The sequence below is a fragment of the Providencia sp. PROV269 genome, from assembly GCF_028477785.1.
In the GTDB taxonomy this organism is placed as follows: domain Bacteria; phylum Pseudomonadota; class Gammaproteobacteria; order Enterobacterales; family Enterobacteriaceae; genus Providencia; species Providencia rettgeri.
The window spans coordinates 57,672-173,014 of record NZ_JAMPLV010000016.1 but is presented as its reverse complement, the minus strand read 5'-3'; the positions used below and the strand labels follow the sequence as shown (position 1 = coordinate 173,014).

The window sequence follows — 115,343 nt, the reverse complement described above, 5'->3', positions numbered from 1 at the left end:
AGGTAAACAAGTTGGCACCCCAGCGACGCTTTCCAAACCTATTTTGCATGATATTTTACGTGATGAGCTCAACTATGACGGCTTGATAGTGACAGATGCCATGGATATGGGGGCTATTGCAGACAATTTCGATATTAATTGGGCGGTAGAAACCTCGTTACTTGCTGGCTCAGATATTATTCTTATGCCAATCAAAATGTGGGACTCCCAAGCGGTTTCTCGTTTAGATAACATGTACCGCTATTTAGAAACACAAGCAGAAAAAAATCCAGAACTGAAGAAACGTATTGATGAATCCGCAAAACGTGTGGTGCTGAAAAAGCTTCAGCAAGAAATTACGGCACAACCTGTAGACTTAGTGAAAGCGGAACAAGCCGTCGCATCAAAAGGTCATAAAGATATTGAAAATATGGTTTCTGAACAGGCTATCACATTAATTAAGAATGAGAATGTACTGCCTTATCAATTAAAACCACTCAATCGAATTTTCACTATTTCTGATGAAAAGCCACGTAATTCTTTAATTCAAAAACAGTTAAATGATATCGCACAAGAAACGGGAGTTGCGATTATTACGGGCGAAAGTGTCGTTAAATTAAATGAAAACACACTAACTCAAGATGAAGCAAAAAAACTGGTGCAAAACCAAGATTTGGTGTTACTGACGACCTATAATTTAAAGGATACGCCAACGAATGCTCAGCGTATCATTGATGCTGCAAACCAGCTTAAAACCCCGATTGTTGTCATCTCTTCACGTAACCCCTATGACATTGCATACCTAAACAATGTAAGCGCAAATATTGCCATCTATGGTATCACTGGATTTGATATCACCAATAATAACCGCAATTCGTTAGAAACCAATATTCGTAGCGGGTTACGGACATTATTTGCCAACACTCATGGCCAGCCGCTAAACCCACCTCAAGGGGTGCTACCCGTTAATATCAAAAACCCACAAGGTAACAAAGTCCTGTTCCCTTATGGTCATGGCGAAACCTATTCAACAATCAATTAATTACACAGCCTATTAATTATTACCACTGATTCCGCCTTTATACCTCCACGGTATAAAGGCCAGATACTAACGCCTTGAATAAAGGTATGAAAAAATAAAATACACATAAAAATTAAAGGGTTAAAATGAAAACTTCACTGAATGGTTTACTTTTTGTTACGCTCACAGGATTGGCAACATCCGTTTTCGCAGCCGATCAAGTCAATAATGATTACTGGCGCGTTTCTTCCAACGTCTATATGGAACTCGAAAAATTTGAAGGGCATCATAATACCAGCGGTCGTAAGGTCTACGACAAAACCACGATGGTTGGGCAGCTATTTTTAGTGAATCCTGAATCAAAATGGAGCTTTTTTCTGGAACATAAGGAATCATTAAGAAGCTACAACCATAATTTTTCAACATCCAAAGACTCTTTTATTCGTAATCGTACACAAATTGGTGCTACTCGGAAAATGTATGCCAGCGAGATTGGCCAGTTCAATTTAAATGTCACCTACCGCAAAGAATCCAATGACTCCGCACCAGGTACACAAGCGCGCCCATCGAATACGATGTTTTGGTTAATGCCTAGCGGGACATACAATTTCAATGATAAGTGGGCGTTTAACTTTTGGGATGCAGTTTATCACTACGACAATTTCCACGCCCCCAACAGTTATGAGTGGGAATCCGAGCACGGGCTTGTTTACAAGGTCAATGATTCCGCAACCGCCAAAGTCTATCTATACACCGATTGGACATGGGATAAAGACTTTAATAAGACATGGGAACAAAACCAAATTCGCGGTTATTTTCCTATCACGTTAAACCAGGATTGGAGCGTAATGCCTTATTTTCGCTATTATTTAAATGAACATAACTACGATAGCAACAAACGTACAACTCAGAAAGTTAAAGACGGCTACCGTGTCGGGACACAGGTTTTTTATAACTTAACACCAAAACTAACGCTATGGGGCGGCTTCGCGGTTGAACCTAGTACTTGGGAAAACCCAAAAAATGCAGGTATCACCTCTGGTGGCAATAACCGTCAAACATTTTATCTTGGCCAGTTAGGTGTCAAATACCAGTGGCAATAAATTAACCTCATTCCTAGTCTGCCCCTCACAGGCTAGGAATAATACCCCATTTTAATCCTGTTTTTATTATCCCCGCCCTTAACTATCATTACTCAAAATATTTATTACACCTAAGATAATACTCTAAATAGTTCAAATTGTAGGTAGGCGGCAAACAAACGAGACCCTAGGAGCATACACCAGTATGTGACTAGGGCGAGTGCGTGCAGCCAACACCCCTACAAATTGAAATATGACGAGTATTTAGGCGGCAAACAAACGAGGCCCTAGGAGCATACACCAGTATGTGACTAGGGCGAGTGCGTGCAGCCAACACCCCTACAAATTGAACTATGACGAGTATTAGCGTTGAATGATTTCGTCGAACACCCCTCCATTCGCAAAATGGGTTGCTTGCGCGGCTTGCCAGCCGCCAAAGCTGCCATCAACCGTCAGCAGTTTTAGTTCAGGAAACTGTTGTTGATATTTTTTGGCCACTTCGCTATTTCGTGGGCGATAGTAGTTTTTAGCTGCAATTTCCTGCCCTTGCGCAGAATAGAGGTGCTCTAGATAAGCTTCTGCAACCGCCCTGCGGTCACGTTTATCGACGGTTTTATCGACAACAGCGACGGTTGGCTCAGCGAGAATCGAAATACTTGGCGTCACAATTTCAAACTGTCCGCTTTCCCCTAACTCATTTATGGCTAATAACGCTTCATTTTCCCAAGCAATTAATACATCGCCGATACCACGTTCAACAAAACTATTGGTTGCGCCACGAGCCCCTGAATCGAGGACTTCCACATTTTGATACAGCTGTTTAACAAACTGCTTCGCTTTTTCAGAGTCTTGCTGGTTTTTATCTAATGCATATCCCCATGCTGCTAGATAATTCCAACGAGCTCCACCAGAGGTTTTCGGGTTGGGAGTCACCACAGAGACATCTTTGCGGACTAAATCATCCCAATCTTTGATGTTTTTCGGGTTATCTTTACGAACTAGAAAGACGATAGTCGATGTATAAGGAGCTGAGTTATCGGGAAGTTTTTCTATCCAGTTTTTATCTATACGACCACTTTGTGCAATAGCATCAACATCATAGGCTAAAGCTAACGTCACAACATCAGCTTCTAACCCATTCACCACTGATATAGCTTGCTTACCTGAGCCACCATGAGACTGGCGAACAGTGACGGTATCCCCCGTTTTCTTTTGCCAATAATCACTAAATTCCTGATTATATTGCTGATAAAACTCACGAGTCGGATCATAAGACACATTCAACAATTGAATGTTTTTCGCCCATGTCCCTGTCGCTAACAACAATAGCAATGCTGTCGTGAATTGTGATTTTTTTACCTGCCATGAACGTATCATTTGCCTTCCCTCATTAAATTTGCGATAAGGAGAGGCTGACAGATAGCATCAATTACGGGAAATAATTAAAAAGAAAAACTTATAAGAATGAGGAATATATGAACAGAGTATTATCTGGAATACAGGATCAAACCTGCATAGCGGGAAATCACTATGCAGGAGAGATTTGCAATTATAGAGGGATTAGTACAGCTTCTTCGCCGTATCAAACCAATCCTTCTTAAAGACGCGCTTCATATTCATAACCGCATCAATAATGTCATGATGGACTAATTTTTCATTTTGAATACCCACACAGCGCCCGCCGTAGCCTTCCAACAGAAGTTGAATAGAATAAGCCCCCATGCGTGATGCTAAAATACGGTCATAAGCAACCGGAGAACCACCACGTTGGATATGGCCTAGAACCGTTGCACGGGTTTCGTGGTGTGTTTCCTGCTCAATATATTTCGCTAATTCACCCACATCACAAACGTGTTCGGTAATAGCAACAATCGCATGGCGTTTGCCTTTTTCAATACCACGTTTGATTTCTGATAATAGTTCTTCGCGGTCAAAAGCCATTTCCTGCTCAGGTAACACTAAGAACTCACAGCCCCCAGCAATCGCAGCAGATAGCGTTAAATCACCACAGTAACGTCCCATCACTTCAACAATAGAAATACGTTTATGGGACGTCGAGGTATCACGAAGGCGGTCAATAGCCTCAACAACCGTTTCAAGTGCAGTGAAATAACCGATGGTATAGTCTGTGCCAGCAACGTCATTATCAATCGTTCCCGGTAATCCAATACATGGGAAACCAGCTTCCGTCAGTGCTTTAGCCCCCAAATAAGAACCGTCACCACCAATAACAACTAATGCGTCAATATGATTTTTCTTCAGATTATCGAATGCGACAGCACGCACTTTTTCATCACGGAATTGTGGAAAACGAGCTGAGCCTAAGAAGGTACCACCACGGTTAATCATATCTGACACGCTATACCGGTCTAATTGCTTCATGCGGTTTTCATATAGGCCAAGGTACCCGTCAAAAATACCCATGACTTCTAAACCTTCACCTAATGCCGCGCGAACCACACCGCGGATCGCTGCATTCATGCCTGGCGCGTCGCCACCACTCGTTAAAACCCCAATTCTTTTAATCTGCTTGACCATGATGACCTCTGATTAATGAACATAAAATTGCAAATCGATAAAACCGTTACGCTGCTAATCTTTTTAACGCTAATTACGCTGGCTTACTAGTGCTGAATTGATTCACCTAGCAGCATAATACGGCAAAGAGTGAATTATGCATCTGCTTTCCATCAAGCTTTTATGTTTTATTGTGATCCAGTTTACATAATTCTAGCCGATCACCCCAATAGGTAAATCTTTCAATGCAAAAAAAGCCCTAGAGTACCAACTAAAGCGAATTACCCTAGTTGAATCTTAGTTTGAAATAAAAATTAAGTATTGATGATAACACTTAAATTCCTTCGATGCTGTACCTATAAAACAAAAGAAAAGCACCATTTGGTGCTCTTTTAATTAACGAACAAAAACGAAAATAAAATTGGCCTATGTATAGTAATAACGCGTTAAATGGAAAAAAATAGGCGCGGCAAAACACAATGAGTCAATGCGATCCAGCATGCCCCCATGTCCTTCAATAATCGCCCCAAAATCTTTAATACCACTATCACGCTTAATGGCTGACATACATAACCCTCCCACAAACCCCATAATGGTAATCGCTAATGACATCAGTCCCGCAACCCACCAGCTAAATGGAGTTACCCAGTAAAGGCAAATACCAATAAGCACTGAAGATAATACGCCGCCAATAAAGCCTTCAATGGTCTTGTTTGGGCTCAACTTAGGCACAATAGGCCGTTTACCCATTAACTTACCAAAAACATACTGCAACACGTCTGAAATTTGCGTCACAATAATCAAGAAAAGTAATAATTTTACGTTTTCGCCTTCATAACCTTGAATATTCAGCATCAACAACGCGGGTACATGGCTCAAACAGAAAACCGCCACCAACATTCCCCACTGAATTTTTGCTGTTCGCTCAAGAAAATGAAAGGTATCTCCCGCTAAAGCAATGCGGGTCGGCAAGAAAAGGAAGACAAAAACAGGTACAAAAATTGAAAATAACCCATACCATTCAATGCCAACCAAGACATATTGCAATGGAATAAAAACAAAAAAGCACCAAAATAATGCTTCATGGTCACTGCGCCGTGTTGGCGTTAAGGTAATAAACTCTCTGAGTGCAAAGAACGATATCAGCGCAAATAAGATCACCACACCTATATTGCCAAGCACAACAGCCAGTACACAAATAATACACATGACCCACCATGCACGAATACGCGCATTCAAATTATCAATAGTTGGGTTGCTTTTTTCACCTGAATAACGGTATGCAAGAATACCACCAATAACACTAGCAAATACCAGTATCCCAAAAACACCTGACAACAATAATACTAATTCCCTGTCCCCAATATTCATGGCATTAGCTCCTCAAGCGCTACTTTTGCTCGCTGCAAAAAGGCGATTTTATTTTCATTTTCCATAAGAGGCTCCAGAGGCTTACCAACGATAGCTGAACAAATCACCGGCACAACAAGCTTTGACCCCTTCGGTAACACACGATTTAAATTTTCCAAATAAACGGGAACAACTTCAACATCAGGGTATTTTTTCGCGAGATGGTAAAGCCCACTTTTAAATTGGCTTAAAGTTTCCCCATCACCACGTGTGCCTTCAGGAAAAAATATTAATGAATGCTTTGACTCTAATACTGACTCTAAAGGAGCTAATGTATTATTTTGAGCTGGCTTATCACCTTTTCTATCGACCAATACCGCCCGAAAAACCTTATTAACTAAATAACGTCGAAACGGTGTTTTGACCCAATAATCTTTAGCGGCAACCGGGTGAACAAAATGACGCATTAACGGTGGTAACCCAGACCAAATAACCAAACCATCAAGATGGCTTGAATGATTGGCATAATAAATACGTGTGGTCATTGAAGGTTGGCACCCTACCCAACGAGTGCGAACACCCGTTAATAAACGGCAGGTTCCCGATAACAGCATGCCCATTCCCTTAGCTAAAAGAGAAATTCTCTGCACTTTTTCCATCTTTTTTCCTTGCTAACGTTTTATCAAACGAAAATTTGCAAAATTACGAAAAGACCTGAATATCGTTTAATTAACAAGATAGAGAGTCGGTTACAGGAGCACAACGGGATAAGTTCTGATTTGCAATATAAGAAAAGTAATATTGAGATAAATAGCAGGAAATACGTGATTGGTGTAGCAATATATCATCATATTACTACACCAAAATAACACTCAACTAACGTCAATAATTAAATATTATTTTTTGTCAGCGGCAATACGGTCACGGATGTTTTGTGCACGTTCGCTTGATGGTGGGTGAGAGTCAAACATGCTTGTCTCGCCGCTACCCATTTTCGCTAATTTTTCAAAACCAGTGACTAAACCGTCAGTTTTAACACCACGTTTTTTTAGTAAGTCATAAGAGAAGTTATCTGCTTCGCTTTCTTGGTGTTGAGAAAACTGTGAGTTAATCAGTTTTTCACCCAGAGCTGCAACTTGTGATGCACTCAGTTGTTCTACAACGCCACCCGCTGATGCTGCGGCAGTACGCGCAGCAACTGCCGCATAAGCAACTTGCATTGCTTTACGTGTATGACCTAATGCAACGTGGCCCATTTCATGACCCAGAACGCCTTCAACTTCGTTATCGTTCATCACATCCATCAGGCCGCTATATACACGCACACAACCATTTGCCATTGCCCATGCGTTGACATCGCTAGTCAGATAAACTTTATAGTTTACTGGAGTACCATCAACTTCGTTACCCAGTGCTTTTGCAATTTTGTCTAAGCGTTTCGCATACTTGCTAGACGCTGGAGCAATTTTGTTTTGCGCATCCATTTCTTTACAAGATTGGTCACTTAATTGTTTAACATCAGAGTCAGTCAGTGTCGCAGCTTGGAATAATTGCATGCCTGAGTTAGTCAACATCCCTTGGTCTAAATTTTTACAACCCGTTAAAATGACAGCAGAAACAGCAACTGCCACAAGCGCTTTCATCTTCATAGAACATTTTTCCTTTAGTATATATAGGTATTATTTTTTAATGACGCTAAAGACTATAAATTCTGCGAAAAATAACAATAGGAATAAAGCCATAATTATCCAATATATGAATTTGATAACGTTTTTATTAAAATTGCAAAATAGACAGAATATTATTCCAATAATAGGTACACATACAGATTGCATGCAAATGGCCATTAGGGCAATGGCCAAAAAATCACTCTAACTACTTAATAAATAACTCAATAATACAAAAATCATTTTCTGTATTCTTTTCAACAATAAATTGCAGAGCTTCTCGATTTTCTTTAATTAATAGAGTGTCAAATGGCTTTAAATAAAAGGAATCTGAATTAATTTTCATACTCAAACGAGGTGTAATATTAAAAATTAAGATCTCACTAGCCCCACTCACCCAAGAATTAATGGACGCAGTATTCACCCATTGTAAACGAGCCTGATATTTTTCAGGGTTATAGATGACATTAAAATCACGAATTGCACCTTGAACGAGTTCCGCATAAACCTCGCTTTCCCCATTAAAAGCAAAAAATTCTTTTTGCTGTAAGGTCACCGCCGGTTTCTTATCTACATGCAAAATAAGTCCTTCTCCTTCCAATACACCAATAATACGTTGCCGATTTTGGAAAAAGGAAAACGAGCCCGCCGTTTTAACATCTGCTATTGACACTCGCCAATCAAAATCATCTAAACCTTCACCATGGCTGCGCGCCAATTCAAGTGTCGACCCCTGGCCATTTTTCCAAGGCATATTGCGATAATCTTGCGTCGTTAATATCTGAGTCATAAGGTGAACCCTACTTTGGTGGATACATTATTTTTATAGTGAGAATGAGAAATGAAAATAGCAGACTTTCAACAAAAAAACGCCTTTTTAAAAATCAATTTCAAATTGTAGCCCATGCGTGCCACAATTCAAACATTCACCATAAGAAGAGGATAACGGTAATGGCCAGTACTCAACATAAAACAGATATTGTCAGAGCCAGAATTGAGCCTAAAGTCAGGGAAAATGCTGAAGCAGTGTTATCTGAATTAGGGATTAGCATGTCTGATGCTATTCGTATTTTCGTCAAGCAAATATCATTGCGACAAGCTTTTCCTATTGAGTTAAAAACACCAAACTCAATTACATTAGAAGCTATTAATGCACCAACTACAGACGAAACATTTGACTCTGCTGAAGATTTATTTAGCCAAGTGAGCAAGTCCGATGCTGAAAATTCGCGTTAAATCCCAATTCAAAAAAGACTTAAAAAAGTCGTTATCTGACAAAAAAAGAAATACTCAGCTATTAAAAGAGCTAATCGATAACCACCTATGCATTACTGGCTCTGTTCCAGCAGAATATTTGCCTCATCCCTTAAAAGGAAACTGGAGACCTTGCTATGAATATCACATACAACCCGATTTTTTATTAATTTGGGATATAAACTACCAAACCAATGAAATCATATTAGTTCGCTGTGGTTCTCATTCTGAATTATTTGGCTAACTCATCACATTTCCCAACCTAAAACAATTAAATCGACGTAGGCGACCGTCCACTTACCGTCCACCTCGGCGAACTTTGATGAACTTTCATAGCCTTTTAAATATTGATAAGTTACTGTTTTTAAAGAATTGAAGATATAATTTATAAAAAAAAAGCCCCTAAAAGGGGCTATAAAAGACAGGGATGGTGTCTATGGCAAGGAAAAACTTCACTTATTGCTACTTCACTACTTACTATGGAACTCAGGATATAAAATTAACTAACTTGCATTACTACAGGTACTAACAACTAAACTTACTGAAACTGCATCGCTTGAAATTCTGCCATTTTATGCTGATTCATTTCTTGTTGGTGAATGTGTTCAAGCTCTGTTTTCTGTTCTGGCGTTAACAACTGGTACAATTCATGGTGAATTCGAGCCATTTCGACACGTTGTTCCAGTTCTTTTTGCATTCGTTTTTCAAGTTCTTCACGAACCGCTTTGTCATCAAAGTTATCCGCTATAATTAATTTGTGCAGTGCTTCACGTTCTTTAACTAAAGCAGAGTTATCAACATGATAATGGCGCTGTGTTGCCATTAAATCACGTAATTGCTGACGCTGTTTTTCATTTAACGTGATACCATTAAACATAAAGGTACTGGCACGTTCTTCACTGCTAAATAACTCATGATGTTGAAAGGGCACAACCGCATTGCCTGTTGGCTTAGTTGTTGGCTCGGACTGCATCTGTAACATCAAAGGTGTTGAACTTTCATTTGCAGCACTTTGTGGCTCTTCTGCAAAAGCAACCGCTGGTCCGAACACAAACGCAGAAGCTAAAACTAACATTGCGGTTTTATGTACTGTATTATGTACTTTGCTATGTGTTGTTCTCAGCATTTGACACCTTGTCTCCGAACTGTGCTCGTGATTCAATGTGAACAAATATACACCTGTGGCTGCAAACTAGCGTCAGAGCATGTAAAAGAACGTAAAGTCATGGAATCGTACAGATTGTTATCGTATTTTGGCAGTTGGAGGACTTAAAAAATGCATAAAATCCTATTAGTTGATGACGACCGTGAACTCACGTCGCTGTTAAAAGAACTGCTGGAAATGGAAGGTTTCAATGTTGTCATCGCCTATGATGGTGAACAGGCATTACAGCAAATTGACTCATCCATTGACCTGTTACTACTTGATGTCATGATGCCGAAAAAAAATGGTATTGAGACATTAAAAGAACTGCGCCAAATCCATCAGACCCCCGTTATCATGTTAACGGCTCGCGGTAGTGAGTTAGATAAGGTTCTGGGCCTAGAACTCGGTGCAGACGACTATCTACCTAAACCGTTCAATGACCGTGAACTGGTAGCACGTATTCGTGCTTTATTACGCCGTTCTAACTGGAGCGAGCAAACTCAAGGCGACAATAGCAATACCCCTGTTTTACAAGTTGATAAACTGCAACTTAACCCAGGTCGCCAAGAAGCCAGCTTTGATGAGGAAATTTTGGACTTAACAGGGACAGAATTTACGTTGTTATATCTACTCGCACAGCACCTAGGCCAAGTGGTTTCTCGTGAACACCTTAGCCAAGAAGTACTTGGGAAGCGCTTAACACCGTTTGACCGTGCTATTGATATGCATATTTCAAACTTACGCCGCAAACTTCCAGAACGCACTGATGGCCAGCCGTGGTTTAAAACTCTACGTGGCCGCGGATACTTAATGGTTTCTGCCACATGATCAACAGCTTAACCGCAAGGATCTTTGCGATCTTCTGGTTTACCCTCGCACTAGTATTAATGCTAGTGCTGATGGTGCCCAAGCTCGACTCTCGGCAAATCACCGTCCTGATGGAAAGTGAACAACGCCAAGGGGAGATGCTTGAGCAGCATATTGAAGCCGAACTCGCACAAGCTCCGATGAATGACCTACTTTGGTGGCGGCGTATTTCTAACGCCATCAAAAAATGGGCACCTCCCGGCCAACGGTTGATTATCGTCACCAGTGAAGGCCGTGTGATTGGTGCAATGCCAAGTGAAATGCAGGTAATACGTAACTTTATTGGGCAGTCCGATAACGCGGATCACCCGAAAAAGAAAAAATATGGACGAGCCGAAATCCTCGGCCCTTTCTCCATTCGTGATGGGGAAGACCACTACCAACTGTATTTAGTTCGCCCAGCAAGCAGCCCACAATCTGACTTTATTAATTTATTGTTTGATAGGCCTTTCTTATTACTGATTGCCACCATGCTGATCAGCGCTCCACTATTATTATGGTTATCTTGGAGTCTCGCCCGCCCTGCTCGTAAATTAAAAATGGCCGCGGACGATGTAGCGAAAGGAAATTTACGTCCACACCCAGAACTAGAAGCTGGTCCGCAAGAGTTCTTGTCTGCGGGAAATAGCTTTAACCAGATGATCAGTGCCCTTGATGGTATGGTTAGCGCGCAGCAACGCTTAATCTCTGATATTTCTCATGAATTACGCACTCCACTGACTCGTTTGCAACTGGCAACCGCCTTATTGCGCCGTCGCCATGGGGAAAGTAAAGAGCTCGAACGCATTGAAACCGAGACCCATCGCCTAGATAGCATGATTAACGATTTACTGGTGTTATCCCGTAGCCAGCATAAAAACGAAATTTTGCGTGAAAATATCAAAGCCGATGAACTTTGGGGCGATATCTTAGATGATGCTAGCTTTGAAGCTGAGCAAATGAACAAAACGCTCGAAGTCACTTCTCACCCAGGGCCTTGGCCGTTATATTGCAACCCTTCTGCCGTCGGTAGTGCATTTGAAAATATTGTGCGTAACGCATTACGTTATTCGCATACACACATTGCCGTTGATTTCAAAGAAGAAAACAACGGTATTCTCATCACAGTCGATGATGATGGCCCCGGTGTTAGCCCTGCTGACCGCGAGCACATTTTCCGCCCATTCTACCGCACTGATGAAGCTCGAGACCGAGAAACAGGCGGTACTGGTTTAGGTCTTGCAATTGTTGAAACCGCCATAACACAACATAAAGGTTGGGTGAAAGCGGATGACAGCCCATTAGGTGGTTTAAGGTTACAAATCTGGCTACCTGAACACGGCCGATAAATTAGCTTTATTCATTACCAATAACCCCCTTTCTTTTTATTAAAGAAGGGGGTTATTTTTTTAATCAACATCTACCATTATTAATAGAGAATAGTCCTATATTGCCTCTAAAAACAACAATTCCTAAATACCCGACCAATATAAAACTCTATTTTTATACTATTTAACCCATAAAAAAAGAATAATAGAGAAGAATACTTAAAATTAACCATGTGGTAATCCAACAAAAAGTATATCGTTTTATATCTTAATATGTTACTAACTTCTACACCGACTATATTAATCTGATATTCTGTTTTACTTAGTTAAAGTGTGATAATTGATATTAATAGAAAGCACAGAAGCCCAACTCAATGCAAATTAAGATACTTATAATGTGGGCTGATAATAATCATATTTTAACTTTATTTAATTTACAGGTTTTCCCTTATTAACCTGTTCAATATTAGGCGAACTCAACTTCAAATGGATTTATCAATGAAAAAATTCAAGCTCACTAAGCTAGCCATACTTGCTGTGTTCGGCGCCATAAGTGCACAAAGCGTTGCGGGGGGATTAGTTCTACCCGATAACAACTTACGCAGCGACCTTGCTTGGCTTTCTGAACGTAACGTCATCCAAATTAGCTTATCAACTTGGCCACTATCCCAAGAAGAAATCACACGTTCTTTAAATAATGCAAATATTACTAATAGCGAACAAGAAGCCATTATTCAGCGCATTAAAAAGAACCTTGACCGTAAGAAAAACAGTGTTCAACTAGAAACTCACCTTGCATCTAGCCACAACTCTATGCCACAGGGCTTTGCCCAGAGTGAATATAGTGATATTCGCTATACCGTTTCAGGTAACTACAGCACTGACGATGTAGACTTAAACCTCACCGCAAATGGCGAACGTGCTTTACGCGTTGAAAATGGTTCTGATTACAACCTCAATGGCTCATATGGTGGTGTCAAAATTTGGAACCAATGGGTATCCTTTGGTGAAATCCCACAATGGTGGGGACCGGGCCACGATGGTAGCTTAATTCGTACCGATGCGGCTCGCCCTGTTACTGGCTTCTTAATTCAACGTGCTGACCAAAGCCCATTTGAAACTCCATGGCTTTCTTGGATTGGTTCATGGCAATACCAGCTCACCGCAGGGCAAATCAAACAATATTCTTCCCAACCCAACACTAAACTGATTGCTTTACGTATGACCATGAACCCAACTGACTTCTTCGAACTCGGTGGTTCTCGCGTGGTCATGTGGGGAGGCGATGGCCGCCCTAATAACTGGAATTCTTTCTGGAATGCTATGGGCGGTAGGGATAATACTGGCGACTATAACGATGACCCGGGTAACCAACTGGCAGGTTTAGACTTCAAACTGAAACTTTACCCGTTAATCGACCTACCTGTCAGCCTATATGGCCAAATGGTCGGTGAAGATGAAGCCAACCTTTTCCCATCGAAAAACGCCTTTATGGGTGGTATCGAAGGTTATCACACACTATGGGGCCAACCATTAAATTGGTACATTGAAGGCGCGAACACCCATACTGAGTGGGACAAAGACGGCGTAATGTATCGCCACTTTATCTACAAAAATGGTTATTACCAACAAGGTGCATCACTAGGCCACGCGATGGGCGGCGACGGGCGCATGCTCACCACCAAAGTGGAATACACTCTCGATGATGACAACCGCGTCAGTTCTCGCTTGATGTACGCGAAAGTGAATAAATCTAACTTTGATGGCAACAAGTTGTTCCCTAAATCAGAAACCATCAAAGGCGTTGATTTCGGTTGGTGGCATAACTTTGACAATGACGTCAGCACTGATGCGAAAGTTTGGGTATCTAAAACTGATTACGAAACACGCAATGATTTAGGCGCTGCCGTTACGGTAAACGTGCCGTTTAAGTGGTAGCCTGCAGATATTAAGCATATTTTATCAAAAACGGGTTATGTTTTTAGCATAATCCGTTTTTTTATCCCTCGAACATTATTATTCTAGCCAAAAATACGCCATTCATATAATCCCTTATGACAACCAAGTTAATTAATATAATCAATTAAGCATTTTATTAATCTATTCCTACACGGAATTCGGATAAATATAGAAATATTAGGATCTGGCTTTTATTGAACCCACACTAAAAGCAATGATATACAAGGAATAACTTAACTTAAATATTTAATCGCGTACAAAGCGTAAGAATAGGATTATAACCTAATAATTTAAAATAACTTATTCTATTGGTGATTGTGTTAGGACTATTCTCTAACGCTATCGCAGTGATAGTCAGTAACTAGCTTTAATGGTATTATTAATCGCTTTTTACTTGACCAAATAAATGCTGAGGCATACCCTTTGGCGGTAAAAAAACAATAAGCTTTGCTTATCAATTGAGCAAATTAGCAAAAAATGCAATGTTTTCAATTGATAAGTATGCGTTTACAAATTCAATGGTGCTCTGGGGCCCGACAACCCAGTGCGGTAGCTATGGTTAATGCAAATAAACATTTAATACATGTACTGACTTAAGGATAAAATGGTAACTCTTATTATCTAGCTCATTATTCATAACTAGTTTTTATAACATAAAACAATCGCTAAAAGACCATAAGGTTAGTATTAATTCTTATTTATATAAACAAGCATTATCGCCAACTAATTCCAGAAAATGAAAAGCTATAAAATGAAAGGGTTAATTAATAATTTTTTCTATTCAATCGGAATACATATTATAAAAATAATAATGCCTCTATTATTATTTCCCGTAATAGCAAGATATTTAAGTACCGATGGAATGGGTGAATTTTCTTATTACCAAGCAATTACTATAATCATAGCATCAGTCATTGAATATGGCTACGCATATTCAGCAATAAACAGAATAGTTAAAGCCAACCAGAACGATAAACTATATGTAATTCAAGAAGTGGAAAGTTCTAGACTTTTATTATCTAGTGTAATAATTACTATATCTCTAGCTATATCGATTTATAAACATGATTATTTATTAGTAATAGCTACTATGACTGGAGTTTTATCAGGAATACTACCTGTATATTTATTTCAGTCACTTAATAATTTCAAAAAACTTGCTACTATCGAATTATTTTCGTTACTCTTTTATTATACACTTACTTTTTCCGTATTATACTTTTACCCTTCTATTTCCGGAATAATTATATCATTACTCATATCTCGTGCTTTATCTTATTTTTGGTCAAGGAAACAATTTAAAGAGCAGAACTATACCTTAAAGTTTTGTTCATTAAAAAAAACCATTATTTCTTTGAAATCTAATTTTTTATATTTCTTCCACCGTGCTTCTGTCGTTTTGTATAGTACATTCAGTATCATAGTAATTAAATATTTTTATGACAACTCAATATTGGGACTATATTCTTCTGCAGAAAAAATTGTTATCGCGTTATGTGCAGTTACTGGCCCTATACAAGGCGTACTACTTCCATATTTATCAAGAAATAAAAGAGAAAATATAGTAATTCTTTTTTATTTAATTTTAGTAGTTGGCGCAATTTCATTTTCAATAATAACTGTGATATTCTCTAAAACAATTTTTGAAAAATACTATGGTATCGAATTTTCTGATGGAAGCGTATATTACAACCTATTAATATGGTTATTCCCATTAAGGCTAATATCTAGTCTTATATCAACAGATTTATTTTTATCACAAGGACTTCAAAAAGTATTTTCTTCTATTTACTTAGTTAGCATCCTCGGAATATTGCCTATCATATTGTTGTCAACATATTTGTTAGGTATCCAAGCAATGATAATTACACTATTGTTTTTTGAAATAATTTTAATAATCTTGCTATTATTAAAACATAGATCAATTAATAAAAAAAGGCATTAACATAATGTTAATCAATAAAAAAAATACTCTTTACTTCCTTCCTTTAATATTAGTTACTAATACCCCATCAATTGAAGTAAATATTGGAGTTTCCGCAGTTCATATATACCAAATATTCACTATTTTCTTTGGTTTATTATTTTTATCCAATATAAAACGATTTTCAAAGCTAGAGCCCTTAGTTTTAATTGGAGTTTTAATTATAATATTATTCTCCATATTAATTATATTCCAAGGAAGAGATGAAGAGTTAATAAAGTATGCTAATAGCAATATAAATTCTGAGTGGCAAATTCTGTATGAAAAAAAGACATTTAATGACTTTTATCGAGATAGTACCATATCAATATTTCAGTTAATAAATTTCTCTATTTTATTTATTTGTTTTCATTTTTATTATAATGCCAAATTAGGAATAGAAGAATACAGGCGAGGATTTAAATTTTTCATAATTATTACATTAGTGATACAGTTTATTATAATAATTTTCCAAGTTATAATTTTAAATATTGATCGGCCTAGTGGAACTTTCGGTAATGCGCAGTCATTAGGATTCATGATGAATATAGCGATTGCTTGGTCATTAACTACTAATAACCTTAAAAACTTAACTAAAGTGAGCTTTATTTTATGTGGTATTGCTATTATAATACTGTCTGGGACAAGATCATCTTTAGCTATTTGTTTTTTAATAATAATTTCATATTTTTTATTTAGAAAAAATACTCGTTCTAAAAAAGTAATACTTTACGCATTACTTATAATAACATTTACGTTTACTATATTAATTTCTGCCATACCTGAAATTAGACAATTATTCCTATTAAGTTTATCACAAATAACTAGTCCTTTAACGATGAGTTTAAGAGGAATGATGTGGGAATCCTTTTACTACGTTTTCCCTGAATATTCCATTCTAGGAACCAAAGGAATTACAGTATATTTTACTGATAATTTTTTTTGGTTCTTCCTACTTCCTTATGGTTTTTTAGGTTTGTTTTTTTTATCATTCTTTTTCAAGCTACTGATAAAAAACTCCATAAATAATGATTTTTTGTTTTTATTATCCATCAGCATAATTGTACAATCAATTTCTTATTATGGATTTTTTATTGGTAATTTAGGATGGGTAGTAATGGGGATTATTGCATTTGAAATAAATTCAAAAAATAAGGTTAATGTATAATGAATAACACACTAAACACTGCGTTAGTATTATTTGTCTACAATAGAGAATTTCATACAAAAAAAACACTAGCGGCTCTAGCAAATAATAAAAACATTCACAATACAACTCTATATATTTTTTGTGATGCTGCAAAAAAAAATGAAGATAACGAATCTGTAAATCGTGTCAGAGATTCGGTGATAGATTTTAAGTGGCCTGGTTATTCAAAAAAAATTATTTTTAGAGATAAAAATATGGGATTAGGACCTTCTGTCATTGATGGTATTTCATTAGTAATGGAAGAGCATAATGCTGTCATTGTTATTGAAGATGATATCATTACCAATGAGTCATTCTTTGATTATATGCTAACAATGTTAGAGCTTTATAAAAAAACTCCTTCTGTATATTCTATATCAGGGTATGTAATTCCCCCTCTTTCAACCCGTAAAGTTGAGGACATATACTTTATACCAAGAATATCATCTTGGGGTTGGGGCACTTGGAAAGATAGATGGATGACTGTCGATTGGAGCATATCTGACTATACATCATTTATAAATAATAAGCATGAAACTCATGAGTTCAAAAAAGCTGGGAATGATATGCTTGATATGCTTATTAATCAAGTAGAAGGAGAGTCTGAATCTTGGGCAATAAGATTTGATTATAATAGATATAAAAACAATGGATTAACTATATATCCAGGATCATCTCTTGTCTCAAACATTGGTTCTGATGGAAGTGGCTCACATCGAGATAATACAACAAAATTTGATGTTCCAATTAATGGTAATTTTTTTTCTGGTGAAACATTTAGTTACAGAGTTCCTACCATTAGTAATGATGCAACCTTAACATATCAAAAATTTTACTCTTCAAACTTTATTAGTAAAATCATTATAGTGTTAAGACGGCTCGGATTATATGATGTATGCATACCACTCCTAAAAAGAATACGGGACCTTATCAAATGAAAAGAATAGCAATCATAGTACCTGATATTAATTTCACAGGAGGGGCAGAACATGTAGCAATAGAATTGGCTAAACTGCTGGAGAAAAAAAACACTGTTATGATAGTAAGCCTTTTTAGTACAAAAACAATTCAATCAATACAAAAAAAAACAAACAAAGTAGCCATTACACATATGGGGTTTAAAAAAAACTCAAATATCCCAAGTAGATTGATTGAATTTTTGAGAAACATTCCAAAATTAAAATTACTTTATTCCCAGTTTGACTTTATTATTGGCAATAACACATTCAGATACTTCTTACTTCCTTATTTTAATGGTAATAGTAAATTAATTGAAATACAACATTTAAGGTTTGAAGAAGAGTATAGCTCGAAAAACAAACTTCAACTTAAAATTCGAAATTACTTATATAAAAGACTACATAAGCTTGTTGTTCTTACAGAAAGAGATAGGAAAATATTTTGTGATTATGGTTTGAATAATGTAGTTACAATCCCTAACTTTATTCCTGAAACAAAACCATTAATTAGAGAAAAAATAAATAGAAATGATATCTTAATAGTTGGCCGACTAACAAAACAAAAAAATCATATTAGTTTACTAAGGTCTTGGCATTTACTAAAAAAAATGGAAGGTAACCAAAAATTAAGATTACATATCGCAGGTGATGGGCCTGAATTACAAAAGCTTAAGTGTATCTGTAAAACATATAATATTGAAGATTCTGTTATCTTTCATGGAAATATTGATGATTTGAGTCAGCTATACTCAAGCTCAGCATTACTCATATCCACATCATTGTACGAAGGATTTCCTTTAACTTTCTTAGAAGCACTAAATTATTCACTACCTATCTTAACCTATGATTTTAATTCAGGTGCAAACGAATTAGTAATTAATAATTATAATGGAATTATATCACCATTAGGTGATGAGGAGACTTTAGCTAAGAATATTGCTAAGCTAGCTAACGATGAAAATTTACTAGATTGTATGAGCATGAATGCAGAAAAGCATAAGCTTTTCTATACAGCTAAAAATATAGAACCTCTATGGGTTAAGTATATATTGGATGAAGAATAAGAAATGAAGAATGATAAAGTATTACTAGTATCCATAAATTCAATCGGTGAATATACCGGTGGAGGAATATACCTGAGAACTATTTTCAATGGATACATGAAAAATAATAATGATGTATGCTTAATCTGTAAAGAAGATAGTAAAGTTTTAGATGAAAATAATAATCATAAACAGATAATGTTTAATAAAAGCATCGTTTCAGATTTACTTTCAAGATTTTTTCTTTGCCCTTCTTTTTTGTTTTTTTATATATTTAAAATTATTAGAATATCTAAAGACTATGATTGCATAGCTTTTCATAGCTCTCGATTAGGCTTAATATCAAAAGTATTGAAAACAATTTACCCCAAAAAGAAAATAATATTTCATTTTGACAATGTTGAATCACATTTAATTTCTCAAGCACCAATTAGCCTTAACCCAAAGGGAGTTATTACATTTATAGATAGATTTCTAGTTCCTATTTCGGAAAAACTAGCAATTAAATCATCAAACTGCATTACATTTATTACAGAAGAAGATAAGTCTTTCTTTCAAAATCAAATAAAAAGTAAAGAAGTCAATATCCTTCCTGTTTGTGTCCCATCCCCTAATGAAAATAATCAAAGTGATATTTTTAATTTAAGAAAAAACAATAGAATAAAACTGTTATTTACTGGGACTTTTTCTTTTTTCCCTAATGTGGAAGCACTGGCGTTCCTATTACAATTAGCGAAGAATTCTAGCAAATATGATTTTATTATTGCTGGTAAAAATCTAAATAAAGTTATTATACATGAAAATCTACCTAATAATGTATATACTTACTCTAATGTCACTGTAGATGAGTTATCCTCACTCTATATGTACAGTAATATATTTATATCTCCGATACAATCTGGTAGTGGAATGAAAACAAAATTAGCGGAAGCTATGTCATATGGCCTTCCTATTATTGCTCATCAAAATTCGGTATCTGGTTATTTAGATGCAATAAAATTAAATATAATTCAGACATTTAATGACAATGAGTTAGGTGAAGAAAGCTTAAATAAATACATAGAAAATGCTCTTAAGTTAACGCATTCCGATATTGTAAATGTATATTCCGATTTTTACTCAATAGAATGTGGAACTAAAGTAATAGCTAGTTTATAATCATGAAAAAACGTATATTAATCGTCACACCAAGGTTTCCTTATCCTGTCATAGGTGGAGATAAACTTAGAATATATCAACTAAGTAAGGAGCTATCTAAATATTATTCTGTAACGCTTGTTAGCCTATGTGAATCCCAATTAGAATACCAAATGGACTTACCGAATGATGGTGTTTTTGACCAAGTTCACAAAGTATATTTGCCAAAATGGAAATCTATATTAAATACCTTTCTATCCTTACCTAGCAAGACACCTTTACAAGTAGCTTATTACAAATCTAAGAGTTTTAACCATTTAATTCATCAACTGGCTAAAAACCATGATGTGATAATACCACACCTAATTAGAGTCGCTGGTTATGTGACGGATATTAATAAACCTAAAATAATTGAAATGACTGACGCCATCTCAATGAACTACACTAGAATATCAAATACAAAAAATAATGCAGGGTTGAAGGGGTTAATTTATAGGATAGAAAAAAATAGATTATTAAATTATGAACGCAATATAGCAAAATACTTTCAATATAGTGTATTGGTTTCCAAATATGACAAAAATTTTTTATTTAAAGATAATTCTGAGTTATACTCTCGAACATTAGTATGTTCAAATGGTGTTGACCTAACTAATTTGCCATATAATTTTATACCAGGTGGCTATAAACTAATTTTTATTGGAAATATGCACTCTGCTCAAAATTTTGATGCTGCCTTTTGGTTTGCTAAAAATGTTATGCCTTTATTATTAAGCTACGGGCCATATGAGTTTCATATAATAGGAAAAATACCTGAAGACAGTGCAAGAAAATTACGCCAACTGAACGGTATTATAGTTACAGGAGCTGTAGATAGCGTTGCTAGATATGCAGAGGGTGCTGTAGCCGGAATTTGCTCAGTAAGATTAGCCGCTGGAGTCCAAAATAAAATTCTTGAATATATGGCTTTAGGGATTCCAACAATTACATCATCTATCGGATTAGAAGGCTTAGAAGCTAAAAAAGATATCGATATCTTAGTCTCCGATACTAGTGATAATTATATTAATCAAATCATTAAACTAAACTCAGACCCCCTTTTTGCAAAAAATCTTGCTGAAAATGCATATAAATATGTTCAAGAAAACCACTCTTGGTCTAGCAAGCTAACTCCTTTGATTTCGACTATCAATAATATTTTACGGTAAAAAGATGTCAATTATAATTCCAGTTATTATGGCAGGAGGCTCAGGGACTCGATTATGGCCGATGTCTAGAGCTCATATGCCAAAACAATTTCTGTCACTTACTAGTCAATTTTCTATGTTACAAGAAACTTTAAATAGATTAGAAAATATAGAGCATGCACCTCCGATAATAATATGCAATGAAGAACACCGTTTTCTTGTTGCTGAACAACTGCGCGACTTAAATTTAAACCATTCTGGCATCATACTTGAGCCTATTGGGCGCAACACTGCTCCTGCTATTTCATTAGCGGCAATTTATGCCTTAAAAATTTATAAAAATGAAGATCCTATATTATTAGTTCTTGCTGCAGACCACTTAATTGAAAATGTAAATGCATTCCACCAGACTATTCACGATGCAGAACAATTAGCGGTTCAAGACTTATTAGTTACCTTTGGTATAGTTGCAACAAAACCTGAAACAGGTTATGGCTATATTAAATGCGGTAATCAAATCGAGTCATCTAATAATTCTTATAGAATAGATTCTTTTGTTGAAAAGCCTGACTTAGTAACTGCACAGGGATATTTAGATAGTGGGGAATACTTATGGAATAGTGGTATGTTTATGTTTAAAGCAAGCCGTTATATTAAAGAACTATCTTTATTCCAACCTGATATTGTTTCAACCACAACTACCGCATTAAATAATGCAGTAATTGACTTAGATTTCATTCGGTTAAGTAAAAATAATTTTGAACGATGTCCTAATGTTTCTATTGACTATGCAGTTATGGAGCATACTCAAGATGCTGCGGTTATCCCTCTGGATGCAGGTTGGAATGATATCGACGCTTGGTCCTCCTTATGGGAAATTGGTAAGAAGGATAACGCTCAGAATGTTCTAAAAGGTGATGTTCTTGTTGAAAATTCACAAAACTGCTATGTCAAAGCACCTAATAGGCTTGTTTCTATCATTGGTGTTAATGACCTTATTATTGTTGATACAAAGGATGCGTTATTAGTTTCTCATCGAGACCATGTCCAAGATGTAAAAAAAATCGTTGATAAACTAAAAAATAATAACCGTAAAGAATACCAACAGCATCGTGAAATATATCGACCGTGGGGAAAATATGACCATATTGCTGAAGGCACTCGGTACCATGTAAAAAAAATAACCGTAAAACCAGGAGAGAAAACTGCCACACAACTTCACTATCACAGAGCGGAACATTGGATTGTAGTTTCAGGCACAGCCAAAGTTTATAACGGTTCTAATGAACAAATAATAAGTGAAAATGAATCTATTTTTATTCCTTTAGGTACTCCTCATTATTTTGAAAATCCAGGAAAGATTCCTCTTGAAATAATTGAAGTTAGAACCGGTTGCTATTTAAAAGAAGACGACATAATTCGAATCTAAGATATTAAGAAGATTTAGCGAGACATTTAATGTGTAAAAATACATCAAATATAATCAAGACTTCTGGTATTCAATTTGGCACTAGTGGAGCCCGTGCTTTAGTCACTCAATTTACTAATGAATCTTGCGCTGCATTTACCCATGCATTTATTAATAGTATCAAAGGTAAATTCGATTTTAGCCAAATGGCCATTGCAATAGATAATCGCCCAAGTAGTGAATTTATTGCGATTGCTTGTATCGAAGCAATAAAACAGCAAGGAATAAAACCTCTATATTATGGTGTGATTCCAACACCTGCCCTTGCATATACTGCAATGAAAAATAATATTCCTTGCATTATGGTAACAGGAAGCCATATCCCATTTGATAGAAATGGGCTAAAGTTTTATCGTCCTGATGGTGAAATCACTAAAATTGATGAGGTCGAGATTTTAAATAATAACTCACAATTTGAAATACCAGATGTTATCTCACAGACCTTATCAATAGATACGCTAGCTACAGATGAATATCTCAATCGATATTTATCTATTTTTAATGGAGATTTATTAGCTGGTAAGCGTATTGGTATTTATGAGCATTCTAGTGCAGGCCGCGATATATACCCTATTTTGTTTAAGAAACTTGGTGCTGAAGTTATTTCCCTAGAGCGTAGTGATCAATTTGTTCCAATTGATACTGAAGCAGTGTCTGAAGAAGACAAGGTAAAAGCAAAGAATTGGTCAAAATTACACAAACTTGATGCTATTTTTTCTACTGATGGGGATGGCGATCGTCCGCTTGTTGCAGATGAAAACGGTGACTGGCTGCGCGGAGACATATTAGGTTTGTTATGTGCATTAGAAATGAACATAGAAGCACTAGCAGTCCCTGTTAGCTGCAATACGATCATTTCATCTCATAAATCTTTCAAGTGCGTAAAGCAAACTAAAATTGGTTCCCCTTACGTTATTGAAGCATTTTCTGATTTAGCTAAAAGCTATAAGAAAATTGCAGGATTTGAAGCTAATGGCGGTTTCCTTTTAGGATCTAACATTGAAATAAATGGTAAACGATTATCAGCTCTACCAACTCGAGATGCTGTGTTACCATTCTTAATGCTATTATCTGCCGCCAAAGAAAAAGGAATTGCTAAATTAGTTAATTCATTACCGCAACGCATTACCTTTAGCGATAGAATACAAAACTTCGCAACAGGAAAAAGTAAAGCTATCATTGAGAAAGCGCAAGAAAACCCAACACTCTTATTACAGCATCTAGGCTTTGGTGATGAGCAACTACTAGATTTGAATACAATTGATGGACTAAGAATGACATTATCAAATGGTAATATTATTCATTTAAGACCATCAGGTAACGCCCCTGAATTAAGGTGCTATGCCGAAGCAAGCGATCATCAGACAGCGCAGTCAATTGTGCAATTATCTTTAAAAAATATTCAAACCTTCTCTAAAAATTAATCTACTTGGTTCTCATATGAAAATAGCAATCGCAGGAACCGGCTACGTCGGCCTATCTAACGCCATGCTGCTGTCACAACACCATAAGGTGGTGGCAGTGGATATCGTCCCTGAAAAAGTGGCGATGTTAAACAACCATCAATCACCGATTGTTGATGCAGAAATTGAACAGTTTTTAACGGAAAAGACCCTCAATTTTCGCGCTACAGAAGATAAAACTGAGGCCTACACAGGCGCTCAGTTCGTGATTGTGGCTACACCAACTGACTATGACCCAAAAACCAATTACTTCAATACTAGATCGGTTGAGTCTGTTATTCATGATGTGAATGAAATTAACCCGCAAGCGACGATCATCGTGAAATCCACTATTCCGGTGGGCTTTACCGCGCGTTTACGTGAAGAATTTGGTTATACCAACGTGATTTTCTCTCCTGAATTTTTACGTGAAGGCCGCGCTTTGTGGGATAACTTGCACCCGTCCCGTATCGTGGTGGGAGAGCGTTCAGAGCGTGCGAAAATTTTTGTGGATTTACTGCTTGAAGGCGCAATTAAGAAAGACGTTCCTGTGCTATTTACCGATGGCACCGAAGCCGAAGCCATTAAACTGTTTGCCAACACTTATTTAGCGATGCGTGTGGCGTACTTTAATGAGCTCGACACCTATGCAGAAAGCCGCGGTTTAAATGCACGCCAAATTATTGAAGGCGTTTCATTAGACCCACGTATTGGTAGCCATTATAACAACCCATCATTCGGTTACGGTGGTTATTGTTTACCGAAAGATACCAAGCAGTTGTTAGCCAACTACGATGACGTGCCAAATAACCTGATTAACGCCATTGTGGAATCAAACCGTACCCGCAAGGACTTTATTTCGGATGCGATTATTGCTAAAGCACCACGCAGAGTCGGTGTTTATCGCTTAGTCATGAAAGCAGGGTCAGATAACTTCCGTGCTTCAGCAGTGCAAGGCATCATGAAACGTATTAAAGCTAAGGGAATTGAAGTTGTCGTTTATGAACCAGTAATGAAAGAAACAGAATTTTTCCATTCTAAAGTAGTTAATGACTTAGCAGAGTTTAAAGCTCAATGCGATATCATCTTAGCAAATAGGATGGTACCTGAGATCGAAGATGTAGCCGATAAAGTCTATACCCGCGATTTATTTGGTAATGACTAACTTCTAACTATTATGGCAGCATTTTTGCCAAATTACGAGCATCAATATAAACTACTTCCGTTGTCACATTATGTATAAGTGGGAATGATGATTTACATCATCACTTATACCTTATCTAATCATTTTTTATCATAGGATGGTACCGTGTTTAGGAAGCCTTTCCCACTTACACTACTAACAATAAGTATTTTATTAACAGGCTGCACCATCACCCCCGGTGCCTATATATCAACCTCAGGCAAAAATGTGATTGATACGGGTGACCGTGACATTACTAAATTGGTTGATATCTATCCAATCTCACCAAAATTATTGGATGATATGTACACCGCTCCCACCATTGCTAAACCGAATGCGCAGTTAGAAAAGCAACTGACTCATTATGAATATCGCGTGGGTGCAGGCGATGTATTAACCATTACAGTTTGGGACCACCCTGAATTGACTATCCCTGCGGGTTCATACCGTAGTGCGCAAGACTCCGGGAACTGGGTACATTCCGATGGGACTATCTACTACCCGTATATTGGTAAAGTCAAAGTGATCGGTAAAACCGTCACTGAAATCCGTACTCTGATCAGCAACCGTTTAGCCACCTATATTGAATCCCCACAAGTGGATGTGAGTATTGCCGCCTTCCGCTCACAAAAAATGTATGTGTCAGGCGAAGTCGCCAAACCGGGTACACTCCCTATCACTAACGTTCCTTTAACTATCTTAGAAGCCTTTAATAATGCCGGTGGTTTAACTGAAAAAGCCGATTGGGATAATGTGGTGCTTACCCGTAACGGCAAAGAAATCAAAGTGTCATTACAAGATTTGGTTCAGTATGGGGATTTAACCCAAAACTACCTGATGCTACCGGGTGATGTGCTGTATGTACCACGTAATGACAGCCAAAAAGTGTTTGTGATGGGTGAAGTGGGTCAACCAACGACCTTAACCATTGACCGTGCGGGTATGAGTATTACTGAAGCCCTAAGCAAAGCGAGTGGGATAGACCAAAATACTGCCAATGCAACGGGTGTATTTGTTATCCGCCCAATTAAAAACCAACCAGCGGAAGACAAAGAACTCGAAGCGCTATTACCGAAAAAAATGGCCGCTGTTTATCAGTTAGACCTATCAGATGCGACATCGCTTGTGATGGGTACTGAATTTAAACTACAGCCTTATGACTTAGTGTATGTTACCGCTGCGCCTGTGGTGCGTTGGAACCGTTTGATTACCCAACTGTTACCAACTATCGCTTCATATAATCAGTTAACCGAAGGTACCAAGCGTATTCACGACTGGTAATCGATATGTTTAATAATATTCTCGTTGTTTGTATGGGAAATATCTGTCGCTCTCCTACGGGGGAGCGTTTATTACAACAGTATTTTCCCGAAAAAACTGTTCATTCGGCAGGTATTATCGCTAAAAATGATATGCCTGCTTATGACAGTGCCATCCGGATTGCCGAGCAACATAGCCTTTCCCTTGAAAACCATCAATCACGTCGATTAACCAGCGAAATATGCCATAAAGCAGACTTAATCCTAGTGATGGAAAACGATCATATTGCTAAAATCCACCAGCAGTTTCCTGAAACTCGCGGTAAAGTGATGTTATTTGGGCAATGGATCAATAAAACTGAAATCCCTGACCCGCACAAACGCAGCGATGAAATGTTTGAACATGTTTACCAGTTGATGGAAAAAGCCGCGATTGCTTGGCAAGGCAAAATTTAATTTTATTTATTGGATGACTTAACATTTAACCTATTATGAACACAACAAAAAATAGCTCCCCTGCCTCAGATGAAATCGATCTGCTCGCTCTGTTTAAAGTTTTGAAATCCAACACCATTAAAATTGGGTTTTTTACTGTTATTTTTGCGGCTATCGCCATTGCATACAGTTTATTAGCAACCCCCATATACCAAGCGAATGCGACCTTACAGTATGACAAATTAGGTCAGGTCTCATTACTTGACCAAATGAGTGATGTCATGCCATTTGGTAACAGCAATAACCAAGTCGACTCTGAAATTGAAGTTATCAAATCCCGCATGGTATTGGGCAAAACCGTTGCAGACTTGAACTTAGACACTCAAGCAGCCCCTGAAGGCTTCGTCAGTAAGTTACTTGGTGAAGTGGCTCCCGTCCATATTGCCCTATTTCAATTACCTGAAAACTTAATTGGCCAGCCATTGACCCTAACTTATTTAGGGGATAATAATTATTCCCTCAATGTGGATGGCCAAGTCTTGCAAGGTAAAGTCGGTGAAGTGCTCAAACAAGGTGAAATTAACTTATTAATTTCCAGTTTCGCGGCTGAAACTGGCGAAGAGTTTTCATTAATCAAAAATGCCCGTTACTCTACCATTGAAGACTTACGCAATACCCTAACCATCGCGGAAGTGGGCAAAGGTACCGGTATTATCAGTTTAGCCATTAAAGGTGCGGATCAAGTTGAGAATGTTAATATTCTCAACAGTGTTATCCAAAACTATGTAGACCAAAATACCGAACGTAAAAAAGAAGTCACCAACAATACACTCGTGTTCTTAGATGGCTACTTACCTACGATTAAAAAGAAATTAGATAACTACGAAAACCAGCTCAATGCCTTTCGCAAAAAGAATGAATCGATTGACCTCTCTTTAGAAGCCAAAGCCGCTTTAGATACTGCTTTGCAGGTCGAAGAGAAACTTAATGAATTGACCTTCAAAGAAGTGGAGATTCAACAGTTATATACCCGTAACCACCCGGCTTATCAGTCTCTATTAGATAAACGCCAACAGTTGTTACGTGAGAAAGAAAAAATCAGCAAAAACATTCAAAAATTACCGAATACCCAACAAGAAATCGTCCGTTTAACCCGTGATGTAGAAGCGGAACAAGCAATTTACGCTCAATTAGTGGCAAAACAGCAAGAGCTCAGCGTACTGAACTCCGGTATTACTGCCGATGTGCGTATTATTGATTCTGCGGAGTCCCAACCAAAACCAGTGGCACCGAAAAAATCACTGATTGTTGCTCTTGCCACTATCCTTGGTTTTATTATCGGCTGCGCGTATGTGATTGCTCGCGAGTTCTTTAATAATAAAATTAAGAGTACAGAAGATATCGATGCATTGGGTGTCAACGTCTACGCCACCATTCCTTTCTCAGCCCATGAGAAAAAACTGATTGAGGCAGGCAATAAAAGCCCATTAGCGATAGAAAACCCAGCAGATACCGCGGTTGAAGCTATCCGTTCATTACGTACCAGCGTGTACTTCTCGGTAATGAATCAAGGTAACAACCTGGTGATGGTGACTAGTGCATCGCCAGGTGTGGGGAAAAGTTTTGTTACCTCCAATATGGCGGTGGTACTGGCTAACGCAGGTAAGAAAGTGTTATTAATTGACACTGACTTACGTAAAGGCCGTTTGCACAAAGCCTTTGGCTTAAGCAATAAAGCGGGCTTATCTGAATATCTGTCACAGCAAAACATAGAATCACCCACTATTCATGCCAACGTAATTGAAAACCTCGATGTGATTTGCCGTGGTAAAAATGTTACTCACTCGTCTGAGTTATTAATGGGTGAGCGCTTTAAGCAGTTGCTGGATAAAGTCAAAAACCAATACGACATTGTGGTGATCGATACCGCACCAATCTTAGCAATTACTGACTCGGCGATTATTGGTAAATATGTCGGTACTTCATTACTGATTGCTTTCTACGGGGTGAATACCGTGAAAGATGTCGATTTATCACTGAAACGCTTTAAGCAAAATGATATCGAAATTACGGGTGTGATCTTGAATGGTATCGATGCAAGATCTGACGATTATAACTACCATTACGAATATTAAGACTCAGGAATATTGAGATGAATAATCAACACGTTCTCGTTACTGGTGGTCTTGGCTACATTGGTAGCCATACCTGTGTACAGATGATCCAGCAAGGGATGCAGCCGGTTATTTTAGATAACTTGCATAATGCTAACCTTGAAGTGCTTAACCGTATTGAAGCTATCACAGGTGTTAAGCCGGTCTTTTACCAAGGTGATGTGCGTGATGGCCAAATTTTAGAATCTATTTTTGCTAATCATCAAATTCATTCCGTCATTCACTTTGCTGGGTTAAAAGCCGTTGGTGAGTCAGTACAGAAACCGATTGAATACTATGATGTTAACGTCAATGGCACACTGGTATTAGTGGAAAGCATGAAAAAAGCTGGTGTTAAAAGCCTGATTTTTAGTTCATCGGCAACCGTATATGGCGACCCTGAAGAAGTACCATTAACAGAAAATTCCAAAGTCGGTGGAACCACCAACCCATATGGAACCAGTAAGTATATGGTTGAGCGTATCCTTTCGGATTTATATACTGCGGAAGATGATTGGTCACTGACATTGCTGCGTTACTTTAACCCTGTTGGCGCACACCCATCCGGAACCATGGGGGAAGACCCGCAAGGTATTCCAAATAATTTGGCACCGTTTGTTTCACAAGTCGCTGTAGGCCGCCGCCCACAAGTCATGGTATTTGGTAATGATTACCCAACACCGGATGGTACTGGTGTGCGTGACTATATTCACGTGATGGATTTAGCAGATGGCCATATTGCCGCACTGAATAAAGTTAGCCAACAAGCAGGATTACATGTTTACAATCTTGGTACAGGAACTGGCACAAGTGTGCTGGAAATTATTACTGCTTTTGAAAAAGCGGCAGGTAAACCAATTAAATATGAGATTGTAGCAAGACGCCCCGGTGATATTGCGGAATGCTGGTCTAGCCCAGAAAAAGCATTGAAAGATTTAAACTGGAAGGCACAGTATTCAATTCAAGATATGGTGAATGATAGCTGGCGTTGGCAGTCCATGAACCCTAATGGTTATAACAGCTAGCCTCAACGAGTTATTTCAGAGACGAGCCTTTATGGCTCGTTTTTTGTTTTCAGGGGTACAAATAATTTTTACGGTACAAATAAAAGTTCCACATGAAAACAAAGCCATTTGCGCGTAAACTCTTCTCATCATTTCTTATCAAAAATATCAGCTTAACGTTATGCCACACATTGTTTTATTCGAACCGGAAATACCGCCAAATACTGGCAATATCATTCGTCTTTGTGCCAATACTGGCTTTGATTTGCATCTTATTCACCCTCTTGGGTTTACATGGGATGATAAACGCCTACGCCGTGCGGGTTTAGACTATAGCGAATTTGCCGATATCAAGCACCACCATGATTATTTTACTTTTTTAAAAAGTGAAGGGCTAAACCCGGATAATAACCAATCTGAAAGTGGGGCTCGCGTGTTTGCCTTAACCACTAAAGGTAAACCAAGCCACAGCAATGTCAGCTACCAACAAAATGACTATTTGATGTTTGGCCCTGAAACTCGCGGCTTACCGCCTTATGTGCTAGATAACATGCCAATGGAGCAGAAAATTCGTATTCCTATGTTGGCAGACAGCCGCAGTATGAATTTATCCAACTCTGTGGCAGTGGTTGTGTTTGAAGCATGGAGGCAATTGGGGTATTCAGGGGCGCTGCTAAAGGACTAGACTATAAAAGGAGCTCAGTTTGAGTTCCTTTAGTTTGAATCAATAAAAAAATGCTCTCCACCAATTAATGGGATCAACCTTGCGAGCACACTATCAAGAACCCCCTCATCAGCAACTACTCCAAACTTCATACTTCTATCTTTCCAAGATAGTGTTTGAATAAGGTTTGCCGCAGCAACACACGGAGTATCAAGATTATTTATCCCTACTTCTGTTATGTGCCCTCTAATGCTTGTGCTAATAGGACAACAAATTACCAAGCCTGATTTTTTATTATATTCCACACTGGATAAAACGAGTGCAGGCCGATATTTTCCTATTTCTTTTCCTTTCGTTGGGTCAAAATCTAACCAAATAATATCATTTCGCCTTGGTATGTAACTTTTACTCATTCACCAATTTCCATATCATTAATTTGAGCAAGTTCATCTGAATGACTATTATATTCATTCATATTGTCAAGCAAATAAGCTTCAGAAAACATCCTTATCTTCTTTTTGGGAGAAAGAACCAAATTACCGTTATTAACAGAAATATCAAGACGTTGACCAACCTCAATACCTAATTGTTTTAAGATAGCTGATGGGATAACAATGCCTTGGCTATTTCCCCATTTTTTTATAGCAACGCTCATTTCTCTTACCCCATACTTATTTTTGAGTATATTAGTTTCTCAATGTATAAACATTGTATAACTTCATTGAGGTTAAAGCAAATTTTTGGTCGATTTATATACAAATGAAGGAAATCAAAAATGAAAACGATCGAACTAGAACCCTCACAACTCAAATTCCATCCCCATCTTCAAAACCCCAAATACTGCCATTAAAGTTTTGATCCATTTCTAAGGACGGTTTATCGCTGGTTGGTTTACCGACAATACGTGCTGGAACCCCTGCCACTGTGGTATGCGGTGGAACTGGATGAAGCACGACTGAACCTGCACCAATTTTTGCGCCGCGGCCAATTTCAATATTACCGAGTATTTTTGCCCCTGCGCCAATCATCACCCCTTCCCTCACTTTCGGGTGGCGGTCACCACAGGTTTTCCCAGTACCACCGAGTGTGACGGATTGTAGGATTGATACATCATTTTCCACAATTGCAGTTTCCCCAATCACGATGCCAGTTGCGTGGTCAAGCATGATGCCACAACCAATACGGGCGGCTGGGTGGATATCGACCCCAAATGATACAGAAATTTGATTTTGCAGGTAAACCGCCAGCGCTTGGCGGCCTTCTTTCCACAGCCAATTACCGATGCGATAGGCTTGCAAGGCGTGGAAACCTTTCAAATACAATAATGGAGTGGAATATTTATCAACGGCGGGGTCACGTAGGCGAACCGCGGCTAAGTCCATTGCTGCAGAGAAAATCATGCCTTCGTCATTGCGATAAGCTTCTTCAACAATTTCACGCACTTCAAGCGCTGGCATAATCGGCGAGCTCAGTTTATTGGCTAGCATATAGCTGAGCGCACTGCCTAAATTGTCGTGCTTTAACAATGTCGCGTTAAAAAAGCTGGCGAGGAGTGGTTCGCAGTCTGCAAGAGACTTCGCTTCATCTTTAATGAAACCCCAAATTCTATCCAGTTCTTCACGCGACATAATCACTCACCTATCTATTTTTATTAATCATGCAGCTTTGGCATATCTGCAATTTCATCTTTCGTCGCACGCCCTAGTAGTGCTTGCGCCGCCTCTAACACATTTTTATGGCGGTAAAGGATTTGATAAATTTGCTCAGTAATTGGCATTTCAACACCTGCCCGCTCAGCCAGTGCGCGAACTTCCTTGGTATTGCGATAGCCTTCAACGACTTGGCCAATCTCTTTTTCTGCATCTTCAACGCTAACGCCATCACCTAGCATCATGCCAAAACGGCGGTTACGGGATTGGTTATCTGTACACGTTAACACAAGGTCACCTAAGCCTGCCATACCCATAAAAGTTGCAGGGTCTGCTCCCAAAGCTGCACCTAAACGGCTCATTTCAGCTAAACCGCGGGTAATCAATGCAGTACGTGCATTCGCACCAAAGCCCATGCCATCAGAAATACCGGCACCAATAGCAATCACGTTTTTTACTGCACCGCCCAGTTGCACCCCAACCATATCCGGGTTCTTATAGACGCGAAAGCTCTTGCCGCAATGGAATAACTTTTGTAAGTCATCACCAAATTGGCTATCGCTTGCAGCAACAGAAATTGCTGTTGGTAAACCTGCGGCGAGCTCTTTTGCAAACGTTGGACCTGATAACACAGCCAGAGGAATTTCATTACCTAATACCTCACGTGCCACTTCTTGTAACAAACGGCCAGTATCCCTTTCTAAGCCTTTAGTCGCCCAAATAATACGGGAGTCTGCGCGTAAGTATGGCTGGATTTGCTTTAGTACATCACCAAAAACATGGCTCGGTACCACAATCAAGATATTGGGGCTCGCCTCAACGGCGCGTTTTAAGTCCGTTTCGAGAGATAAACTATCAGGAAAAGAAACGCCAGGCAAAAACGCCTGATTGCTGCGATCTTGTTCTAATTGATGAATGTGTTTTGGGTCATGGCCCCATAACACAACCTGATGTGCATTACGTGCAAGCGTAATGGCTAAAGCGGTGCCGTACGAGCCGGCACCGATCACTGTCATTGAAGCAGTATTCATTAAGCGTCCTATTGAGCTTCTGAGTTCTGCGCTTGTTCACCTTGTTGCTGCTGTAAATAGTTCATGAACAGTGCATCAAAGTTAACTGGCGCTAAGTTCAATTGTGGGAATGTACCACGGCCCACTAAGCTAGTGATTGCTTCACGTGCATATGGGAACAGGATGTTCGGGCAATATGCACCTAAGCAATGTGCCATTTGAGTACCTTCAATACCTTCGATAGAGAAAACACCCGCTTGCTGGACTTCACACAGGAAAGCGGTTTCTTCACCTAAAGTTGCAGTCGTTGTGACGCGTAAAACAACTTCATAAACACCTTCAGACAGCTGAGTTGAAGAAGTATCTAAATCTAATTTAATTTCTGGCTGCCACTCGTGTTGAAAGATGTGTGGTGCATTAGGTGCTTCAAATGAAACGTCTTTTGCATAAATGCGTTGAATTTGAAAAACCATTTCTGAGTTGTTTTGTTCTGACATAGTTTATGTACCTTTAACTTCCATATGAATTTTCCCTGTCATTCTTTGAGCTACAGGGGTGTTCGCTGCATTGCGCTACCCAAGTCACATACTGCGAATATAACTTGGGAGCAAATACATGCTGGATAACTACTTCTTACCACGAGCTAGCGGAAGGTTTTCACCTGCCCAGCCAGAGATCCCTTCTTTCAGGACAAAGACTTTTTCAAAACCGTGTTGTGCCAGCTGTTCAGCAGGTTTACCTGATTCCATACCACTCGCAGAAACGATAATCACTGGTTTCTGTTTGTGTTTTTCTAATTCACCTAAATTATTCTCTTTAATTTCAGACGGTGTTAAGTTAATAGAATCAATAATGTGCCCTTTACGGAAATCATCGCGAGAACGTAAATCGACAACAACCGCCTCTTCTTTATTAATCAGTGTAATCGCTTGTGAACGAGCAATCACTTTCGTTTTAGAGAAAAGGCCTTTAAAGGTCATAACAACCACAGCAACTAATAGCGCTATCCAAACCAGACTCAATAACATGTTCCGGCTTACAAATTGCATGATTTCTTGGATCATGGGGGGCAATCACTCCCGTTAGTTAAAAACGAATATCAAAGGGTTCTGAGTATACCTTTGTGTTGAGCTAATTACAGCCAATTCCCGCAAACTAGCTTATTTTTTTTGCGCCAAGGCACGCAAAATTAACACCGTTCAGTGAAAAATCGCTTTTCTGTTTCGAAGCGGTACGCAAATATTTTATCATAAACGTGCGAAACAGGTCTAAATCGTGCTTCAAATAGGCAGTGAATAAGAAAAAAGTATTGAATACTGGCTATACAAAATAAATCAGTGATAATAAAACTGTGTTATTTGACTTAATATAGTTCTGATTCAGGGCAAAAGTCCGAATTTATAAATGTTTTCAATACTATTTGTTAGACAGTGCTGGAAACCATCACTTGCAGATGAAATAATCAGTTATTGCATTTAATTGAGGTGATTTATCACGATGGCCAATACACATCATCGAATGAAAATTTCATTTATTCGTCAGGCTATTAGCGCTCTCTTTGGGTTAGGGTTGCTTGCGCTCGCCCCAACACAAACTGTGTTTGCCAACCAGATCACTGAAAATAAAGGGCAATTACATGATTTACTCAAAAGTATTGCTGAAAAAGAAAAAAGCGTAAAAGAACAACAAGCCAAGCGCTCAGCACTGCTTGAACAACTTAAACAACAAGAGCAAAGCATTTCCGCCGCAGGGCGTAGCCTGCATGAAACTCAAAATCAGCTAAAACAATTAGATAAAGAAATTGTTTCCTTAAATAGCAATATCAAGCAGCTACAAACCAAAAAACAACAACAAGAAAAATTATTAGCTGACCAACTAGACGCTGCCTTCCGGTTAGGTAAACACCAAGGGTTAACCCTCATGTTCAAAGGTGAAGAAGGCCAGCGAGAAGAACGTATTTTGGCCTATTACAGCTATTTAAATCAAGCGCGTGAAAAAAACATTGCCGCATTAGAAGAAACCACTAAAGAGCTACAAGAACAAAAACAACTCGAACAAAAAAAACAAGCCGAACAAAAAACAACGCTGGCTCGCCAGCAACAAGAAAAACGAAAGTTGGATAATGCACGTGCTTCACGGCAAAAAACCTTAAATGCCCTTGAAAGTACATTAAAAGAAGACCAAAAAAATCTTGCTGTTCTAAAACAAAACGAAGCGAGATTACGCGACAAAATTGCTCGCGCCGAACGTGAAGCTAAGGCCAGAGCAGAGCGAGAGGCCAAAGAAGCCGCACGTATTCGCGCACAAGTCGCTGAAAAAGAGCGCCAAGCCAAACAAAAAGGCTCAACCTATAAACCGTCAGAGAGTGAACGTTCTCTGATGTCCCGTACTGGCGGTTTAGGGCGCCCTGCTGGGCAAGCTATTTGGCCAGTTCGCGGCTCATTGCTTCATAACTACGGTGATGTCATTTCCAGCGAACTGCGTTGGAAAGGCATGGTTATCGCCGCTAATGAAGGAACGCAAGTCAAAGCCATCGCTGATGGGCGTGTGTTACTGGCTGACTGGTTGCAAGGCTATGGGCTCGTTGTCGTCGTTGAACACGGTAAAGGGGATATGAGCCTGTATGGTTATAACCAAAGTGCCTTAGTGAATGTTGGCCAAGAGGTTAGAGCGGGCCAACCTATCGCCTTAGTGGGTAGCAGTGGCGGCCAAGAACGTCCTGCCCTCTATTTTGAAATTCGCAGACAAGGTAAAACCGTGAACCCTCGTCCATGGTTAGGACGATAAATTTTAAATTCAATTAATTAGGATAACATTATGTTGAAGCACTTTCCCTTTCGGCCACTCATTCTCTTCTCATTATTGATGATGTGTCTACCGGTGAGTGCTGCAAAATTAGCGATTGTGATTGACGATTTCGGATATCGCGTCAAGGAAGATAACCAAATTTTAGCCTTATCCCCAGCGGTGACTATTGCCATTTTGCCAAGCTCACCTCATGGCCGTGAAGTCGCAGAAAAAGCACATCAGCAAGGACGTGATATTCTCATTCACATGCCAATGAAACCATTGAGCAAGCAACCATTAGAGAAAGACACATTGGCCCCATCGATGAGTGCAGAGGAAATTGACCGTATTATTAAAAATGCGATAAGCCGGGTTCCCTATGCAAAAGGTATGAATAACCATATGGGAAGTGAGATGACGTCTAACTTGGCAGGAATGCGCCATGTGATGCACAGCCTGTCAAAGTCAAACTTGTTTTTCCTCGATAGCGTGACTATTGGCAATACTCAAGCAGGTAATGCTGCCAAAGAGTACAGCGTTCCCACGTTACGTCGCCATATTTTTATTGATAACCACCAATCGGAAGAAGAAACCCGCACTCAGTTGAATAAAGCCGTTGCTTACGCGCGTAAACACGGCAGTGCGGTTGCCATTGGCCATCCGCACCCATCTACCGTTCGAGCCTTGCAAAAATACCTTGCCCAACTTCCTGCTGATGTTGAATTAGTTGCCGTTAGTACTCTGCTGAGCCCTCAATCTAAAACTAAACAACCAACATCATTAAGAATGTTATCTGAAGAAGCGAAGAAGGCACAGCCTCAGTCCGAACAACCAATGCAAAATGAAATAAAAACAGCGCCAACCGAAGAAGCTGTTATTGGGCAACCTGAGACCGTTAGCCAACCAGAAAATGTGATTATTCCGCAAGAGCTCGGTATATGTGAGTTTACATTACCAACCTCTAAGCGACAGGGAATTGATTTTATTATGTTTGTTGTTGAGAGTATTTATAACGATAAGGCTTTACAACCCCTGCTGGTTTCGGGCGATAAAGCGCAAAAACGCCCGCTTTTCAAGCAACAGCAGTAAGCCATTTGTATTCCCCCTTCTTAGTGCAAAAGCCAAGAAGGGGACTGGATATGATAAAAATTTAATCCCAGTTTAAAATCACTTTACCAGATTGGCCTGAACGCATGATATCAAAGCCTTTTTGGAACTCATCAATGGGGAATTGATGAGTGATAATTGGTGATAAATCTAAACCAGATTGAATGAGTGTCGCCATTTTGTACCATGTTTCGAACATTTCTCGGCCGTAGATCCCTTTAATAAATAACCCTTTAAAGATCACTTGGCTCCAATCCGTTGCCATTGAGGCAGGAGGAATCCCTAATAGGGCGATTCTGCCACCGTGGTTCATGGTGTCTAACATGGTCTGAAAAGCGGCTGGAGCACCAGAAACTTCTAATGCAACATCAAAACCTTCTTTCATTCCCAATTCGTTCATCACGTCTTTTAAATTTTCACGACTGACGTTCACGGCACGGGAAACCCCCATTTTTTTCGCGAGTTCAAGTCGATAATCATTCACATCCGTGATAACAACATGTCGTGCTCCCACATGTCGGCACACTGCGGCTGCCATGATGCCAATAGGCCCAGCGCCGGAAACCAGCACATCTTCCCCCACTAAATCAAAGGAAAGTGCCGTATGAACTGCGTTACCAAATGGGTCAAAAATCGCCGCTATTTCATCAGGAATGTTATCGGGAATTTTAAAAGCATTAAATGCGGGGATCACCAAATATTCAGCAAAACACCCTTCTCGGTTAACCCCTACTCCAATCGTATTGCGGCAAAGATGGGTACGCCCGCCGCGACAATTCCGACAATGGCCACAAGTAATATGCCCTTCCCCTGACACTCGGTCACCAATTTTAAAGCCTTTGACTTCCTGCCCAATTGCAACAATTTCCCCTATATACTCATGACCGACAACCATTGGAACAGGAATAGTTTTTTGTGACCATTCATCCCAGTTATAGATATGTACATCCGTACCACAAATCGCAGTTTTACGAATTTTGATCATCACATCATTGTGCCCGAGTTCCGGTTTCGGAACATCCGTCATCCATATACCTGGTTCAGCTTTCAGTTTGGACAGTGCTTTCATAAAAGACCTTTTATTTGATTATTTTTAATTTTCTACCAATGCGGGTGAATGCATCAACAGCGTGTAAAATATCCTCCTCACTATGCGCTGCAGACATCTGAGTGCGAATACGTGCCAGACCTTGCGGTACAACAGGATAGAAAAAGCCCGTGACATAAATACCTTCATCAAGTAACTCTTCTGCAAAAATTTGGGCAAGTTTAGCTTCACCTAACATGACTGGGATGATGGCATGGTCTGCTCCAGCCAAGGTGAAACCCGCTGCTGTCATTTTTTCCCTAAATAACACAGCATTACGCCATAACTTCTCACGTAATGAATGACCTTCTTTCATCATATCGATCACTTTGATAGATGCGGCTACAATTGCAGGAGCGAGTGAGTTCGAAAATAAATAAGGGCGAGAACGCTGACGCAGCCATTCAACGACCTCTTTTTTCGCTGCCGTATAACCACCGGATGCACCGCCGAGGGCTTTACCTAATGTCCCCGTGATAATATCGATACGCCCCATTACATCGCAATACTCATGGCTACCACGGCCATTTTCCCCAACAAAACCAACAGCATGTGAATCATCCACCATCACCAATGCTTGGTATTCGTCGGCAAGGTCACAAATGGATTTTAAATCCGCGATAACACCATCCATCGAGAACACACCATCTGTGGCAATCAAAATATGGCGAGCCCCTGCTGTTTTGGCTTCCTCTAAACGTGCTTTTAATTCCACCATATTGTTATTGCTGTAACGGTAGCGTTTAGCCTTACTTAACCTAACCCCATCAATAATTGATGCATGATTTAATGCATCTGAAATAATGGCATCTTCCGGTCCTAATAAGGTTTCAAACAGCCCACCATTTGCATCAAAACAGGATGAGTAGAGAATGGCATCTTCCATCCCAAGAAAGTCAGCAATTTTGCTTTCTAGCACTTTATGGCTGTCTTGCGTTCCACAAATAAAGCGCACAGAAGCCATCCCAAAACCATGGCTATCCATTCCTTGTTTAGCGGCCTCGATGAGTTCGGGGTGGTTTGCAAGACCAAGATAATTGTTAGCACAGAAATTAATAACTCGCTGGCCACCTGCAATTTCAATGTCAGCATCTTGTGAAGTCGTAATAATGCGTTCGTTTTTAAATAACCCGTCGGCTTCAATTTGTACCAATTGCTCTTGAATCTGCTGATAAAATCTTTCTGACATGATTTCTTCCTGTAAAGTGACTATTAATTGAGTTTAATAATAGTCTCTACACGTAGCGATATTCACAGCATAAATAAGTTAAGTTTGTAGCCAAGATCACGATATTTCCCTTGTTCTCATTTAAGTGTTAGCTCAATTCTCTTCTATCAATGCTACCGTCAGCGCCAAGAGATGTTATTATAGTCACCAATTACGATCCTATTTTCTTAACCCATTTGAGGTATACCCAATGATCATAGTCACTGGCGGAGCTGGTTTTATTGGCAGCAATATTATTAAAGCCCTAAATGCAATCGGCCGTACAGATATCCTAGTCGTTGATAATCTGAAAGACGGGACTAAATTCGCTAACCTTGTTGACCTTGATATTGCGGATTATGCAGATAAAGAAGATTTTATTGGCAGTATCATTGCGGGTGATGATTTCGGCGATGTCGATGCGGTATTCCATGAAGGTGCTTGCTCGTCAACCACGGAGTGGGATGGCAAGTATATGATGGACAATAACTATCAGTATTCGAAAGAGTTACTGCACTATTGTTTGGATCGCGAAATCCCATTCTTGTACGCTTCTTCCGCAGCAACCTATGGTGGTCGTAGCGATAATTTTATTGAAGAACGCCAATTTGAAAAACCATTAAATGTCTATGGTTATTCGAAATTCCAATTTGACCAATATGTGCGTGAAATCCTGCCTGAAGCTAACTCACAAATCTGTGGTTTCCGCTATTTCAATGTCTATGGGCCGAATGAAGACCATAAAGGCAGCATGGCAAGCGTTGCTTATCACTTAAATAAACAAATCAATGAAGGGCAAAGTCCAAAACTGTTCGAGGGGAGCGATACTTTCCGCCGTGACTTTATTTATGTGGGTGATGTGGCTGCGGTAAACTTATGGTTCTGGGAAAATAATGTTTCAGGTATTTTTAACTGCGGAACAGGACGTGCGGAATCTTTCCAAGCTGTTGCTGATGCAGTCACTGAATTCCACAAAGATAAAAATGTGGCTATCGAATACATTGAATTCCCTGAAAAATTAAAAGGTCGCTACCAAAGCTTCACACAAGCTGACCTCACTAAGCTACGTGCCGCCGGTTATACCGCACCATTTAAAACGGTTGCAGAAGGTGTCACCGAATATATGCATTTGCTCAATAAAGACGCGTAACGCTTATTTCTGAAAAATTATTTATGAAAATATTGGTGATCGGCCCTTCATGGGTAGGGGATATGATGATGTCACAAAGCCTTTATCGTACGATCAAGGCGTTGCATCCCCATGCACAGATTGATGTGATGGCACCACAATGGTGTCGTCCTTTACTCGCCAAAATGCCCGAGGTTAACGAAGCCATTCCTATGCCTCTCGGACATGGTGCTTTGGAAATTGGGGAACGTCGTCGATTAGGTAAGAGTTTGCGGGTAAATGGCTATGATCAAGCTATTGTGTTACCAAATTCCTTAAAGTCTGCATTTGTGCCTTTCTTTGCAAACATCCCCAAAAGAACAGGGTGGCGTGGAGAAATGCGCTATGGCCTACTCAATGATATTCGTCCACTAAATAAAGAAGCTTTTCCTTTAATGGTGCAAAGATATGTTGCTCTTGCTTATGATAAGCAAACTATTAAATCAGCTTCCGATATTCCGACACCCATTTTACCGCCTAAACTAGTGACGGTGCCGCAAGAAGTTACTGAAACCCTGCAAACCTTTGGGGTTGATGGTTCTCGCCCTATTATTGGTTTTTGCCCTGGCGCAGAGTTCGGCCCCGCCAAACGTTGGCCCCATTATCACTACGCCTCTCTTGCTCAAACACTGATTAGCCAAAAAGGCTATCAAGTACTGCTATTTGGTTCACAAAAAGACCACGAGGCAGGTGAAGCCATTCGTCTAGAGCTGGCCGATGATGCGAAATTACATTGCCATAATTTTTCAGGTAAAACATCTTTAGAACAAGCCGTTAATCTAATCGATGCCTGTAATGCAGTTGTCAGTAATGACTCTGGTTTGATGCATGTCGCGGCAGCGCTAGGTAAACCTCTTGTCGCCTTGTATGGCCCAAGTAGCCCTGATTTTACCCCGCCATTATCAGATAAAGCAGAAGTCATTCGCCTAATTACGGGGTATCACAAAGTGCGTAAAGGTGACGGTGAAAGTGGTTATCACCAAAGTTTGATTGATATCCAACCTCAATTAGTTATCGATGCGTTAGCTCGGTTAAATATAGGTATTGAATGATGAGAGTATTATTAGTCAAGACATCTTCAATGGGAGATGTTCTACACTCATTACCTGCACTGACCGATGCACAGCAAGCCATATCGGGTATTCAATTCGATTGGGTCGTTGAGGAAGGCTTCGCGCAAATTCCAACATGGCACAGTGCCGTTAACCAGGTGATCCCTGTGGCCATTCGCCGCTGGCGAAAAAATTGGTTTTCTGCGCCGATCAGAGCCGAACGTGCCGAATTTCGCAAGAAATTACAAGCAACACATTATGATGCTGTCATTGATGCACAAGGGTTATTAAAGAGCGCTTTTCTTGTCACCCGCTTAGCGCATGGTGATAAACATGGCTATGACCGCCATAGTATTCGCGAACCATTAGCCAGCTTCTTTTATGACCATCGTTACGCAATCAGCAAGCAACAACACGCCGTTGAACGTATTCGCCAGTTATTTGCCAAAAGTCTTGGTTACACCTGCCCAACACAACAAGGCGATTACGCGATTGCTCGACACTTTTTGCAGTCTGCAGAAGAGCATCAAAGCCCTTATGTCATTTTTTTGCATTCAACTACCCGTGATGACAAACATTGGCCTGAAGAAAATTGGCGAGAACTTATTGGACTGATGGCTGAAAGTGGTATCAAAATCAAATTGCCCTGGGGAGCACCTCATGAGCAGCAACGTGCAGAACGATTAGCAAAAGGCTTTGATTTTGTTGAGGTCTTACCTAAACTCACGTTAGCTGAAGTTGCACAGCAAATTGCAAACGCTAAAGCGGTGGTTTCTGTCGATACTGGGCTTAGCCATTTAACAGCGGCACTTGATAAACCTAATTTTACCCTGTTTGGCCCCACCGACCCCGGCTTGATTGGGGGATATGGGCAAGGGCAACATACGATTAAATCTCCGAATAACCATATTGAGGATATAAGTGCTATCTACACTTATGAACAGTTGAAACATTTTCTATAGAAAGGTATCTTAGCTACTCAAGCCTTTTAGTCTTTTACCGCATCATTTACGTAGGCAATCTTTTTTCGTCTACTCAATACCAGACATTAATTATAATGAATAATTCAATTACAATCATAACGGCATTTTTTGACATCGGTAGAGGAAATTGGAATAGAAAAAATGGCCGATCTAACTCATTAGAGTGCACAAATAATACCTACTATAAGTATTTCAGTAGATTAGCAAAGCTTGAAAACACGATTGTTGTTTTTACAACATCGGATTTACAAGAAAAAATCCTTTCAATGAGAAAAGGTAAAACAACTCATATCATTACGATTGATCTCCATAAAAAATTCAAATTTATTATCAAAAAAATAGAACGAATTCAAAGCAGTGGTACATTTAAACAACTAATCGACCCAAAATTATTACGATTCCCTGAATATTGGTCACCTGAATATGTTTTAATTAATAATCTAAAACCTTATTTTGTCAAAAAGGCCATTGACCTAGGTTTAGTTGATAATGCTCTCGCTGCTTGGGTTGATTTTGGTTATATCCGAAATAATGAAAATATTTATGGAATTAATGAATGGTACCACCCATTCAGTGAAAATAAGATTCACTTATTTACTATACAAGATACTTCAAACCTCACTGATGAACAGTCAATCTTAAAAACAATATTAAGTAATGACCCACATATAATCGGCGGTGTTTTAGTCGCTAGTAAAGAAAAATGGCCTGAATTTTGTAGAATTGTCTTTGAGACACAAAAGAAGTTTTTATCTTCAGGTATTATTGATGATGACCAAGGTGTATTTTTAACCTGTGTAAGTAAGTACCCAAATATTTTCCAATTAAATTACTTAGGGTATATGAAATGGCGGAATGTATTTAAACTATTTAATAATGGTTCAAAATACAATCGTCTTATGCGTTTAGCTATATCACTAAAATTAATTCGATAAATAAGTCTAACTTGTAAGAATAGGCCTTTAAAAAGGCTCTATTCTCAACTAGTAATTATTTCTCTGGTGCAATAAACCCAAAGCACATGGTTTCAGGGGCGGCATCCGGTTCAGAACGATAAATCACATCTTCTTTTTCTATCGTAAATTGTGGCCAGAACTTACGTACCTTGGCAAAGTTTTCATGGGCGCAATCATCATATTTCTTGCCCAGCAATAATGCACCATGTTGACGAATTTCGGCTTCAGTAATATCACGGTTGTACACATTTGGCGGCATATGTTTTTCCATTGACCAGGGTTGGATCACATGCGGTCTATCCTTGCCATAAATAATAAACCATTGATATTGGTTATCTTCTCCACCAACATATTTAACTGGCGTGCCATATCGCTGGTACCAACGTTGTTCCCCGTCTGCTATCAAGGTTTTTACACCAATAAATTTTTGCCCTGCTCCACGGATATTCGCTGCCTGAACCGTGATATAACCAACCACGACTAAAACACCAAAAATGGCAAAACCAACCAATGACTTCTTAAACGGTTTTCTTGGCATCACGGTTATTGAGCCAACAAATAAAGGCGCACTAATAGCCATAAATGGCTGCAACCATTCAGTTATTCGACCACCATCGTGGAAAGAGAACCAGCCGTATATCACAACCAGTGGAAAAAGAAGGATAAAGTTAGCCATGCGGTTAGGCAACGCTTTAGGCCACCCTAACTTTCCGCCACTGCAATAAACAATAATCGCAGCAATCACTAACGGATAAAACACGCTAAGTGCGGCTTGTGTGGTATGAAGATTAAACCCAGGGTCGATTTGTGAATCTACCCATTTAAAAGCCGAAAAGTCCGTTGCCATCAACCAAAAGAAATTTGGCAATACCAAAGCAAACCATAAAGCAATCGCAAGGTAAAAAACAGGATGACGATAACTTTGACGAGCTTGTTTTACGAATAGGGTCAATAAGAAAACAGACCCAACTAGCGCCAAGGTTGAGTATTTACCCATAGTTGCAAGACCCGCAAATAAGGCAAACGGTAACCACCATGCAGGGTTATCATCAACAGCACGTAAAAAGAAATAGATAACCCAAGGCCATAATGTCACTAAAATATAGTTATCATTATAAGGAATGATATCGAAATTAATGACACCAGATAAATTCAACATTAGCATTGCAAACCAAGCGAAATCACGACGCCCAGTCAAACGAAAGGTTAGCTTCCACACCCCAAGTAAACCAAATGCAATACCGACAAAATGGCTAAAATACCAATAAAAGCTGTAGGAGATATCAAGGTAAATTGCAGGCCACATCATGACGCCAACAAACCATGGGTTTTTAGGTGATCCCCACTCCCCATTCATTCCCCAGTTCACTGCTTCTACTGTGTCATAAGGTACGGTTGGGTCGAAATAAAAACTCGCTAAGATCCAAACTATGGCATAGCTTATGACCCATAAATAAACATATTTATTTGAAATTGATTGATTAGTGGCTGGCATATAGTCTTAAAAAGATAAGCAAAAGTTCCAACATTCCATTTGGATACTACCCTAATAGTAATAAACCAAATCGAATGACTCTATAATAAACGAGGCAGTCTACTATAGTTTAAATGCAATACTAGGATGTGCCATAAAATATTCGCAATTCATTGCTGTAATGTTCAAGTTAATACTCAAAAAAAGACATTACTTAGCTTTATTGCTCTCTCGGGGGTAAATAGGGTTGTAACAGTTTTAATAATCGTTGAAGAGCGCCTTGGTTCTCATGAAGAACCTCAGCGGCATGGCGCCCATAATATAACCGGTAATCTTCATCAGAAAGTAAACTTGTCACGGCTTGAGCCATTGATTCACTGTCTGTCACCGTAATTAAGCCATCTGCTTGAGTTAGTTTTCCACAAATATCTTTGAAATTAAATGTGTGAGGCCCCATTAACACAGGTAGCGCATGAGCTGCCGCTTCGAGCGGGTTATGCCCTCCAGTTTCTACCAAGCTTCCCCCGACAAAAGCAATGTCTGCAATTCCATATAACAGCATCAGTTCACCCATGGTATCACCAATCACCACTTGAACCTCTGCGGAAGGAATCGTATTCGCACTGCGACGAATAAAGGTTAAACCGGCTTTTTGAGTTAGTTCTTCTGCTTTGGCAAAGCGTTCTGGGTGACGAGGGACTAAAATTAACAATAAATCAGGAAAACGAGATAATAATTTTTGATGTGTTTCTAAGACAATCGCTTCTTCACCCTCGTGAGTGCTGGTCGCTATCCAGACTGGGCGATGCGCCGCCCATTGTCGGCGTAAAGTTATTGCCCTGACAGCTAATTCAGGCGTCACAGAGATATCAAACTTCAGGCTCCCCGTGACACTCAATTGCATTCGCCGCAACCCTAATTGAACGAAACGTTCACCATCTTCCTGATGCTGTGCTGCGACCATGGTGACATTACGAAGCATTCGTTTCACAAAGCTGCCTAGCTTTTGATACCCTGCAGCAGAGCGCTCAGAAAGTCTTGCATTTGCAATAACCAATGGAATTTTACGTTTATGCAATTGGTTAATCATATTTGGCCATAGCTCAGTTTCCATTATGATCACAAGTTTTGGGTCGACTTGTTTCAGGAAGCGGTGCATTGAGCCAGGAAGGTCATAAGGTAAATAAACGTGGTCGACATCATCACCAAATGCAGAAAGAACACGCTCTGAGCCCGTTGGTGTCATCGTGGTTACTGTAATTGGCAAAGACGGATAATGATGGCGAAGTGCGCGGACTAGTGGAACGGCTGCGAGGGTTTCCCCGACAGAAACTGAATGTAATAAAATACCTTGAGGTTTTACTTTTCCCGCACAAAAACCATATCGTTCACCCCAGCGTTTACGATAGGCAGGCGCTTTACGGCTGCGCAGCAATAGGCGAACCCATATAAATGGTTGGATAAGATAAAGAAGTACCTGATATAGACGCAGCAATAACATTCGATCTGATTCACTTACCAAAATTGGCGCTATCTTACCATAAAGCTCAAATAAAAGTGTGTAGAATATGCACCTAAAAATAGCAGTAAAATCTCATCTACAGTTGCAACCCTACTAGATAGCCGATAATGTTAACGCTTATTCATGCTATTTTTTCGAATAGATAATACAAACAACGAGATACTATCATCATGATACACAAGGCTATTTACCCTGGTACGTTCGACCCAGTAACATCAGGACATGTTGATATTGTTACCCGAGCAGCAGCAATGTTTGACCATGTCCTGTTGGCTATTGCTAATAGCCAACGAAAAAACCCGATGTTTTCCCTTGATGAGCGCGTAGCCCTTGCTAAAGAAGTAACTTCTCACCTTGATAATGTTGAAGTTGTTGGGTTTTCTGAGCTTATGGCTAATTTTGCGCAAAAAAATGGCGCAAATATTCTTATTCGGGGCGTTCGTTCTGTGGCTGATTTCGAATATGAGTGGCAATTAGCGAATATGAACCGCCATTTTGTTCCTGACTTGGAAACCGTATTTTTATTACCATCGCAGAGTTTATCCTTTGTTTCCTCATCTTTAATCAAGGATGTTGCACTTCACGATGGTGATATTTCGTCTTTCCTACCCCCAGTGGTTGCTGAGGCAATGCTAAAGAAACTCAATAAAAAATAGCAAGGTTTCGCTATTTTTGACATTGCGGACAAAAGAAGGTGCTACGTTGCCCCTGTTTAATGCTTTCGATTGGCGTACCACACATTGAGCAGGGTTCACCTTTTTTTCCATAGACAAACAATTCTTGGGCAAAGTAACCCGGTTTACCATCCGACTGTAAAAAATCTTTCAGTGTCGTACCGCCTTGTTCAATAGAGCGCTGTAACACCTTTTTGATCTGCAACACTAGTTCAGTAATTTCAGCTAACGTTAAGGTATTTGTGATTTTTTCAGGTGATATTTTTGTTGCAAATAATGCTTCGTTAGCATAAATATTGCCTACACCAACAACGACTTTGTTATCCATTAACCATGGCTTAATTGCCACTTTTTTCTTTTGCGCTAATTCATAAAGATATTGCGGGTTAAAGGCGTCTGATAATGGCTCAGGCCCTAAGTGTGCAAGTACCGAACTGTTTTCTAAATCATCACACCAGAGCCAAGCGCCAAACCGGCGAGGATCCGTATAGCGCAATACCTTGCCATCTCGCATGACTAAATCCACGTGGTCATGTTTTTCTTCAGGCAATTCTTCGGTCAGAATACGCACACTACCAGACATTCCCAAGTGAACAATAATCCAGCCTTTTTGTAGCTCAATCAGCAAATACTTAGCGCGACGTTGAACACTCAAAACCGCTTCATCTGATAAACTTTTAATTTGTTCACTAACTGGCCAACGTAAACGACCGTTACGTACAATGGCGTAAGAGATTGTATTACCGACTAAATGTGGCTCTATTCCACGACGACTGGTCTCAACTTCTGGTAGTTCTGGCATATATAAACTCGCATTTTTCGCTTAAGGATACCATTTCGCAATTACCCCCATGAGCTCATCTTTGACAATTTCCCAAGTGAAATTATCATAAGCATGTTTTTTAGCATGGTAAGCTATTTCTTGACTATTTGGGTGATTTAACGCGCTAGTAATATCCTCCGCCATACTCAAAGGCGAAAGTGGCTCCCTGAAAATAAACCCAGTTTCATTATGGGAAATAAACTCTACCATTGCTCCTCGCTGGCTCGCTATCACAGGGCGACCCGAAGCCATCGCCTCTAATGCAACCATACAAAATGGCTCTGGAGCGATGGAAGGTACAGCAATCACATCCGCAAGAGAATAATAGTGCCGAATTTTTTCAGGATGAACACCACCTAAGAAAATGCACTGCTCACCCAAATTTTTTGCATAATCTTTTACTTCGTCTTGATATTGCGCTAGTTCACCTTTTAATGCAGCATTTGGGTCACCTACAATGACGAGCTTATAACGAGGGTCTTCTTTAAAGAAAGTCTCGCACGCCTGCATTAATTCAAGTAATCCTTTATCTCTAGCGATCCGGCCAGCGAATAAAACTATTTTATCTTCTGCTGTTAGCCCAAAATCCTCACGCTTGACCTCAGGTGGCTGAGCATAAATTTCACCATCAAACCCATTACGAACAACTTCAATAAGCGCATTTGGTAAACGTTCTCTGTACCAATTTTTCATAAAATGGCTTGGCACAATGATTTTTATGTCTTCAGGGACATCTTTAGGCTCGTACAAATTATGCATGTGTAACACAACATTATTATGTCCTTCTTTCTTAATTATTTTTTTGAAGGATTTAATATGATTGTGAACAAAAATAACACTTTTATTCGGGTTTGGCGAAAATTGATGTTTAATTTTGACAATTCTATCTGCATAAGAATATGGGTCTAACCTTGTCCATTTCTTAAATAGTCTTGTATACACTTTTCCAAACTTAATACGCTCAATTTCACAATACTCATTAACAACAGAATGAGCGCTATATCCATCATTTCGTATACAAACGATTCGGTTTTCAATGTCTAATCGTTTAGCGACATTGTACATCCACGATTCAATTGCAGCCGCACTTTTAGGAGGTATAGAAAATATAGGTGAAACTGTTAAGACAATCTTATTAATCATCATATTATTTTCTTTTTTTTGTATGTTTTTCAAACAAGTAATATATGCCTGACAAAATACCTGATAAATAAGAGCCTTGCTTTAATAAGTGCTTGTACTCTTTTTTCCTTTCAGCAAATTTAGTGGCACACTTTAAATCATCCTTTGTCCAAGGTGATTGTGCTAATGCTTTATAAAAAGGCTGAGAAGAAGGATAGTTCGCCCATTTATGCCAAGGCTTACTCACCCCCGTGTAATGAATTAAAACTGTTTCAGGTGTAATAATGGTTTGATATTTTTGATGAGTTCGGTCATACAGTTCATTTTTTAGTGTATAAACCGTATTAAATTTCTGATTAAGTAATATCAGGTCATTCCTTAAAATAAGGTTTAACACATCTTGATCTGGGTACTTAAACCGTTGTTTCGCATTTTCTGCAGATAACAATTCGAAACATTGCTGAGTAACTCGTTTTTCGTGCCATTTTTTTAAGTTCACAAACATAACACCCGAGTTAAAATAGGTCTCAGCTAACTTTGGAGTGTGAAGCCGTATCTCACTTTTTGTTCTTACACCGATGTCATCGGCAATAACACCACAAACTTTATCTTTAATTAAATCAGCCGCCAAATTCAATTGGCCATTACAGATAACATCCGCATCCAAATATAGAGCAACATCATAATCTTTCGAGAGATAATCTAAAGCAACTAACCGAAAATACATTGCTGAAGACCAAATATCAGAAGCTGGCAATGTTTTTAGTAATTGATTATCCAATTCATAAATATGAAATTCAGCTGGAAACTGATGAGAAATAACCTTCAGCTTATCTAAAAAGCTAGGGCTGACTTTATCTAAAAAATAATGAAATCTGAAGAGCGTATTTGGGTTATTAATAAGTAAAGAGACCGCTGAAACACCAGCACCAAACTGATAGTTTTCATCCGAACCATAAATAACATCAAGACATGGTAATGAGGAATTACTCGTATTAGCCCCCTCATTTAGTAGGTATTTATTTGTTATCAGGTTATTCATGGCACACTCTTTTCTGCTTAGTTGAACTATGTCCCATCATGGCGATTAAAAAACCTAAAAGAATACCTAAAGGCTTAAGGTCCACTTGTTCAAACATCCCACGAACGAGATAAAAACTAATAAGGCTTAACAGCAATGCAATGAAAGCAAAGTAAATTTCCGGTTCATCAGACCTATTTTTTATCCCTTGCATTGAGGAATAGCACATTGACAAAAATACCGCACTAAATATCGCTAACCCTGCAATACCCGCACCAAACCAAATATAAAGCCAAATATTATGGGGCCCAATAGATCGCTTAAATGTCCATTCCGGATGATTTTTTACAACACTATTGTACTTTTCATGATAGATTTTATCGCCAAAACCATAACCGATAACTGGATTTTCCAGTATAAGCTCAAAAGCGGTTCCTTGGGTTCCATTAGTATAACGGTGAGTGCTATCTGTCTGCTCTAGCTTATAAAACAGTTTTTTACTTGTATCGGGATAAATTAGTTTAATTGAAATAAGTGAAATTACCGAAAGGCATAATACAACCCCAATTAGCTTCCAAGGACGTTTAAAACACAAAAATAATAACCCCGCGACTGCGACTGCAACCCATGCCCCTCGAGCTAACGTTCCAAGTAAAACAAACAGAAATACAATACTTAAAATATAGAAATAAATAAGTTTAGATTTAGGCAATAAATACCAAAGAATAGGAAGTATTGGAAAGAAGAAAACTAACGCATCCGAAACATGCCTAAAATCATAAGTAGTAAACGGTAAAATACCCTGCTGATAGGCTATATAGTAGCGGCATAACTCAACAAGTAAAACTAAGGCTAACGATACAGTAAAACTCGTTAATAATAGTTTTGAAATCTCTTTTAGGCTTTCTCTATATAAAATAATTGGCAATAAAAGTGATAAACTTAGTATTCCATAATTCAATAAATTATTGTTAATAGTTTTAATAGATACACTTAATATGTTTGAATAAGATATTGATATATAAAGAAAAATAGAAAAAACAACAACTAAATATAAAAGTTTATTATTTAATCTTTTTAGCACTTTTTTTGTATCTAAAGACAGATAAACCAAAGATGTGGCTATCATCAAATAGAACAGAATATGCTTATATCTGGTTACATTTTCCACAAAAAAAAGAACAACAAAGATTAGCACCAAAGCTTTGTTATACTTTGAGAGAATACTTTCATTTCTATCTAAAAAAGACATAACTTGCCCAATTATTATTTACTTAATTTAACCAAAAAATACTGAAGATTATTTTTTATACCAGAGAGAATTTTTCCCTGATTAAACATATGTTTAGCACAATAGCGCAAATGATTACTGCTGTTAGCCTTCAGTAACGGAATGTCTTTCCAAGGTGATGCATTTTTTGCATTAATAAAGGGCTGAGCTGTTGGGTAATTAGCCCACTCATGCCAAGGCTTAGTTGGGCCAATATAATGAATCAATACAGTTTCAGGCGTTATTGGGTTCTCTTTTTTGCCTTTTTGCAGCTCATAATTAATACTATATTGAGTGTTGTATTTGCCATCAAGGTAAATGACTTTCCCTGTTAATAGCATATTTAAGATATCTTGATCTAAATAGGATAATTTTGCTTTAACAACATCTTGAGAAAGTAAGTCCATTGCTTTCGTTGAGATATCAAATTTTGACCAATTCACTAAATTTAAGACTAAAAAACCTGCATTAAAATACCCCGAAGCGATGCTCGGGATCCCTAACGCATCAGCTCTTTTTTGCCACCAAATACTATCCCTTTCAGGCACAACTGCAGCTATTTCATCATCTTTAAACGGAATATTTAACAGTGGCTGCAGCGTTCCTTGACACATAATATCTGCATCCATATAGATCATTCTATCTAGCTGATTTGAAAAGTAATCCGCAATAATAAACCTGAAATAAGTTGCATATGACCAATTTTTGGTACTTGGTAGCAATTTAAGCTGTTCACAGTCAACTAAATAAACTTTAATACTCGTCTTATATTGCTCTGCGAGCTGTTTAAATAATTTACTTTGCTCATCATCAAAGTAGTCAGTAAACACATGAAATGAAAAAGAGATATCAGGATTTGTTTTTAATAGAGAAGCAATCGAGATCCCACAACCATATAGAAAATTACGGTCAATCCCATAGGAAATATGTAAGCTATCATTATTAACAATAGCGTCTGGTGACGATAAATCAATTTGCTGTGTAACCGCATTTTCTTTATTGAAGAACATTTATATCTCTCTTCTCTCTTTGACTCACAATGACTTTCTAATTGTGCGTTCTTTAATTTGTGCAGCTTTGCTTTCCGCTTTAGCTATCAATGATGCTTCTTGTTGCAAAATAACTCGCAGCGATAAGCCAAAATAGATTTTCATAAAACGAAGAATATCACGCTGAGTTAGCCCAATATTTAATGATGAGTAATATAAACCAATTAAATCTTTATTGCGCCAACGGGTTGGAACAGAATTTCTGAGTTGTGCCCGATGTAAATCAATTACTGATATTTTTAACTGTTCTTCATTTCCCGTAAATGGCAAATGCAGTAAAAAATGGCAAATATAACAATCACGATGGTTAATACCGGTCGCGTGCATTTTACGCACCATCTTCGCAACACGACGAATAATCATTTGTTTGGTACTAAAAGTTGGCGGGTTATCTAGCCAATTTGCACAATAATCTTCCAAACTCACCGTCGGGGTCAAATCTTCAGTAATAATAAAGGAGTGACGACGAAGAGGGTTAATCCCTTTTTGCCCAAAAGCTCGACCATTCATCGTGTCAACTCCCACTTGAGTCAGTTGATGAATAGCATTCCACTCTCGATCAGCGCCTAATACCGGCAACCGAAAAGAAAATAGATTTTTAAGAACTTCCTTTAGTGTAGTCCCATAATGAATTTTTATAAAATAGCTGCGTCCCTCAAGTTCAAAACGCAGAGTTTTACGCGATTCTAACGCACGAAAAACTTCACCTTGTAGCTTATCCGCCTCGATAAATGGATCTTTATTCTTCCACAATTCACTAAAAGGGGGTTTTAACTCAATCATTCGCTTCCCCTAAAATAATATCTGCGGCTTTTTCTGGTAAACTATATAAATCTTCTGTATCGGCAAAATATCGCGCATTACTTGCCCATTGTGCTAATTGAACCGGATTTTTTAAACTATCTTCTAGAGCCAAGTTCAGAACCGTTTGCTCAAAGGGCTCATTTACCACAATACCGCATTTAGCTTGGCTAATAAATGAAGCATATCCACACACTTCTGTGACAATAATCGGTAAACCCGCGGTAATTGCCTCTAATAACACAATACCAGCAGCTTCTTGGTAAGCCGGATGCATTAATATATCGGCTGCAGCCATTAATTCTGCAATATCATTACGTCCACTAAAGAAAGAGACTTGCGAACCAATGCCTAACGTTTTTGCTAACTGCTGGTATTTCGCCGGCTTATCTTGGCCAACTACCATTAATAACGTGCTTTTCTTAATCTCTTCGGGTAATGCCGCAATGGCTTTTATGGTGCGATCGACGCCTTTACGTTTGAAGTCAGAACCCACCTGCAATACTAAAAATGCAGATTCAGGTATTTGATTTTTTTCACGATAAACTTTTTTAGCTTCCGCAACTTGCTTATCATACTTTCTATCTTGGGCAATACCGGGAGGCAGCATATGAAAACGCACATCTTCAGTCCCATAATGCTCTTTAAAATGACTAATTTGATGTGGCGTTAACATGAGTAATTGTGTCGGCTTTCCCACTGCAAAAACAGCTTTTTCAAATGCGGCATAGTGTTTATAGCGAGGCGTCAGCTTATAAAAAAAACCTTTTTCTTCAGCGACTTTTTGTGCATAACAAACATCTGCTGCATAATAAATATCTAGTCCTGGCATTTTATTGAAACCAACTACCCGCTCAGCAGGATGCTGCTTTAAATGCGCCAACACCCAGTCACAATATTGTGCGTTTCGTCCATGATTCGTTTTTGATGTCACCGGCACGATAATAATTTCAAAGCCGCTAGGCTTATCACCATCCCATGATTGGGTATAGACACGTACGTGATGCCCACGTGATTGGCATTCCGTTGCAATACGTAGAAAATCCCGCTGTAACCCACCAAACGGAAAGTATTTATATAAGCAAAATGCCAGATTCATGTTAATACCTTGTCATCATAGAGCGAATATTCATCGGCAATATTTTCTCTGTGGCTTTAATTACATCGGATGCAGGGACAATAGATAAATACTTTTTACTGCGGTCAAGTTCATCTCGCGGAGGCATAGGTTCATAGTCTCCGGCCCAGAATTGCACACTATTATCGCTCCAAGGCCGCCAAAAAATATGATTTGTCGCACCGAAAAGACACACAATTGGTGTTTTGACTGCAGCAGCAATGTGCATCGGTGCAGAATCAACACCGATGAATAGAGCGGCATGAGCAATCAGTGCGCCTAACTCTGGAAATGAAGTCTTTCCTGCAAGCTCAGTAACAGGCGTTGTTTGGCAACCATTTGCAATATCACTGATACATTCTAAATCTTCTTTACTCGGTCCCGATGTTAAAACCACTTGATAACCACGAGACTGCAATGCATCAATGACGGCTGAAAACTTTTCATTATCCCAACACTTAAAAGCTTGGCGCGCTGTTGGTTGAATAACGACATAGCTGCTATGGACACCTAAGCTTAGTAACCTTTCATCAATATTTTTCCAATCCTGCTCTGAATAAGACATCGTTAGATGCGTTTTTAATTCTTTTATTTCTAACGGCTTGAGCACTGATAGGTTATTCAGAACAACGTGTTCGCCTTCAGGTTCTATCAAATGCGTAAAACTATTACGCCAGTATTTAGAATCTCGATGGGTAAATTGATGGGAAATTTTTGTGTCAGCAGGAATAGCCCGAACTAATACACTCACCATCCACTGATCTGCAAGGTTAACAACTAAATCGTATTTATTTTTACGCAGCTTTAGCAGTAGCTTAATAAAATTACATGCTTTACTCAGCCCACTACTTTTTTTCCCCGCCATGCCGTACAAAGCGTTAATTTCAGCATTTTCAGAGAGAATGGGGATAGTATCCTGATAAAGCAAAACGTCAATTTCAGCATCAGGATATCGGTGTTTTAATGAGCTGATAACGGGTGTTGTCAGCAACATGTCCCCATGAAACCTCATCTTGATCACAAGAATTTTTTTAAACTGTTTTTTCACCAGGCACTCTTAATCAAGTCTATATGTAAAAGACAATAGTCATTCGACAACAAATATCATTATTAATTCAATGAATACTCACTATGTTACTACTTTCATAATAATGGTCATAGCTTCGAATGCACATATCCGCGACAACCCAAATTTTAGGTAAAAAAAAACTCAGCCGAAGCTGAGTTTTTAACGCAGAAAGCAAAATTATTTGATTTTTGCTTCTTTGTAGATCACATGCTTACGAACAACTGGATCGAATTTTTTCAGTTCCAGTTTTTCTGGCATTGTGCGCTTGTTCTTCGTAGTGGTATAGAAATGACCTGTACCTTCAGAAGAGACTAGCTTGATTTTCTCGCGAATACCTTTAGCCATTTTTTAGCTCCTTAGTACTTCTCACCACGGGTACGCAGTTCAGCAAGAACAGCATCAATACCCTTTTTATCGATAACACGCATACCTTTAGCAGATACACGCAGTGTTACGAAACGTTTCTCAGACTCAACCCAGAAACGGTGAGAGTGCAGGTTTGGCAAAAAACGACGTTTGGTCGCGTTTAATGCGTGTGAACGATTGTTACCGCTCATTGGACGCTTGCCAGTAACTTGGCAGACTCGTGACATGTCTATTCTCCAAAAATCTAATCAGCTCGAGCTTTTTTGTTCTGGGTATGGCCGCCTCGTCAGGCTTAGGAGCCCATCTCAGCAAACTTTCATTGACTGAAAAAACCGTTGATACCTAAATAAAGATTTACTTTACTAAAACGTAAAAATTTACTGAGATAGGCCCTTCTCGCCAAACCCAAGATCCTTAAAGGTGGCGTAGTATACGCTTTCCATCGTTTTCACTCAAGCCCAACACAAAGAAAGTTGTCATTTTTTAGGCAAAAAAATAATTTTATAACCATCCTCGCTCCACAAATGACACACATTGCTTATGCCCAACGACAAAATGGTCAAGCAATTTAATCCCCATAATAGTACAAGCACGTTGGATACGCTCTGTCACTTGCCTGTCTGCTACGCTTGGTTCCGGATTACCTGATGGATGGTTATGGGCGAGTATAATCCCGTTTGCATTCATTTTTATGGCAAAGCGAATGATTTCTCTGGGGTGAACTTCAACTTTGTTTAAAGTACCTTTAAACAACTCTTCATGACAAATAATTTGATTTTTATTATTTAAAAATATCACGACAAAAACTTCACGCTCTTGCCCTGCGAACAAATCCAACAACTTTGCTTTCAACTGTTCAGGCCCAGTCATCACATCTTCATGTAAAAATTGTTCAGAGAAAAAACGGCGAGCTAATTCACTCACAGCCTGTAATTGGGTAAATTTACAACTCCCCATTCCTTTACATTGCTTGAGTTTTTCGTAGTCTGCTTGTAGAAGCAAATATACTGAACCAAACTCCTGTATTAAACGCTTCGCAAGCTGTAAAACGGGTTCGCCTTGGCTCCCTGTACGTAGAAAAATAGCGAGTAGTTCAGCATCAGATAACGCAGCTGCCCCGTATGCGAGTAGCTTTTCCCTTGGTGGTAGGTCTAGATGTTCACTCATCATATTTTTTGTCCCTAAATCCCTTGCTTCCTTTTTATCTAGTCTAAAAAACATTCACAATCACTCTCATAAGGGTTTGCGTAGCGCTTCGCAAAAATAGTACTGTGATGAAAAATCGAGCGCGCCACCTCGCGCTTCTCTGTGGTAATATGCCTCCCATGTTGACCGAATTGGATAAAAATAATGAATCAACTGTCACTATTAGGTAAGCAGATAGTTATTGGTATTAGTGGGGGCATTGCTGCGTACAAAATCCCTGAACTCACCCGCCGTTTGCGCGATAAAGGTGCGATAGTACGCGTTGTGATGACTCAAGGTGCTAAAGCCTTTATTACACCTTTAACCTTGCAAGCCGTTTCAGGGCATCCCGTTTCTGATGACCTGCTAGACCCTGCTGCTGAGGCTGCTATGGGCCATATTGAACTGGCTAAATGGGCAGATCTCATTATTCTAGCACCGGCTACTGCGGATTTAATTGCTCGCCTCAGTGCAGGAATGGCAAATGACTTACTCACAACAGTTTGCCTTGCTTCCGCAGCACCGATTGCACTTGTGCCAGCAATGAACCAACAAATGTACCGAGCAAAAGCAACCCAAGAAAATTTAATCAAATTGCAACAACGTCAATGTATGATTTGGGGGCCAGATGCAGGTAGCCAAGCCTGTGGTGATATTGGCCCTGGTCGCATGATTGACCCACTAGAAATTGTTCGTCTAGCCAATGAGTTTTTTACCCCTAAACTCGACTTACAAGGCATCAAATTAATGATCACTGCGGGCCCAACACGGGAAGCGCTAGACCCAGTTCGCTTTATTAGTAACCATAGTTCGGGGAAAATGGGTTTTGCCATTGCTAAAGCAGCCAGTCAACGTGGTGCCGATGTCACTTTAATTGCGGGCCCTGTAAATATTGAAACACCAGAAGGCGTTAACCGAATTGATGTCATGAGTGGCTTAGAGATGTATGAACAAGTGCATCAAACCATTGCTGAACAAAATATTTTTATTGGTTGCGCTGCAGTTGCAGATTATCGCGCAAAAAACATTGCTGAAAATAAAATAAAAAAACAAGGTGATGAAGTTTCTATTACACTTATCAAAAATCCAGATATCGTGGCTAGTGTCGGAAACCTAAAACACAATAGGCCATATGTTGTTGGATTTGCAGCTGAAACCCAAAATGTGGAAGAATATGCACGCCAAAAACGACAACAAAAGCAACTCGACCTCATTTGTGCCAATGACGTCTCACTAGCAGACAACGGGTTTAATAGCGATAACAACGCGTTACATCTTTTTGATGCAAACGGTGATACCCGTTTGCCTCACTGTAATAAAAACGAATTAAGCCACTATTTACTTGACGAGATACTTCAACGTTATGAAAAAAATTGACCTAAAAATCCTCGATAGCCGTATCGGTAATGAATTTCCTCTACCAGCCTATGCCACCACAGGTTCTGCTGGTTTAGACCTACGTGCATGCCTTGATGCACCAATCGATTTGGCACCAGGTCAAACAGAACTTATTCCAACAGGTTTAGCCATTCACATTGCAGATGAAAGTCTTGCTGCAGTCATCTTGCCTCGGTCCGGTTTAGGTCATAAACATGGCGTTGTACTGGGCAACCTCGTTGGCCTCATTGATTCTGATTATCAAGGCCAGCTCATGGTGTCTGTCTGGAACCGCAGTGACAAAGCTTTTACCATTGAACCTGGTGAACGTATGGCACAAATGGTGTTTGTCCCGGTTGTTCAGGCGGAATTTAATATTGTTGATGATTTTGACACAACCGAGCGTGGAACTGGCGGTTTCGGTCATTCTGGCCGTCAATAAATAGAACATCCTGATAACTAATATGCTAGATAGAACCTAAATTAGGTTCTATCTTTATGAATAAAAACAATCAGCCGCATATTTTCTTTCAGGAAGCTTGCTCAACATTACTTATATTTTAAACATTTTTTAAATCCATTTTGCTTCGAAACTCTCTTTACTAAGAGCAAAATTTTGGATAGTTTGTTTTGCTGTTTTAGCAGGGGTCTTATTAGACATGGCAGAAAAAGCGATAACACAAAAACGTAACAGACGTGATGAGATTTTACAGGCTCTTGCGTTAATGTTAGAAAGTAGTGATGGCAGCCAACGTATTACAACAGCAAAACTTGCTGCTACGGTTGGTGTATCAGAAGCTGCGCTATATCGTCATTTTCCGAGTAAAATGAAAATGTTCGATAGCCTTATTGGGTTTATTGAAGACTCATTAGTTTCACGCATTAATCTGATTTTAACTGATGAAAAAGATACGATAATTAGAATTAAACTAATACTTGCCCTAATACTTGGGTTTTCCGAGAAAAATCCTGGGCTTACGCGTATAATGACTGGCCATGCTCTGATGTTTGAGCAAGATAGGCTGCAAGATCGTATTAACCAATTATTTGAACGTATAGAATCACAATTACGGCAGGTCTTAAAAGAGAAAAAAATACGTGATGGCCATGGGTTTATTCATGATGAGTCATTACTTGCTTCTCAGTTACTAGCCTTTTGTGAAGGGATGCTCTCTCGTTTTGTGCGTTCTGAGTTTCGTTATCGGCCAACCGTCGAGTTTGAATCGCGCTGGCCTTTAATTCTAGCTCAGTTACAATAACCGATTATTTATACTACTCACCCCGCCCATCATTGGGCGAGGGCTTTTTTTATTCAATTCCGTATTGTTCGCGATAAGCCTTCATAGCCGCTAAATGTTCCTGCATACCTTCCTTTTCAGCAAGATAGGTGATTAAATCGCTCATGGTAATAATTGAGTAAACTTTACAACCATAATCACGCTCAACCTCTTGTACTGCTGAAATTTCACCTTTGCCTTTTTCTTGGCGATCAAGGCATAACAGAACACCATTCAACGTAGCTTGTTGTTGTTTAATAATTTCCATTGATTCACGAATTGCCGTCCCTGCGGTAATCACATCATCAACTACCACAACACGCCCTTGTAAAGGACTTCCGACTAACACGCCGCCTTCCCCATGGTCTTTAGCTTCTTTGCGGTTGAAGCAGTATGGCATATCGATGTCATGGTGCTCAGAAAGTGCTACCGCTGTCGTCGTTGCAATGGGGATCCCTTTATACGCTGGACCAAAAATGACATCACACTCAATTGCGCTATCTTGTAATGCTTGTGCATAAAAACGACCGACAAGTGCCAGATCACGCCCTGTATTAAATAACCCCGCATTGAAAAAGTAAGGGCTTTTACGACCTGATTTCAGCGTAAACTCACCAAATTTAAGTACCTGTTTTTTCATGGCAAGTTCAATAAAATCGCGCTGATAGGCTTTCATTGGTCATTCTCCTCGTTGATGATTATTTATCTATTTTCAAAGCTGGCACACTAGTTGATGAACCAGCAGGCATAAAAAAGGCGACTTTTCAGCCGCCTAATTAATGATTAACTTACTTCAGCGCTTCTCGCTGAGCTTCAAAAATGGTATTTAAACCTGTTTTAGCTAACGCCAATAGGGCTAATAACTCTTCATGACTAAACGGTTCGCCTTCTGCGGTGCCCTGTACTTCAATCATTCGGCCATCATCCATCATGACAACATTCATATCGGTTTCAGCTGCAGAATCTTCAACATACTCAAGATCACATAGAGCTTCTTGGTTTACAATTCCAACCGAAACGGCAGCAACCATTGATTTTAGTGGGCTTTTTGCAATTTTACCTTGCTCAACCATGTTATTCAGTGCATCAACAAGCGCCACACAAGCACCAGAAATCGCTGCTGTCCGTGTACCACCATCCGCTTGAATAACATCACAGTCTAAAGTAATCGTGTATTCACCTAATTTTTTAAGGTCAACCGCAGCACGTAAAGAACGTGCAATTAAACGTTGGATTTCCATCGTACGACCGGTTTGTTTTCCTCGTGCAGCTTCACGTTGATTACGTGAGTTTGTTGCGCGCGGTAACATGCCATACTCCGCTGTAACCCAACCTTGCCCCTGCCCTTTTAAAAAGCGAGGAACCCCTTCTTCAACAGTTGCATTACATAACACCTTCGTGTCGCCAAACTCAATAAGAACAGAGCCTTCTGCATGCTTAGTATAGTTGCGCGTGATGGTAATCGGGCGCATTTGGTCTGCTTGTCTATCTGCTGGGCGCATGGTGTTATCTCCATTATCAACTCAAATTGGGACGCATTATACGTTGTTCAAGCGATAATGCCTATCCTGTCATCCTGCATAGCGTTATAATCGCCTAAATCTTTACGATAATGGGAACGAATTATGATCCGTAGTATGACCGCTTTTGCCCGTCGGGATATCAAGGGTGAATGGGGGAATGCGGCCTGGGAGCTGCGTTCCGTGAACCAACGTTATTTAGAAACGTATATTCGCTTACCTGAGCAATTCAGAAGCCTTGAGCCCGTTATTCGCGAACGTCTGCGTTCTCGCCTAACACGTGGAAAGGTAGAATGTAGCCTACGCTTTGAGTTAGATGGCGCAAATCGTGGTGAATTAATCCTAAATGAACAATTAGCACGCCAATTAATCAGTGCTGCGAATTGGGTTAAAAATTACAGCCATGAAGGTGAAATAAACCCATTAGAAATTTTGCGTTGGCCGGGTGTGATGTCAGCAGGTGAACAAGATTTAGATGTCATCAGCGAACAGCTACTGGCAGGCTTAGATGAAGCTATTGATGCTTTCATTCAAAGCCGTGAAGCTGAAGGTGCTTCATTGCATGCACTCATCGAACAACGCCTTGATGGCGTCTTAGTTGAAGTCGCAAAAGTACGTCAACATATGCCAGAAATTTTACAGTGGCAACGTGAACGCTTACAAAATAAGTTAGAAGAAGCTGATATTCAAGTGGATAACAACCGTCTGGAACAAGAACTTATTCTATTGGCTCAACGTGTTGATGTTGCAGAAGAACTGGATAGACTAGAAGCTCACGTTAAAGAAACGCGTAATATCTTGAAGAAAAAAGAGGCAACTGGTCGCCGCCTTGACTTTATGATGCAAGAATTCAACCGCGAAGCTAATACGTTAGCGTCAAAATCAATTAATAGCGAAGTTACAACCTCTGCAGTTGAACTCAAAGTATTAATCGAGCAAATGAGAGAACAAATTCAGAATATTGAATAATCACTCCTTGACGATTTTAATCCATAAAAAGCTAATCGACCTTAATTATCGTTTGGCTTTTTTTGGAGATATTCTCAATATTTACTCGAAATAGGTGCTAGTTGTCACGATTTTTGAAGCTATACTCCACAACACCCCTTCGACGATATTAAAAAATTTATACCGAAGCAGTATTAATTATTCTTTCTCAAATAATTAGTAACGTCGATTAAATCGTTTCCCATGAAATCATAAAAACTTGATTTTTCATAATAAAATTTATTACCTATCTATTTTCCTAAAAATAAGATCTCGCTCATAAATCAATCAAATGTTTTGAGTTCAGTCACAGATAACAAAACAGATCTTTGACACCTCAATAACTGCTTATTAACATCCGTCTTGTATACAAGTTGAATTCAATATAAATACAATAAGGTTGATTACCTCGACAAACCAATAAAAAGGTAACTCTATGTCACATAATGATTCTGTTGTAACACCAGCAACGAAAGACTCACCAGGGCGTTTACGTTGGGGATTAGCAGCAATATTTTTTATTATCGGTTTGATTGCGTATATGGATCGCGCCAATATTTCCATTGTGGCCGAACATATGATGACCGATTTAGGAATGAGCAAAGTTCAATTTGGCTTTTTGGGTGCGTTATTTTCTCTTGGCTATGCACTAGCCCAAATCCCAAGCGGGATACTTGCAGAGCGGTTTGGTAGCAGACTAATCGCAACCATCAGCCTATATATTTGGTCTGCATTTACCATCTTAACTGTCGTGGCTCCTACCTATATTTGGCTATGTATCGTACGCTTCCTATTCGGCGTTGGGGAAGCGCCGCTCTACCCTGCAAATGCCGTTTTTAATACATGGTGGTTTCGCCAAAATGAAAAGGCACGAGCCGCTAGCTTCTTACTTGCCGGTTCCTATTTTGGGCCTGTGATTGCCCCCACTCTTACCGTATTTATTATGATTTCATTCGGGTGGCATGCCGTTTTCTATATATTTGGTGTGATTGGCATTCTTATCGGCATGGTTTGGTATTTTTTTGCCAGAAATAAGCCTGAGCAACACCCTAAAATTTCTCAAAGTGAAATCGCATTCATCCATGAAGGCCGAACAATTAGTGAGCAAGGCGGTACTGATGTTAAAGCCCCTTGGCGCAAATTTATGAAAGAACGTCCTTTCTGGGCTGTTGGCTTCCAATATTTTTTTGTTGCCTATATGACCACCTTATTCATGATTTGGTTACCCACCTACTTACAAGAAGCTCGAGGCTTTTCATTAACCCAAATGGGCGTAGCCGCCAGTTTTCCTTGGTTAGCAATTTGTATCGCAGTACTCACTGCAGGCTCAATTTCTGATTGGTTACTCAACAAAGGGTACTCGCAGTTAGTCGCTAGGGGCTATATCGCGATTGCCGGTTTTATTCTATTTATCGTGGGGATTTGCGGCGCAGCTCAAACTGAAAGTGCCATCGCTAGTGTTGCATGGCTAACCCTTGCGCTCGGCTCTCTAGGATTACCAGTTGTGACCTCTTGGGCAATCGCAGCAGATAAAGGCCGCCAATATGCTGGCTCGGTCAGTGGATGGATGAACTTGTGGGGTAATCTCGGTGGTGTTATTTCCCCTATTTTATGTGGCTGGCTTGCACAGCATTTTGGCTGGACCGTCGCTTTACTTTTCAATGTGATACCTATCAGTTTAGCGATTGTTTGCTGGTTTTTCATTCAGCCTGATAAACCTTTAGCTGCTGCCGTTAATCCTGACTAATTTTTACCCAAAACACATTATATTCAATAAATAAAGGTGTCCTTATGTTTACATTAAATCCTCGAGTTGCCTGTTTTAGCCCAGAAGTTATCGAAAGTTGCCGTGATGTTTGCCCGTCAACTATTGGACACATGACCGACTTCGGTTTTCTAAAAACATTACGCCCACAAATTGAACAGTGCCAATTTATTGGTAATGCTGTAACTGTACGTATTCCGCATATGGATTCATCTGCTGTACATAAGGTTTTCGACATCGTGCAAGAAGGCGATGTTGTCTGTATCGATATGTCTGGGGATTATGATCGTGCTTGTTGGGGCGAAATGGTTTCTTACATGGCACGGGCAAAGAAAATTGCCGGCGCAGTTATTGATGGTTGTGTCACTGATATCAAAGCATTACGTGAGATTGGTGTTCCTATTTATGCACGTAAAGTGAGCCCGTTGACGACGCGAATCTTAGGTATTGAAGGCGCAATTAATGTGCCAATTAGTATAGATGGCGTAACGATTCATCCCGGTAATTTAATCATCGCAGATGGTGATGGCATTTTAGTCGCCGATGAAGTTACTCTGCAAGAATATCGTCAACGAGCCCTTAATGCTCAACATGCTGAAATTGATGTTAAAAAGCGCATTGATGCTGGTGAAACATTAGCGGCGATTTCAGGTGCAGCTAAATTTTTTGAATAAGGAGACTCCATGAAAATTGCAATTGCTCAGCTTGCCAGTAGCCCAGATAAAGCTCTAAATTTAAAAAAAGCCTGTGACGCTATACAAAAAGCTGCTCAAGGCGGTGCCGACCTCGTCCTATTGCCGGAAATGTTCATGGCATTTGTTCCTGCAGATAGCGGTATTAGCTATGCCGATGTCGCAGAGCCTGTTGATGGCCCTTTTGTCTCCGAGTTGGCAAAAACCGCTAAACAATGCGGTATTTATGTGACTTGTGGAATTTATGAAAGTGCCCCGAATGAGCCGAAAAGAGCATTCAACACGACAATTATGTTGAACCGCCAAGGTGAGCTTATCTATCATTACCAAAAAACCCACCTGTATGATGCCTTTTCATATCAGGAATCCCTCAACATTATTCAAAGTAATAATGCGTTAAAACCTGTGGAAACTGAATTTGGCAAAATTGGCGTTTTAGTCTGTTATGAGTTGCGTTTCCCAGAAGTTGCTCGAAAACTAACCTTAGCTGGCGCAGACCTTATACTCGTTCCCACAGCATGGGTAAGTGGGCCACTTAAAGAGGAGCATTACCAAACATTAGTTAAAGCACGCGCTTTGGAGAACACAATTCCTGTCTGCGCATGTGACCAAACTGGTAATATTTTTATTGGCCGCAGCCTTGTTTGTGATGCGCTTGGCGTAACCATTGCCTCTGCTGGCTACGATGAAACACTATTTTTTGCTGAAATATCAACGCAGCATACCGCAGAAACACGAGAAAAATTACCTTGCATGCAAAACCGGCGCCCTGAGCTGTATTAGTCTAAAAAACTGGCAAGGATGCTGGTTTATTCAACAAGTTAAGTTCAATTACCCACCAAAATTTAACAGCACCCTAAATAATATAAAACTAGTGCATTACTTGTATACCAGCCTATTCCTTTCTATACTCACTAAAATTTCTATTATTAACACAAGATCCTGATGAAAGATAAACCACTAAGCCAACAAGCCTATACCGCAATTAAGCATAAAATTCTCAGTAAGCAATTTGGAGAGGAAAGTTATACCTCTGAAAATAGCTTAGTTGAGGAACTCGGTATGAGTCGCACCCCAATTCGCGAAGCCTTATATCAATTGCAAAATGAAGGCTTAGTCAAAATTATCCCTCGAAAAGGTGTTTTTATTCAGAAACTATCGTTAAAAGAGACTCGAGATAATTATGATTTACGCTTAGCAATTGAGTCACATGCAATTAAATTAGTGCGTGAATATTTAACTAATGAGCATTTTTCTATTTTAGAGACCATTATTGAGCGGCAAAATGAATTATTGAAGGAAAATGACTATCAAGGTTGGATAAAAGAAGATGAACGATTCCACCGTTTCTTCTTAGAATTACTGGATAACTCAGTTTTCTTAGATTTAGCGGACAATATTCGCCAGCGAGTATATTTTCAGCCCGACCCTATTTATCGCAATGAATATTATTATGAATCTACACGCCAACATCAGCAATTGGTTGAGCAACTCAAAGCAAAAGAATTTACCCTTGCGGAAGAAACGCTGACTGAGCATATTTTACGCGGTAAACGTAATTATGTTTAATGTTAAAACTAACAAAAAAGAGAAAACCAAATTTATGGTTTTCTCTTAAATTGAATGTTATTTATAACGATTTATCTTAGCTAGATTTGGCTTCTTTCAGTGCTGCGTCTTTATCATGGTGATAATGGAACGTAAATTGGAATATTATTGCCAATACAACAGTATAAGAAGCAAAAACTAACCAAATCATTTGCCAATCTTTAATACCATCCACGGTGTAATAGTCGACAACCAATCCACTTAGTATCGCACCAAAATAGGCCCCAACACCGTTAACCATTGTCATAAATAAGCCTTGGGCACTCGCACGCATACGCGTATCTACTTCTCTTTCAATAAATATAGAGCCTGAAATATTAAAGAAATCAAATGCGCAGCCATAAACAATCATCGACATGATCAAGAACATCAAACCAATGGCTGATGGGTCGCCAAACGCAAAGAAACCAAAGCGTAGTGTCCAAGCGAACATACTTAATAACATGACTGTTTTAATGCCATAGCGTTTCAAGAAAAATGGAATTGCTAAGATAAAACACACTTCAGCCATCTGAGAGATCGATAATAATATCGATGGATACTGTACCACCAAACTATCTTGGTATAACGGGTTCAGCCCGAAGTCGTGCAAGAATGGGTTACCAAATGTATTCGTGATTTGTAAAACAGCGCCAAGTAACATAGCGAATAAGAAAAATACCGCCATAATAGGCTTTTTAAATAACACCAAAGCATCTAAACCTAGCTTACTGATCCAACTACTTGAAATCGCTTTTTTATTGACTTCAATTTTTGGCAAAGTTAGTGAATAAAGCGCTAAAAGCAATGAACAACCACCTGCAATATAAAGCTGCATACTACTTAGCTCAAATTTCAATAAGCTAATGCTCCACATTGCAACAATAAAGCCTACCGTACCAAACACACGAATAGGTGGAAAGTTACTCACTGAATCGAGCTGATATTGGCTTAATGATGAATAACTGATGCTATTTGAGAGTGCAATTGTTGGCATAAAGGCCATTGCATTAATTAACATCACCCAGAACATGATAGTTGAACTTGTGACTGTTGCGGCATAAAACAATGCAGCAGCCCCAATCAAATGGCAAATCATATATAAACGATTTGCTGGAATGTATTTATCTGCAATGATTCCGATAAGCCCGGGCATTAAAATAGCAGCAATACCCTTTGAGCTATACACCATACCGACTTCTGCACCTGAAAAACTCAATGTTTTCATCATGTACGAGCCGAGTGTAACTAACCAACTTCCCCAAACAAAATATTGCAGGAAAAGCATGATTTTCAAGCGGGATTTAATATTCATACAAGGCTCCGTTTGGAGTTATATTTATTTGTTTTTATTTTCAACTCAGCAATGGTAACACCCATAAGGATGACAGCAACACCAACAAACTGAATGAATTCAAGAGGTAAATGCAATACCGTTACGGATAATAAAATCGTGACAGGTAACTGCATTGAGCTAACAATGGTCGCTAAACTGGTACCGATCAGTGGAGTACCTTTGGCAAACATCCACATACCGAAGAAAGAACCAAAGAAAGCCAGAGGTAATCCGTATGAGAAAAATAGAGATTGAAACGTTGAAGCGCTCAATAAGAATGTTGGCGGAACAACAATTGATGTCAAAATTGCGCCCCCTGTTACCATAATTGCAGAACGCATCATAGGATCTGTTTTAACCGCTAATGCTCCACTGACGTAAACACGAATAGCGTTCGATAATGCTGCACATAATCCTAATAGCACACCAAGCCAGTGAAACACGATCCCTGAACTGTTTAACAAACCTGTCGCTAATACTGTTCCAATTAATATCACCACAACTGACACCATGGTCATTACGGGAGGAATTTTGCGGTCAATAAATGCGTTAATTGCAACCCCCATCCATGTAAATTGCAAAAAGAGTACGACACCAAGTGCAGGGGATAAATATTGCAATGATGCATAATACAAAAGCCCGGTTAACCCGGTTGTCGTCCCAGTGAGTAACATTAATAGGCCTTGCCGACGTGTTGGCCATACTAGACGTGCTTTTTTAACTAATACGCCTGCGACAACAAAAAACCACAGTAAAATCGCACCTAATACCGTTTGGCTACCGATGACATCATTCAAGGAATACCCTGCGCGGTAGGCCAACACGACGAGTGTTGAAAGGATGCCATAACTACAAGCGCCTAAAGAAACTAAAATTAGACCTTTAAATTTCATTTCAATATTCACCTTATTTAGTGTCATGGACATCTTTATATTAGTTTGAGAAAAAGAACCTAAAAAATTAGAAGCGTTCGATCACGCCTGTCACTAATTTCAAGAAGGTCGCTTTAACTTTTTCAGCTGTTTCAATAACTTCGTCATGACTAAGTGGCTGTTCTAAAATACCGCAAGCCATATTGGTTAAGCAGGAAATGCCCACTGTTTTAATTTGTGAATGATGAGCGACCAGAGCTTCTGGTACGGTAGACATACCAACAGCATCTGCGCCTAAGGTTCTGATCATACGAATTTCGGCAGGTGTTTCATAAGTTGGGCCTGTCCACCATGCATAAACACCTTCACGGACAGAAACACCTTGTTCAGCCGCTACATTCTTGATTGTTTGGCGTAATTCTTTGTTATACACCTCACTGACATCCAAGAAACGCACCCCTAATTCAGGGTTATTTGGCCCCATCAGTGGGTTATTTGCAGTTAAATTAATATGATCGGTAATAATCATCAGATCACCTGGGTTGAAGTCGGTATTTACCGCACCGCAGGCATTGGTGATAATCAATTTTTCAACACCCAACGCTTTCATCAAACGCACAGGGAAAGTGACTTGGTCAAGGGTAAAGCCTTCGTAATAGTGGAAACGGCCTTTCATGGCAACCACATTTTTACCTGCGATGGTGCCGATCACCAATTCATTGGCATGCCCTACCGCTTCAGATTTAGCAAAGTGTGGAATTTCGCTATAAGGAATATGCACTGCATTTTCTAATGTATCCGCGAACGGACCGAGTCCTGAACCCAGAATAATGCCCACTGTTGGTTTAATATCTGTGCGAGACTGAATAAAGCTTAAGCTTTCTAGAATATCTTTTGTATGATGCATGGTTGTCTCCAAATTGACATCGACTAAAAATTGTTAAAATTGATCATAAAGCAATTTAGAAACAGAACAGCGATCTTAATCTCATTTTAATAAAAAGTATTTCGATATGATGTGTCACAGGAAGCAGAATCTTATGCGTATATTTGCTAATCTTTATCGATAGAGTCGGAATGAAAAGGAGTGAGGCGCTTGTTACATACACTATTAAATGAATTTCGCACCTCAAAAAATTCAAAAACACAAAAACTCAAAACGCTTTACCGATTAATTTTAAACCATGGTCCCATTAGGGCAGAGACGTTGACATCACTGGCTAGCATGAAACCAGCAACTTGTGCTCGGTTACTCGACGAACTTGGGAGAAATCACTTAATTTCGACTTCTGAGCTCGGAGAGTCGACCGGTGGCCGCAAACCAATCCTCTATAACATTAATGCTGCAGATGGTTATCTTGTTGGCATTGAAATGAGTGATATATATTCAACGATTGTTTTACAAAACCTAAAATTGGATATTTTAGGTATGGTAAAAGTGAAATATGAGCACCTAGAAACCGCAGAAAATATGGTGGATCATCTGCTCAACAGATTAGATATTTTATTAGCTGAACATGGACTTAGCGTAGAAAGCTTGTTGGGTATCGGCATCGCCATCGACCATATTTTAGAACGTGATAAACTGCCATATCATCAATACCACGCAAGAATAAAAGAACTTCACGACTACATTTCCAGTAAAGTTCCTTGTTTTGTGTTACTCGGAAGTGGGATTAGTTTTGCGGCTTTTGCTGAGTATCGCTTGCGCTATACCTCTGATAGCCAAAGATTTTTATTCACAACCTGTGATACTGATATTCGCAGTTGCACCATCATCAATAACCAATACGCTCCGGCCCCCATTAGTACAGCTCAAGCCTTTGGCCATACAACGATTGATATTAATGGCCAGCGCTGTGAATGTGGGTCATTTGGCTGTTTAAAGCAATATAGTTCACTGTCTGCGATTAAGGCACGAGTAATCCAGCAACTCAGGTTGGGTAAAAGTTCAATAATCAATGAATTAGTTAATAATGAGTCTGAAATTAGCTACCATACTATTTTCCAAGCTCTCACATTGGACGATGCCCTGTGCCTCGAAGCGCTTGGTGAAGCGGCCTATTATTATGGTATCGCCATCGCTAATGCTATTTTAACGACTCAAGCCGATGTGGTGGTGTGCGGCGGCACCCTGACACCTAAAAATCACTTTTTTGAGATGACCAAAAAGTCGATTGAAGAAAAACTCGCTATTTTCCCCCATATTAAGACACGCATTTATCCCGCCAATGATTCATATGAAATCGTTGCTCAGGGTGCTGGTGGAATGGTAATGGAGAAGTACCTTGCTGATTAAGCGGTTCTTTCATTAAAACAGATAGAGTGTAGAATAAATCAACAAACCTATACTCTATCACTATTAATGAGGGGATCATGTTAGAATTTGAACACATCAGTAACACGGCGAAATCACTGGTACTACAGCAACTTAATTCTCAATCTCCTCTTGTTCATTGCATGACAAACGATGTTGTTCAGACCTTCACTGCCAATGTCCTATTAGCACTCGGCTGTTCCCCAGCCATGGTGATTGAACCCGAAGAAGCTGAGCAGTTTGCCGCTATCGCACATGGCTTACTAATTAATGTGGGCACATTAACGACAGAGCGTCGATATGCGATGAAATGTGCGGTTAACAGTGCAAATCAAGCACAAAAACCTTGGGTACTTGACCCTGTCGCTGCAGGTGCGCTCAGCTTTCGTACCCATTTTTGCCATGAATTGTTGACACTCAAACCTGCCGCTATTCGCGGTAATGCTTCTGAAATTATGGCGTTAGCAGGAAGCAGTGCAGGTGGCAGAGGCGTTGATTCCCTTAACTCCACTGATGATGCACTCCCCGCGGCACAATTATTAGCGAGACAAGCTAAGACTATTGTTGCGATAAGCGGTGAAGTGGATTACATCACCGATGGAACACGCACCTTTGCGGTGACTGGCGGCCATATTTTAATGACTCGGGTGGTCGGTACGGGATGCGCTCTTTCTGCGGTGGTTGCTGCATGTTGTGCTCTACCTGGTGATAGGCTGCAAAATGTTGCCGCTGCTTGCGCTATCATGAAGCAAGCCGGAGAAACCGCAACCCAGCGCTGCCATGGGACAGGTAGTTTTATCCCTGAATTTTTAGATGCGCTTTATCAATAGTTTTGTTGTGATCGGTAACTTTGTTATTTTCGGTAATTTAGTAGTAATGAAAACTTGGCATAGCACACTAAAGCCGAGTTTTCTTTCCTCTTATTTTTCTTGACCAATGACGAAAGTTATCTCTAAAACGAATAAAGCGATAAACACAATTTTTGCTATCGGGTTCAATATCGTAAAAACGCTGTAATGCAATTAAATCATTCGCTTTGCAAATAGCAAAATTACCATAATCTGATAAATCAATAACCTTTAGCCCCACATTGGTTACAACAAAGTTTCCTGCATGGATGTCATTAGAAGATAAACCATAGTTATGTAATTGGTTAATGACAGACTTCATTTCTGCATAGTAAGGCGTAATATCATCCAGTTCAGATAAAACCGTTCCTTCCACATATTCCGCAATAATCCATGTTTCTACTGACTCACGACCGACCATTTTTTCAGCAACGAAATAGATGTCATTGGTTACCATACAACCTTTATTTTGAGCAGAGACTAATCGCATTAATAACTGTGAATAAAAAGGTCCTGAAATAATACGCATCAACCGTTTTTCAATACGCTTATCCCGTTCTTTTTCACATTTAATAATATAGTTTTGCCCATCTACATGAATACGAGCAACACTTCTCTCAATATTTCCGCTACTTAAATTCTTACCCGAGATCTTCCCATCAATATAATCATTAACAATTTGCCAAAAATCTATCTCACCTTCTTTTTGATAGGTGATAAAACCGTCTCTTTGTTTTTTTATTATGTTCTGCATAGCAAAATAGCCAATTTTTAATCAATTGACGGATGCTAGCAAATGGCAAACGACATTTCTTAGCGATTGTTGCAAAATGGCGTCTAAAAATAGGTAAGTTGTGCGATATACCTCAAAATTGGTAAGGTTTTAGAAAAGCTGTACGGCTCTATCTATGAGAGCAGGTCACCATAGTGCCAACCTACTCTCATAAAAACCGCTTAGTCGTTACCAAATAAATCGCGGGTATAGACTTTCTCTGCCACATCTTCCAGCTCAGGCACCATCCGGTTGGCTAAAATAATGTCGCTTTCTGCTTTGAAAGTCTCTAAGTCACGAATAACTTTAGAGCGGAAAAATTCATTTTCTTTTAAAACAGGCTCATACACCACCACTTCGATACCCTTGGCTTTGATGCGTTTCATCACACCCTGTACCGCAGAGGCGCGGAAATTATCAGAGCCAGCCTTCATCACTAAGCGATAAACACCGACTTTACGTGGTGCTTTAGCAATAATCGCATCGGAAATAAAGTCTTTGCGGGTACGGTTCGATTCCACAATGGCGTTAATCAAGTTATTTGGCACATCATCGTAGTTAGCTAACAGTTGTTTGGTATCTTTTGGTAAACAATAACCACCGTAACCGAATGATGGGTTGTTATAATGGCTGCCAATACGTGGGTCTAAAGAGACCCCTTCAATAATTTGGCGTGCATTTAGACCGCGGCTTTCTGCATAGGTGTCGAGCTCATTAAAGTATGCCACACGCATCGCTAAATAGGTGTTGGCAAACAGCTTAATGGCTTCGGCTTCGGTGCCATCCGTAAATAACACGGGAACGTCTTTTTTAATCGCACCTTCAAGCAGTAAATCCGCAAAAATTTTCGCGCGCTCTGAACGCTCTCCTACCACGATACGGGACGGGTGCAAGTTATCCCACAAAGCGCGGCCTTCACGTAAAAATTCAGGGGAGAAAATCACGTTGGTATAACCAAATTCTTCACGTAAACGCGCGGTAAAGCCCACCGGAATAGTGGATTTTACGATGATCGTCGCTTGCGGGTTAATTTCATTCACATCATGAATAACAGACTCAACCGATCTAGTATTGAAGTAATTGGTTTTTGGGTCATAGTCAGTTGGTGTAGCCACAATCACGTACTGAGCGCCTGTGTAGGCCTCTGTTTTATCTTCTGTAGCGCGAAAATTGAGCATCTTTTCCGTTAAAAATTGCTCAATTTCTGCATCAACAATCGGTGATTGATGGTTGTTTAACATCGCCACTTTTTCAGGGATGATGTCCACGGCGACCACTTCGTGGTGTTGTGACAGCAACATGGCGTTAGATAAGCCGACGTAACCGGTTCCTGCGATTGCTATTTTCAAACTTGCCTCTCAAATCCTGCTAAAGATGTTACAGCTTATTGATATTATTGGTGGTAATAAGAACGATACCAATCCACAAATGCCTGAACACCCTGCTCAATAGAAACTTGTGGGCGATAACCAGTCACATTAAACAAGTCTTCTGTATCCGCCCAAGTGGTGTATACATCACCCGCTTGCATAGGTAAAAAGTTTTTAATCGCTTCTTTACCCAGTGCTTTTTCCAGTGCAGAAATAAATTCAATCAATTTAACGGGTTGACCATTACCAATATTATAGATTCGATATGGCGCGCTGCTTTCTGCCGGTGATGCCGAAGGGTTATTCGGGTTTGCTTGTGGAATTATATCTGAAATACGGATCACACCTTCGACAATATCATCAACAAAAGTGAAATCACGACTGAGATTGCCGTTATTATAGACATCGATAGGCTCGCCCGCCAAAATAGCTTTCGTAAACTTGAATAAAGCCATGTCTGGGCGCCCCCATGGGCCGTAAACCGTAAAGAAGCGCAACCCAGTCGTTGGAAGCTGGTATAAATGCGAGTAGGAGTGCGCCATTAATTCATTGGCTTTCTTCGTTGCCGCATACAGTGAAATAGGGTGATCGGTTGCCATGTCCGTGGTAAATGGCGTCTTATCGGTCACTCCGTACACCGAACTTGAAGAGGCATAGACCAAATGCTTCACTTTTGCTTGGCGACAGCCTTCTAAAATAGCGAGGTGACCAGTCAAATTACTGTCTGCATAAGCAAATGGGTTTTCCAATGAGTAACGGACCCCCGCTTGTGCTGCTAGGTGAATGACTCGGTCAAATTGCTCTTGGGTACACAATACCCGAACGGTTTCACGGTCAGTGAGGTCAAGATGAATAAAGCGAAATAAAGGGAACTGCTCCAATAAATGTAAACGGGATTGTTTAAGCCCTTGATCATAATATGCATTTAAGTTATCAATCCCAACAACTTCATGTCCGTCCTCTAATAAACGCTGGCAAAGCTTAAAACCAATAAAACCCGCACTTCCCGTGACCAAATATTTCATATTCATTGTCTTCTAGCGTTAAACCATTCTTAAGCTCTGAATGAGCACCAAATTTCACAGAAAAAATACCTAAAATTAAGACAAAAATAATAACGAATGGTTTTGTTATTAAAACAAGAAAGCCTAAAAAAATAATAAATTTTAAGAAAGTATTAATATTTTAGGTAGGAAATAACAAAAAAGAGGGGATCAGCCGTAAATATCTACGGCTGATAATAACATACTATTGCATATCACCTTTATTGGCGTTAGCCGCTTCTAAAGTTCCATAAACATAGTTACGGTAGCTATCAAGTAACTTCTGGTCTTCACAATCATTCAGCTTGCCATCACATAAGTGACGCATTTTGATGTTGGCCTCATAAAATGGGGATATTTTTAAATTCGCTCTTTCCAATAAAATACCACCTAAGAAGGAAATATCGGTTAGCTGGCCCGTTTTGATCACCGTCCCTGATTTTAAATTATCCCGTAAGGTAAATTGTGTTAAGTAAGCGGGAGATGAAAATGAAGAATTATACTGATTTAAACTAATGCCTGGTTGATGGTCACCAAAATATAAAAACATCAACGGGCGCTCACGTTTTTCAATAAAGTCTGCAAAATTGCGTATTGATGCATCTGAAGTGGCGATTTTGTCCATATAATGGCTAAATTCACCCGCAGCATCAGGGTTTTTAATTTTGTCTTTTATGCCATAGTCATCACTATGACTCTCTTTATAAGGGCCATGTTCATACATGGTAAGAGAGAAAATAAATACAGGTTTATCTGTTTCTTGAGCTAAGATTTCTTTCACGTATTTCAGCATATCATCGGTGCTGATCGTCCATAAGTTATCTTGTAGTTTTCCTGGGTAGCCAAGTTCTTGTGGTTGAATAATTCTATCAACCCCAAGCGTTTCATAGGCATGGCCTGAATGGTATGCACCTTTATTAAAAGGAGTAAGTACCACAGTATAATAACCGTTGGCCTTCATTTCTTTGAATAAGCTATTTTTAAGGTGGTCAACGATAAAATAAAATACACCGCTTTTTTGCGCACCGAAATCATCGCTATTTAAGCCAGTTAAGGCGGAGAATTCAGATAACCAAGTTCCCCCTCCAAAAGTTTGTACCCGCATCTGACTATGCGCACTTACGCCATTATCTTGCTGGAACATAAATAAATTGGGAAGCTTGGTTCCTTCAGGTAAATCATAAATATGTGGGTCAACAGTAGATTCTTGTAGTAATAAAACGATGTCTGGCTTTTCTGATACCACATTATTTTCTAGGGAGATAGCAGCTGCTTTTTTCACAAAGTAATCAGCTGAACCTGCAAATTCAGGAGACTGATAACTCGCATTTTGTGCTGACATAATAATATTGGTCACTGTCCCTCGGCCTTTTGGCAACGTCTGAGACCATCTGTCATAATAATGTGAGCTTGTGAAGTTAATACTAAAATAACCTGCAACAATAAGAACGACACCAATAACGCGAGTAATCTTTGATTTACTTGGTTTGACCAACCGCCAGCTAATAACCCCATTAATGACTAATAATATAAGCAACCCGACCAATGCGACACCCGCTAACCAATAATGACCCAAGGTCCCCATATTGGAAGTGTCCGTCATGATATTGATATCACTAAAGAAGAGTTGTTCTTTGTAATAATGAACTTTTAACTGGTTCAGGAATTTAATGATGATAAATAATGTACTGGTAATAATCACAGAAAATAACCAGCGGGCTGTTAGCACCATTAAAATACCGAATAAAACGGCATATACACTGACCGATATGAGTGCAGGATAAATTACACTACCTTTTTCAAAGACTAAGAAAAGGGAGCCAATAAAGATCAATGCCAGATAAAAGCCTGCAAATAACTTTTTCTTCATTAGTTTTACCACAAGTTTAATATTGGAGGTTGCTATGAAGCACTACTATAACGGATTAAAACACTCAATTTATTCAACGAAAATGCCTTTATCTCGTAAATGGTGACCATCGCCTTTACGACGAGTAAAACCGCTTTTATCAAAAAACTCAAGAATTTGAATCGCGAGTTTTCGACCAATCCCTAATTCGTTACGAAAATCAGCCGCAAAAATAGCTTCATTTTCCAAGCAATAACGATGAATAAGTGAAGCAAAATAATTAATTTGTTCATGACTATAATAGCGGTCACGAACTATTGCTGTAATTAACCCCATTTGTGCCGCCTTTTTTAACACGCGGCGCATCGTATCTTCTTCATAACCACTTTCTAATGCTAAATCACGCACCCACCACGCCTCATTACGTGAAAATAATGGGTATATTTGTTGCCAAATCAGCTGCTGTTGCGCATCAAAAACCAACCCATGTTGAGGCATATGCAACCAGCCACGTGTTTGCTTAATAACATTGTCAGTAATTAGGTCATCAATGAATTTAAAGGCTAATGCTTCACTCATTGAAGGCAGAGCCATACGTTTTAAACGTGCTTTGCCAACACCAATTTGGTCACTGTGTATTTCATTAAATTTTTCAAGAGTTTGAACGATATGTTCTTTCGCTATTTGCGTTTTAAATATGGATAAAACGTGATTGCCAACCCGTTCCACATCCGTTTTTGCTAATAAGTTATCTAACGCCTCATGGGTGAGCTGCCGCGCCCAACTGTAATCCCGTAAATTAAGTTCACCTTGTGGAAGTTGTAACTTAAAGTGAGCCAGTTCGTCTTGTTCTCGGCAAAGCCTAGATAACCAATCCAAAAACTCTGGGAGTCTTTTACCTCGGCGTGGGGAAACCAAACGTATCACTCGAGCCCCACCTAACGTTTGGCGAGCGCTAATATCACGAATGATTAACCGGTCATTCTCTACTAACCATAATGGGGTATCTAAAATTAATTCTGCGAGAACAGGGGTTTCTCCTTGTTCCACTAATAATGATACTCGGCCAGTGATATGGCTTGCACCATGATAGAGATGCACAGGCTGCCAGTGCTTAATTAATGTATCGCATTCCAGTTCGACAATAACCCGTGTTGCAATAAATGCGGGTTGCTCTGCAAGTAACCAATCACCTCGAGTGATATTTTCTTTATCAATATCACCTGTCAAATTTAAAGCCACACGGTCCCCCGCGACAGCGAATTCAGATATTTGGTTTTGCCGGTGAATACCTCTGACACGAACTTGCTTATCCGCCCCAGTCACCCAAAGTGACTCGCCAACGTGAATTTTTCCCGCTAACGCGGTACCAGTCACCACAATCCCTGCACCTTTAACCAAAAAAACGCGGTCAATGGCTAAACGAAAACGACGTTGGATATTGGGATGTGAACCACTTTGCTGATGAAGCTGTTGCAGATATAACCGTAGCGCATCAATGCCACGCCCATCTTCAATAGACGTAATAAATAGTTTTGCATCTGGCCAACCTTGCTGAGCCAACTCAGAGGTAACTTGCTCCGTGACCTGTTCAATTCGCGAATGATCAACTCTGTCAGCCTTCGTCAGTATGACACTGACATTTTCACAGCCCGCTAGTCTTAAAATAGAAAGGTGTTCTAGGGTTTGCGCCATTACACCATCATCACAAGCGACAACCAAAAGCGCATGATTTATACCGCCAATCCCAGCCAACATATTGGCTAAAAACTTTTCGTGTCCTGGAACGTCGATAAAACCAATCGAGCTACCATCAGGCTGCGGCCAGTAGGCATACCCTAGGTCAATGGTCATTCCGCGCTTTTTTTCCTCGGGGAGGTGTGCGGTATTTACGCCAGTAATAGCTTGAATTAATGAGGTTTTGCCATGGTCAACATGGCCTGCTGTCGCAAAAATCATGAAAGTAAAGCCTGTAATAACGCATGTTCATCATCAAGACAGCGCAGGTCAAGCCACAATTTACCTTCTTTCATACGCCCAATCACAGGTTGAGGTAACTGACGCCATTGCGTAGCGAGTTGCTCTAATGTGCTACCTTTTCCATTTAATGGTGTAAAGGTTACCGCAAAGCTTGGAAGACGGTCGATGGGAAGTGAGCCGCTACCTATTTGTGAGAGGCAATGCTCAACTTCAACAATAAATTTATCCCCGTAAAAGGCTTGTAGAGCAACAACTATGCTTTCTGCGCTATCACGAATAGTTTCAGGATCTCGTGTTAGCCAACGTAATGTGGGTAATTCTGTTGTGAGTTTTTCGGGCGTTAAATACAGTTTTAGCGTTGCTTCAAGTGCAGCTAGAACCATTTTATCAACCCGTAAAGCACGTTTTAATGGATGTTTTTGAATTGCATCAATCCATTTCTTCTTCCCTAAAATAATCCCTGCTTGTGGACCACCGAGAAGTTTATCTCCAGAAATTGAAACTAAATCAATACCTTGAGAAAGGTAACTTTGTGGCATGGGCTCTGCGGGTAGCCCATAAGCCGTCATGTCAATCATCGAACCACTGCCTAAATCAATTGCCGTTGGTAATTGGTACTTTCTACCTAGCTCTGCAAGCTCTTCACCTTCAACTTCAGCAGTAAATCCTTCAATACTGTAATTGCTGGTATGCACTTTCATTAATAGTGCAGTTTGATCATTAATCGCATTCTCATAGTCACGTAAGTGGGTCCGATTTGTTGTTCCCACTTCAACTAATTGGCAGCCAGCCTGAGCCATGACATCAGGCACTCGAAAAGCCCCGCCAATCTCAACTAATTCACCACGAGAAACAATAACTTGCTGGCCATTCGCAACCGTTGCTAACAATAATAAAACTGCAGCAGCATTATTATTAACAATACACGCATCTTCTGCGCCAGTGAGCTCACACAGTAAATCAGCAATCGCACGGTCACGATGCCCACGCATCGCGCCATCTAGAGAATATTCTAATGTGACAGGCGAACTCATCACTTGGCTAACCGCATTCACGGCTGTGGTCGACATTACCGCACGGCCTAAATTGGTATGTAACACCGTACCGGTCAAGTTAAACACGTTTTTTAGGGCACTTTGCCCTAAAGCTTGATGGCGTTGAGCTAACTCTTTTACCCAATCTTCCTGCCAGGCAGGTAATTTCCCTGCCTGTGCAATACAGGTTCGAGCTTGCTCTTGCATCTCACGTAAACATGCAGTGACCCAGTGAGCCCCTGATTGTTCAATCAATATTTGCACTTCATCGAGTTGCAATAATTTATCAATCGCAGGAAGTTGGCGATATAAAACCAAGTCTGATTCAGCCATAGTCACGATTCTCTTTTACCGCTTATTTTTCACCAGGGAACAAGAACGGATTAATACTGCTACGTGCAAAACCTTCTTCTTCCATGCGAGCATCTAAAATAATTGACGCTAAATCATCAGCGACAGCTTCAACTTTAGCTTCTTTTTCTTGATAAAGGATTTTCAGATAGCTACCACAATCACCACAGCTTTCAGCTTTAACAGCCGCATTTTCATCATCCAATGACCAATAATTCAATTTACCCGTTTGCTCACAGTTACTGCATTTAACGCGCACCATATGCCATTCAGTTTCACATAAATTACAGTGCAAATAACGTAAACCTTGTGATGTACCAATTTGCACAATACTCGACACTGGCATGCTATTACATACAGGGCAGAAATGACGATGGTCACCATGTTCTGCACGCGCTTTACCCGGGATATTTGCTGCCATTTGTGCCCAATACACCGATAATGCAGCCCAAATAAACATCGATTTATCCGCAGGAACTTTTTCAAATTCTTCATTTAGCAGCGCAGTTGCCATAGCTTCAAGTTCTGTTTCAGACGCTTTATTCAGGTTTTCTAACGCAGGGCGTACAGACTCAGGCACGACTGGCATTAATTCGGCAATAATTGCCGTCAATAATTTGTGCCAATGTGTTGTGCGTGGAAATGTTTTTGCATCCAATGGCGAATTATTGGTATTTGTTGAACGCTCAAGGATAGATGCCATATCCATTTCTAATGGATTATCATGCTGTGCATTATGTTGCGCGGTTGCCACTTCAGCGGCAAAATTCAGATAATCTGCAAAAGGATGTTCTCCCGCACCAAGTTCTTTAAGTCGCTCAGCACGGCGCTGATATAAGCTTTTTAAGTTAGGAAACAGAACTGGTGGAATAAAACCAATTCCTTTTTCTTTCAATCTTTCTTGTCCTAACTCTTCTTTAGGAACGATACGAATACCCATTGCGTTCTCTCTTTTCTATTTTTTTATAACGACAATTCCCGAGAAAAGGCTATTTATTTTCTCGAAAGCGTTTTGCTCATCATATTTATATCCGCGAAAGCGGTTCTCTAATGTTCAGGATAAAACAAAAGTCATCTTGAGGCTACTCTAGCCCCTGAATTATCCCTTCCATTAACCCGGAGTAGATCAAGGTAAATGTAAATCAGGATGATGATTGTTTTATTTGATATAAATAAATTGTTATCACTAGGATAAAAATTCTGAAGTTATGGTTTGAAGTGGTTATGACTACAAGCTTATGCTGCAAGCAGCCTTCTATTTGCAACAGGAATAGGTATTTCACTCTTATCTCAGGTGTTTTTTATTGCCGTTCTTCAATAAGAAATAAATAAAAACATAAATATATTTAATATCATATCTACTGTACCTTTTAGATAAAAATAAATATAAAAAGCATTTATGGTCAATAGAATACGCGACCAAATACTATTCGGTCGCGTAACAATGAAATAACAGTTTTGCTTCTTTAGGGGTATAACAGTCCCTTTGGTATCATCAAAATACCAAATAAAAAGCCAATATTGTTAACAATGAATTAGGTTTTAGATTTTCAGTAATTCAGGGTAATACATACGCTTAATTGCGAGCTCTAAACCTCTAACTTCTGCTAAACCTTTTAAGCGCCCAATAGCGGAATAGCCTGGATTGGTCACCTTTTTCAAATCATCTAAAATTTGGTGGCCATGGTCTGGTCTCATTGGAATGGGTGCAAGCCCCGCAGCATAGCGTTTTTGTTCAACCGCTAAAATGGCTTTGACCACTTCAAACATATCAACATCACCTGCAATATGATTGCCTTCATGGAAGGTATTCGGGTTATTTTCTCTCACCGTTGAACGTAAGTGCGTGAAATGAATGCGATCACCAAATTCATTAATCATTTTTACTAGGTCGTTATCGGCTCGTACACCATAAGAACCTGTGCACATAGTAAACCCATTATGAATACTATCGCAGCTTTGCTTAATAAACCGCATATCTTCAATGGTAGAAACAATACGTGGCAGGCCTAAAATTGGGCGTGGAGGGTCATCAGGGTGAATAGCTAAAACCACATTTTCTTCTTCACAGACAGGAACGATTTTCTGCAAGAAATAACGTAAGTTCTCACGTAACTGATTTTCATCAATATTATTATACAGCGCCAAGCGCTCACGGAATTGGTCTAATGTATAACCTTCTTCCGCACCCGGTAGCCCTGCGATGATGGTTTTAATCAGGTTTTCAATGTCATCAGATGACATATTGGCATAATACTCAGCCGCTTCTTTAACTTCTTGTTCTGAATAACTCTCTGCCGCATTTTCACGCTTTAAAATATGAATTTCAAACGCAGCAAAAGCAATATTATCAAACCGTAACGCTTTGGAGCCATCCGGTAGCGTGTAAGCAAGGTCAGTACGCGTCCAATCTAGAATTGGCATAAAATTATAGCAAATGGTCTTAATACCACAGGATGCTAAATTACGAATACTCTGTTGGTAATTTTGAATATAGAGATCAAAATTACCTTGTTGAGTTTTAATATCTTCGTGAACAGGAATACTTTCCACGACAGACCAAACTAACCCAGCATCTTCAATAATAGCCTTACGCTTTAAAATCTCCTCGACACTCCAAACTTCACCGTTAGGAATATGGTGGAGCGCAGAGACGATACCTGTCGCCTCTGCTTGCCTAGCATCACTTAAAGAAACAGGGTCATTAGGACCGTACCAACGCCACGTATGCTCCATGAGTACTTCTCCTTCGATTATTCAAAAATAGTCTGATAAGGAATTGTTTCAAATAGGTAACCATCAAAATTGGGGTCATCAAAATCAGAAAGCTGCATTAGCGTATTTTTGACATTCTCTAAATGCTGCCACATCTCTTTTTTAGCCAACTCCGGATCACGTTTTTGTAGTGCATTTAAAATATTTTCATGATCAACCAACCACTTTTTTCGGTAAGTCGTGTTGTCAATATGTTCGTGAAGCTTATCCCACATAGGGCTTTGTAACCGCACAGCCCAGATATCATCAATAATCTTCGCCATCATGTCATTCTTGCTTGCGCGAGCAATTAACACATGGAACTTATGATCATTAGCATCGTCACTTTCATTATTCGCGACTTTGATTCGCTCATCTTCTAATAATGCGCGGATCTCTTGGATATCGGCTTTTGTTGCTGACAAAGCAGCGCATGCAGCTATTGCACTTTCAATCACTTGGCGAGCTTGCAGTATTTCAAAAGGGCCATGATCTAAACTTTTAATTTCATCAATCAATAGGTCTGGATGATTAATGACATAAACCCCAGAACCTTTCTTGATAGAAACCAATTTTTCAATTTCCAACATGATGAGTGCTTCACGTACCAATGAGCGACTAACATCATATTTTTTAGCGATCTCACGCTCTGGCATTAAACGACTTCCTATCGGATATTCACCAGATGCAATGAGCTCTTTTAACTGCTGACCTAGGTATTGGTACGAGCGGTATTGAGTTTTCATATATATGTACAACGCGTTGTCGAATTAAATTTAGTTCTTCCATTGTAGATTATCGTCCCTCATTACAATGGTCAACCAATTTATCCACTATTTCCGCAAAATTAGTTAACCAATTTGTGATCAGATTCACTTATTGTCGTCTTTTTAGTCATTGTTTTTTAATTTACCGATTGATAGAGTGAAAAAAAGAGAATTTGGTCAACCAATAAATAAACCACTTTGAGTATTTCATGGTAATTTGGTTGATCAGTTGGTTAACAAGTAATAGGGATTTGGGCCAAAATGAAAATTATAAAAGCAGAAGTCTTTGTATGTAGCCCCGGTCGTAATTTTGTCACATTAAAAATTACAACCGATGAAGGCGTATATGGATTAGGTGATGCCACCCTTAACGGGAGGGAGCTCTCTGTAGCATCCTATCTTCAAGATCACCTCTGTCCTCAGCTAATAGGCCGTGACCCACATAAAATTGAAGATATTTATCAGTTCTTCTATAAGGGAGCTTACTGGCGTAGAGGCCCAGTTACGATGTCCGCCATTTCTGCGATTGATATGGCACTGTGGGATATTAAAGGCAAAATTGCCAACCTTCCGGTCTATCAGTTACTCGGTGGCGCTTCTCGTGAAGGAGTGATGGTTTATTGCCACACCACGGGTACCGATATTGCTGAAACACTAGATAACTACGCAAAATATAAAGAAAAAGGTTTTAAAGCGATCCGTGTGCAGTGTGGCATTCCAGGAATGGCAACTACCTATGGACAGAGTAAAGGAAAAAACCTTGCTTATGAACCTGCCACAAAAGGCCATCACCCCGAAGAACAACTTTGGTCAACCGAAAAATATCTGGATTTTATGCCCAAACTGTTTGAAGCCGTTCGGGACAAATACGGATTTAATGAACACCTTCTACACGATATGCACCATCGCTTGACCCCTATTGAAGCGGCTCGCTTCGGTAAAAGTATTGAAGATTATCGATTATTTTGGATGGAAGACCCAACACCAGCAGAAAACCAAGCTTGTTTTAGATTAATTCGTCAACATACCGTCACCCCAATCGCCGTAGGTGAAGTTTTTAATAGCATTTGGGATTGTAAACAACTGATTGAAGAGCAACTCATCGATTATATCCGCACCACAATTACCCATGCCGGAGGTATTACAGGCATGCGCCGAATTGCGGACTTTGCATCGCTTTACCAAGTCAGAACCGGTTCTCATGGTCCATCTGACCTATCCCCAATTTGCCATGCTGCCGCCTTACACTTTGACCTTTGGGTACCCAATTTCGGCGTTCAAGAGTTTATGGGCTATTCAGAAGAAATGTTGTCCGTATTTACGACTAACTGGACGTTCAACGATGGTTATATGCACCCAAGTGATAAGCCCGGTTTAGGTATCGATTTTGATGAAAAACTGGCAGCGAAATACCCGTACAACCCAGCTTATCTTCCAGTCGCTCGTCTCGAAGACGGCACGTTGTGGAACTGGTAATTTTTATTTTATTCGGAGTCAAATATGAAAGCTGTAAAATCGGTAGTAATCAAAGAACCCAATACATTATTGATTGAAGAACGTTCAGTTCCTGAACCGGCTGAAAACCAAGTACAAATAAAAGTTCGCTTAGCTGGCATTTGTGGTTCTGACAGCCATATCTACCGTGGCCATAACCCATTTGCAAAATATCCACGTGTGATTGGCCATGAGTTTTTCGGTGTCATTGAAAAAGTGGGTTCAGGCATAGATAGCAAACGCATTGGTGAACGAGTCTCTATCGACCCTGTCCTTAGCTGTGGTCATTGTTACCCATGCTCAATTGGTAAACCAAATGTGTGTGAAACACTAGAAGTATTGGGTGTTCATACTGATGGCGGGTTCACTGAATATGTCAATGTCCCTGCGGCTAATGCTTATACTATTCCTGATTCAATCAGCGATGAGTGTGCCGTTACCGTTGAGCCATACTCTATTGCCGCCAACGTGACTTCGCATGTTCATCCAACTCAAGATGACATCGCATTAGTCTATGGTGCGGGTACGATTGGGTTAACCTGCGCACAGGTTCTCAAAGGGGTTTATCAAGTCAAAACCTTGATCATGGTTGACCGCGTGGCTGAGCGTTTAGCTAGAGCAAAAGATTGTGGTGCTGATATTGTCATTGATAACTCACAAACCCCACTACCAGATCAACTCAAAACACTGGGTCTTCGCCCAACGTTAGTACTTGATGCAGCTTGCCATCCCGCTATCTTACAAGAAGCCGTCTTGATTGCTTCTCCCGCAGCAAGAGTTTCTATTATGGGCTTTTCAAGTGAAGCAAGTGCCGTTACACAGCAAAGTATCACCAGCAAAGAGATTTCATTGTTTTCTTCACGTTTGAATGCCAAAAAATTCCCTGAGGTGATTAGCTGGATAGAATCTAAAAAAATTGACCCAACGAAAATCTTGACGCATCAGTTCCCATTCACTGAAGCGCAAGAGGCAATCTTAACCTTTGAAAAAGACCAGAAAACCTGCTGTAAAATTCTTTTAACCTTTTAATTTAATTAAAAAAACTAAATCCGATTTGGATACTACCCTACGTGATTAATAGGATAATAATATGAATACTCAGTCAATTGACCCATCAGGGAAAGTGGAACGCAGTTCTGGCGATCTAACCAAAGCTGCAGTTTCTGGCTGGCTAGGAACCGCTCTAGAGTTTATGGATTTCCAGCTTTACTCGTTAGGTGCAGCACTTGTTTTCCATGAAATATTTTTCCCTGAACAATCCGCTTCAATGGCATTAATTCTTGCGATGGGAACTTACGGTGCCGGATATGTCGCACGTATTGTTGGTGCGATTTTCTTTGGTCAAATGGGCGACCGAATCGGCCGTAAAAAAGTACTCTTTATCACCATCACCATGATGGGGGTGTGTACTACATTAATCGGGGTATTACCAACCTACGCACAGGTAGGTATCCTCGCACCGCTGTTATTAGTTCTCTTGCGAATTATTCAAGGCTTAGGGGCAGGCGCTGAAATTTCGGGTGCAGGTACCATGCTAGCAGAATATGCACCAAAAGGCCGTCGTGGTATTGTGGCCTCATTAGTGGGTCTGGGAACAAACTGTGGCACATTAAGCGCAACTGCAATTTGGGCTGTCATGTTCTTCTGGTTAGATAAGTCAGACTTATTGGCTTGGGGCTGGCGTGTACCTTTCTTGGCAAGCTTCGTGGTAATGCTGTTTGCAGTATGGTTACGACTGAATCTGAAAGAAAGCCCTGTATTTGAGAAAGTGCAAAATACGGAAGAACAAGAAGCCAAAGTTGCAGTACAAACACCACCGAAAGAAAGTTTCTTTGCCATGTTTAAATCTAAAGCATTTTGGTTAGCGACTGGCATTCGTTTCGGTCAAGCAGGTAACTCTGGGTTAATTCAAACTTTCTTAGCAGGATATTTGGTTCAAAGCCTGTTGTTTGATAAGAGTATTCCAACTGATGCGATCATGATCAGCTCCGTTGTCGGTTTCCTAACTATTCCTGTGATTGGTCTGATATCCGATAAATTTGGTCGTCGTATTCCTTATATTATTCTTAGCTTATCTGCTATGTTGCTCGCCTATCCGATGTTATCTGTCATCGTCGATGGTGCGAACAGTGTTAGCTTAATTACCATCTGTATTATTATCGTTCATAACTGTTCAGTACTCGGATTATTTGCCTTAGAAAATATTACGATGGCTGAAATGTTCAACTCACGTAATCGCTTCACCGGTATGGCTGTGGCCAAAGAAATTGGTGGCTTAATTGCCTCTGGCTTAGGCCCAGTTCTAGCAGGTATTTTCTGTAGTGTCACCGGAAGCTGGTGGCCAATTGCCATCATGATCATCATTTACTCTGCCATTTCATTAATCAGCGCCATCATCATGCCTGAAGTGAAAGATCGTGATTTAACCAGTACGTTGGATGCTGTTGAAGAGGCTGAACAACAAAAAGGTAAAGTGAAATATGCAACTGTCAACCAATAACCTAAACCAATTACCTGCGAATATCAAAGTACCAAGCTATGATAGGGAGCAGATAAAGGTAAAAATGCTTCACTTAGGTTTCGGCGCGTTCCATCGCGCCCACCAAGCCATCTTTGCGGATATTTTAGCTACAGAACAGCAGAGTAATTGGGGTTTTTGCGAAGTCAATTTAGTCGGTGGCGAGCAACAAATTGAAGATTTACTCGCTCAAGATTGCCTTTATAACGTAGTTGAAATGCAAGGCGATAATTGGCAAACCCGTACGGTGGGGGTGGTAAAAGAAGCATTACACCCAACCATTCACGGAATTGATGCTGTTATCAATCGCATGTTAGACCCTAACATTGCCATCGTTTCCATGACTGTTACTGAAAAAGGTTATTGCTATGTACCCGCGACAGGCTCGATTGATTTTGCTAACCCCGCTATCGCACATGATTTAGCCTCACCAAATGCTCCAAAATCATTGCCGGGCCTGATTGTTGAAGCGTTAAAACGCCGTAAAGCACTGGGTATTGCACCATTTACAGTCATGTCCTGTGATAATATGCCTGAAAATGGCCATATCACGAAAAATGTCATTTTAGCGATGGCCGCAAAACAGGATATCGCACTGGCCAATTGGATTGAAGCCAACGTCACTTTTCCATCTACCATGGTGGATAGAATTGTACCTGCCATGACACCAGACACTGCAGAGAAAATTCAATCTCAACTGGGCCCTATCGTCGATAACGTCGCCATTGCCTGTGAGCCATTTCGCCAGTGGGTGATTGAAGATAATTTTGTCGCGGGTCGTCCTGAGTGGGAAAAAGCGGGCGCTCAATTAGTGACAGATGTCATTCCATTTGAAGAAATGAAACTGCGTATGTTAAATGGTAGCCACTCTTTCCTTGCATATTTAGGTTATTTGGCTGGTTATCAATACATTAATGAGTGCATGCAGGATAGCGCTTATGAAAAAGCGGCTTATCACTTGATGGTCAATGAGCAAGCGCCAACGTTATCCATCAAAAATGTGGATTTACCCGCCTATGCTAATGCCCTGATTGAGCGTTTCAAAAATACGGGGTTGAAACATCGTACTTGGCAAATCGCGATGGATGGAACGTTGAAATTATCTCAACGTTTACTCGACTCTATCCAAATTCATCTTAAAAACGGCCGATCATTTGATTATTTAGCCTTAGCGGTTGCAGGATGGATGCGTTATGTCAGCGGAAAAGATGATCATGGTGCAGAAATTCAAGTCAGCGACCCACAGGCTGTAAAATTGGCTGAACTAGTTGCAAACAGCACTGATGATGAAAGTCGTGTTCATGCACTGCTTTCTCTCAACAGTTTGTTTACCAAAGAACTCGTTAATAATTCGTTGTTTACTGAAAAGGTGACTGCATTCTACCTTTCACTACGTGATAACGGTGCCCAAAAAACGGTTGAAGCGCTTAACCACCAGCACGCCTTGTAACAACATCTTAGTAGGCGGGGCTTCCCCCGCCTCTTTCACTCAAACTAGTTTGAATCTATTGGCATTCCTTTATTTTCTTTCGAAAACTGATGTCCAAAGAAAAATATCAAACACAATGGGATTAATGTAGCAAATAAAGCGTATTCCTTTGCAAAATCAGCTAATAACACCATCATGAAAGCCCCGCCAGCAAAACCCAATAGCGTCAGAAAATAACAATAACTTTTATATAATGCACTTTTTCTTTCTTGGCCTTTAAATGCAATAGATTCTGCCAATGAACTAAAGCCAAGTTGCACATTCAAAGTAACCGCAATATTGCCATATAGCATGCCATTAATCTTATGAAACGCATTACCTTGCATTCCCGCAATAAAAGAAAGAGCCCAAACAGCATGAAACCCATTTGACTGTACGTTAAATAAAAAAATATAAATAATAAGTAATAATAAAAGGACAATTTCCAGTGACAATAACGTAAATGTCCAAGTTTTTTCATCAGTATTATAGCGATAACGGATCCATGCCAACAGCATTGCTCCCGCACCAAAGGAAATAATAGAAATAATATAAGGCATCACTGCGGTTAGGCCGTGCTTAGCAAACTCATAGCCTAACATAATAATATTGCCTGACTGAAAAGTAGCGAATGATTTAGTCGTAAAAAAGGCATATCCATCGAGCATTCCTGACGCAATAGCTAATAAAAATGCGATAGTGGGTAGCTGCATAAAAGGAACTTTTGGAGAGGAAATCATAGTTTACTTACCTGTCTTGATGATTCTTTTTCTGACTGACTTAGTCGACTAATAATCGAGGTGATGTATACCGTAAAAATAGGAAAAACCGTCATACCGGTAGCCGCTAGAATAGTGGTAATGACTTTGCCAGCACTCGTCACAGGGATAATATTTGAACCCAATGTGGTGACAGTCATTGCCGCCCACCAAATGGCATCCCCATACGTTTTAACATCAACATTAAGACCCCTTTCGAAAATGTAAAAAATTAAGCTAATAAAATAAACCGTTGAAAATAACAAAATCATATAAGATAAAAATAATGCTGTCGTATTTCGTTTTACAACCATCATCATAAGCATGACAAACGCTGCACCACCACGAAATAAGGGGATAAACCGAATAAGATAAATTTGCTCCTCAGTAAATTTTATCGATGTGTAATCCAATATGGTTAAATACGGAACAGATAACAAAACGATAATCGCGTATTTTTTGACAAACTTTTTTTTATTTTTTGAAATAAATAAAAAAATAAAAAAATCACATGTAAAATAAATACAGATCCAAAATTGAATATCAAAGTAAATTGACCGCTTAAGAAAGGGGTCATGATTAAAGGTTTCAATAGAAATACTCGCTATTAAAACCAACGAGGCCACAATCCCTAAAAAATGAAGTGTTTTAATCCACGTTTCTTGACTACCAAACTGTCGAAAAGTCAGCATATTAATAATCTAATTATTGAAGCCATTAATAGGGCTTTTATTCATGATAAGATCCCGTTGCTATTTCTCTAACAACAACGGGAAAATATAAACATTACTGTGTTAACGGGGGAAACCAAATAGCTTGCTGACCACTCACCAACCGTTCTTGGTTAATCCACGTAAAAGGAGCAGGTACCTGAGCTTGCAAACGCACATCTTCAGCCCCTCGTTGTGCTGTTAAGGTTGGAGTAAGCACGACAGGCTCTGGCCCATAAATAGCCGCTGACGTAGAATCACGTTCGTTTCGTCCTCCACAAACCACCCATAATTGGTTTAATGTCGCGATGGCATAAGGGATAAAATCGGCACGTCCTGTCGGCGGCTCTTCAACCGAAAAAAGATGGCTATCAATTTCTACTTTTAAATCACTCGGGATACCGGCTGGCGCAGCAAGGATATCAGCGCGTAACGTACTGTATAACCCCCCTAATTCAGGAACATCTAATTCATGTGCAGCCGCCAGTGCAATACGCCCAATTGGCGTTGCTGTCACACTCACAGAACTACCCGCTGTTGCCCAGCCACTATCTCGCTCATTAAGATGTGTAACGCGATAGCGCGCTAATATTTCCCCTAATGGCCCTGCAAGCACCACCGTATGGAACAATCTATCCGTTTCAATTTCAGGGTAGCTTCCAACAATATACCCTTTCCCCTTTTGAGCCGCCTTACTCAATGTTTGCTCAAAAATGCCCCCTTGTTGTTCGGCATAAGACAAAATAATGTTGGGATCGTTGGTATAAGGTAGCGCAGAAAGCTCAGGAAGAACCAGCAGCTCATTTTCTCCCACTTGGATTGAGTCTAGCTTAGAAACTGATTTTTCCCACTGCGCCGCAATCAGCGTTGTTTGCGTTATTGTTGATGTGGCATTGATATCTGTCGGGCTACGATGAAAAGCAAGCATTGGGAAATATAATTCAGGCCGACGCTTCGCCAGTAATGCATCGCGCTGTTTATCCGCTTCATCTAAGTCAATCATCGCACTGTATATGCCATTTAACCCCGGTTCTAACTCTAATGGGCTAAGCACTGGAGATTGAGCCACTTTATGTCCTGATGGCGCCCATACGCTCGAACCACCATTATAATAGAGCTGCCCTTTGGTAATTGGATTAGTTTCAATTCCACTACGTGTTGCACAAATTACCCAGACACCATTGAAAGCACTCATATGCTGTACATGGGCAACGGTTGAGTGATCCCCAAGCATTTCAGCAGGACTCGCGTTAGGCATCATTCGATCGGATACTGAATGCCAACCAATGATTTGTGCCCCTTCTAATGCGGCTAACCGTACATATTGCCAGTAAGTATCATCATAACAAATCAGTAATGCAATACGGCCAATCGGTGTTTCAAAGGTTTTGACGCCGGTATTACCAGGAGCAAACACTTTTTGATCTTGAGAATTTAGGCCTATTTTACGATATTTACCAATAATGCCTTCCGGCCCCATCAAAACAGCTGAATTATAAGCCAGTCCAGTTTCGCTATCCCGCTCCGCGATACCCACACTCATATACATTCCTGTTCGAGCCAGTACAGGCAGTATTGCAGCAGTCGTTTTTCCCGGGATAGTATCTAAATAAGGTGCTAATTCTGTAGAGTCCGAAAATAAATAACCACTCACTGCCGTTTCTGGAAATACAGCATAATTTACCCCTTGAGCGGCCACTTTTTCTGCCGCTTCAACTAAACGTTGAATATTTCCATTTAAATCTCCCCATGCAGGAATAAAATCAACGGCTGCCACCTTACTACTTTTTTTTATTTCAGCAATACTCATACAATAATCCTTATTCAAAGAATTTATTAGTAAATAAATAATTTTTTGCTATTAATAAAAATAAATATTAAATAGGAAGAACATTTCTATAATTCCAAATAATTTAGGTAATAATAGCTTGAGTGTAGCGGCTATATTTGAATGCATCGAGTATCTAAATATAGCCGCTAATATTAATTTTCTTTTTTAGAGAGTCATATTAAGAGCGAATTTAATGTTATTAATTAAATAACATTATTTTTTTTCATTTCCATAATTTGTTCATCACTATAACCAAGCTCTTTTAACACTTCGTTATTATGTTCCCCTAACAATGGAGCACTTTTAATTTCAGGAATAAACGCTGAAAACTTCATTGGGCAACCCACCGTTAAATATGAGCCTCGTTTTGGTTGTTGAACCTCGACAATTGAGCCACTACGACGCAAAGAAGGGTCTTCCATAATTTCTTTCATACTTAATACTGCAGAACATGGCACATCAAACTGATCAAAATAATCGGTTAGTGCATGTTTATCTTTGTCTTTGGCGATTTCTTCGATTGCATCCCATACATCTTGGATATGGCTTGCACGTGCCTGTGTAGTAGCAAAAGCAGGGTCAGTCTTCCATTCTGGGCGCCCAATTGCATCACAGGTATTTTCCCAATTATGATCTTGATTAATAAAATAAATATAGGCATTTGGATCAACATCACTGCCTTTACATTTGAGCATCGTCCCCGGCTGGCCACCCCCACTCGAATTTCCCCCACGGGGAACTGCATCACCAAATGTTCCATTGGAATATTGAGGATACTCCTCTAAGAAACCGAGTTTTTCTAAACGTTGTTGATCACGTAATTTCACACGACATAAATTAAGCACCGCATCTTGCATCGACATCGTAACACGTTGCCCTTTACCTGTTTTTTCTCGGTGTAATAATGCCGTCAGTATGCCTATCAATAAATGCATCCCCGTGTTACTGTCCCCCAAGGCCGCAGCGCTTACCGTCGGAGGGCCATCAGGAAAACCTGTCGTTGATGCGGAACCTCCTGCAGATTGAGCAACATTTTCATAGGCTTTAACATTCGCATAGGGTGAATTTTCATTAAACCCTTTAATCGAGCCAAAAATTAACCGAGGATTAAGTTCTTGGATGTACTCCCACGTAAACCCCATATGGTCGATAGCCCCCGGATGAAAATTTTCAACTAATACATCAGACTGACGTATTAATTTCTCCATCACGGCTTTTCCCTCTGGGGTTTTGGTATTAAGCTCTAAAGAGCGTTTATTACTATTTAACATCGTAAAATATAACGCATCGACATCAGGGATATCTCGTAATTGATTACGAGTTACATCCCCAACCCCTGGACGTTCAATTTTGATTACATCAGCACCGAACCAAGCAAGCATTTGTGTACAAGATGGGCCTGACTGGACTCCAGTAAAATCAAGAACACGTATCCCATCAAGCGGTTTTGAAGAAGTCATAATTCACCTTTTTACAAAACTGCCATGGCGTCATTTCTCACGCCATGGCAACTCATTTTGACCTATTTATTCTTTCTATGAAACAAGTCGAGAGATATAGATCCACGCTGGAGCTGCGATGATAAAACCAAGCACACTCACCGCCAGCGATGCTGTTCCTGTCCGGGTATACAGATTAAAGCGACTCGCAATAATTATTCCAGAGAAAGCAGGTGGCAACGCCCCGGCTAATACCATCATTTGCAGTTGCTCTGTCCCCATATTAAACATCATACCTGCCAGTAACATTAACCCTGGCATTAACACTAGCTTTAATAACGTGTTATAGACAATCTCACCATCGAACTCGAACTTATTCGCGGCTAATGTCAGGCCCGCAGCAAATACCGCAACACCGGAGTTTGCTTTCGCAATTAAATCAAATGTCGGGTCCCAAACCGTTGGAATTTTCACACCAACCAGTACCAAAGCAGTCGCGAGTACCGGAGCCCATACGACAGGTTCTTTAAAGGCTGAGATTAATGCATCCATACCGCCACCGCCTTTTTTCCCTTCTGCATCAGATGGGTTCAGTAAGAACAAGCCGATAGGGATTGTAATGGCATTAACGATGATGGATATAATGGCAACAACTAACCCCGTTGAAACGGTTTCACCATAAATAGGGTCTAGAACCGCAAACCCTAAGAAACCAATTGTCGGAGAACCTGCAATTAATGCACATACCGCAGCTTCGCCACGACTATGTTTAAAAATATATTTACAGCTAAAGAAAGAGAAAAAGAAACAAACGAGCAAGACCACAAATGAAATAATAGTCAATTTAGCGTCTGCAAATATCATTTCTCGATTAGCACGCGCGATAGACACAAATAATGCAGCAGGTAATGCGTAATTTAATACCAACTTATTAAATGCTTTCGCTTGGTCACTGGTAAACACATTTCGTTTACCACTCACATAACCTAGTACCATAATAATAATGATAGGTAATAGGTCGCTCATAAAAATCTTATACATAAAATCAGCCATAAGACCCACCTATTTGGCAATAAGACCCCGTACGCAGCTCATCAATATGAGCCGCGTAAGGTAATCTTTGTTAGTTAACGTGATGCTGCGTTAATTCTTCACTACAGACTTCGGATTTAAATTACCAATATGGCCACTTTCCGTTCCAACAGCAGGGTCAATAACGACATTTATCAAGGTTGGATGACCCGATGTTAAACCTGCCTTCAAGGCTTCCTGTATCTCTGCTGGCGTTGTTGCTTGATAACCAATGCCACCAAAAGCCTCGATCATTTTGTCATAACGCGCTCCACCCATTAAAACTGTAGGGGAAGGGTCTTGGTCACCATGGAGATTTACGCCATCACCACGGTAAATCCCACCATTATTGAAAATCAAAATGGTGACAGGCAATTTGTAACGACAAATCGTTTCAATTTCCATACCACTAAAGCCGAATGCACTATCGCCTTCAATCGCTACAACAGGCTTACCACTGGTTACAGCAGCACCAACTGCATAGCCCATTCCAACGCCCATCACGCCCCAGGTTCCACAATCTAAGCGTTTACGTGGTTGGTACATATCAATAATATTTCGTCCGTTATCAAGCGTGTTAGCACCTTCATTGACGACATAAACATCTTGGTGATCGACCAGCACATCACGGATTGCACGTAAGGCGTTAAAGTAATTCATAGGAGAAGTGTCAGTGTTTAACTTAACTGCCATTTTCTCGACATTAATTTTCTTGTGCTCATCAATACTAGCAAGCCATTCCGTTGGAGATTTAACAGGGATTGATTTAAGCCCTGCCAATAAAGACTCGATACTTGAGTAAATATCACCAACAACAGGTGCGGTTATTGGGCGGTTACTATCAATTTCAGAAGGTTCAATATCTAACTGAATGAATTGAGTTTCTGGTGACCAGTGCTTACCTTTACCATGATCAAGTAACCAATTAAGGCGAGCTCCCATTAACACCACAACATCCGCACTGGATAAGGCATATGAACGAGCAGATGCCGCTGACTGAGGATGCGTATCTGGTAACAGCCCTTTTGCCATTGACATCGGTAAATAAGGGATACCCGTCGTTTCAATAAATTGACGAATATTGTCATCCGCTTGAGCATAAGCGGCGCCTTTACCCAAAATAATTAATGGCCGCTTAGCTGAGGCGAGCAGCTTAAGGGCTTTATTCACTGAATCGGGTGATGGAATTTGTCTTGGCGCAGGGTCTTCGACTGTAAAAATGGTTTTATCCGCCGCGTCTTTATCCATCACGGCAGACAACACTTCCGTTGTTAAATCAAGATAAACTCCACCTGGACGGCCTGATACCGAAGCACGGATTGCTCGCGCGAGTGCGATACCAAGGTCTTCGGGTTTATTCACACGGTAAGACGCTTTTACAAAGGGTTTTGCCGTGTTCATTTGGTCTAATTCTTCGTAATCACCCTGCTGCAAATCAATTATTGCTCTGTCGCTCGAACCACTGATTTGAATCATTGGAAAACCGTTGGTGGTTGCATTAGCCAGCGCCACCATGCCATTTAAAAAACCAGGCGCCGAAACCGTTAAGCAGATACCCGGTTTTTGGGTGATAAAACCACTAATTGCAGCCGCATTACCCGCGGATTGTTCATGGCGAAATCCAATATAGCGAATACCTTCAGCTTGTGCATGCCTTGCCATGTCAGTCACTGGAATTCCAACAACACCGTAGATTGTATCAATGCCATTTTTTTTAAGCGCATCGACAATAATATGCATACCATCAGTCAGGTTTTGGGTTTGATCAGCAGACATGTCTACCTCATAATTAACTGATTAAAAGATTAAAGGGAGTGATAAGTCACTCCCAATTTTTAAAATTAGATCGCTTTGTTCGCACGCATAGCTGCAATTTCATCTGCGCTATAGCCTAATTCAGTTAGGACTTGATCTGTGTGCTCACCCAACAATGGCGCGCTTTTGATATCAGGTGTAAATGAGGAGAATTTCATCGGGCAACCCACCGTCAAGTAAGTCCCGCGTTTTGGTTGTTCAACTTCAACAATACTTCCACTCTTACGCAGCGATTGGTCTCGTGCAATTTCACGCATACTGAGTACAGGGGCGCAAGGTACACCGTATTTACTCAAATATTCGACCGCTTCATGTTTATCTTTATCTGCTAAGAATTTTTCAATTTCAGCAAAAATATCAAAGATATGAGGTTGACGAGCCTTTGGTGTATTGTAAGCAGGGTCAGTTGCCCATTCAGGCTTACCAATAGCGACACAGGTTTGCTCCCAGTCCTGTTCTTGGATAGTAAAATAAATATAAGCATTTGGGTCAGTTTCCCAGCCTTTACATTTTAAAATCCAACCTGGCTGGCCGCCGCCGCCAGCATTACCACCACGAGGAACAGCATCACCAAACGTACCATTTGGATATTGCGGGTATTCTTCAAGGTAGCCAATTTTCTCTAATCGTTGCTGGTCACGAAGTTTGACTCGGCACAAGTTGAGTACAGCGTCTTGCATCGACATAGTCACTCGCTGACCTTTGCCTGTTTTCTCGCGGTGTAATAGCGCTGCAAGTAAGCCTATGAGCAAGTGCATACCCGTATTGCTATCACCTAATGCTGCGGCACTCACTAATGGTGGGCCATCCCAAAAACCTGTCGTGGAGGCAGCTCCACCAGCAGCTTGGGCAACGTTCTCATAGGCCTTAACATCTGCATAAGGTGAGTCTTCATCAAAACCTTTAATTGAACCAAAAATCAAACGAGGATTTAATTCTTGAATGTGTTCCCAAGTGAAACCCATATGGTCAATTGCACCTGGATGGAAGTTCTCAACGAGGACGTCGGCTTGCTTAATCAACCGCTCCATCACCTCTTTACCTTCTGGTGTTTTGGTATTTAATTCTACTGAGCGCTTATTACTATTAAGCATTGTGAAATACAGCGCATCCACATCAGGGATATCCCTTAATTGATTGCGCGTGACATCTCCAACTCCCGGACGTTCAATCTTAATAACATCCGCGCCGAACCACGCTAACATTTGAGTACAAGATGGCCCTGATTGTACACCGGTGAAATCCAGTACTTTAATACCTTGTAAAGGAAGATCCATGTGTTACCTCTTTATTTAGCTGTCGTAAAAGGAATGTATGACGGTTCAATTATTTAGCTGCGTTAAAAAGATATTTATATATATGATGGTTTTTATATTTATTACTAACTACATGACTATTTTTATTAAATAATATCACCAATGTCCAGTAATTAATTCTATTAATATATGTAAACCATATCATTCTTAAAACACTCCAACGCCAGCATATTAATTCAACTTAAACTTGCAATTAGAAACAAAATATCGAATTAATCAACAATGTTCATTTAAGATAGCTATTTATTGATCTAATATCAATATTCAATAGCTATTCACAAAGAAATAACAATTATAAAAATTATTTATTATCAACAAATTAAAGAATTATCATCTTTTTTTTACATAAAAATAAAACAAATAAATATTTATTTGTTTATTCTTGGTTTAAAAACCAATGTAAATTATACGCGAAATAAGAGCATCTTTATTTGATGTGTATTTTGTATTAATCTTATTTTGATTAACTATAATGATAATAAATCGTAAACAGGTCATCAAATAAATATATCTAATTTTCTTTCTTTCAAATAAATTGAATGTTTATGTTTTTTAGATATAAAAAACCCACAAATAACATTAGTCATTTGTGGGTTTGATAACAACAATAATAAAACTTAGTTTTTCTCTTGTTGCTGTTTTTGCTGTTTTTCTTTTTCCAAAAGCTGACGGTACCACAATGGATGGTGCTTTCTAGCCCAACCACGAGTCACCCAACCTTCAACCATCGCACGCACTGAACCTTTCACCCAAATCGCAGCATAAGCGTGAACCACAATCATGATGATCAGCGCAATCGCAGAGAGCGAGTGAATAAGAATAGCTGCACGATAAACAGGGATTGGGAAGTAATCGGCGAAATAAGGACGCCACATGATCACACCCGTGACCACCAGCGCTAATAAGCAGATAGTGACTACCCAATACACCCCTTTTTGGCCGAGGTTATATTGACCTACATCACCTGCTTCTTCGTTTTTCAGTACTTTACCGATATTTTTTGCCCACTTGATATCTTCTTTATTAATGAAGTTATGGTGGAAATAGCGGAAGAACATAAATACGAACAGCAAGAACATCGCCGTACCCACAAATGGATGCAAAATTCGCGACAGCTGTGGTGTGCCTAAAATGTTCATAAACCAGTTTAGTGAAGGGAAAAAGAACCCTAACCCACTGATTGCGGTGAACAAAAAGCAAATCACAACCGCCCAGTGATTGATCCTTTCAATCGGTTTATGGCGGATGATTTTGTCGTTATCATCTGGCATCATTTCTGATCCTCCCCTTCTTTTGATTTCGAAGTGTCAGAGGACATTGCATTATGCATATCTTCTAAAGCTTCTTCTTCATCTTTTTTGGAGACGCGGTTCGGACCAATACCCACATAGTGGAAGATGGCCGCCGCAAATGTTGCAGCAAAACCAACCGCTGCTAACGGCTTCCAGATACCTTTCCAGAAAGTGACTGTAGGGCTGATTGTCGGGTTTTCCGGCAATCCGTGATACAACTGCGGTTTATCTGCATGGTGTAAAACGTACATCACGTGCGTACCACCAACCCCCTCAGGGTCATATAAACCTGCGTTTGCATAACCACGAGTTTTCAGCTCTTCAACACGCTCACCAGCCATGTTAATCATGTCTTCTTTGCTACCGAAGTGGATAGCGCCGGTTGGACACGTTTTCACACACGCAGGCTCTTGACCGACTTCAACACGGTCAACACACAGCGTACATTTGTATGCACGGTTATCTTCTGGGTTGATGCGCGGTACATCAAACGGACAACCCGCAATACAATAACCACAACCAATACAATGTTCTGATTGGAAATCAACGATACCGTTTTTGTACTGTACTATCGCGCCTTCCGAAGGGCACGCCTTCAGACAGCCTGGGTCAGCACAGTGCATACAACCATCTTTACGGATCAGCCATTCAAATTTATCGTTCTCTTCCACTTCAGAGAAGCGCATTACCGTCCATGATTTAGCGGTTAAATCTGTTGGGTTATCATATACCCCAACGTTCGTCCCGATTTTGTCACGGATATCGTTCCATTCGGAACACGCGACCTGACAAGCTTTACAGCCGATACAGGTCGTCACATCGATAAGCTTTGCAACTTCTTCCTTATAGTCCCGCACCTGAGGCGCGGGAGTCAGGGAATTGGTGGCAGAGCGACGAATAATGTCCTGAGATTGCATTGACATAATTTATCTCCTTACACCTTTTCCACATTGACAAGGAACGATTTAAATTCCGGTGTCTGAGTATTCGCATCACCCACATACGGCGTTAACGTGTTAGCAATAAAGCCTTTCACAGCCAAGCCTTCAAAGCCCCAGTGAATAGGGATACCGATAGTATCAATATCTTTACCCGCCACTTTCAGCGTATGAATACGTTTGGTGACCACCGCTTTTGCTTTGATATAACCGCGTTTAGAGCTGACTTTCACCGTATCACCTTGTTTGATACCTTTTTCATTCGCCAGACGTTCACCAATTTCAATGAACTGTTGTGGCTGAATGATGGCATTTAACAAGGCATGCTTTGTCCAATAGTGGAAATGTTCAGTCAAACGATAAGTCGTTCCCACATAAGGGAATTCTGTCGCTTTACCCATTTGTGCCCAGTCATCTTTAAACACACGAGCAGCAGGGTTTGATACGACTTTTGGATGCAATGGGTTAGTATCCAGCGGCGTTTCAATTGGTTCGTAGTGCTCTGGGAATGGGCCTTCAGCCATTTTATCCAGTGCGAATAGACGTCCCATACCTTCTGGCTGCATGATAAATGGACCAACACCACTTCCCGGCGCAGCATTGCTATAGTCAGGAATATCCATTCCTATCCATTTGCTACCGTTCCACTCAAGGATTTGGCGTTTCGGATCCCACGGTTTACCCATTGGGTCTGCCGATGCACGGTTATAAATCACACGACGGTTTAGAGGCCACGCCCATGCCCAACCTAATGTGTTACCTAGACCCGTTGGGTCAGAGTTATCACGGTTAGCCATTTGGTTACCTTTCGGCGTCCAACTACCGGTGAAAATCCAGCAACCACTTGCAGTAGTACCATCATCACGCAATTGGGCAAACGAACTCAACAGCTCACCTTTTTTCGCAATAACGTTGCCATCCGCATCTTTTAAGTCAACTAAAGCATAACCATTGTTTTCTTGAGCGACTTCTTCTGGCGTTGGGTTATCACGGTCGAAGTAATTCCAAGTCATACTTAGAACTTGTTCAGGTACTGCACCACCTTCAGAGGCATACAGTTGGCGTAGACGATGGAAAATACCAGACAGAATTTCACCATCACTGATCGCTTCACCTGGGGCATCCGCACCTTTCCAGTGCCATTGTAACCAACGCGCTGAGTTAACAATCGAACCATTTTCTTCAGCAAAACAGCAAGATGGCAGGCGGAATACCGTAGTTTGGATTTCTTCCGGATTCACATCATTCATTTCGCCGTGGTTTTGCCAGAAATTCGAGGTTTCCGTATTCAGTGGGTCAACGGTAATCAAAAATTTCAGTTTTGACAGCGACTTAACGACTTTGTTTTTATTCGGGAATGATGCTAATGGGTTAAAGCCTTGGCAGATATAGCCGTTAACTTCCCCTTTATCCATCATTTCGAAATAACGCAGCACATCATAGCCTTGATCCCATTTCGGTAATAAATCAAAGCCCCAATTATTTTCTTTCTGCGCTTTATCTCCGTAGAAAGTCTTCATCAAACTAACAAAGAATTTCGGGTAGTTACCCCAATAGTTAACTTGACCTTCAACCGTTGCTTTTGGCGTGTTTGCAGCTAAGTAACTTTCTAATGTGGTTTGTTTGTCTGATGGTAAGGTTAAATAACCCGGTAAGCTCTGAGATAGCAAACCTAAGTCAGTTAGACCTTGGATATTAGAGTGACCACGCAGTGCGTTTACACCACCGCCTAACATCCCCATATTACCCAGCAGTAATTGGATCATCGCCATGGTACGAATATTTTGCGCACCCACGGTATGTTGAGTCCAACCTAATGCATATAAGAACGATGCTGTTTTATCTTTAGCACTCGTTTCTGCAAGGTATTCACAGACTTGCAAGAAATCTTTAATTGGCGTACCACAGATGTTATTCACCACTTCAGGTGTATAACGGCTGACGTGTTCTTTTAATAGATTTAACACACAACGTGGGTGTTTCAGAGTCGGATCGCGCAGCGCAAGGCCGTTTTCATCCATCTCATAGTTCCACGTGGTTTTATCATATTGACGTTTTTCTTCGTCATAACCTGTAAACAGGCCGTCATCAAAACCATAATCTTCACGAATAACTAAACTGGCGTTGGTATACGCTTCCACGTATTCACGCTGAATTTTTTCATTATCCAGTAAGTATTTGATAACACCTGATAAGAACGCGATATCTGTACCCGAACGGATAGGCGTGTAAAAATCCGCCACTGCCGCAGTACGGGTAAAGCGTGGGTCAATAACAATAAGTTTGGCTTTATTATGGATTTTAGCTTCCATCGCCCAGCGGAAACCGACTGGATGCGCTTCTGCTGCATTTCCACCCATAACGACAACTAGGTTTGCATTTTTAATGTCAACCCAGTGGTTGGTCATCGCACCGCGACCAAATGTTGGAGCAAGACTTGCTACCGTTGGTCCGTGTCAGACACGCGCTTGGTTATCAACGGCAAGCATGCCGAGAGCGCGGGTGAATTTTTGCGTTACAAATCCGCTTTCGTTACTCCCCGCCGATGCGCATAGCATACCGGTGGTCAGCCAACGATTTACCGTGACACCGTCTTTATTTTTCTCAATAAAGTTCGCATCGCGGTCTTCTTTCATTAACTTAGCGATACGGTCAAATGCTTCGTTCCACGTGATACGTTTCCACTCATTAGTACCCGGCTCACGCACTTCAGGATACTTCAAGCGACTTTCACTGTGGATGAAATCGATAAGTCCAGCACCTTTCGGACAAAGTGCACCACGGTTTACCGGATGATCCGGGTCCCCTTCAATATGGAAAATGCTCTCTTTTGCATTTTTCGCGCCATCACCGAGGCTGTACATTAACAGCCCACAGCCGACAGAACAGTAGGTACAGGTATTTCTGGTCTCTTTCGCACGCAGTAATTTATACTGGCGCGTTGACGCTAACGCGGTGGCGGGTGCAAAACCCAAGGCCGCTGCCGTCGTACCTGCCATACCGCCAGCGCAGATCTTAAAGAACTGCCTTCTGCTGACTTGCATGGGGATCTCCTCATTTACATTGCTCATGTTTACCTAACGCCAATCGCGATAATCAGGTAAACTGTTTTTATTCAACGTCTTCCTTACGTCCCAGGTTCATTGCCCGGCAAATGGTGTAAATTCTTTTTACCCATAATTAATATTATGTATCATTAATGCTAGGAATTCATCTAATGCATGAAACAAATACTACAAATGACTCCAAATTAACCAAAATGATTGGCTTAAATCACACAACCGTGCAACAAAAAGGCAACCTGAATTTACTCGTAAATGACTATGTAGCAGAAGAATCTCCTGTCGCTTTAGTCTTCAATGGCATATCCCATGTGGTAATGATGGCAACGCCAAAAGATCTTGAGGATTTTGCAGTCGGCTTCGCACTTTCTGAAGGGATAATACAGTCAGATGATGAAATTCGTGGAATTGATATCGTGGAAGGCTGCAACCGCGGAATTGAAGTGCATGTTGAATTATCTAGCCGTCGGTTTATGGAACTCAAAGAACGTCGCCGTAATTTAGCAGGGCGTACAGGCTGTGGTATTTGTGGCACTGAGCAACTCGATGAAATTTTCAAACCGATCGCCCCACTACCTTTCACCCAAACCTTCTCTCTCTCGCATCTCGATAATGCATTACATGAATTGAAAAAAGTGCAAGAAATTGGTGCACTGACAGGTTGTACCCATGCGGCCGCATGGATTTCACCAGAAGGGCAATTAGTCGGTGGATGTGAAGATGTCGGCCGTCATGTGGCTCTGGATAAACTTTTAGGTATGAAACATCGTAACCAATGGCAACAAGGCGCAGTACTGGTTTCTAGCCGTGCTAGCTATGAAATGGTACAAAAAGCCGCTAGCTGTGGTGCAGAAATTCTATTTGCTGTTTCCGCCGCCACTGCACTCGCTATTGAAGTCGCAGAAAAAGCCAATTTGACCTTAGTCGGCTTTTGTCGTCAAGGTAAAGCGACGGTGTTTACGCACGGGAGTCGGGTAAGGGATTGACTAAGCTTATTTAAACTTAGAGCACTTATGAATTAAAGCTAGTTTTTTCGAATCTACAAATAGAATTGAATAATCCAATTTATATTGCTGTACTTTTTCTAACTGATTTAGCTTTTGTTTTATACTTTGGTTCTATTGTTCCCATAGAATGAAGCCGACCAATTAGCTTCGAGGTTATACTCATACTTATAGCATATTGATTGTTTTTAATAGCATTCCACATGCTAAGCTCTTCAAACAATTTAAAGTGTTGTTCATTTCGTACTAATAAATTGTTCCTATCAATGACCACACCAGTTACAAGTTTGGTTCCATTTGGTGGATACAATTTAGTTTTAGTTGGATGCATTTCATGCCCATATCTAGAAATTATTTTTTTTACTGTTGATTTAAAAAGACGATTAACATTTTTTCCAGAAAAAGTAAGATCATCTACATAAACTGTCATTATGACATCATGTTTTTGACAAATATTCTCTAACTCGTTAAACATCCTAACATTTGCCCAGTATGCTAATGGCATACTGATCCTACTACCTGTCGGTAAATGTTTATGACAAGTACACAAGTCTGCCAATATTTCAGCTATATCAGCAGAGCATGACATAACGCTATAAAAAAAAGAAAAAATCATATTCCATGAAGTTGATGGATAAAATGATTTTATATCTGAAGTCATTAATGCATTTGTATTTAAATGGATATTTGCATTAGTTACATTTGAATAGCCTTTTTTCCCAGAGTGTAAGTACTCTGGGGTAATAATTCTTATTAATAGGCTAGCAATCCTTGTATGGACTACATCTAAATTCCTAGAGGGTTTTTGGATCTTTCTAATTTTTCCGGATTTACCAATACTTTCAAACTCTGAATAATTTCCAGAATCGACTCGTAAACTTCGAATTTGAGATAAGGGTGTGCGTAAAAGAATAGCTAATTTTTTTTTACTTGATAGCTTATGAAATGGAGAATCTGTTAGCTGGTATGCTTTATTCTTATTATTAAGAGTTAATTTTTGACTCATTTTTACTAACAACCCATTCCAAAATTTTCAGTGCCTTTCCCGCAAAAAGTGACCTAATTCTATTAATCCTCTTATTCTTCACTGGAGATAAAGACTCAGAGAAAAAAACTAGTGATGATACCGGAATATCAAATACTTTAGAATATGCCTCTAATATTGGTTTCGTAACAGGTAAAATACCAGACTCTAATTGAATAAGTGTATCTTTTGGTATTCCAAGCTCACTGGAAGCATCAAGGCGAGTCATTTCATGATATTGCCTAACCAAACGCAGTGTTTTTGCAATCATAAAAATACCTATATCATAGTGTTGAAACGAGGGAGAGCACATTACTCATCACCCTCTAATTTATCTAACCAACGGGTTACAATATCAACGAATCTAATGATTCTCCAGAGCAACTTCAATATGGATGACATTTTTCGAGGTTTCTTTTCTTGTGCTTGCTGGCCAATATTTGCTTGATGATTACTCATAGTTTTTCCTTATACCTCAAAACACGACCAAGTATATGGCCGCTAAAATTTTGAGTTCGCCCTATAAGGAAGGGATTAACCAGCACGAGCTCCCGTTCCACGCAACTTTGGGTCGCCCCAAAGTTGCGAATTCCATCATGTTCATGTCATGCAGCACAACAGTGAAGCGACTAGGCATGCGGGAAGTAGGTAGAAAGACAAGTCTTTCCGCGAATACCGAAATATTCAATTAATGGCGAATATATCCCATTCTGCAAATACTTTTTCAGTATATAATTAAAAGCCATGGTTAATCAAGATTATATGTGGATAACTTCATTTATTGATTTAAAAATCACCACTCCTCCTTCCATCCGGAGTCTGATTTTGATGAGCCGCTTTCATTTCGTGGTTTAATATCGAGTTCTAAATCGAGGGCAGATAAAATCTTAAAAAGGTTTCTAATTTGGTAGAGTCAGGAAAAAGTTCAAAACTGGAGACAGTATCTTGCCGAATACCCACTTTACTTGCAACTTTACTTTGAGATAATTTTTTCGTCTCTCTGACATCTTTCATGTAAGCACTAAGTTGCCGGGTATTGGTCACTTTCATTTTAACACCTATCTTGTTTAGCTCTAATAATATTTACCTGCTATAACCGGTAAAACATAAATAACACGCTATAGCGTGTAAAAATATATCGACAAGTATTATTCAAAAATAAACACAATACTGAGCCTTAAAGCGAGTGCAGCATCCATAAATTAGGTTCGATATATTCCACTTGCTGTCGTAGCACATCGGCAGTAACAGGAACTAATGCTCCTGAGATAATATATTGCCCTGACTGCGGATATTTCATATCCGTCCATGATTGCCAATCAGCAATGGAACCGGTAATCACCATTGAACGATGAACGGGCTGCAGTACCGTGGCACCCAAGCGCCAATGGGTTCTAATCCACGGATCAAACGGCTCACCTTGCTCATTTTTCCACCCGCAATATTCATCAAAATCCTGTAACGGGTAACGATGCTTCAGTGTTGGGCGAACAGGCACAATCACTGATTTTGCCCCATGGCTCTGAGCAGCCGTTTTTAGTGCATTGATCAATAAAGCAGGTATTTGCTGACCTCGATATTGCGGGTCAACCGTAACAGATAATGCCGAGATATAAGGCTCACCACCTTGCTGGTTTTCCATTGCGAAGTTGAAAATCGCATCCCAGCCCATTTCCGCTAATTTGCTAAAATCACCATAAGGCCATAAAAAAGGCACGGAGCGAATAATACCAACCACTCTTTCCAGACTATTTTCATTCACTGTTGCGATAAATTGAAAATGAGAATAGGGCTCCTCATCAAGCCTCTCCCAATATTCATCACACACCGATGATTGGCTCATAAACTGCGGCCATAACTTATCAAGAAAACGTTCGCACTCGTCGATTAAGTCAGGACGTTGAGCGTAACTTTGAATGTTAACCTGCAATGATTTATTCATGGTTTTTATCTGTTAGTTTGGTTAATCAACCATTTTAGAAAAATAAAAACGCCAAGAGCTTAAGGTAAGATTAAAACAACAAAAAGAAGGGGAACCTACACGTGATTACGTGTAGGTAACAGATTATTTCCCAATACAAAAACTTGAGAAAATACGGCCTAATAAATCATCAGAAGTGAACTCACCAGTGATTTCGCTGAGTTCTTGCTGAGCTAAACGTAATTCTTCCGCTAATAACTCACCGGAGCGAGCGTTCACTAACTGGTCATAGCCCTGTTCTAGGTGAACAGCTGCCGCATTCAATGCTTGTAAATGGCGACTACGAGCAAGGAAACCACCCTCAGTATTGCTATTAAAGCCAATGGTTTCTTTTAGGTGATCGCGCAACAAATCAATGCCTTTTTCTTCGCGTGCAGACAAACGAATTAACGGATAACGAGTATTATCAATAAACTCAACTGGTTCGCCTGTCATATCGGCTTTGTTACGAATTACGGTGACCGGAAGTTCATCAGGTAAGCGCGCCATAAATTCAGGCCAAATTTCTTGTGGTTCCGTGGCATTAGTTGTAGTGCTATCAACCATAAACAGCACATGGTCCGCTTGTTCAATTTCTTTCCAAGCTCGTTCGATACCAATTCGCTCAACTTCATCACTGGCTTCGCGCAGGCCTGCAGTATCAATGATATGCAATGGCATACCATCAATATGAATATGTTCACGTAATACATCACGCGTCGTTCCCGCAATATCCGTGACAATCGCAGCCTCACGCCCCGCCAATGCATTTAGCAAGCTCGATTTTCCTGCATTTGGGCGCCCTGCAATTACCACTTTCATTCCTTCACGCAATAAACTACCTTGGCGCGCTTGGGAGCGAACTTGTTCTAAATCTGCCACCACTTCGTTGAGTTTAGCTTCAATTTTACCGTCAGACAGGAAGTCAATTTCTTCATCTGGGAAATCGATAGCTGCTTCCACATAGATGCGCAAGTGAGTGAGTGCTTCCACCAATTGGTGAATATGAGAAGAAAATGCGCCCTGTAACGAATTCATCGCTGAACGCGCCGCTTGTTCAGAACTCGCGTCAATCAAATCGGCAATTGCTTCCGCTTGGGCTAAATCGAGCTTATCGTTTAAAAATGCTCGCTCAGAAAATTCACCAGGATTCGCAATGCGAATACCATCAATCGTTAGTATTCTTCTGAGCAATAAATCAAGAATAACTGGCCCGCCGTGTCCTTGTAATTCAAGCACATCTTCACCCGTAAATGAATTTGGCCCAGGGAAGTAAAGCGCAATACCTTGGTCAAGAACAGAGCCATCCTCATCACGAAATGGCAGGTAATCCGCATAACGTGGTTTAGGGAGTTTTCCCAACACGATTTCGGCAATCTGCGCCGCTTTCGGGCCAGATACACGTAAAATACCGACACCACCACGACCGGGAGGTGTTGCCTGTGCGACGATAGTATCGTTGATTTGCATGATGTTTCTCTGTTTTGACTTAAAAACTGTTTTTTGAAAAGAATAAAGGCGACCGTGTTTGGTCGCCTTAATACTACTATAGAATCCCGCTTTGTGAAGCCATTCTCAGTTTACTGAGAAGCGAGACTATTTTTTCTCTTTTTTATCGCGACTGTGCAGACCACGTTTTTCCAGACCACGGTAAATCACTTGTTGCTGGATGATGGTGACTAAGTTACTCACGATATAATACAGAACCAGACCTGATGGGAACCACAGGAAGAAGATGGTGAACACGACTGGCATGTACGTCATAATCTTCTGCTGCATTGGGTCAGTCACAGCGGTTGGTGACATTTTCTGAATCACAAACATCGTCACACCCATCAATACTGGCAGAATGTAGTACGGGTCTTGTGCAGACAAGTCTTGAATCCAACCAAAGAATGGTGCGTGACGCAGTTCAACAGAACCCATCAACATATAGTAAAGTGCAAGGAAGATAGGCATTTGAATCAGCAGAGGTAAACAACCACCCAGTGGGTTTACTTTTTCTGCTTTATACATCGCCATCATTTCTTGGCTCATACGTTGTTTATCATCACCAATACGCTCACGCATTGCAGCCAGTTTAGGTTGCAGTAAACGCATTTTCGCCATCGAGGTGTACTGTGCTTTAGTCAGTGGGTACATAATACCACGAACGATAAAGGTGATAACGATGATAGCAATACCCCAGTTACCCACAAAACCGTGAATGAATTTCAGCAGTTTAAACAGTGGCTGAGAGATAAACCATAACCAACCATAATCAACGGTTAAGTCTAAATGTGGTGCAACTGCAGCCATTTCAGACTGAATTTCAGGACCAACCCATAACGTTGATGAATAAGTACCAGCGCCATTAGCTGCGATAGTCATTGGTTCACTCTTATAACCAATGATGGCAGATTTTTTATCAAGGTCAATGGTGTAGAAAGTACTCTTTTCAGCACTTGCCGGGATCCACGCGGTTGCAAAATACTGTTGCAACATCGCTACCCAGCCACCTTTGGTGGTTAAGTCGAGGTTTTTATCTTCGATGTCGCCAAAGCTATATTTTTTATAGTTGTTTTCATCAGAAGAATACGCCGCACCACGATAGGTATGCAGAGCAAAATTGCTGCTGCCAGTGTCACGCTCTTTAGGTAACTCGATAGTTTGTTTTAACTGACCGAAGAAAGCGAGACTCAGTGGTTGAGCGGTTGGGTTTTGAATACTGTATTCAACTTCAACAGTATATTGGCCACGTTTAACAATGTACGTTTTCTGATATATAACACCGTTATTATCAGTAAATGTCATTGGTACGCGCAAGACGTCTTGGCCTTTCTCTAATGTGAAAGTTGTAGAATCTGCGCTATACAGCGGACGTTCGCCATTATTATTTGCTGGGTTGTCTGGACCATGAAGACCAATCAAACCACTCTGTGCCTGGTAGACAAAGCCTGGATTAGTTTCCAGTAAACGGAAAGGGCTTTCCGAATGAAGGGTCGCAGGATAGGCTAACAGGTCAGCCTCATCGATATCACCACCACGAGTATTGATGCGAATATCCAGTACATCAGTTTTGACTGTGATGAGCTTACCTTGCCCACTGCCAGTTACGGCTTGAGCATCACTGCTTGGCATATCCGCTTGTTGCGAAGTTTGAACAGTTTTAACGTCCTGAGCAACTTTATCGCTCTCCCAGGCCTGCCAAACTAAGAACGACACGAACAACAAAGCGATGAGTAGAAGATTGCGTTGCGAATCCATCGTTATAATTCTCTATTATCATCAGTTTTTCTAGGTGGGACAGGATCATCTCCACCAGCGTGTAAAGGGTGGCATTTTAATACGCGTTTCGCCGTTAACCAACTCCCTTTTAGCATACCAAACCTGCGCAATGCCTCAATTCCGTAATTTGAACAAGTAGGATTGAAGCGACAACGAGGCCCTAACAACGGGCTAATTGCCAGTTGGTAGCCTCTGATCAGCATGATCAGGATTTTTGAGCCAAGCGACGGTGACGACGCCATAACTTATCCAATGCTTCCGTGATCTGTTGATTGTCGAGATTAGCGACCCCTTTCCTTACCAATACCACAAAGTCCATTGAAGGCAACTCATGTTGATGCAGACGAAAATATTCACGCGCTAACCGTTTAATACGATTTCGCTCATGAGCTCGTTTAACATTTTTTTTGGCGATGGTAAGACCGATGCGGGGATGCCCCAGCTCGTTTAGGCGACCAAGGATTGTTATCTCTGGGGAACTCGCCCTCTGCGGCTGCTTAAAGACATTATCGAAATGCCTGGGAGTTAACAAACGTAACTCCCGGGTAAAAGCGAGCGTAACCACTTGAATAGAGGGCTAGCTTTATTACTTAGATGAAACGGTCAGACGAGCGCGGCCTTTAGCACGACGGCGAGCCAGAACCTGACGACCATTTTTAGTGGCCATACGAGCACGGAAACCGTGTGAACGGTTGCGCTTCAGTACGGACGGTTGAAAAGTGCGTTTCATAACGATTTCTACCTAACTTTTAAATTTATTACTGATTCAGTAAACGCGTTGGCAACCAGTGGAAACTGATTTACACCTGTGCCTCTATCGCAACAATATAGAAAGAGGCAGGATTGTAATAAAACATAGGGGGTCACGTCAATGAAATGACGCAATCAAACCACTTTTATTTATAGCCTGGCTGACCGGTTTGCCGACATATGTTGTGACAGCCGACGAATGATTACATTCGCATACTGGCTGAAAACCTGTTTTTTGCCCCGCCCCACCTAACATTAACGTTAAAATAAAGCGATATAGCCCAACAAGTTTACCTCAGTTTCGTGTAAAAATCACATCTGTACTGTACACAGGGAGGAAGATTATACGGACTCCGACCCAAAGCGCAAGGATCTTCAAGAGATCTAAAAATATTTTTTGATCATACAGAATATTTACTGTAAATCGTCTAAAGTTATCCCCAGCATGTGGAAAAATGACGATAAATTTAGGTAGCCCAATCTATTTCTTCTTTATAAGAGGGGCCTTATCACATTTACCTGTGGATAAAAAGCATAAAAACTGTGTAAAAGAATGGAGATCTCTGACTAATTTTGCGGTATGATCGCTGGTCTATTTCTGATCCATCGATCGGCAATATGCAGTAAGTAAGCGTTAATCTAAAATATTTTTGGGTCATAGCACTAAGAATGAGCCCGAGAAACTCTTTGTTTACATCCGTACTTCTTGTTCCATTGACCTTGTTTAGGGGAGTCCAACGTGTCACTTTCGCTTTGGCAGCAATGTCTTGCCCGATTGCAGGATGAACTACCTGCCACAGAATTCAGTATGTGGATACGACCCCTTCAAGCTGAATTAAACGACAATACACTGGCACTTTATGCCCCAAATCGTTTCGTTCTCGACTGGGTTAGAGACAAGTACATCAATAATATCAATGAATTATTGAATGACTTTTGTGGAACTGACGCGCCTGCACTACACTTTGAGGTAGGCAACAAACCGATTACAGTCGCACCGGCAGCAACACAAGCACGTACAACTCAACAAGTACCTGCGTTTGCCGTTCCGTCAGCCCCAATTAAACCGAGTTGGGACAACTCAGCCAAAGTACAACCAGAAGTTGCTTATCGTTCTAATGTAAACCCTAAGCACACTTTTGATAACTTTGTTGAAGGTAAATCGAACCAATTGGCTCGCGCTGCTGCGAGGCAAGTGGCAGAAAATCCAGGTGGTGCCTACAACCCATTATTTCTTTATGGTGGGACTGGTTTAGGTAAAACCCACTTATTACATGCTGTCGGCAATAGTATTATGCAGCATAAAGCCAACGCTCGCGTGGTTTATATGCACTCTGAACGTTTTGTTCAAGATATGGTCAAAGCTCTACAGAACAACGCAATTGAAGAATTCAAACGTTATTACCGTTCTGTAGATGCGCTACTCATTGATGATATCCAGTTTTTTGCTAACAAAGAGCGCTCACAAGAAGAATTTTTCCATACTTTTAATGCGCTACTAGAAGGCAATCAGCAAATTATTTTGACCTCTGACCGTTACCCAAAAGAGATTAACGGTGTGGAAGATCGCTTAAAATCGCGTTTTGGTTGGGGCCTAACTGTTGCAATCGAACCACCAGAGTTAGAAACTCGCGTGGCGATTTTAATGAAAAAAGCAGATGAAAATGAAATCCAACTTCCGGGTGAAGTGGCCTTTTTCATCGCCAAACGCCTTCGCTCGAACGTTCGTGAATTAGAAGGGGCGTTAAATCGTGTGATTGCCAACGCAAACTTTACTGGCCGCGCGATTACTATCGATTTTGTCAGAGAAGCACTGCGTGACCTATTAGCACTACAAGAAAAGCTGGTAACTATTGATAATATTCAAAAAACAGTTGCTGAATATTATAAAATTAAGGTAGCAGATTTATTGTCTAAGCGCCGTTCCCGTTCTGTCGCGCGTCCGCGTCAGATGGCAATGGCACTGGCAAAAGAGCTGACTAACCATAGTTTACCTGAAATCGGGGATGCCTTTGGCGGCCGTGACCATACCACGGTGTTACATGCTTGCCGTAAAATTGAACAATTACGGGAAGAAAGCCATGACATCAAAGAAGATTTTTCTAATTTAATCAGAACATTATCATCTTAATTGCTATGAAATTTACAATAGAACGCGAGCAGTTATTAAAACCGTTACAACAGGTTAGTGGTCCTTTAGGTGGGCGTCCAACTCTGCCTATTTTAGGTAACCTTTTATTACAGGTGAAAGAAGGCACCCTCCAACTCACTGGGACCGACCTTGAAATGGAGATGATGGCCAATGTTGCCCTAACAGGGGAGCACGAAATTGGCGCAACCACCGTGCCCGCACGCAAATTTTTTGATATCTGGCGTGGGTTACCTGAAGGTTCTGAAATTCATGTAGAGCTGAATGATGACAGACTGCTCGTCCGTTCTGGACGTAGCCGCTTTTCATTATCCACATTGCCAGCTGCTGACTTTCCAAACTTGGATGACTGGCAAAGCGAAGTGGAATTTTCTCTTCCGCAATCAATACTGAAACGTTTAATTGAAGCTACTCAGTTTTCAATGGCGCACCAAGATGTCCGTTATTACCTTAACGGTATGCTATTTGAAACCGAAGACCAAATGCTCAGAACCGTTTCCACAGACGGTCACAGGCTTGCCGTGTGTGCGATGGATATTGGTCAATCGCTACCTTCTCATTCAGTGATAGTACCTCGTAAAGGGGTCATTGAGTTAATGCGTTTGTTAGATGGTGGTGACACCCCTCTACAACTGCAAATCGGCAGTAATAATATTCGTGCTCACGTTGGGGATTTTATCTTTACCTCTAAATTGGTTGACGGCCGTTTCCCTGATTACCGCCGAGTACTACCGAAAAATCCAAACAAAACCTTAGAAGCACGCTGTGATTTACTCAAACAAGCCTTTTCTCGCGCTGCGATTTTATCGAATGAGAAATTCCGCGGTGTGCGTTTATATTTCAGTGAAAACCAACTGCGCATTACAGCTAATAACCCAGAGCAAGAAGAAGCTGAAGAAATTGTTGATGTTAGCTACCAAGGTACTGAGATGGAAATTGGCTTTAACGTCAGCTACATCTTAGATGTCTTAAATGCACTAAAAAGTGAAAATGTGCAACTTCTGTTAACCGATGCCGTTTCCAGTGTGCAGATTGAAGACGCTGACAGTAAAGCAGCGGTGTATGTTGTCATGCCAATGCGCTTGTAATCGGTATTTATGATCCTTTCGCGTTTATTGATCCGTGATTTTCGAAATATTGAAAATGCGGATCTCTCCCTTGCTAATGGGTTCAATTTTTTAATTGGCCCCAATGGGAGCGGTAAAACCAGCATATTGGAAGCCATATATACACTCGGTCATGGC

At 40.2% G+C, this 115,343-nt stretch carries 107 protein-coding genes and 1 pseudogene (2 of these 108 cut by a window edge); 46 read left to right on the top strand and 62 right to left on the bottom strand.

The genetic code is table 11. The features are described 5' to 3' along the window. Positions 1-1,021 carry the 3' portion of a glycoside hydrolase family 3 protein gene (locus PR683_RS16930; protein ID WP_272581916.1) on the top strand. Its footprint begins 860 nt before the window's first position, so only the last 1,021 of its 1,881 coding nucleotides appear in the window; its start codon lies beyond the left edge, outside the window; its stop codon occupies positions 1,019-1,021. Between the two features lie 125 nt (positions 1,022-1,146). Then, on the top strand, positions 1,147-2,103 hold the full coding sequence (locus tag PR683_RS16925; RefSeq protein WP_004907017.1) for an OmpG family monomeric porin: 957 nt from the start codon (positions 1,147-1,149) through the stop codon (positions 2,101-2,103). A 342-nt stretch (positions 2,104-2,445) separates the two neighbouring features. Here the strand turns inward: PR683_RS16925 and PR683_RS16920 are convergent, their stop codons facing one another. The 6 genes from PR683_RS16920 to PR683_RS16895 all read right to left on the bottom strand — a co-directional run bounded on the left by PR683_RS16920 (position 2,446) and on the right by PR683_RS16895 (position 8,406). After that, a complete protein-coding gene (locus PR683_RS16920; RefSeq protein WP_375372866.1) occupies positions 2,446-3,456 on the bottom strand; it encodes a sulfate ABC transporter substrate-binding protein in 1,011 nt (336 codons plus the stop codon). 186 nt (positions 3,457-3,642) lie between these two features. After that, positions 3,643-4,620 (bottom strand): 6-phosphofructokinase, encoded by a 978-nt coding sequence (gene pfkA, locus PR683_RS16915; protein ID WP_004265237.1) that lies wholly within the window; start codon positions 4,618-4,620, stop codon positions 3,643-3,645. A gap of 405 nt (positions 4,621-5,025) precedes the next feature. Then, the gene (locus tag PR683_RS16910; protein WP_109912960.1) at positions 5,026-5,970 is read right to left on the bottom strand and encodes a phosphatidate cytidylyltransferase; all 945 of its coding nucleotides are present in this window, start codon (positions 5,968-5,970) and stop codon (positions 5,026-5,028) included. Continuing rightward, positions 5,967-6,608 carry a lysophospholipid acyltransferase family protein gene (locus PR683_RS16905; RefSeq protein WP_110731554.1) on the bottom strand — a complete coding sequence of 214 codons (642 nt, stop codon included), beginning with the start codon at positions 6,606-6,608 and terminating at the stop codon, positions 5,967-5,969. Before PR683_RS16905 ends, PR683_RS16910 begins: the two co-directional genes overlap by 4 nt. A 237-nt stretch (positions 6,609-6,845) precedes the next feature. Beyond that, complete coding sequence (locus PR683_RS16900) at positions 6,846-7,598, bottom strand: M48 family metallopeptidase (protein WP_004907010.1); 753 nt, start codon at positions 7,596-7,598, stop codon at positions 6,846-6,848. Positions 7,599-7,824: 226 nt separating this feature from the next. Beyond that, positions 7,825-8,406: a HutD/Ves family protein gene (locus PR683_RS16895; protein ID WP_213637287.1), complete on the bottom strand. Its 582-nt coding sequence runs from the start codon at positions 8,404-8,406 to the stop codon at positions 7,825-7,827. 161 nt (positions 8,407-8,567) lie between these two features. Between PR683_RS16895 and PR683_RS16890 the strand changes: the two genes are divergently transcribed. Together PR683_RS16890 and PR683_RS16885 are read left to right on the top strand one after the other, a co-directional pair. Then, complete coding sequence (locus PR683_RS16890) at positions 8,568-8,852, top strand: type II toxin-antitoxin system RelB/DinJ family antitoxin (RefSeq protein WP_102140619.1); 285 nt, start codon at positions 8,568-8,570, stop codon at positions 8,850-8,852. Continuing rightward, entirely contained in the window at positions 8,833-9,114 is a 282-nt protein-coding gene (locus PR683_RS16885) for a type II toxin-antitoxin system YafQ family toxin (protein WP_109912959.1), read from the top strand. The genes PR683_RS16890 and PR683_RS16885 overlap by 20 nt, the downstream gene beginning before the upstream one ends. 294 nt (positions 9,115-9,408) lie before the next feature. On the opposite strand, the gene PR683_RS16880 is transcribed toward PR683_RS16885, so the two are convergent. Then, positions 9,409-9,996 (bottom strand): Spy/CpxP family protein refolding chaperone, encoded by a 588-nt coding sequence (locus PR683_RS16880; protein WP_164529273.1) that lies wholly within the window; start codon positions 9,994-9,996, stop codon positions 9,409-9,411. Positions 9,997-10,146: 150 nt separating this feature from the next. Between PR683_RS16880 and cpxR the strand changes: the two genes are divergently transcribed. From cpxR to trmL, 17 genes are all read left to right on the top strand, one after another. After that, positions 10,147-10,845: an envelope stress response regulator transcription factor CpxR gene (gene cpxR, locus PR683_RS16875; RefSeq protein WP_004907000.1), complete on the top strand. Its 699-nt coding sequence runs from the start codon at positions 10,147-10,149 to the stop codon at positions 10,843-10,845. Further along, positions 10,842-12,212, top strand: a complete 1,371-nt coding sequence (cpxA, locus tag PR683_RS16870; RefSeq protein WP_004906999.1) for an envelope stress sensor histidine kinase CpxA — start codon at positions 10,842-10,844, stop codon at positions 12,210-12,212. Before cpxR ends, cpxA begins: the two co-directional genes overlap by 4 nt. Before the next feature lie 477 nt (positions 12,213-12,689). After that, positions 12,690-14,129, top strand: coding sequence for a capsule assembly Wzi family protein (locus PR683_RS16865; RefSeq protein ID WP_272581915.1), 1,440 nt, complete (start codon positions 12,690-12,692; stop codon positions 14,127-14,129). Between the two features lie 772 nt (positions 14,130-14,901). Continuing rightward, positions 14,902-16,095: an oligosaccharide flippase family protein gene (locus PR683_RS16860; protein ID WP_272581914.1), complete on the top strand. Its 1,194-nt coding sequence runs from the start codon at positions 14,902-14,904 to the stop codon at positions 16,093-16,095. A gap of 4 nt (positions 16,096-16,099) precedes the next feature. Beyond that, entirely contained in the window at positions 16,100-17,281 is a 1,182-nt protein-coding gene (locus PR683_RS16855; protein WP_272581913.1) for a hypothetical protein, read from the top strand. Continuing rightward, the gene (locus PR683_RS16850; RefSeq protein ID WP_272581912.1) at positions 17,281-18,240 is read left to right on the top strand and encodes a hypothetical protein; all 960 of its coding nucleotides are present in this window, start codon (positions 17,281-17,283) and stop codon (positions 18,238-18,240) included. Before PR683_RS16855 ends, PR683_RS16850 begins: the two co-directional genes overlap by 1 nt. Beyond that, positions 18,237-19,325, top strand: coding sequence for a glycosyltransferase (locus tag PR683_RS16845; protein ID WP_272581911.1), 1,089 nt, complete (start codon positions 18,237-18,239; stop codon positions 19,323-19,325). The genes PR683_RS16850 and PR683_RS16845 overlap by 4 nt, the downstream gene beginning before the upstream one ends. 3 nt (positions 19,326-19,328) lie before the next feature. Beyond that, positions 19,329-20,462: a glycosyltransferase gene (locus tag PR683_RS16840; RefSeq protein WP_272581910.1), complete on the top strand. Its 1,134-nt coding sequence runs from the start codon at positions 19,329-19,331 to the stop codon at positions 20,460-20,462. Positions 20,463-20,464: 2 nt separating this feature from the next. Then, complete coding sequence (locus tag PR683_RS16835; protein ID WP_272581909.1) at positions 20,465-21,649, top strand: glycosyltransferase; 1,185 nt, start codon at positions 20,465-20,467, stop codon at positions 21,647-21,649. 10 nt (positions 21,650-21,659) lie between these two features. Further along, positions 21,660-23,057, top strand: a complete 1,398-nt coding sequence (locus PR683_RS16830; protein ID WP_272581920.1) for a mannose-1-phosphate guanylyltransferase/mannose-6-phosphate isomerase — start codon at positions 21,660-21,662, stop codon at positions 23,055-23,057. Between the two features lie 29 nt (positions 23,058-23,086). Beyond that, positions 23,087-24,520, top strand: a complete 1,434-nt coding sequence (locus PR683_RS16825; protein WP_272581908.1) for a phosphomannomutase — start codon at positions 23,087-23,089, stop codon at positions 24,518-24,520. A 16-nt stretch (positions 24,521-24,536) separates the two neighbouring features. Further along, positions 24,537-25,703, top strand: a complete 1,167-nt coding sequence (locus PR683_RS16820; RefSeq protein WP_272581907.1) for a nucleotide sugar dehydrogenase — start codon at positions 24,537-24,539, stop codon at positions 25,701-25,703. Between the two features lie 144 nt (positions 25,704-25,847). Beyond that, positions 25,848-27,002, top strand: a complete 1,155-nt coding sequence (locus tag PR683_RS16815) for a polysaccharide export protein (protein ID WP_272581906.1) — start codon at positions 25,848-25,850, stop codon at positions 27,000-27,002. A 5-nt stretch (positions 27,003-27,007) separates the two neighbouring features. Continuing rightward, positions 27,008-27,436 (top strand): arsenate reductase/protein-tyrosine-phosphatase family protein, encoded by a 429-nt coding sequence (locus PR683_RS16810; protein ID WP_004906960.1) that lies wholly within the window; start codon positions 27,008-27,010, stop codon positions 27,434-27,436. 35 nt (positions 27,437-27,471) lie between these two features. After that, on the top strand, positions 27,472-29,550 hold the full coding sequence (locus PR683_RS16805) for a polysaccharide biosynthesis tyrosine autokinase (RefSeq protein ID WP_272581905.1): 2,079 nt from the start codon (positions 27,472-27,474) through the stop codon (positions 29,548-29,550). Positions 29,551-29,567: 17 nt separating this feature from the next. Continuing rightward, positions 29,568-30,593 (top strand): UDP-glucose 4-epimerase GalE, encoded by a 1,026-nt coding sequence (gene galE / locus PR683_RS16800; protein ID WP_210782371.1) that lies wholly within the window; start codon positions 29,568-29,570, stop codon positions 30,591-30,593. Between the two features lie 160 nt (positions 30,594-30,753). Further along, positions 30,754-31,257 (top strand): tRNA (uridine(34)/cytosine(34)/5-carboxymethylaminomethyluridine(34)-2'-O)-methyltransferase TrmL, encoded by a 504-nt coding sequence (gene trmL, locus PR683_RS16795; protein ID WP_109912518.1) that lies wholly within the window; start codon positions 30,754-30,756, stop codon positions 31,255-31,257. A 29-nt stretch (positions 31,258-31,286) separates the two neighbouring features. Here trmL and PR683_RS16790 read toward each other — a convergent pair whose 3' ends face one another. The 6 genes from PR683_RS16790 to PR683_RS16765 all read right to left on the bottom strand — a co-directional run bounded on the left by PR683_RS16790 (position 31,287) and on the right by PR683_RS16765 (position 34,959). After that, positions 31,287-31,649: a type II toxin-antitoxin system PemK/MazF family toxin gene (locus PR683_RS16790; protein WP_004906953.1), complete on the bottom strand. Its 363-nt coding sequence runs from the start codon at positions 31,647-31,649 to the stop codon at positions 31,287-31,289. Continuing rightward, a complete protein-coding gene (locus PR683_RS16785; RefSeq protein ID WP_004906951.1) occupies positions 31,646-31,891 on the bottom strand; it encodes an AbrB/MazE/SpoVT family DNA-binding domain-containing protein in 246 nt (81 codons plus the stop codon). Before PR683_RS16785 ends, PR683_RS16790 begins: the two co-directional genes overlap by 4 nt. 151 nt (positions 31,892-32,042) lie before the next feature. Further along, a complete protein-coding gene (cysE, locus tag PR683_RS16780) occupies positions 32,043-32,864 on the bottom strand; it encodes a serine O-acetyltransferase (protein ID WP_004906950.1) in 822 nt (273 codons plus the stop codon). A 23-nt stretch (positions 32,865-32,887) separates the two neighbouring features. Further along, positions 32,888-33,916 carry an NAD(P)H-dependent glycerol-3-phosphate dehydrogenase gene (gene gpsA, locus PR683_RS16775; RefSeq protein WP_004265161.1) on the bottom strand — a complete coding sequence of 343 codons (1,029 nt, stop codon included), beginning with the start codon at positions 33,914-33,916 and terminating at the stop codon, positions 32,888-32,890. An 8-nt stretch (positions 33,917-33,924) separates the two neighbouring features. Then, positions 33,925-34,392 carry a protein-export chaperone SecB gene (gene secB, locus PR683_RS16770; RefSeq protein ID WP_272581904.1) on the bottom strand — a complete coding sequence of 156 codons (468 nt, stop codon included), beginning with the start codon at positions 34,390-34,392 and terminating at the stop codon, positions 33,925-33,927. A 129-nt stretch (positions 34,393-34,521) separates the two neighbouring features. Continuing rightward, positions 34,522-34,959, bottom strand: a complete 438-nt coding sequence (locus tag PR683_RS16765; RefSeq protein WP_004265159.1) for a rhodanese-like domain-containing protein — start codon at positions 34,957-34,959, stop codon at positions 34,522-34,524. Between the two features lie 433 nt (positions 34,960-35,392). Here PR683_RS16765 and envC point away from each other — a divergent pair, with 433 nt between their 5' ends. Both envC and PR683_RS16755 read left to right on the top strand, forming a co-directional pair. Continuing rightward, positions 35,393-36,682, top strand: coding sequence for a murein hydrolase activator EnvC (gene envC, locus PR683_RS16760; protein ID WP_115168198.1), 1,290 nt, complete (start codon positions 35,393-35,395; stop codon positions 36,680-36,682). Positions 36,683-36,712: 30 nt separating this feature from the next. Next, positions 36,713-37,771, top strand: a complete 1,059-nt coding sequence (locus PR683_RS16755) for a divergent polysaccharide deacetylase family protein (RefSeq protein WP_004906939.1) — start codon at positions 36,713-36,715, stop codon at positions 37,769-37,771. Between the two features lie 61 nt (positions 37,772-37,832). On the opposite strand, the gene tdh is transcribed toward PR683_RS16755, so the two are convergent. Both tdh and PR683_RS16745 read right to left on the bottom strand, forming a co-directional pair. Beyond that, positions 37,833-38,858 carry an L-threonine 3-dehydrogenase gene (gene tdh / locus PR683_RS16750; RefSeq protein ID WP_004906937.1) on the bottom strand — a complete coding sequence of 342 codons (1,026 nt, stop codon included), beginning with the start codon at positions 38,856-38,858 and terminating at the stop codon, positions 37,833-37,835. A 10-nt stretch (positions 38,859-38,868) separates the two neighbouring features. Beyond that, positions 38,869-40,065, bottom strand: coding sequence for a glycine C-acetyltransferase (locus PR683_RS16745; RefSeq protein ID WP_123382704.1), 1,197 nt, complete (start codon positions 40,063-40,065; stop codon positions 38,869-38,871). 229 nt (positions 40,066-40,294) lie between these two features. On the opposite strand from PR683_RS16745, the gene rfaD reads away from it, so the two are divergent. From rfaD to PR683_RS16725, 4 genes are all read left to right on the top strand, one after another. Beyond that, complete coding sequence (gene rfaD / locus PR683_RS16740; RefSeq protein ID WP_004906933.1) at positions 40,295-41,233, top strand: ADP-glyceromanno-heptose 6-epimerase; 939 nt, start codon at positions 40,295-40,297, stop codon at positions 41,231-41,233. 23 nt (positions 41,234-41,256) lie between these two features. Further along, a complete protein-coding gene (rfaF, locus tag PR683_RS16735) occupies positions 41,257-42,303 on the top strand; it encodes an ADP-heptose--LPS heptosyltransferase RfaF (RefSeq protein ID WP_109912522.1) in 1,047 nt (348 codons plus the stop codon). Continuing rightward, complete coding sequence (rfaC, locus tag PR683_RS16730) at positions 42,303-43,265, top strand: lipopolysaccharide heptosyltransferase RfaC (RefSeq protein WP_109912523.1); 963 nt, start codon at positions 42,303-42,305, stop codon at positions 43,263-43,265. Before rfaF ends, rfaC begins: the two co-directional genes overlap by 1 nt. Positions 43,266-43,360: 95 nt before the next feature. Continuing rightward, positions 43,361-44,221, top strand: a complete 861-nt coding sequence (locus PR683_RS16725) for a WlaTC/HtrL family glycosyltransferase (RefSeq protein ID WP_115168204.1) — start codon at positions 43,361-43,363, stop codon at positions 44,219-44,221. A gap of 55 nt (positions 44,222-44,276) precedes the next feature. Here the strand turns inward: PR683_RS16725 and PR683_RS16720 are convergent, their stop codons facing one another. Both PR683_RS16720 and waaA read right to left on the bottom strand, forming a co-directional pair. Beyond that, complete coding sequence (locus PR683_RS16720) at positions 44,277-45,737, bottom strand: glycosyltransferase family 39 protein (RefSeq protein ID WP_117162982.1); 1,461 nt, start codon at positions 45,735-45,737, stop codon at positions 44,277-44,279. A gap of 199 nt (positions 45,738-45,936) precedes the next feature. Continuing rightward, a complete protein-coding gene (waaA, locus tag PR683_RS16715) occupies positions 45,937-47,217 on the bottom strand; it encodes a lipid IV(A) 3-deoxy-D-manno-octulosonic acid transferase (RefSeq protein WP_004906923.1) in 1,281 nt (426 codons plus the stop codon). 191 nt (positions 47,218-47,408) lie between these two features. Here waaA and coaD point away from each other — a divergent pair, with 191 nt between their 5' ends. Further along, positions 47,409-47,894, top strand: a complete 486-nt coding sequence (gene coaD, locus PR683_RS16710) for a pantetheine-phosphate adenylyltransferase (RefSeq protein WP_004906920.1) — start codon at positions 47,409-47,411, stop codon at positions 47,892-47,894. 10 nt (positions 47,895-47,904) lie between these two features. Here the strand turns inward: coaD and mutM are convergent, their stop codons facing one another. From mutM to radC, 11 genes are all read right to left on the bottom strand, one after another. Further along, the gene (gene mutM, locus PR683_RS16705) at positions 47,905-48,714 is read right to left on the bottom strand and encodes a bifunctional DNA-formamidopyrimidine glycosylase/DNA-(apurinic or apyrimidinic site) lyase (RefSeq protein WP_004906918.1); all 810 of its coding nucleotides are present in this window, start codon (positions 48,712-48,714) and stop codon (positions 47,905-47,907) included. Between the two features lie 21 nt (positions 48,715-48,735). Beyond that, a complete protein-coding gene (locus PR683_RS16700) occupies positions 48,736-49,911 on the bottom strand; it encodes a glycosyltransferase (protein ID WP_226617159.1) in 1,176 nt (391 codons plus the stop codon). Then, entirely contained in the window at positions 49,883-50,899 is a 1,017-nt protein-coding gene (locus tag PR683_RS16695; RefSeq protein WP_164456225.1) for a glycosyltransferase family 8 protein, read from the bottom strand. The genes PR683_RS16700 and PR683_RS16695 overlap by 29 nt, the downstream gene beginning before the upstream one ends. After that, entirely contained in the window at positions 50,892-52,130 is a 1,239-nt protein-coding gene (gene rfaL, locus PR683_RS16690; protein ID WP_166185063.1) for an O-antigen ligase RfaL, read from the bottom strand. The genes PR683_RS16695 and rfaL overlap by 8 nt, the downstream gene beginning before the upstream one ends. Positions 52,131-52,144: 14 nt before the next feature. After that, complete coding sequence (gene waaO, locus PR683_RS16685) at positions 52,145-53,158, bottom strand: lipopolysaccharide 3-alpha-galactosyltransferase (protein ID WP_004906910.1); 1,014 nt, start codon at positions 53,156-53,158, stop codon at positions 52,145-52,147. 24 nt (positions 53,159-53,182) lie between these two features. Beyond that, positions 53,183-53,980: a lipopolysaccharide core heptose(I) kinase RfaP gene (gene rfaP, locus PR683_RS16680; protein WP_004906907.1), complete on the bottom strand. Its 798-nt coding sequence runs from the start codon at positions 53,978-53,980 to the stop codon at positions 53,183-53,185. After that, entirely contained in the window at positions 53,973-55,097 is a 1,125-nt protein-coding gene (locus PR683_RS16675; protein ID WP_123382698.1) for a glycosyltransferase family 4 protein, read from the bottom strand. The genes rfaP and PR683_RS16675 overlap by 8 nt, the downstream gene beginning before the upstream one ends. A gap of 1 nt (position 55,098) precedes the next feature. Further along, positions 55,099-56,163, bottom strand: a complete 1,065-nt coding sequence (rfaQ, locus tag PR683_RS16670) for a lipopolysaccharide core heptosyltransferase RfaQ (RefSeq protein ID WP_042851478.1) — start codon at positions 56,161-56,163, stop codon at positions 55,099-55,101. Between the two features lie 198 nt (positions 56,164-56,361). Next, positions 56,362-56,529 (bottom strand): 50S ribosomal protein L33, encoded by a 168-nt coding sequence (gene rpmG, locus PR683_RS16665; protein WP_004265124.1) that lies wholly within the window; start codon positions 56,527-56,529, stop codon positions 56,362-56,364. A gap of 11 nt (positions 56,530-56,540) precedes the next feature. Further along, positions 56,541-56,777, bottom strand: a complete 237-nt coding sequence (rpmB, locus tag PR683_RS16660) for a 50S ribosomal protein L28 (RefSeq protein ID WP_004265123.1) — start codon at positions 56,775-56,777, stop codon at positions 56,541-56,543. 274 nt (positions 56,778-57,051) lie between these two features. Continuing rightward, positions 57,052-57,720, bottom strand: a complete 669-nt coding sequence (radC, locus tag PR683_RS16655; protein ID WP_004906900.1) for a RadC family protein — start codon at positions 57,718-57,720, stop codon at positions 57,052-57,054. 180 nt (positions 57,721-57,900) lie between these two features. Between radC and coaBC the strand changes: the two genes are divergently transcribed. The 3 genes from coaBC to slmA all read left to right on the top strand — a co-directional run bounded on the left by coaBC (position 57,901) and on the right by slmA (position 60,371). Continuing rightward, positions 57,901-59,112: a bifunctional phosphopantothenoylcysteine decarboxylase/phosphopantothenate--cysteine ligase CoaBC gene (coaBC, locus tag PR683_RS16650; RefSeq protein WP_004906899.1), complete on the top strand. Its 1,212-nt coding sequence runs from the start codon at positions 57,901-57,903 to the stop codon at positions 59,110-59,112. Next, positions 59,099-59,554, top strand: a complete 456-nt coding sequence (gene dut, locus PR683_RS16645) for a dUTP diphosphatase (RefSeq protein ID WP_117162977.1) — start codon at positions 59,099-59,101, stop codon at positions 59,552-59,554. The genes coaBC and dut overlap by 14 nt, the downstream gene beginning before the upstream one ends. 217 nt (positions 59,555-59,771) lie before the next feature. Then, positions 59,772-60,371, top strand: a complete 600-nt coding sequence (gene slmA, locus PR683_RS16640) for a nucleoid occlusion factor SlmA (protein WP_004906897.1) — start codon at positions 59,772-59,774, stop codon at positions 60,369-60,371. Between the two features lie 49 nt (positions 60,372-60,420). Here slmA and pyrE read toward each other — a convergent pair whose 3' ends face one another. Beyond that, the gene (gene pyrE / locus PR683_RS16635) at positions 60,421-61,065 is read right to left on the bottom strand and encodes an orotate phosphoribosyltransferase (RefSeq protein WP_004906896.1); all 645 of its coding nucleotides are present in this window, start codon (positions 61,063-61,065) and stop codon (positions 60,421-60,423) included. Positions 61,066-61,177: 112 nt separating this feature from the next. Further along, the gene (gene rph / locus PR683_RS16630) at positions 61,178-61,891 is read right to left on the bottom strand and encodes a ribonuclease PH (RefSeq protein WP_004265108.1); all 714 of its coding nucleotides are present in this window, start codon (positions 61,889-61,891) and stop codon (positions 61,178-61,180) included. A 123-nt stretch (positions 61,892-62,014) separates the two neighbouring features. Between rph and PR683_RS16625 the strand changes: the two genes are divergently transcribed. The 5 genes from PR683_RS16625 (at position 62,015) to PR683_RS16605 (ending at position 66,922) form a co-directional block, all read left to right on the top strand. After that, positions 62,015-62,878: a YicC/YloC family endoribonuclease gene (locus PR683_RS16625; RefSeq protein WP_004906895.1), complete on the top strand. Its 864-nt coding sequence runs from the start codon at positions 62,015-62,017 to the stop codon at positions 62,876-62,878. Between the two features lie 454 nt (positions 62,879-63,332). After that, a complete protein-coding gene (locus PR683_RS16620; protein WP_109912527.1) occupies positions 63,333-64,643 on the top strand; it encodes an MFS transporter in 1,311 nt (436 codons plus the stop codon). Between the two features lie 44 nt (positions 64,644-64,687). Continuing rightward, positions 64,688-65,335, top strand: coding sequence for an RraA family protein (locus PR683_RS16615; RefSeq protein WP_004906874.1), 648 nt, complete (start codon positions 64,688-64,690; stop codon positions 65,333-65,335). Between the two features lie 9 nt (positions 65,336-65,344). After that, positions 65,345-66,136, top strand: coding sequence for a carbon-nitrogen hydrolase family protein (locus PR683_RS16610; RefSeq protein ID WP_004906873.1), 792 nt, complete (start codon positions 65,345-65,347; stop codon positions 66,134-66,136). A gap of 162 nt (positions 66,137-66,298) precedes the next feature. Next, positions 66,299-66,922: a GntR family transcriptional regulator gene (locus PR683_RS16605; protein ID WP_109912529.1), complete on the top strand. Its 624-nt coding sequence runs from the start codon at positions 66,299-66,301 to the stop codon at positions 66,920-66,922. Positions 66,923-66,998: 76 nt separating this feature from the next. On the opposite strand, the gene PR683_RS16600 is transcribed toward PR683_RS16605, so the two are convergent. The 3 genes from PR683_RS16600 to PR683_RS16590 all read right to left on the bottom strand — a co-directional run bounded on the left by PR683_RS16600 (position 66,999) and on the right by PR683_RS16590 (position 70,055). Further along, a complete protein-coding gene (locus PR683_RS16600; protein ID WP_109912530.1) occupies positions 66,999-68,255 on the bottom strand; it encodes a nucleoside permease in 1,257 nt (418 codons plus the stop codon). Continuing rightward, entirely contained in the window at positions 68,252-69,169 is a 918-nt protein-coding gene (locus tag PR683_RS16595; RefSeq protein ID WP_004906867.1) for a DMT family transporter, read from the bottom strand. The genes PR683_RS16600 and PR683_RS16595 overlap by 4 nt, the downstream gene beginning before the upstream one ends. 67 nt (positions 69,170-69,236) lie before the next feature. Beyond that, entirely contained in the window at positions 69,237-70,055 is an 819-nt protein-coding gene (locus tag PR683_RS16590) for a purine-nucleoside phosphorylase (RefSeq protein ID WP_004906865.1), read from the bottom strand. 189 nt (positions 70,056-70,244) lie between these two features. On the opposite strand from PR683_RS16590, the gene PR683_RS16585 reads away from it, so the two are divergent. Together PR683_RS16585 and thiM are read left to right on the top strand one after the other, a co-directional pair. Next, positions 70,245-71,447 carry an ROK family protein gene (locus PR683_RS16585; RefSeq protein WP_117162975.1) on the top strand — a complete coding sequence of 401 codons (1,203 nt, stop codon included), beginning with the start codon at positions 70,245-70,247 and terminating at the stop codon, positions 71,445-71,447. A gap of 77 nt (positions 71,448-71,524) precedes the next feature. Continuing rightward, positions 71,525-72,295, top strand: a complete 771-nt coding sequence (gene thiM / locus PR683_RS16580; protein WP_004906861.1) for a hydroxyethylthiazole kinase — start codon at positions 71,525-71,527, stop codon at positions 72,293-72,295. Positions 72,296-72,362: 67 nt separating this feature from the next. Here the strand turns inward: thiM and PR683_RS16575 are convergent, their stop codons facing one another. From PR683_RS16575 to PR683_RS16535, 9 genes are all read right to left on the bottom strand, one after another. Further along, complete coding sequence (locus tag PR683_RS16575) at positions 72,363-73,067, bottom strand: lipopolysaccharide core heptose(II) kinase RfaY (RefSeq protein ID WP_109912532.1); 705 nt, start codon at positions 73,065-73,067, stop codon at positions 72,363-72,365. Between the two features lie 200 nt (positions 73,068-73,267). After that, complete coding sequence (locus PR683_RS16570; protein WP_123382697.1) at positions 73,268-74,434, bottom strand: nucleotide sugar dehydrogenase; 1,167 nt, start codon at positions 74,432-74,434, stop codon at positions 73,268-73,270. A gap of 44 nt (positions 74,435-74,478) precedes the next feature. Further along, entirely contained in the window at positions 74,479-75,480 is a 1,002-nt protein-coding gene (locus PR683_RS16565) for an NAD-dependent epimerase (protein ID WP_004906856.1), read from the bottom strand. Between the two features lie 223 nt (positions 75,481-75,703). Then, on the bottom strand, positions 75,704-77,368 hold the full coding sequence (locus tag PR683_RS16560; protein WP_109912533.1) for an LTA synthase family protein: 1,665 nt from the start codon (positions 77,366-77,368) through the stop codon (positions 75,704-75,706). Between the two features lie 69 nt (positions 77,369-77,437). Then, positions 77,438-79,306 (bottom strand): selenocysteine-specific translation elongation factor, encoded by a 1,869-nt coding sequence (selB, locus tag PR683_RS16555; protein ID WP_109912534.1) that lies wholly within the window; start codon positions 79,304-79,306, stop codon positions 77,438-77,440. After that, positions 79,303-80,694: an L-seryl-tRNA(Sec) selenium transferase gene (gene selA / locus PR683_RS16550; protein WP_004906852.1), complete on the bottom strand. Its 1,392-nt coding sequence runs from the start codon at positions 80,692-80,694 to the stop codon at positions 79,303-79,305. The genes selB and selA overlap by 4 nt, the downstream gene beginning before the upstream one ends. Before the next feature lie 22 nt (positions 80,695-80,716). Continuing rightward, positions 80,717-81,652 carry a formate dehydrogenase accessory protein FdhE gene (fdhE, locus tag PR683_RS16545; protein WP_004906186.1) on the bottom strand — a complete coding sequence of 312 codons (936 nt, stop codon included), beginning with the start codon at positions 81,650-81,652 and terminating at the stop codon, positions 80,717-80,719. Positions 81,653-82,254: 602 nt separating this feature from the next. Continuing rightward, on the bottom strand, positions 82,255-83,448 hold the full coding sequence (gene uxuA / locus PR683_RS16540) for a mannonate dehydratase (protein ID WP_109912535.1): 1,194 nt from the start codon (positions 83,446-83,448) through the stop codon (positions 82,255-82,257). Positions 83,449-83,465: 17 nt separating this feature from the next. Next, a complete protein-coding gene (locus tag PR683_RS16535; RefSeq protein WP_042851476.1) occupies positions 83,466-84,212 on the bottom strand; it encodes an FCD domain-containing protein in 747 nt (248 codons plus the stop codon). 282 nt (positions 84,213-84,494) lie between these two features. Between PR683_RS16535 and manD the strand changes: the two genes are divergently transcribed. The 4 genes from manD (at position 84,495) to PR683_RS16515 (ending at position 89,695) form a co-directional block, all read left to right on the top strand. Next, a complete protein-coding gene (manD, locus tag PR683_RS16530) occupies positions 84,495-85,709 on the top strand; it encodes a D-mannonate dehydratase ManD (RefSeq protein WP_004906847.1) in 1,215 nt (404 codons plus the stop codon). 24 nt (positions 85,710-85,733) lie between these two features. Further along, positions 85,734-86,756, top strand: coding sequence for a Zn-dependent oxidoreductase (locus PR683_RS16525; protein WP_109912536.1), 1,023 nt, complete (start codon positions 85,734-85,736; stop codon positions 86,754-86,756). 61 nt (positions 86,757-86,817) lie between these two features. Then, positions 86,818-88,227 carry an MFS transporter gene (locus PR683_RS16520; RefSeq protein ID WP_004906844.1) on the top strand — a complete coding sequence of 470 codons (1,410 nt, stop codon included), beginning with the start codon at positions 86,818-86,820 and terminating at the stop codon, positions 88,225-88,227. Next, positions 88,208-89,695 (top strand): mannitol dehydrogenase family protein, encoded by a 1,488-nt coding sequence (locus PR683_RS16515; RefSeq protein ID WP_115168225.1) that lies wholly within the window; start codon positions 88,208-88,210, stop codon positions 89,693-89,695. The genes PR683_RS16520 and PR683_RS16515 overlap by 20 nt, the downstream gene beginning before the upstream one ends. A gap of 44 nt (positions 89,696-89,739) precedes the next feature. Here the strand turns inward: PR683_RS16515 and PR683_RS16510 are convergent, their stop codons facing one another. The 10 genes from PR683_RS16510 to fdnG form a co-directional block, all read right to left on the bottom strand. Next, positions 89,740-90,453 (bottom strand): YoaK family protein, encoded by a 714-nt coding sequence (locus PR683_RS16510; RefSeq protein WP_004906840.1) that lies wholly within the window; start codon positions 90,451-90,453, stop codon positions 89,740-89,742. Beyond that, the gene (locus tag PR683_RS16505) at positions 90,450-91,163 is read right to left on the bottom strand and encodes a potassium channel family protein (protein ID WP_196718927.1); all 714 of its coding nucleotides are present in this window, start codon (positions 91,161-91,163) and stop codon (positions 90,450-90,452) included. The genes PR683_RS16510 and PR683_RS16505 overlap by 4 nt, the downstream gene beginning before the upstream one ends. Positions 91,164-91,257: 94 nt before the next feature. After that, positions 91,258-92,991 (bottom strand): nitrilase-related carbon-nitrogen hydrolase, encoded by a 1,734-nt coding sequence (locus PR683_RS16500; protein ID WP_004906837.1) that lies wholly within the window; start codon positions 92,989-92,991, stop codon positions 91,258-91,260. A 224-nt stretch (positions 92,992-93,215) separates the two neighbouring features. Beyond that, a complete protein-coding gene (frc, locus tag PR683_RS16495; protein ID WP_272581903.1) occupies positions 93,216-94,472 on the bottom strand; it encodes a formyl-CoA transferase in 1,257 nt (418 codons plus the stop codon). 75 nt (positions 94,473-94,547) lie between these two features. Next, positions 94,548-95,492 (bottom strand): transporter YfdV, encoded by a 945-nt coding sequence (gene yfdV / locus PR683_RS16490; protein WP_004906833.1) that lies wholly within the window; start codon positions 95,490-95,492, stop codon positions 94,548-94,550. A gap of 102 nt (positions 95,493-95,594) precedes the next feature. Next, on the bottom strand, positions 95,595-97,298 hold the full coding sequence (oxc, locus tag PR683_RS16485; RefSeq protein WP_004906831.1) for an oxalyl-CoA decarboxylase: 1,704 nt from the start codon (positions 97,296-97,298) through the stop codon (positions 95,595-95,597). A gap of 65 nt (positions 97,299-97,363) precedes the next feature. Continuing rightward, the gene (frc, locus tag PR683_RS16480) at positions 97,364-98,614 is read right to left on the bottom strand and encodes a formyl-CoA transferase (RefSeq protein ID WP_004264573.1); all 1,251 of its coding nucleotides are present in this window, start codon (positions 98,612-98,614) and stop codon (positions 97,364-97,366) included. 656 nt (positions 98,615-99,270) lie between these two features. Beyond that, the gene (fdoI, locus tag PR683_RS16475) at positions 99,271-99,927 is read right to left on the bottom strand and encodes a formate dehydrogenase cytochrome b556 subunit (protein ID WP_094961977.1); all 657 of its coding nucleotides are present in this window, start codon (positions 99,925-99,927) and stop codon (positions 99,271-99,273) included. Next, complete coding sequence (gene fdxH / locus PR683_RS16470; RefSeq protein WP_110731529.1) at positions 99,924-100,868, bottom strand: formate dehydrogenase subunit beta; 945 nt, start codon at positions 100,866-100,868, stop codon at positions 99,924-99,926. The genes fdoI and fdxH overlap by 4 nt, the downstream gene beginning before the upstream one ends. Positions 100,869-100,879: 11 nt before the next feature. Beyond that, the gene (gene fdnG, locus PR683_RS16465; protein ID WP_109912541.1) at positions 100,880-103,927 is read right to left on the bottom strand and encodes a formate dehydrogenase-N subunit alpha; all 3,048 of its coding nucleotides are present in this window, start codon (positions 103,925-103,927) and stop codon (positions 100,880-100,882) included. Positions 103,928-104,100: 173 nt separating this feature from the next. Between fdnG and fdhD the strand changes: the two genes are divergently transcribed. Then, positions 104,101-104,931 (top strand): formate dehydrogenase accessory sulfurtransferase FdhD, encoded by an 831-nt coding sequence (fdhD, locus tag PR683_RS16460; protein ID WP_272571525.1) that lies wholly within the window; start codon positions 104,101-104,103, stop codon positions 104,929-104,931. A 79-nt stretch (positions 104,932-105,010) separates the two neighbouring features. Here the strand turns inward: fdhD and PR683_RS16455 are convergent, their stop codons facing one another. From PR683_RS16455 to rpmH, 10 genes and pseudogenes are all read right to left on the bottom strand, one after another. Next, positions 105,011-105,955, bottom strand: coding sequence for a reverse transcriptase family protein (locus tag PR683_RS16455; RefSeq protein ID WP_272581902.1), 945 nt, complete (start codon positions 105,953-105,955; stop codon positions 105,011-105,013). Beyond that, complete coding sequence (locus PR683_RS16450) at positions 105,933-106,244, bottom strand: helix-turn-helix domain-containing protein (RefSeq protein WP_272581901.1); 312 nt, start codon at positions 106,242-106,244, stop codon at positions 105,933-105,935. The genes PR683_RS16455 and PR683_RS16450 overlap by 23 nt, the downstream gene beginning before the upstream one ends. 41 nt (positions 106,245-106,285) lie before the next feature. After that, complete coding sequence (locus tag PR683_RS16445; RefSeq protein WP_272581900.1) at positions 106,286-106,432, bottom strand: hypothetical protein; 147 nt, start codon at positions 106,430-106,432, stop codon at positions 106,286-106,288. Between the two features lie 334 nt (positions 106,433-106,766). Next, positions 106,767-107,023: pseudogene (locus PR683_RS16440) on the bottom strand (helix-turn-helix domain-containing protein). Between the two features lie 127 nt (positions 107,024-107,150). Next, positions 107,151-107,915: a GNAT family N-acetyltransferase gene (locus PR683_RS16435; RefSeq protein WP_272581899.1), complete on the bottom strand. Its 765-nt coding sequence runs from the start codon at positions 107,913-107,915 to the stop codon at positions 107,151-107,153. A gap of 123 nt (positions 107,916-108,038) precedes the next feature. Next, complete coding sequence (gene mnmE, locus PR683_RS16430; protein ID WP_004906817.1) at positions 108,039-109,403, bottom strand: tRNA uridine-5-carboxymethylaminomethyl(34) synthesis GTPase MnmE; 1,365 nt, start codon at positions 109,401-109,403, stop codon at positions 108,039-108,041. A gap of 126 nt (positions 109,404-109,529) precedes the next feature. Next, positions 109,530-111,179, bottom strand: a complete 1,650-nt coding sequence (yidC, locus tag PR683_RS16425) for a membrane protein insertase YidC (RefSeq protein WP_004906815.1) — start codon at positions 111,177-111,179, stop codon at positions 109,530-109,532. A gap of 2 nt (positions 111,180-111,181) precedes the next feature. Continuing rightward, positions 111,182-111,442 (bottom strand): membrane protein insertion efficiency factor YidD, encoded by a 261-nt coding sequence (gene yidD, locus PR683_RS16420; RefSeq protein WP_036959180.1) that lies wholly within the window; start codon positions 111,440-111,442, stop codon positions 111,182-111,184. Next, positions 111,406-111,765 carry a ribonuclease P protein component gene (gene rnpA, locus PR683_RS16415; protein ID WP_004906229.1) on the bottom strand — a complete coding sequence of 120 codons (360 nt, stop codon included), beginning with the start codon at positions 111,763-111,765 and terminating at the stop codon, positions 111,406-111,408. Before rnpA ends, yidD begins: the two co-directional genes overlap by 37 nt. A gap of 21 nt (positions 111,766-111,786) precedes the next feature. Further along, entirely contained in the window at positions 111,787-111,930 is a 144-nt protein-coding gene (gene rpmH / locus PR683_RS16410) for a 50S ribosomal protein L34 (RefSeq protein ID WP_004906236.1), read from the bottom strand. Between the two features lie 759 nt (positions 111,931-112,689). Here rpmH and dnaA point away from each other — a divergent pair. The 3 genes in view from dnaA to recF are tightly spaced (at most 9 nt apart) and all read left to right on the top strand, a layout consistent with a single transcriptional unit that may run on beyond the window. After that, positions 112,690-114,081: a chromosomal replication initiator protein DnaA gene (gene dnaA / locus PR683_RS16405; RefSeq protein ID WP_109912543.1), complete on the top strand. Its 1,392-nt coding sequence runs from the start codon at positions 112,690-112,692 to the stop codon at positions 114,079-114,081. Between the two features lie 5 nt (positions 114,082-114,086). Further along, positions 114,087-115,187, top strand: a complete 1,101-nt coding sequence (dnaN, locus tag PR683_RS16400; RefSeq protein WP_004906806.1) for a DNA polymerase III subunit beta — start codon at positions 114,087-114,089, stop codon at positions 115,185-115,187. Positions 115,188-115,196: 9 nt separating this feature from the next. Beyond that, positions 115,197-115,343, top strand: partial view of a DNA replication/repair protein RecF gene (gene recF, locus PR683_RS16395; RefSeq protein ID WP_004906804.1) — the start only. Its footprint extends 948 nt past the window's final position; the window shows 147 of its 1,095 coding nt (coding positions 1-147); its start codon is at positions 115,197-115,199; its stop codon lies off the right edge, out of view.

What these genes read in the sequence shown, in the direction of transcription:
- PR683_RS16925 (WP_004907017.1), top strand. Translation starts at nt 1,147, where the DNA reads ATGAAAACTTCACTGAATGGTTTACTTTTTGTTACGCTCACAGGATTG.
- pfkA (WP_004265237.1), bottom strand. Translation starts at nt 4,620, where the DNA reads ATGGTCAAGCAGATTAAAAGAATTGGGGTTTTAACGAGTGGTGGCGAC.
- PR683_RS16910 (WP_109912960.1), bottom strand. Translation starts at nt 5,970, where the DNA reads ATGAATATTGGGGACAGGGAATTAGTATTATTGTTGTCAGGTGTTTTT.
- PR683_RS16905 (WP_110731554.1), bottom strand. Translation starts at nt 6,608, where the DNA reads ATGGAAAAAGTGCAGAGAATTTCTCTTTTAGCTAAGGGAATGGGCATG.
- PR683_RS16900 (WP_004907010.1), bottom strand. Translation starts at nt 7,598, where the DNA reads ATGAAGATGAAAGCGCTTGTGGCAGTTGCTGTTTCTGCTGTCATTTTA.
- PR683_RS16895 (WP_213637287.1), bottom strand. Translation starts at nt 8,406, where the DNA reads ATGACTCAGATATTAACGACGCAAGATTATCGCAATATGCCTTGGAAA.
- PR683_RS16890 (WP_102140619.1), top strand. Translation starts at nt 8,568, where the DNA reads ATGGCCAGTACTCAACATAAAACAGATATTGTCAGAGCCAGAATTGAG.
- PR683_RS16885 (WP_109912959.1), top strand. Translation starts at nt 8,833, where the DNA reads ATGCTGAAAATTCGCGTTAAATCCCAATTCAAAAAAGACTTAAAAAAG.
- PR683_RS16880 (WP_164529273.1), bottom strand. Translation starts at nt 9,996, where the DNA reads ATGCTGAGAACAACACATAGCAAAGTACATAATACAGTACATAAAACC.
- cpxR (WP_004907000.1), top strand. Translation starts at nt 10,147, where the DNA reads ATGCATAAAATCCTATTAGTTGATGACGACCGTGAACTCACGTCGCTG.
- cpxA (WP_004906999.1), top strand. Translation starts at nt 10,842, where the DNA reads ATGATCAACAGCTTAACCGCAAGGATCTTTGCGATCTTCTGGTTTACC.
- PR683_RS16865 (WP_272581915.1), top strand. Translation starts at nt 12,690, where the DNA reads ATGAAAAAATTCAAGCTCACTAAGCTAGCCATACTTGCTGTGTTCGGC.
- PR683_RS16860 (WP_272581914.1), top strand. Translation starts at nt 14,902, where the DNA reads ATGAAAGGGTTAATTAATAATTTTTTCTATTCAATCGGAATACATATT.
- PR683_RS16855 (WP_272581913.1), top strand. Translation starts at nt 16,100, where the DNA reads ATGTTAATCAATAAAAAAAATACTCTTTACTTCCTTCCTTTAATATTA.
- PR683_RS16850 (WP_272581912.1), top strand. Translation starts at nt 17,281, where the DNA reads ATGAATAACACACTAAACACTGCGTTAGTATTATTTGTCTACAATAGA.
- PR683_RS16845 (WP_272581911.1), top strand. Translation starts at nt 18,237, where the DNA reads ATGAAAAGAATAGCAATCATAGTACCTGATATTAATTTCACAGGAGGG.
- PR683_RS16840 (WP_272581910.1), top strand. Translation starts at nt 19,329, where the DNA reads ATGAAGAATGATAAAGTATTACTAGTATCCATAAATTCAATCGGTGAA.
- PR683_RS16835 (WP_272581909.1), top strand. Translation starts at nt 20,465, where the DNA reads ATGAAAAAACGTATATTAATCGTCACACCAAGGTTTCCTTATCCTGTC.
- PR683_RS16825 (WP_272581908.1), top strand. Translation starts at nt 23,087, where the DNA reads ATGTGTAAAAATACATCAAATATAATCAAGACTTCTGGTATTCAATTT.
- PR683_RS16820 (WP_272581907.1), top strand. Translation starts at nt 24,537, where the DNA reads ATGAAAATAGCAATCGCAGGAACCGGCTACGTCGGCCTATCTAACGCC.
- PR683_RS16810 (WP_004906960.1), top strand. Translation starts at nt 27,008, where the DNA reads ATGTTTAATAATATTCTCGTTGTTTGTATGGGAAATATCTGTCGCTCT.
- PR683_RS16805 (WP_272581905.1), top strand. Translation starts at nt 27,472, where the DNA reads ATGAACACAACAAAAAATAGCTCCCCTGCCTCAGATGAAATCGATCTG.
- galE (WP_210782371.1), top strand. Translation starts at nt 29,568, where the DNA reads ATGAATAATCAACACGTTCTCGTTACTGGTGGTCTTGGCTACATTGGT.
- trmL (WP_109912518.1), top strand. Translation starts at nt 30,754, where the DNA reads ATGCCACACATTGTTTTATTCGAACCGGAAATACCGCCAAATACTGGC.
- PR683_RS16790 (WP_004906953.1), bottom strand. Translation starts at nt 31,649, where the DNA reads ATGAGTAAAAGTTACATACCAAGGCGAAATGATATTATTTGGTTAGAT.
- PR683_RS16785 (WP_004906951.1), bottom strand. Translation starts at nt 31,891, where the DNA reads ATGAGCGTTGCTATAAAAAAATGGGGAAATAGCCAAGGCATTGTTATC.
- cysE (WP_004906950.1), bottom strand. Translation starts at nt 32,864, where the DNA reads ATGTCGCGTGAAGAACTGGATAGAATTTGGGGTTTCATTAAAGATGAA.
- gpsA (WP_004265161.1), bottom strand. Translation starts at nt 33,916, where the DNA reads ATGAATACTGCTTCAATGACAGTGATCGGTGCCGGCTCGTACGGCACC.
- secB (WP_272581904.1), bottom strand. Translation starts at nt 34,392, where the DNA reads ATGTCAGAACAAAACAACTCAGAAATGGTTTTTCAAATTCAACGCATT.
- PR683_RS16765 (WP_004265159.1), bottom strand. Translation starts at nt 34,959, where the DNA reads ATGATCCAAGAAATCATGCAATTTGTAAGCCGGAACATGTTATTGAGT.
- envC (WP_115168198.1), top strand. Translation starts at nt 35,393, where the DNA reads ATGGCCAATACACATCATCGAATGAAAATTTCATTTATTCGTCAGGCT.
- PR683_RS16755 (WP_004906939.1), top strand. Translation starts at nt 36,713, where the DNA reads ATGTTGAAGCACTTTCCCTTTCGGCCACTCATTCTCTTCTCATTATTG.
- tdh (WP_004906937.1), bottom strand. Translation starts at nt 38,858, where the DNA reads ATGAAAGCACTGTCCAAACTGAAAGCTGAACCAGGTATATGGATGACG.
- PR683_RS16745 (WP_123382704.1), bottom strand. Translation starts at nt 40,065, where the DNA reads ATGTCAGAAAGATTTTATCAGCAGATTCAAGAGCAATTGGTACAAATT.
- rfaD (WP_004906933.1), top strand. Translation starts at nt 40,295, where the DNA reads ATGATCATAGTCACTGGCGGAGCTGGTTTTATTGGCAGCAATATTATT.
- rfaF (WP_109912522.1), top strand. Translation starts at nt 41,257, where the DNA reads ATGAAAATATTGGTGATCGGCCCTTCATGGGTAGGGGATATGATGATG.
- rfaC (WP_109912523.1), top strand. Translation starts at nt 42,303, where the DNA reads ATGAGAGTATTATTAGTCAAGACATCTTCAATGGGAGATGTTCTACAC.
- PR683_RS16725 (WP_115168204.1), top strand. Translation starts at nt 43,361, where the DNA reads ATGAATAATTCAATTACAATCATAACGGCATTTTTTGACATCGGTAGA.
- PR683_RS16720 (WP_117162982.1), bottom strand. Translation starts at nt 45,737, where the DNA reads ATGCCAGCCACTAATCAATCAATTTCAAATAAATATGTTTATTTATGG.
- waaA (WP_004906923.1), bottom strand. Translation starts at nt 47,217, where the DNA reads ATGTTATTGCTGCGTCTATATCAGGTACTTCTTTATCTTATCCAACCA.
- coaD (WP_004906920.1), top strand. Translation starts at nt 47,409, where the DNA reads ATGATACACAAGGCTATTTACCCTGGTACGTTCGACCCAGTAACATCA.
- mutM (WP_004906918.1), bottom strand. Translation starts at nt 48,714, where the DNA reads ATGCCAGAACTACCAGAAGTTGAGACCAGTCGTCGTGGAATAGAGCCA.
- PR683_RS16695 (WP_164456225.1), bottom strand. Translation starts at nt 50,899, where the DNA reads ATGAATAACCTGATAACAAATAAATACCTACTAAATGAGGGGGCTAAT.
- rfaL (WP_166185063.1), bottom strand. Translation starts at nt 52,130, where the DNA reads ATGTCTTTTTTAGATAGAAATGAAAGTATTCTCTCAAAGTATAACAAA.
- waaO (WP_004906910.1), bottom strand. Translation starts at nt 53,158, where the DNA reads ATGTTCTTCAATAAAGAAAATGCGGTTACACAGCAAATTGATTTATCG.
- rfaP (WP_004906907.1), bottom strand. Translation starts at nt 53,980, where the DNA reads ATGATTGAGTTAAAACCCCCTTTTAGTGAATTGTGGAAGAATAAAGAT.
- PR683_RS16675 (WP_123382698.1), bottom strand. Translation starts at nt 55,097, where the DNA reads ATGAATCTGGCATTTTGCTTATATAAATACTTTCCGTTTGGTGGGTTA.
- rpmG (WP_004265124.1), bottom strand. Translation starts at nt 56,529, where the DNA reads ATGGCTAAAGGTATTCGCGAGAAAATCAAGCTAGTCTCTTCTGAAGGT.
- rpmB (WP_004265123.1), bottom strand. Translation starts at nt 56,777, where the DNA reads ATGTCACGAGTCTGCCAAGTTACTGGCAAGCGTCCAATGAGCGGTAAC.
- radC (WP_004906900.1), bottom strand. Translation starts at nt 57,720, where the DNA reads ATGATGAGTGAACATCTAGACCTACCACCAAGGGAAAAGCTACTCGCA.
- coaBC (WP_004906899.1), top strand. Translation starts at nt 57,901, where the DNA reads ATGAATCAACTGTCACTATTAGGTAAGCAGATAGTTATTGGTATTAGT.
- dut (WP_117162977.1), top strand. Translation starts at nt 59,099, where the DNA reads ATGAAAAAAATTGACCTAAAAATCCTCGATAGCCGTATCGGTAATGAA.
- slmA (WP_004906897.1), top strand. Translation starts at nt 59,772, where the DNA reads ATGGCAGAAAAAGCGATAACACAAAAACGTAACAGACGTGATGAGATT.
- pyrE (WP_004906896.1), bottom strand. Translation starts at nt 61,065, where the DNA reads ATGAAAGCCTATCAGCGCGATTTTATTGAACTTGCCATGAAAAAACAG.
- rph (WP_004265108.1), bottom strand. Translation starts at nt 61,891, where the DNA reads ATGCGCCCAGCAGATAGACAAGCAGACCAAATGCGCCCGATTACCATC.
- PR683_RS16625 (WP_004906895.1), top strand. Translation starts at nt 62,015, where the DNA reads ATGATCCGTAGTATGACCGCTTTTGCCCGTCGGGATATCAAGGGTGAA.
- PR683_RS16620 (WP_109912527.1), top strand. Translation starts at nt 63,333, where the DNA reads ATGTCACATAATGATTCTGTTGTAACACCAGCAACGAAAGACTCACCA.
- PR683_RS16615 (WP_004906874.1), top strand. Translation starts at nt 64,688, where the DNA reads ATGTTTACATTAAATCCTCGAGTTGCCTGTTTTAGCCCAGAAGTTATC.
- PR683_RS16610 (WP_004906873.1), top strand. Translation starts at nt 65,345, where the DNA reads ATGAAAATTGCAATTGCTCAGCTTGCCAGTAGCCCAGATAAAGCTCTA.
- PR683_RS16605 (WP_109912529.1), top strand. Translation starts at nt 66,299, where the DNA reads ATGAAAGATAAACCACTAAGCCAACAAGCCTATACCGCAATTAAGCAT.
- PR683_RS16600 (WP_109912530.1), bottom strand. Translation starts at nt 68,255, where the DNA reads ATGAATATTAAATCCCGCTTGAAAATCATGCTTTTCCTGCAATATTTT.
- PR683_RS16595 (WP_004906867.1), bottom strand. Translation starts at nt 69,169, where the DNA reads ATGAAATTTAAAGGTCTAATTTTAGTTTCTTTAGGCGCTTGTAGTTAT.
- PR683_RS16590 (WP_004906865.1), bottom strand. Translation starts at nt 70,055, where the DNA reads ATGCATCATACAAAAGATATTCTAGAAAGCTTAAGCTTTATTCAGTCT.
- thiM (WP_004906861.1), top strand. Translation starts at nt 71,525, where the DNA reads ATGTTAGAATTTGAACACATCAGTAACACGGCGAAATCACTGGTACTA.
- PR683_RS16575 (WP_109912532.1), bottom strand. Translation starts at nt 73,067, where the DNA reads ATGCAGAACATAATAAAAAAACAAAGAGACGGTTTTATCACCTATCAA.
- PR683_RS16565 (WP_004906856.1), bottom strand. Translation starts at nt 75,480, where the DNA reads ATGAAATATTTGGTCACGGGAAGTGCGGGTTTTATTGGTTTTAAGCTT.
- PR683_RS16560 (WP_109912533.1), bottom strand. Translation starts at nt 77,368, where the DNA reads ATGAAGAAAAAGTTATTTGCAGGCTTTTATCTGGCATTGATCTTTATT.
- selB (WP_109912534.1), bottom strand. Translation starts at nt 79,306, where the DNA reads ATGATTTTTGCGACAGCAGGCCATGTTGACCATGGCAAAACCTCATTA.
- selA (WP_004906852.1), bottom strand. Translation starts at nt 80,694, where the DNA reads ATGGCTGAATCAGACTTGGTTTTATATCGCCAACTTCCTGCGATTGAT.
- fdhE (WP_004906186.1), bottom strand. Translation starts at nt 81,652, where the DNA reads ATGGGTATTCGTATCGTTCCTAAAGAAGAGTTAGGACAAGAAAGATTG.
- uxuA (WP_109912535.1), bottom strand. Translation starts at nt 83,448, where the DNA reads ATGGAGCATACGTGGCGTTGGTACGGTCCTAATGACCCTGTTTCTTTA.
- PR683_RS16535 (WP_042851476.1), bottom strand. Translation starts at nt 84,212, where the DNA reads ATGAAAACTCAATACCGCTCGTACCAATACCTAGGTCAGCAGTTAAAA.
- manD (WP_004906847.1), top strand. Translation starts at nt 84,495, where the DNA reads ATGAAAATTATAAAAGCAGAAGTCTTTGTATGTAGCCCCGGTCGTAAT.
- PR683_RS16525 (WP_109912536.1), top strand. Translation starts at nt 85,734, where the DNA reads ATGAAAGCTGTAAAATCGGTAGTAATCAAAGAACCCAATACATTATTG.
- PR683_RS16520 (WP_004906844.1), top strand. Translation starts at nt 86,818, where the DNA reads ATGAATACTCAGTCAATTGACCCATCAGGGAAAGTGGAACGCAGTTCT.
- PR683_RS16515 (WP_115168225.1), top strand. Translation starts at nt 88,208, where the DNA reads ATGCAACTGTCAACCAATAACCTAAACCAATTACCTGCGAATATCAAA.
- PR683_RS16510 (WP_004906840.1), bottom strand. Translation starts at nt 90,453, where the DNA reads ATGATTTCCTCTCCAAAAGTTCCTTTTATGCAGCTACCCACTATCGCA.
- PR683_RS16505 (WP_196718927.1), bottom strand. Translation starts at nt 91,163, where the DNA reads ATGCTGACTTTTCGACAGTTTGGTAGTCAAGAAACGTGGATTAAAACA.
- PR683_RS16500 (WP_004906837.1), bottom strand. Translation starts at nt 92,991, where the DNA reads ATGAGTATTGCTGAAATAAAAAAAAGTAGTAAGGTGGCAGCCGTTGAT.
- frc (WP_272581903.1), bottom strand. Translation starts at nt 94,472, where the DNA reads ATGACTTCTTCAAAACCGCTTGATGGGATACGTGTTCTTGATTTTACT.
- yfdV (WP_004906833.1), bottom strand. Translation starts at nt 95,492, where the DNA reads ATGTATAAGATTTTTATGAGCGACCTATTACCTATCATTATTATTATG.
- oxc (WP_004906831.1), bottom strand. Translation starts at nt 97,298, where the DNA reads ATGTCTGCTGATCAAACCCAAAACCTGACTGATGGTATGCATATTATT.
- frc (WP_004264573.1), bottom strand. Translation starts at nt 98,614, where the DNA reads ATGGATCTTCCTTTACAAGGTATTAAAGTACTGGATTTCACCGGTGTA.
- fdoI (WP_094961977.1), bottom strand. Translation starts at nt 99,927, where the DNA reads ATGATGCCAGATGATAACGACAAAATCATCCGCCATAAACCGATTGAA.
- fdxH (WP_110731529.1), bottom strand. Translation starts at nt 100,868, where the DNA reads ATGTCAATGCAATCTCAGGACATTATTCGTCGCTCTGCCACCAATTCC.
- fdhD (WP_272571525.1), top strand. Translation starts at nt 104,101, where the DNA reads ATGCATGAAACAAATACTACAAATGACTCCAAATTAACCAAAATGATT.
- PR683_RS16455 (WP_272581902.1), bottom strand. Translation starts at nt 105,955, where the DNA reads ATGAGTCAAAAATTAACTCTTAATAATAAGAATAAAGCATACCAGCTA.
- PR683_RS16450 (WP_272581901.1), bottom strand. Translation starts at nt 106,244, where the DNA reads ATGATTGCAAAAACACTGCGTTTGGTTAGGCAATATCATGAAATGACT.
- PR683_RS16445 (WP_272581900.1), bottom strand. Translation starts at nt 106,432, where the DNA reads ATGAGTAATCATCAAGCAAATATTGGCCAGCAAGCACAAGAAAAGAAA.
- PR683_RS16435 (WP_272581899.1), bottom strand. Translation starts at nt 107,915, where the DNA reads ATGAATAAATCATTGCAGGTTAACATTCAAAGTTACGCTCAACGTCCT.
- mnmE (WP_004906817.1), bottom strand. Translation starts at nt 109,403, where the DNA reads ATGCAAATCAACGATACTATCGTCGCACAGGCAACACCTCCCGGTCGT.
- yidC (WP_004906815.1), bottom strand. Translation starts at nt 111,179, where the DNA reads ATGGATTCGCAACGCAATCTTCTACTCATCGCTTTGTTGTTCGTGTCG.
- yidD (WP_036959180.1), bottom strand. Translation starts at nt 111,442, where the DNA reads ATGGCGTCGTCACCGTCGCTTGGCTCAAAAATCCTGATCATGCTGATC.
- rpmH (WP_004906236.1), bottom strand. Translation starts at nt 111,930, where the DNA reads ATGAAACGCACTTTTCAACCGTCCGTACTGAAGCGCAACCGTTCACAC.
- dnaN (WP_004906806.1), top strand. Translation starts at nt 114,087, where the DNA reads ATGAAATTTACAATAGAACGCGAGCAGTTATTAAAACCGTTACAACAG.